General features: G+C 35.7%; 95 protein-coding genes, 2 tRNA genes and 3 pseudogenes (1 of these 100 running past the window's edge). 56 read left to right on the top strand and 44 right to left on the bottom strand.

Translation table 11 applies throughout. The features are described from left to right. The 10 genes from DB891_RS04620 to DB891_RS04575 form a co-directional block, all read left to right on the top strand. On the top strand, nucleotides 1-4,531 hold the 3' portion of the coding sequence (locus tag DB891_RS04620; protein ID WP_116761064.1) for a PKD-like domain-containing protein. The gene continues 3,593 nt to the left of window position 1, outside the view; the window shows 4,531 of its 8,124 coding nt (coding positions 3,594-8,124); the start codon falls outside the window, past its left edge; it ends in the stop codon at nucleotides 4,529-4,531. Between the two features lie 13 nt (nucleotides 4,532-4,544). Beyond that, the gene (locus DB891_RS04615; RefSeq protein ID WP_116761062.1) at nucleotides 4,545-5,576 is read left to right on the top strand and encodes a PorP/SprF family type IX secretion system membrane protein; all 1,032 of its coding nucleotides are present in this window, start codon (nucleotides 4,545-4,547) and stop codon (nucleotides 5,574-5,576) included. 387 nt (nucleotides 5,577-5,963) lie between these two features. Then, nucleotides 5,964-7,532: a type I restriction-modification system subunit M gene (locus DB891_RS04610; RefSeq protein WP_116761060.1), complete on the top strand. Its 1,569-nt coding sequence runs from the start codon at nucleotides 5,964-5,966 to the stop codon at nucleotides 7,530-7,532. Further along, complete coding sequence (locus DB891_RS04605) at nucleotides 7,516-8,769, top strand: restriction endonuclease subunit S (protein WP_116761302.1); 1,254 nt, start codon at nucleotides 7,516-7,518, stop codon at nucleotides 8,767-8,769. Before DB891_RS04610 ends, DB891_RS04605 begins: the two co-directional genes overlap by 17 nt. Before the next feature lie 4 nt (nucleotides 8,770-8,773). Next, a complete protein-coding gene (locus DB891_RS04600) occupies nucleotides 8,774-9,724 on the top strand; it encodes a hypothetical protein (RefSeq protein ID WP_116761058.1) in 951 nt (316 codons plus the stop codon). Then, entirely contained in the window at nucleotides 9,721-10,230 is a 510-nt protein-coding gene (locus DB891_RS04595; RefSeq protein WP_116761056.1) for a hypothetical protein, read from the top strand. Before DB891_RS04600 ends, DB891_RS04595 begins: the two co-directional genes overlap by 4 nt. 191 nt (nucleotides 10,231-10,421) lie before the next feature. Beyond that, a complete protein-coding gene (locus DB891_RS04590) occupies nucleotides 10,422-12,242 on the top strand; it encodes an ATP-dependent nuclease (protein ID WP_116761054.1) in 1,821 nt (606 codons plus the stop codon). Nucleotides 12,243-12,255: 13 nt separating this feature from the next. Further along, nucleotides 12,256-13,785: an ATP-binding protein gene (locus DB891_RS04585; protein ID WP_116761052.1), complete on the top strand. Its 1,530-nt coding sequence runs from the start codon at nucleotides 12,256-12,258 to the stop codon at nucleotides 13,783-13,785. Continuing rightward, complete coding sequence (locus DB891_RS04580; RefSeq protein WP_116761300.1) at nucleotides 13,782-16,973, top strand: type I restriction endonuclease subunit R; 3,192 nt, start codon at nucleotides 13,782-13,784, stop codon at nucleotides 16,971-16,973. Before DB891_RS04585 ends, DB891_RS04580 begins: the two co-directional genes overlap by 4 nt. A 2-nt stretch (nucleotides 16,974-16,975) precedes the next feature. Beyond that, nucleotides 16,976-17,875, top strand: a complete 900-nt coding sequence (locus DB891_RS04575) for a helix-turn-helix transcriptional regulator (RefSeq protein WP_116761050.1) — start codon at nucleotides 16,976-16,978, stop codon at nucleotides 17,873-17,875. 17 nt (nucleotides 17,876-17,892) lie between these two features. Here DB891_RS04575 and mobC read toward each other — a convergent pair whose 3' ends face one another. The 3 genes from mobC to DB891_RS04560 are packed head-to-tail and all read right to left on the bottom strand — an operon-like array spanning nucleotide 17,893 to nucleotide 21,580. Continuing rightward, complete coding sequence (gene mobC, locus DB891_RS04570) at nucleotides 17,893-19,875, bottom strand: conjugal transfer protein MobC (RefSeq protein ID WP_116761298.1); 1,983 nt, start codon at nucleotides 19,873-19,875, stop codon at nucleotides 17,893-17,895. A gap of 17 nt (nucleotides 19,876-19,892) precedes the next feature. Further along, nucleotides 19,893-21,203 carry a relaxase/mobilization nuclease domain-containing protein gene (locus DB891_RS04565; protein WP_116761049.1) on the bottom strand — a complete coding sequence of 437 codons (1,311 nt, stop codon included), beginning with the start codon at nucleotides 21,201-21,203 and terminating at the stop codon, nucleotides 19,893-19,895. Continuing rightward, complete coding sequence (locus tag DB891_RS04560) at nucleotides 21,188-21,580, bottom strand: plasmid mobilization protein (protein WP_116761047.1); 393 nt, start codon at nucleotides 21,578-21,580, stop codon at nucleotides 21,188-21,190. Before DB891_RS04560 ends, DB891_RS04565 begins: the two co-directional genes overlap by 16 nt. Nucleotides 21,581-22,406: 826 nt before the next feature. Between DB891_RS04560 and DB891_RS04555 the strand changes: the two genes are divergently transcribed. The 3 genes from DB891_RS04555 to DB891_RS04545 all read left to right on the top strand — a co-directional run bounded on the left by DB891_RS04555 (nucleotide 22,407) and on the right by DB891_RS04545 (nucleotide 24,967). Further along, on the top strand, nucleotides 22,407-22,697 hold the full coding sequence (locus tag DB891_RS04555; RefSeq protein WP_317045987.1) for a hypothetical protein: 291 nt from the start codon (nucleotides 22,407-22,409) through the stop codon (nucleotides 22,695-22,697). A gap of 377 nt (nucleotides 22,698-23,074) precedes the next feature. Next, the gene (locus tag DB891_RS04550; RefSeq protein ID WP_116761045.1) at nucleotides 23,075-24,607 is read left to right on the top strand and encodes a MauE/DoxX family redox-associated membrane protein; all 1,533 of its coding nucleotides are present in this window, start codon (nucleotides 23,075-23,077) and stop codon (nucleotides 24,605-24,607) included. A 90-nt stretch (nucleotides 24,608-24,697) separates the two neighbouring features. Then, nucleotides 24,698-24,967, top strand: coding sequence for a DUF6520 family protein (locus DB891_RS04545; RefSeq protein WP_223256051.1), 270 nt, complete (start codon nucleotides 24,698-24,700; stop codon nucleotides 24,965-24,967). 82 nt (nucleotides 24,968-25,049) lie between these two features. On the opposite strand, the gene DB891_RS04540 is transcribed toward DB891_RS04545, so the two are convergent. The 3 genes from DB891_RS04540 to DB891_RS04530 are packed head-to-tail and all read right to left on the bottom strand — an operon-like array spanning nucleotide 25,050 to nucleotide 32,141. Next, a complete protein-coding gene (locus tag DB891_RS04540) occupies nucleotides 25,050-27,716 on the bottom strand; it encodes a S9 family peptidase (RefSeq protein ID WP_116761041.1) in 2,667 nt (888 codons plus the stop codon). 11 nt (nucleotides 27,717-27,727) lie between these two features. Then, complete coding sequence (locus DB891_RS04535) at nucleotides 27,728-29,119, bottom strand: RagB/SusD family nutrient uptake outer membrane protein (RefSeq protein WP_116761039.1); 1,392 nt, start codon at nucleotides 29,117-29,119, stop codon at nucleotides 27,728-27,730. Between the two features lie 10 nt (nucleotides 29,120-29,129). Then, nucleotides 29,130-32,141 carry a SusC/RagA family TonB-linked outer membrane protein gene (locus tag DB891_RS04530; protein WP_116761037.1) on the bottom strand — a complete coding sequence of 1,004 codons (3,012 nt, stop codon included), beginning with the start codon at nucleotides 32,139-32,141 and terminating at the stop codon, nucleotides 29,130-29,132. 609 nt (nucleotides 32,142-32,750) lie between these two features. Here DB891_RS04530 and DB891_RS04525 point away from each other — a divergent pair. The 5 genes and pseudogenes from DB891_RS04525 (at nucleotide 32,751) to DB891_RS04510 (ending at nucleotide 37,128) form a co-directional block, all read left to right on the top strand. After that, nucleotides 32,751-33,053: a hypothetical protein gene (locus DB891_RS04525; protein ID WP_116761035.1), complete on the top strand. Its 303-nt coding sequence runs from the start codon at nucleotides 32,751-32,753 to the stop codon at nucleotides 33,051-33,053. A gap of 724 nt (nucleotides 33,054-33,777) precedes the next feature. Next, the gene (locus DB891_RS17715) at nucleotides 33,778-34,320 is read left to right on the top strand and encodes a carboxypeptidase-like regulatory domain-containing protein (protein ID WP_223256050.1); all 543 of its coding nucleotides are present in this window, start codon (nucleotides 33,778-33,780) and stop codon (nucleotides 34,318-34,320) included. Nucleotides 34,321-34,335: 15 nt separating this feature from the next. Continuing rightward, nucleotides 34,336-34,434: pseudogene (locus tag DB891_RS17870) on the top strand (TonB-dependent receptor plug domain-containing protein); the annotation flags it as partial. Between the two features lie 141 nt (nucleotides 34,435-34,575). Continuing rightward, nucleotides 34,576-35,937 (top strand): TonB-dependent receptor plug domain-containing protein, encoded by a 1,362-nt coding sequence (locus tag DB891_RS04515; protein ID WP_262497826.1) that lies wholly within the window; start codon nucleotides 34,576-34,578, stop codon nucleotides 35,935-35,937. Between the two features lie 9 nt (nucleotides 35,938-35,946). Then, nucleotides 35,947-37,128, top strand: a complete 1,182-nt coding sequence (locus DB891_RS04510; protein ID WP_116761031.1) for an MFS transporter — start codon at nucleotides 35,947-35,949, stop codon at nucleotides 37,126-37,128. Between the two features lie 314 nt (nucleotides 37,129-37,442). On the opposite strand, the gene DB891_RS04505 is transcribed toward DB891_RS04510, so the two are convergent. Next, nucleotides 37,443-38,273: a LysR family transcriptional regulator gene (locus DB891_RS04505; protein ID WP_116761029.1), complete on the bottom strand. Its 831-nt coding sequence runs from the start codon at nucleotides 38,271-38,273 to the stop codon at nucleotides 37,443-37,445. A 99-nt stretch (nucleotides 38,274-38,372) separates the two neighbouring features. Between DB891_RS04505 and DB891_RS04500 the strand changes: the two genes are divergently transcribed. The 3 genes and pseudogenes from DB891_RS04500 to DB891_RS04490 all read left to right on the top strand — a co-directional run bounded on the left by DB891_RS04500 (nucleotide 38,373) and on the right by DB891_RS04490 (nucleotide 41,149). Next, complete coding sequence (locus DB891_RS04500) at nucleotides 38,373-39,104, top strand: SDR family oxidoreductase (protein WP_116761027.1); 732 nt, start codon at nucleotides 38,373-38,375, stop codon at nucleotides 39,102-39,104. Nucleotides 39,105-39,695: 591 nt separating this feature from the next. Then, nucleotides 39,696-40,199 (top strand): annotated as a pseudogene (locus tag DB891_RS04495) (Crp/Fnr family transcriptional regulator); the annotation flags it as partial. A 221-nt stretch (nucleotides 40,200-40,420) separates the two neighbouring features. Then, nucleotides 40,421-41,149 (top strand): hypothetical protein, encoded by a 729-nt coding sequence (locus DB891_RS04490; protein ID WP_223256048.1) that lies wholly within the window; start codon nucleotides 40,421-40,423, stop codon nucleotides 41,147-41,149. Between the two features lie 302 nt (nucleotides 41,150-41,451). Here DB891_RS04490 and DB891_RS04485 read toward each other — a convergent pair whose 3' ends face one another. The 4 genes from DB891_RS04485 to DB891_RS04470 form a co-directional block, all read right to left on the bottom strand. Beyond that, the gene (locus DB891_RS04485) at nucleotides 41,452-41,628 is read right to left on the bottom strand and encodes a histone H1 (protein WP_116761021.1); all 177 of its coding nucleotides are present in this window, start codon (nucleotides 41,626-41,628) and stop codon (nucleotides 41,452-41,454) included. A gap of 182 nt (nucleotides 41,629-41,810) precedes the next feature. After that, nucleotides 41,811-42,668, bottom strand: coding sequence for a hypothetical protein (locus DB891_RS04480; RefSeq protein ID WP_116761019.1), 858 nt, complete (start codon nucleotides 42,666-42,668; stop codon nucleotides 41,811-41,813). Further along, on the bottom strand, nucleotides 42,643-43,641 hold the full coding sequence (locus tag DB891_RS04475) for a type IV toxin-antitoxin system AbiEi family antitoxin (RefSeq protein WP_116761017.1): 999 nt from the start codon (nucleotides 43,639-43,641) through the stop codon (nucleotides 42,643-42,645). The genes DB891_RS04480 and DB891_RS04475 overlap by 26 nt, the downstream gene beginning before the upstream one ends. A gap of 225 nt (nucleotides 43,642-43,866) precedes the next feature. Beyond that, a complete protein-coding gene (locus DB891_RS04470; protein ID WP_116761015.1) occupies nucleotides 43,867-45,540 on the bottom strand; it encodes an AraC family transcriptional regulator in 1,674 nt (557 codons plus the stop codon). A 350-nt stretch (nucleotides 45,541-45,890) separates the two neighbouring features. Between DB891_RS04470 and DB891_RS04465 the strand changes: the two genes are divergently transcribed. The 24 genes from DB891_RS04465 (at nucleotide 45,891) to DB891_RS04350 (ending at nucleotide 68,917) form a co-directional block, all read left to right on the top strand. Continuing rightward, nucleotides 45,891-46,646 (top strand): P-loop NTPase family protein, encoded by a 756-nt coding sequence (locus DB891_RS04465; RefSeq protein WP_124019492.1) that lies wholly within the window; start codon nucleotides 45,891-45,893, stop codon nucleotides 46,644-46,646. 322 nt (nucleotides 46,647-46,968) lie between these two features. Continuing rightward, nucleotides 46,969-47,829 carry a helix-turn-helix domain-containing protein gene (locus tag DB891_RS04460; protein WP_124019491.1) on the top strand — a complete coding sequence of 287 codons (861 nt, stop codon included), beginning with the start codon at nucleotides 46,969-46,971 and terminating at the stop codon, nucleotides 47,827-47,829. A 110-nt stretch (nucleotides 47,830-47,939) separates the two neighbouring features. Beyond that, complete coding sequence (locus tag DB891_RS04455) at nucleotides 47,940-48,620, top strand: hypothetical protein (RefSeq protein ID WP_116761009.1); 681 nt, start codon at nucleotides 47,940-47,942, stop codon at nucleotides 48,618-48,620. Nucleotides 48,621-48,650: 30 nt separating this feature from the next. Beyond that, nucleotides 48,651-49,199 carry a hypothetical protein gene (locus DB891_RS04450; RefSeq protein WP_116761007.1) on the top strand — a complete coding sequence of 183 codons (549 nt, stop codon included), beginning with the start codon at nucleotides 48,651-48,653 and terminating at the stop codon, nucleotides 49,197-49,199. 30 nt (nucleotides 49,200-49,229) lie between these two features. Next, entirely contained in the window at nucleotides 49,230-49,460 is a 231-nt protein-coding gene (locus DB891_RS04445; protein ID WP_116761005.1) for a hypothetical protein, read from the top strand. Between the two features lie 13 nt (nucleotides 49,461-49,473). Next, on the top strand, nucleotides 49,474-49,953 hold the full coding sequence (locus DB891_RS04440) for a hypothetical protein (RefSeq protein WP_116761003.1): 480 nt from the start codon (nucleotides 49,474-49,476) through the stop codon (nucleotides 49,951-49,953). A gap of 139 nt (nucleotides 49,954-50,092) precedes the next feature. After that, entirely contained in the window at nucleotides 50,093-50,431 is a 339-nt protein-coding gene (locus tag DB891_RS04435; RefSeq protein WP_116761001.1) for a DUF4134 domain-containing protein, read from the top strand. An 11-nt stretch (nucleotides 50,432-50,442) separates the two neighbouring features. Continuing rightward, nucleotides 50,443-50,871, top strand: a complete 429-nt coding sequence (locus DB891_RS04430; protein WP_116760999.1) for a DUF1896 family protein — start codon at nucleotides 50,443-50,445, stop codon at nucleotides 50,869-50,871. A gap of 38 nt (nucleotides 50,872-50,909) precedes the next feature. After that, entirely contained in the window at nucleotides 50,910-56,492 is a 5,583-nt protein-coding gene (locus tag DB891_RS04425) for a helicase-related protein (RefSeq protein ID WP_116760997.1), read from the top strand. 9 nt (nucleotides 56,493-56,501) lie between these two features. After that, nucleotides 56,502-56,819 carry a DUF4133 domain-containing protein gene (locus tag DB891_RS04420; RefSeq protein WP_116760995.1) on the top strand — a complete coding sequence of 106 codons (318 nt, stop codon included), beginning with the start codon at nucleotides 56,502-56,504 and terminating at the stop codon, nucleotides 56,817-56,819. A 39-nt stretch (nucleotides 56,820-56,858) separates the two neighbouring features. After that, entirely contained in the window at nucleotides 56,859-59,339 is a 2,481-nt protein-coding gene (locus DB891_RS04415; RefSeq protein WP_116761294.1) for a TraG family conjugative transposon ATPase, read from the top strand. 47 nt (nucleotides 59,340-59,386) lie between these two features. Continuing rightward, nucleotides 59,387-60,085, top strand: coding sequence for a conjugal transfer protein TraI (locus tag DB891_RS04410; protein WP_116760993.1), 699 nt, complete (start codon nucleotides 59,387-59,389; stop codon nucleotides 60,083-60,085). A 4-nt stretch (nucleotides 60,086-60,089) separates the two neighbouring features. After that, complete coding sequence (locus DB891_RS04405; RefSeq protein ID WP_116760991.1) at nucleotides 60,090-60,719, top strand: hypothetical protein; 630 nt, start codon at nucleotides 60,090-60,092, stop codon at nucleotides 60,717-60,719. After that, on the top strand, nucleotides 60,716-61,351 hold the full coding sequence (locus tag DB891_RS04400; RefSeq protein ID WP_116760989.1) for a TerB family tellurite resistance protein: 636 nt from the start codon (nucleotides 60,716-60,718) through the stop codon (nucleotides 61,349-61,351). The genes DB891_RS04405 and DB891_RS04400 overlap by 4 nt, the downstream gene beginning before the upstream one ends. A gap of 12 nt (nucleotides 61,352-61,363) precedes the next feature. Beyond that, a complete protein-coding gene (gene traJ, locus DB891_RS04395) occupies nucleotides 61,364-62,560 on the top strand; it encodes a conjugative transposon protein TraJ (protein WP_116760987.1) in 1,197 nt (398 codons plus the stop codon). An 18-nt stretch (nucleotides 62,561-62,578) separates the two neighbouring features. After that, nucleotides 62,579-63,199, top strand: a complete 621-nt coding sequence (gene traK, locus DB891_RS04390) for a conjugative transposon protein TraK (RefSeq protein ID WP_116760985.1) — start codon at nucleotides 62,579-62,581, stop codon at nucleotides 63,197-63,199. 14 nt (nucleotides 63,200-63,213) lie between these two features. Further along, the gene (locus DB891_RS04385) at nucleotides 63,214-63,711 is read left to right on the top strand and encodes a hypothetical protein (RefSeq protein ID WP_116760983.1); all 498 of its coding nucleotides are present in this window, start codon (nucleotides 63,214-63,216) and stop codon (nucleotides 63,709-63,711) included. 4 nt (nucleotides 63,712-63,715) lie between these two features. Beyond that, entirely contained in the window at nucleotides 63,716-65,011 is a 1,296-nt protein-coding gene (traM, locus tag DB891_RS04380) for a conjugative transposon protein TraM (RefSeq protein WP_116760981.1), read from the top strand. Nucleotides 65,012-65,029: 18 nt separating this feature from the next. Beyond that, nucleotides 65,030-65,875, top strand: coding sequence for a conjugative transposon protein TraN (traN, locus tag DB891_RS04375; protein WP_116760978.1), 846 nt, complete (start codon nucleotides 65,030-65,032; stop codon nucleotides 65,873-65,875). A gap of 27 nt (nucleotides 65,876-65,902) precedes the next feature. Further along, complete coding sequence (locus DB891_RS04370) at nucleotides 65,903-66,703, top strand: hypothetical protein (protein ID WP_116760976.1); 801 nt, start codon at nucleotides 65,903-65,905, stop codon at nucleotides 66,701-66,703. A 275-nt stretch (nucleotides 66,704-66,978) separates the two neighbouring features. Next, nucleotides 66,979-67,788 (top strand): hypothetical protein, encoded by an 810-nt coding sequence (locus tag DB891_RS04365; protein ID WP_124019490.1) that lies wholly within the window; start codon nucleotides 66,979-66,981, stop codon nucleotides 67,786-67,788. A gap of 14 nt (nucleotides 67,789-67,802) precedes the next feature. Further along, nucleotides 67,803-68,123 carry a hypothetical protein gene (locus tag DB891_RS04360; RefSeq protein ID WP_116760973.1) on the top strand — a complete coding sequence of 107 codons (321 nt, stop codon included), beginning with the start codon at nucleotides 67,803-67,805 and terminating at the stop codon, nucleotides 68,121-68,123. Between the two features lie 4 nt (nucleotides 68,124-68,127). Next, on the top strand, nucleotides 68,128-68,565 hold the full coding sequence (locus tag DB891_RS04355) for a hypothetical protein (RefSeq protein ID WP_116760971.1): 438 nt from the start codon (nucleotides 68,128-68,130) through the stop codon (nucleotides 68,563-68,565). A gap of 61 nt (nucleotides 68,566-68,626) precedes the next feature. Beyond that, entirely contained in the window at nucleotides 68,627-68,917 is a 291-nt protein-coding gene (locus tag DB891_RS04350) for a MerR family transcriptional regulator (protein ID WP_116760969.1), read from the top strand. A gap of 138 nt (nucleotides 68,918-69,055) precedes the next feature. Here the strand turns inward: DB891_RS04350 and DB891_RS04345 are convergent, their stop codons facing one another. From DB891_RS04345 to DB891_RS04335, 3 genes are all read right to left on the bottom strand, one after another. Further along, complete coding sequence (locus DB891_RS04345) at nucleotides 69,056-70,276, bottom strand: site-specific integrase (protein WP_116760967.1); 1,221 nt, start codon at nucleotides 70,274-70,276, stop codon at nucleotides 69,056-69,058. A gap of 258 nt (nucleotides 70,277-70,534) precedes the next feature. Continuing rightward, nucleotides 70,535-70,622 (bottom strand) — tRNA-Ser (locus tag DB891_RS04340). Between the two features lie 207 nt (nucleotides 70,623-70,829). Then, nucleotides 70,830-70,917, bottom strand: a tRNA-Ser gene (locus tag DB891_RS04335). Nucleotides 70,918-71,079: 162 nt separating this feature from the next. Between DB891_RS04335 and DB891_RS17570 the strand changes: the two genes are divergently transcribed. Next, nucleotides 71,080-71,223: a hypothetical protein gene (locus DB891_RS17570; RefSeq protein ID WP_189337095.1), complete on the top strand. Its 144-nt coding sequence runs from the start codon at nucleotides 71,080-71,082 to the stop codon at nucleotides 71,221-71,223. Nucleotides 71,224-71,453: 230 nt separating this feature from the next. Here DB891_RS17570 and ribB read toward each other — a convergent pair whose 3' ends face one another. From ribB to DB891_RS04250, 19 genes and pseudogenes are all read right to left on the bottom strand, one after another. Then, a complete protein-coding gene (gene ribB / locus DB891_RS04330; RefSeq protein WP_116760965.1) occupies nucleotides 71,454-72,587 on the bottom strand; it encodes a 3,4-dihydroxy-2-butanone-4-phosphate synthase in 1,134 nt (377 codons plus the stop codon). 4 nt (nucleotides 72,588-72,591) lie between these two features. Next, the gene (locus DB891_RS04325; RefSeq protein WP_116760963.1) at nucleotides 72,592-74,040 is read right to left on the bottom strand and encodes an LptF/LptG family permease; all 1,449 of its coding nucleotides are present in this window, start codon (nucleotides 74,038-74,040) and stop codon (nucleotides 72,592-72,594) included. Nucleotides 74,041-74,046: 6 nt separating this feature from the next. Next, complete coding sequence (locus tag DB891_RS04320; RefSeq protein WP_116761292.1) at nucleotides 74,047-74,688, bottom strand: LolA family protein; 642 nt, start codon at nucleotides 74,686-74,688, stop codon at nucleotides 74,047-74,049. Between the two features lie 432 nt (nucleotides 74,689-75,120). Beyond that, the gene (locus DB891_RS04315; protein WP_116760961.1) at nucleotides 75,121-77,559 is read right to left on the bottom strand and encodes a DNA translocase FtsK; all 2,439 of its coding nucleotides are present in this window, start codon (nucleotides 77,557-77,559) and stop codon (nucleotides 75,121-75,123) included. Between the two features lie 18 nt (nucleotides 77,560-77,577). Continuing rightward, complete coding sequence (locus DB891_RS04310) at nucleotides 77,578-77,952, bottom strand: diacylglycerol kinase family protein (RefSeq protein WP_116760959.1); 375 nt, start codon at nucleotides 77,950-77,952, stop codon at nucleotides 77,578-77,580. Between the two features lie 8 nt (nucleotides 77,953-77,960). Continuing rightward, on the bottom strand, nucleotides 77,961-78,458 hold the full coding sequence (tpx, locus tag DB891_RS04305; RefSeq protein WP_116760957.1) for a thiol peroxidase: 498 nt from the start codon (nucleotides 78,456-78,458) through the stop codon (nucleotides 77,961-77,963). 342 nt (nucleotides 78,459-78,800) lie between these two features. After that, nucleotides 78,801-78,959 (bottom strand): hypothetical protein, encoded by a 159-nt coding sequence (locus DB891_RS17565; RefSeq protein WP_189337094.1) that lies wholly within the window; start codon nucleotides 78,957-78,959, stop codon nucleotides 78,801-78,803. A gap of 7 nt (nucleotides 78,960-78,966) precedes the next feature. After that, on the bottom strand, nucleotides 78,967-79,407 hold the full coding sequence (locus tag DB891_RS04300; RefSeq protein ID WP_116760955.1) for a DUF6934 family protein: 441 nt from the start codon (nucleotides 79,405-79,407) through the stop codon (nucleotides 78,967-78,969). Nucleotides 79,408-79,542: 135 nt separating this feature from the next. Next, a pseudogene (locus DB891_RS17945) lies at nucleotides 79,543-79,662 on the bottom strand (DUF6952 family protein); the annotation flags it as partial. 206 nt (nucleotides 79,663-79,868) lie between these two features. After that, on the bottom strand, nucleotides 79,869-80,702 hold the full coding sequence (locus DB891_RS04295; RefSeq protein ID WP_116760953.1) for a universal stress protein: 834 nt from the start codon (nucleotides 80,700-80,702) through the stop codon (nucleotides 79,869-79,871). Between the two features lie 133 nt (nucleotides 80,703-80,835). After that, the gene (locus tag DB891_RS04290) at nucleotides 80,836-81,750 is read right to left on the bottom strand and encodes a TerC family protein (protein WP_116760951.1); all 915 of its coding nucleotides are present in this window, start codon (nucleotides 81,748-81,750) and stop codon (nucleotides 80,836-80,838) included. A 342-nt stretch (nucleotides 81,751-82,092) separates the two neighbouring features. Next, nucleotides 82,093-82,713: a dethiobiotin synthase gene (gene bioD / locus DB891_RS04285; RefSeq protein WP_116760949.1), complete on the bottom strand. Its 621-nt coding sequence runs from the start codon at nucleotides 82,711-82,713 to the stop codon at nucleotides 82,093-82,095. Nucleotides 82,714-82,727: 14 nt separating this feature from the next. Continuing rightward, the gene (locus tag DB891_RS04280; protein WP_116760947.1) at nucleotides 82,728-84,074 is read right to left on the bottom strand and encodes a dihydroorotase; all 1,347 of its coding nucleotides are present in this window, start codon (nucleotides 84,072-84,074) and stop codon (nucleotides 82,728-82,730) included. 216 nt (nucleotides 84,075-84,290) lie between these two features. Further along, nucleotides 84,291-84,593, bottom strand: coding sequence for a DUF2490 domain-containing protein (locus DB891_RS04275; protein ID WP_223256055.1), 303 nt, complete (start codon nucleotides 84,591-84,593; stop codon nucleotides 84,291-84,293). A 126-nt stretch (nucleotides 84,594-84,719) separates the two neighbouring features. Further along, on the bottom strand, nucleotides 84,720-85,682 hold the full coding sequence (locus tag DB891_RS04270; RefSeq protein WP_116760943.1) for a sodium-dependent bicarbonate transport family permease: 963 nt from the start codon (nucleotides 85,680-85,682) through the stop codon (nucleotides 84,720-84,722). Between the two features lie 12 nt (nucleotides 85,683-85,694). Beyond that, entirely contained in the window at nucleotides 85,695-86,654 is a 960-nt protein-coding gene (locus DB891_RS04265) for an L-threonylcarbamoyladenylate synthase (protein ID WP_116760941.1), read from the bottom strand. A gap of 8 nt (nucleotides 86,655-86,662) precedes the next feature. Next, on the bottom strand, nucleotides 86,663-87,499 hold the full coding sequence (locus DB891_RS04260) for a DUF6671 family protein (RefSeq protein WP_116760939.1): 837 nt from the start codon (nucleotides 87,497-87,499) through the stop codon (nucleotides 86,663-86,665). 6 nt (nucleotides 87,500-87,505) lie between these two features. Next, entirely contained in the window at nucleotides 87,506-87,787 is a 282-nt protein-coding gene (locus DB891_RS04255) for a hypothetical protein (protein WP_116761290.1), read from the bottom strand. A gap of 495 nt (nucleotides 87,788-88,282) precedes the next feature. Further along, nucleotides 88,283-88,561 carry a hypothetical protein gene (locus DB891_RS04250; protein ID WP_116760937.1) on the bottom strand — a complete coding sequence of 93 codons (279 nt, stop codon included), beginning with the start codon at nucleotides 88,559-88,561 and terminating at the stop codon, nucleotides 88,283-88,285. A 327-nt stretch (nucleotides 88,562-88,888) separates the two neighbouring features. Here DB891_RS04250 and DB891_RS04245 point away from each other — a divergent pair, with 327 nt between their 5' ends. Next, nucleotides 88,889-89,542: a TetR/AcrR family transcriptional regulator gene (locus DB891_RS04245; protein ID WP_223256047.1), complete on the top strand. Its 654-nt coding sequence runs from the start codon at nucleotides 88,889-88,891 to the stop codon at nucleotides 89,540-89,542. A 407-nt stretch (nucleotides 89,543-89,949) separates the two neighbouring features. On the opposite strand, the gene DB891_RS04240 is transcribed toward DB891_RS04245, so the two are convergent. From DB891_RS04240 to DB891_RS04215, 6 genes are all read right to left on the bottom strand, one after another. Further along, nucleotides 89,950-90,207, bottom strand: coding sequence for a DUF6952 family protein (locus tag DB891_RS04240; protein WP_116760933.1), 258 nt, complete (start codon nucleotides 90,205-90,207; stop codon nucleotides 89,950-89,952). Between the two features lie 113 nt (nucleotides 90,208-90,320). After that, nucleotides 90,321-90,629, bottom strand: coding sequence for a thioredoxin family protein (locus DB891_RS04235; RefSeq protein ID WP_116760931.1), 309 nt, complete (start codon nucleotides 90,627-90,629; stop codon nucleotides 90,321-90,323). 95 nt (nucleotides 90,630-90,724) lie between these two features. Then, nucleotides 90,725-91,363, bottom strand: coding sequence for a peroxiredoxin (locus tag DB891_RS04230; RefSeq protein ID WP_116760929.1), 639 nt, complete (start codon nucleotides 91,361-91,363; stop codon nucleotides 90,725-90,727). Between the two features lie 123 nt (nucleotides 91,364-91,486). Next, complete coding sequence (locus tag DB891_RS04225) at nucleotides 91,487-93,085, bottom strand: glycoside hydrolase family 3 protein (RefSeq protein ID WP_116760927.1); 1,599 nt, start codon at nucleotides 93,083-93,085, stop codon at nucleotides 91,487-91,489. A gap of 198 nt (nucleotides 93,086-93,283) precedes the next feature. Then, entirely contained in the window at nucleotides 93,284-94,552 is a 1,269-nt protein-coding gene (locus DB891_RS04220) for an MFS transporter (protein WP_116760925.1), read from the bottom strand. A 95-nt stretch (nucleotides 94,553-94,647) separates the two neighbouring features. Continuing rightward, nucleotides 94,648-96,198 (bottom strand): glycoside hydrolase family 10 protein, encoded by a 1,551-nt coding sequence (locus DB891_RS04215; protein WP_116760922.1) that lies wholly within the window; start codon nucleotides 96,196-96,198, stop codon nucleotides 94,648-94,650. A gap of 435 nt (nucleotides 96,199-96,633) precedes the next feature. Here DB891_RS04215 and DB891_RS04210 point away from each other — a divergent pair, with 435 nt between their 5' ends. Beyond that, nucleotides 96,634-98,565, top strand: a complete 1,932-nt coding sequence (locus DB891_RS04210; protein ID WP_116761288.1) for an amino acid permease — start codon at nucleotides 96,634-96,636, stop codon at nucleotides 98,563-98,565. 238 nt (nucleotides 98,566-98,803) lie between these two features. Here DB891_RS04210 and DB891_RS04205 read toward each other — a convergent pair whose 3' ends face one another. Further along, nucleotides 98,804-100,027 carry an aminotransferase class I/II-fold pyridoxal phosphate-dependent enzyme gene (locus DB891_RS04205; protein ID WP_116760920.1) on the bottom strand — a complete coding sequence of 408 codons (1,224 nt, stop codon included), beginning with the start codon at nucleotides 100,025-100,027 and terminating at the stop codon, nucleotides 98,804-98,806. A gap of 362 nt (nucleotides 100,028-100,389) precedes the next feature. On the opposite strand from DB891_RS04205, the gene DB891_RS04200 reads away from it, so the two are divergent. Further along, the gene (locus DB891_RS04200) at nucleotides 100,390-100,848 is read left to right on the top strand and encodes an Lrp/AsnC family transcriptional regulator (RefSeq protein WP_116760918.1); all 459 of its coding nucleotides are present in this window, start codon (nucleotides 100,390-100,392) and stop codon (nucleotides 100,846-100,848) included. A gap of 124 nt (nucleotides 100,849-100,972) precedes the next feature. On the opposite strand, the gene DB891_RS04195 is transcribed toward DB891_RS04200, so the two are convergent. Beyond that, the gene (locus DB891_RS04195; protein WP_116760916.1) at nucleotides 100,973-102,478 is read right to left on the bottom strand and encodes a hypothetical protein; all 1,506 of its coding nucleotides are present in this window, start codon (nucleotides 102,476-102,478) and stop codon (nucleotides 100,973-100,975) included. Between the two features lie 419 nt (nucleotides 102,479-102,897). Here DB891_RS04195 and DB891_RS04190 point away from each other — a divergent pair, with 419 nt between their 5' ends. The 3 genes from DB891_RS04190 (at nucleotide 102,898) to lpdA (ending at nucleotide 104,916) form a co-directional block, all read left to right on the top strand. Beyond that, nucleotides 102,898-103,143, top strand: coding sequence for a hypothetical protein (locus tag DB891_RS04190; RefSeq protein WP_124019489.1), 246 nt, complete (start codon nucleotides 102,898-102,900; stop codon nucleotides 103,141-103,143). Next, the gene (locus tag DB891_RS04185) at nucleotides 103,133-103,423 is read left to right on the top strand and encodes a type II toxin-antitoxin system RelE/ParE family toxin (RefSeq protein WP_116760912.1); all 291 of its coding nucleotides are present in this window, start codon (nucleotides 103,133-103,135) and stop codon (nucleotides 103,421-103,423) included. Before DB891_RS04190 ends, DB891_RS04185 begins: the two co-directional genes overlap by 11 nt. A gap of 89 nt (nucleotides 103,424-103,512) precedes the next feature. Next, a complete protein-coding gene (gene lpdA / locus DB891_RS04180) occupies nucleotides 103,513-104,916 on the top strand; it encodes a dihydrolipoyl dehydrogenase (RefSeq protein ID WP_116760910.1) in 1,404 nt (467 codons plus the stop codon). 77 nt (nucleotides 104,917-104,993) lie between these two features. Here lpdA and DB891_RS04175 read toward each other — a convergent pair whose 3' ends face one another. Then, nucleotides 104,994-105,368, bottom strand: coding sequence for a DoxX family protein (locus DB891_RS04175; RefSeq protein WP_116760908.1), 375 nt, complete (start codon nucleotides 105,366-105,368; stop codon nucleotides 104,994-104,996). A 335-nt stretch (nucleotides 105,369-105,703) separates the two neighbouring features. Between DB891_RS04175 and DB891_RS04170 the strand changes: the two genes are divergently transcribed. The 3 genes from DB891_RS04170 to DB891_RS04160 are packed head-to-tail and all read left to right on the top strand — an operon-like array spanning nucleotide 105,704 to nucleotide 110,431. Continuing rightward, on the top strand, nucleotides 105,704-106,990 hold the full coding sequence (locus DB891_RS04170; protein ID WP_116760906.1) for an anthranilate synthase component I family protein: 1,287 nt from the start codon (nucleotides 105,704-105,706) through the stop codon (nucleotides 106,988-106,990). A gap of 45 nt (nucleotides 106,991-107,035) precedes the next feature. Beyond that, nucleotides 107,036-108,349: a tRNA lysidine(34) synthetase TilS gene (tilS, locus tag DB891_RS04165; RefSeq protein ID WP_116760904.1), complete on the top strand. Its 1,314-nt coding sequence runs from the start codon at nucleotides 107,036-107,038 to the stop codon at nucleotides 108,347-108,349. Between the two features lie 45 nt (nucleotides 108,350-108,394). After that, entirely contained in the window at nucleotides 108,395-110,431 is a 2,037-nt protein-coding gene (locus DB891_RS04160) for a protein-disulfide reductase DsbD family protein (protein WP_116760902.1), read from the top strand. A 374-nt stretch (nucleotides 110,432-110,805) separates the two neighbouring features. Here DB891_RS04160 and DB891_RS04155 read toward each other — a convergent pair whose 3' ends face one another. Both DB891_RS04155 and DB891_RS04150 read right to left on the bottom strand, forming a co-directional pair. Further along, nucleotides 110,806-111,474 carry an FAD-binding oxidoreductase gene (locus DB891_RS04155; RefSeq protein WP_116760900.1) on the bottom strand — a complete coding sequence of 223 codons (669 nt, stop codon included), beginning with the start codon at nucleotides 111,472-111,474 and terminating at the stop codon, nucleotides 110,806-110,808. An 8-nt stretch (nucleotides 111,475-111,482) separates the two neighbouring features. Continuing rightward, the gene (locus DB891_RS04150) at nucleotides 111,483-112,253 is read right to left on the bottom strand and encodes a slipin family protein (protein WP_116760898.1); all 771 of its coding nucleotides are present in this window, start codon (nucleotides 112,251-112,253) and stop codon (nucleotides 111,483-111,485) included. A 625-nt stretch (nucleotides 112,254-112,878) separates the two neighbouring features. Here DB891_RS04150 and DB891_RS04145 point away from each other — a divergent pair. Continuing rightward, a partial coding sequence (locus tag DB891_RS04145; protein ID WP_133243526.1) for a hypothetical protein occupies nucleotides 112,879-115,343 on the top strand: 2,465 nt, incomplete at its 3' end.

Genomic DNA, 115,343 nt, shown 5'->3' with positions numbered 1-115,343 from the left:
TAATGCCGTCTCAGGCACTACGTATACGTGGACAAATTCAAACACGGCAATAGGACTGCCTGCAAATGACATAGGTAATATACCTGCATTTACAGCAACTAATACGACCAGTAGTCCGATTACAGCAACAATATCTGTAATTGCTACAGCCAATGGCTGTTCAAGACCCGCAGAAATATTTACCATAACTGTAAATCCGTCTCCTGCGGTTACGTTCTCACCAGTTCCTCAAATAATATGTTCAGGCAGTACATCGGCGATTGTTGCTTTAACCAGTAGTACTGCAGGAGCAACATTCAGTTGGACCGCTACACAACCTGCAGGAATGACAGGAGTTGTTACTAGTGGTACAAATACCATTCCAGCTCAAACATTGACAAACACTACAGCTGTACCGATCATGGTAACCTATAATGCAACGGCCATAACGGCTGGAGGTTCGGCCTGTCCGGGAGCAGTTTATTCTTATACGATCACAGTAAATCCAAAACCTTCCATCACAGAAGTTTTCACAACAAGTATATGTGGAGCCTCTGCTTTTACAATAACTCCTTCTAGTTCTGCTTTAAATAGTATTCCTGCCGGAACCATCTATTCTTGGAGTGCTCCAACTGTCACCGGAGGATTATCGGGAGGTGCTCCAGGTATTGCTCAATCGTCAATTACAGGCACATTAAACAATCCAACCACTATCACTCAAACTGCAACTTATACCGTGACGCCGACTGCGAATAGTTGTTCTGGATCTCCATTTACGATTACCGTTACAGTAAATGCTACTCCCATTATTGCTAATCAAACCGCATCGATTTGTTCGGAAGGCACGTTTACTGTAACGCCTATTAATGGAGGTGCAACTATTGTTCCAACGGGAACAACTTATACTTGGGCTATTTCATCAAACGCAAATATTTCAGGTCAGTCAGCGTCGAACACTCCAGGAATAACCACCATAAGTCAAACTTTAACTAACCTATCCAATACAGTTCAAACGTTAATTTATACAGTGACGCCAACATCAGGTGTTACAGGCAATTGTGTTGGCTCTACTTTTACAATAACAGTAACGGTTAATTCTAAACCATATATAGCTAATTCAATCTCAACGGCAATTTGTTCGGGAACATCATTTACAGTAGCACCAATTAATGGCAGCGGCAATATTGTTCCCGTAGGAACCACTTATATATGGGGGCCGCCTGTTAGCAATCCCCTAGGTGTAATAATAGGTGGTACGGCTCAAGCAACAGGACAAAGCAATATTAGTCAGACACTAACAAACACAACAAATGATACGGCAACATTAACTTATACCGTAACCCCTACTTCGGGTAGCTGTATAGGTGTTCCTTTTACGATTGTTGTAACAGTGAATCCAAGTCCCTTAATTACCGCGTCACTAGGGAATCAAGACATTTGTTCTGGGATTTCGAGTATTTTAGTGAATTTATCTACTACTACGCCTGGAGCTACTATAGCTTGGACATGTCTTGCTCCTTCAGGTATAACAGGAGCTAACCTATCGGGTACCGATACGATACCTGCCCAAACATTGGTGAATAGCACGAATGCTCCGATTGCAGTAATTTACAAAGTTGTTGCAACAACAGGCGGAAGCGTTTCTTGCGATGGTGCTCCTTTTCTTTACACTATTAATGTAAATCCAAGTCCTGCCGTTTTATTCTCACCAAGTCCTCAAACCATTTGTTCAAACGACACTTCAGCGGTTGTTGTTTTAAATAGTTCTACCGCAGGAGCAACCATCAGTTGGACAGCGACACAACCAGCGGGAATAACTGGGGTCGTTACTAGTGGGACAAATACAATTCCTGTTCAAAATTTAATTAATTCTACCAATTCGCCAATTATTGTAACTTATCAAGCTATAGCCACTGCATCTGGCGGTTCGGCTTGTCCTGGAGCTGTTTATAATTATACCATAACCGTAAATCCAAGACCGAACGTAAGCAATCAAACAAAAACAATTTGTAACAATCAAAGTTTCACAATAGCCCCTATTAATGGTGTACCAACTTTATCCACCATTGTTCCAAGTGGCACGCTATATACATGGACAGTAAATCCAAATTCTAATATAACAGGTGCTTTTGCAGGAAATGGCACAACCATCAGTCAGACATTGAACAATTCTTCCAACAGTATCCAAACTATTTTATATAATGTTGTTCCTTTCTTTTTAAACTGCGCCGGAACAAGCTTTACAGTTGAAGTAACTGTTTATCCTTCTGCTCAAGTTGTTTTTAGTGGTCCGAATCAAACTATCTGTAACAATACAAATAGCTCTCTTGTAAACTTAAGCTCAACAACACTGGGAAATGTCACTCTTAACTGGACGGCTATTGCACCTGCAGGCATCTCGGGAGCGCTATTATCAGGAACTGATTCCATCCCAATCCAGACCCTTACAAATAGTACTGTGAACGCATTAACCATATCTTATACGGCTATTGCGACTTTTACTAATAATGGATTAAGTTGTCAAGGACCTCCAACTATTTACACCATAACCGTAAATCCAACTACTTTGGCATCTGGTGTACTATCCAATTACAATGGGTATGCAGTGAGTGTTTTCGGTAATTCTGATGGGTTTGTAAATGTAAGTGTAACGGGAGGTTCTGGAAGTTATACCTATAGTTGGTCTGGGCCTAATGGGTTTACTGCTGTCACTCAAGACATCAATAACGTCCCTGCCGGCTCCTATACCGTAACTATAAATGATGGATATTGCGCTCCTGTGACATTGAATTTCATTCTAACACAGCCACCAGAATTGTTGATTCAAGAAGATTTATCTGCACATCTCAATTTACTTTGTTTTGGTTACAGTAATGGTGCGCTAGGAGTTACAATTACACAAGGATCGGTAGCTCCTTATGATTATCAACTTGTAAATTCAAGTGGTACAATTATTAGTTCGACCAATGACAGTACCTCATTGAATGCTGTTTTCACGGGATTAATTGCTGGAACTTATAGCATAAAAGTAATCGATGCCAACAATGGTACAAAAACCTTAACAGGACTAAAAATCACTCAGCCAAACGACATCCTGATTACTCCAACTGCCACAGCCGTTACCTGTTATCATGGTAACGACGGAACAATAGCATTGGCAATATCGGGGGGGATAAGTCCATACAAAGCAGTCTGGGGTAATCTGGCCACTGGTTTTTATCAAGATAACTTATCTGCCGGTGATTACACCATAACCGTAACCGATGCAAACAATTGTTCGAAGCTTATTAAAGTAAATGTTCCAGAAGCTCCAATTTTTGATATCAATCCGGTTGTTAAAAATATTTCCTGTCATGGAGCACATGACGGAAGCATTGTTCTAAATGTGATAGGTGGTATACATCCTCTTTCCTTAACTTGGAGTGATGGCAGCACAGCAGGAACCACAAGAAACAATCTTGGACCAGGAACCTATTCAGTAGCCATTACTGATGGAAAACCATGTCATATAAATAGAACTTTTGTAATTATTGACCCTCAAGAAATAGCACTTGATGCGATTACCACACTACCGCTCGATTGTAGCAACGCCAATAGTGGCGCTATAAATCTTAATGTTTCCGGAGGAACTCCACCGTTTAAATATTTATGGTCAAACGGAGCAACTACAGAAGATCTATTGGGCGTGACTGCAGGAAATTATACCGTTATAGTTAAAGATGTTAACGGATGTTCCAAACAAGCTTCCTATGTATTGACACGACCATCTCCTATTGTGTTGACTGTAGATACAAAAACAATATCGAGCTGCGAGAATCATACGGTAGAACAATATTTCACCGCGCAAACAACGGGAGGCGTTCCACCTTATCAATTCACTTGGTCAAGCGGAACTGTAAGTGGAACAAATAATCAAACTATGACAACATCTCAAGATGGTTTAATTATGCTACAATCTACAGATGCGATAGGATGTTCTGCTTCTTATTCATTCGATGTTAATATCCCTATACTTGGACAGCCCTCGTTTGATAGGAATTCTAAAGGTTACACTGCTTATGGGATATATTCAATCAGTGATCCCATTCAATTTACAAATACCTCGACTGGGGATTTTGTGAGCGTAGCGTGGGATTTTGGTGACGGTAGCTTTTCAACAGAACTCAATCCAGTGCATACTTACGTAAACCCAAAAGATTATGTGGTCACTCAAACCGTTACTTATCCTTTTGGATGTGTTTATGTTCAAACCATTACCCTGATAATTGAAAAGGGGTATGTATTGGTTGTTCCAACGGCTTTCACGCCAAACAACGACAAGCTTAATGACACCTTCAGACCCGTGACAAAAGCGTTGAAAAATGTTAAGTTAGAGGTTTATGATTCCTGGGGTTCCCTCATTTATTCGGAAACCGGAGAAGTTTTGCGTGGATGGGATGCAAAAATTAAAGGGAGTAACGCAGAAAACGGTAATTACTTTTGCGTTGTAAGTGCTGAAACTTTTTATGGAATTATTTTAACCGAAAAGCACCCCTTTGTAATAATAAAATAAGGTCCAAAAGAATATGAAATTAAAACTATTATTATTTATCCTACTGATTACTTTATCTGTAGAAGTCAGAGCACAAGATCCTATTTTTACTCAATATTTCTTTGTTCCGGAAACCATAAACCCCGCTTTTACTGGCACTCTTGCGGCTTGGTACGGAGGCCTGATACATCGATCCCAATGGCCGGATGGATTTGGAAGAATTGATACCGAGTTTGGTTTTATAAATGGTCCTATTGATGTGGATGGAAAAATGGGATTGGGCCTAACCATTTTAAATAACCGTGAAGAGTTTACTAATTACAATTACCTTCAATTTAACGGGACCTATGCCTATCGTATCGATCTTAGCGACGATTGGAAATTGCGACTTGGTGTAGAAACGGGATATGGGCATAAAAATTATAATTACAGCAACACTTTATTAGAAGATCAAATCGATGGTGGCACTGGAGCCATAATTGGCGGAAGTGTTGATCCTGGTTTTTTAAATTATAGTGATTCAATCGACTTTTTTGATATTTCTTCGGGTTTTTTGATTTATAATGAGGATGCTTGGTTCGGTATGGCGATAAAGCACTTAAATAGACCCGACATTGCTGTTATCGAATACAACGATGTAGCTCTAAATATGTTTTTTTCCTTTCATGGAGGATATGCCTTTACTACAGACAATTTGCTGTCTGGATTTGCTGATGAATCAAAATTTTTACTCACGGGAAATTATATGAGACAAGGGGTGTATAACCGATTGGATTTTGGCGGTGCTTTTGAATTTGACAAATTTACCCTTGGAGCCACCATGACTACCAATCCGGAAGGTAAAAGCAAAGATAGTAGCATTCTTACTTCCATAAATCTCTTAACCTCTATTCAGTTAGACCGCTTTGTTCTGGGGTATTCTTATGACATAAATACCACAGGAGTAGGAAACGCTCAAAACATACACGAATTTTCGCTTACATTCCAATTAGGGAGAATATGCAGAAACTGCTATTCGGATTTTGTTAAGCAACCATGGGGTAGAAATTATACGGAGCCAAATTAAAAAAAGCAATTTAGCTTAACGGTAAAAAAAAAGCTTCTCAGTTTGAGAAGCTTTTTTTGTACATACTCCCAATTCGCCCAAAAAATATGCTGCTGTGATCATTATAGGCATATTAATTGAGTTTTTAATTGATTTCTTATGATGTTAATTCGTTAATATTAAACATAAATTTCTATTATTTTATTTACAAATTAATAAACCTAATTTTAGCTTAAAAGGCACTGAAATTTATTTATATTTGACGTTAAATGACAAAACTAAAACAGAACTTTGTCAATAAGCGTCAAAACCTATTAATTTTTCAACTGCAACTAATGTAATACTTTTATGTAGTTAAATAGGATTTTGCGTTAGAAAACAATAATTTCAAAAAACATATTTATTTAAATGGCCAAACAAGCTAAACCCAAAAAAGAAAAAAGCATAGAAGAAACCCTTTGGGACTCCGCCAATAAACTGCGAGGAACCGTAGAATCATCAGAGTATAAGCACGTAGTATTGGGATTAATCTTCCTGAAGTTTGCCAGTGACAAATTTTCAGCACGCCGTAAGGAACTGATTGCTGAAGAGAAAGAAAAATACTTGGAGATGAAGGAGTTCTACAATATGTCGAACATTTTCTTTTTGCCGGAAGAGTCCCGTTGGTCTTTTATTATTGAAAACTCCAAGCAAAGTGATATTGCCTTGAGAATTGATACCGCTTTGCATACCATAGAAAAGAACAATCCTGCCTTGAAAGGAGCGTTGCCCGACAATTATTTCTCCCGCCTGAACATGGATGTGAGTAAGCTGGCGGCTTTGTTGGATACCATCAACAATATTGACACCATCAAGGATAAACAGACCGACATTGTGGGTCGTGTGTATGAATATTTTCTGAGCAAGTTTGCCTTGGCGGAAGGAAAAGGGAAAGGCGAATTCTACACCCCAAAAAGTATCGTAAACCTCATCGCTGAAATGATTGAGCCTTACAAAGGGGTTATCTATGACCCGGCTTGCGGTTCGGGCGGTATGTTTGTGCAATCCATTAAGTTTATAGAAAACCACCACGGAAACAAAAAGGAGATTTCCATTTACGGTCAGGAATATACGGCTACCACTTACAAATTGGCTAAAATGAACTTAGCCATTCGCGGTATAGCTGCCAACTTGGGCGATGTGGCCGCGGATACCTTTGGACGTGACCAACACCCCGATTTAAAAGCCGATTATATCATGGCCAATCCTCCGTTTAATCAAAAAGACTGGAGAGCCGCCGATGAATTGAAAGACGACCCACGTTGGAGAGGCTACGATGTGCCGCCAACGAGCAATGCCAATTATGCCTGGATTTTGAATATGGTGAGCAAGCTTTCCGAAAACGGCGTTGCCGGTTTTATCTTGGCCAATGGAGCACTTTCCGGAGGGGGAGAAGAATACAAAATCCGAAGAAAACTGATTGAAAACGATTTGGTAGAAGCTATTGTGATTTTACCACAAAATATGTTCTATACCACTAATATCAGTGTGACACTTTGGATTCTGAACAAAAACAAAAAAGCAAGAACAGTTCAGTTTCCTGATGAAACCCGAAACTACCGTGACCGACAAAATGAAATTCTTTTTATGGATTTGCGAGAAGTGGGGATTCCATTTGAGAAAAAGTTTATTCAGTTTTCAGAGAAAAATATTAAAGATGTAACCCAAGCTTACCATAATTGGCAAGCTAATTTAAGTCAATACAAAGATGTTCCTGAGTTTTGTTATTCGGCTTCATTTGAAGTGGTAGTTGCCAAAGATTTTTCATTAGTACCCAGTAAGTACATCACTTTTGTAAACCGTGATGAGAATATTGATTTTGATGATCAAATGAAGGCTTTACAAGTGGAATTCAGTGAATTATTGCAAGCCGAAGCGCAGTCCAAAAACGATTTACTAACCGTATTTAATGAATTGGGTTATGGGATCAAATTATAAACCTATTGGTGATTATATTCGATTGGTTGATGAAAGGAACAAAGGATTACAATTCACTAATCTTTTAGGGTTAAGTATTTCAAAAGAATTTATACCGTCTGTAGCTAATATTATTGGAACAGATATGGAGAATTACAAAATCATACGCAAAAGTCAATTTGCATGTAGTACCATGCAGGTAAGACGTGACAAAAAGATGCCTGTTGCTTTATATAGTAAAGAAGTGCCTTCTATCATATCACAAGCTTATCCAATTTTTGAAATTACTGATACTGAAGAACTACTTCCCGAATATTTGATGATGTGGTTTACTCGTTCTGAATTTGACCGAGAAGCTTGTTTTCATGCAGTTGGAGGAGTTCGAGGCAGTTTAGAATGGGAAGATTTTTGTGGTATGAAATTACCCATTCCTTCCATCAAAAAACAGCGGGAAATTGTTAGTGAATACAATGTCATCCAAAACCGCATTGTCTTAAATAACCAACTCATTACTAAACTCGAAGAAACCGCTCAAGCTATTTACAAACAGTGGTTTGTGGATTTTGAGTTTCCGGATGAAAATGGCAAGCCTTATAAAAGTAATGGTGGGGAGATGGTTTGGTGTGAGGAATTGGAGAAGGAGATTCCGGAGGGGTGGGAATTGAAATCGGTTAAAGATTTTTCATCAGAAATGAAAAGTGGAAGCACGCCACGTAGAGATGAAAATGAATATTGGAATTCCAAAGATTATCCATGGTTAAAAACAGGTGAGCTTAAAAATAGTGTAGTTATTGATGCGGAAGAATATATTTCCAAAAAAGGGCTTAAAGAAAGTTCAGCTAAATTATTACCTGTCAATTCTGTTTTGATTGCAATGTATGGAGAAGGTAAAACAAAAGGACAAGTTGGATATTTGAAAATTGAAGCTGCTACTAATCAGGCTTGTTGTGCAATTATTTGTGAAAATGAAATTGAAGCAACGTTTCTATATTATCATTTAAGAATAAATAGAGATGAAATTGTAAGTATTGCTATCGGGGGGGCTCAACCTAACTTGAGTAAAAATATAATTGAAGAATTGAGTTTGATTGAGCCTACTAAAGTAATAATTGAAAAGCACCCTTTTGTCGAAATTATGAAGCTCAAAGAAAGTTATACTTTTGAAATAAAATCACTGATGGATTTGCAGAATATAGTGCTTGCAAAAATGACCAAAGTTGAAACTGAAAAGACATTAGAAAAAATATTAGGAAAATAAACGTATGAGTACCAAAAACTGCAAAGTAGACGTAGTAAGCGTCAAAGTTCAGCAAAAAGATGATGCTGCATTAAAAATGAATTTTAAAGACATTTTAAAACATCCTGAAATTTTAGGACAAGAAAAACAAATAGGCAACAAAATTGTTCATTATTCCATATTGGAGGAAAATGAAAAATATATTATTGGTTTTATTAGAACGATTCTTGATAAGGATTTACCAGCAAAAATTGACAAAAAAACAAAAGCAATATCACAATTAGATGTAAAAGAAAATGAAGGATTGGCTTATGGAAATATATTCATGTATTCCATTGAATTAAATTGCCTCTTTTATGAAATTAATAAAAACAGTATTTATTTAAACGTTTTCAAAGAATTCCTTTATAGGTGTTATAAAGATTCTGAAGCCTTACAAAATACGGGCGGATTCTCTATCGATTTTGGTACAATCTATAGAAAAAAAGAATATGAAAGAGCAATAAAAATGCGTTCCTACAAGAGTTTTGTTTTGAAAGTTCATCAACCAGCAAAATTATTAGAAAAGATCAAGCAATTAAATAGTACGTTAGAAGACCAAATTGAGAATGATTTCTTACCTCAATTGACACAAGCATCTAAATTAAACAGCGACATTGCTGAAATAGTTTTTAATGTTTCATATCCCAAAAAAACAGGAGGATTATATCAAGATACGATTGTTCCAATGCTTGAAAGACTGAATAGATTTTTGGGATATGGCCAAATAAGAGAATATATTGATAAAGTTGAAGTTTGTGGTTATACCGATGATTCTGAAGCTAAAAAGCCAATTGATTTATTAGGAGATATTTATTTCGCAACTTTTAAAATTGCAATTCCAAGATTAGATTCGAATTTACTAAAACAGGAAAGAAAAGAAAATATAATAAAGATGTACAAAAAAGAATGTTTAATACTTAAGGAATATATATGATTTCTGCCGATAATCATAATGAAATAAGAAAAGGTAAAATCAAGAAAGGATTATATTCCTCAATAGATTATGTGATTTTTATGATTTCATTTTGGGCTTCATATTTATTAAGTTTTTCATACAACGATGACACATCATTATTTAATGACAAATTAATTGATGTATGTTCAATTTTTTTTGGCGTTTTTATCGGTTGTATGTATTTGTTTGAAAAGTTTAAAAACGACGAAACACATACGGAATTTATAAAATTCAGTAAAAAACTACTGTACTTGAACTTAATTATTATTACTTTTTCATTTGTAATAATTTTAGTCAATCCTATTTTACCCGATATTCGCAAACTGACATACATTCTTTTTTCTTATGTTTATTTAAATTTAGATTTTAAGCCAAAAGTGCTTATGTTTTCAAGCTATGTTGCACTTTTCACAGTTACCATTTATAATATTTTTCGCTTTATAAAAATTATTTTGATAATATTAAAATCAAAAGAAACACAATAGGAATTTGAAACATTATGTACAGGAATCAATACAAATGGAGAAAGATTTTTTTTGTAGAGGCGGAAGTTATAGATAAGTTTACAGATATTGATATTAGTTTGAGTATAATGAATGATTAAAAATGAATGTTGACTAATTAAAAAATTGTTGTTGTTAAGAATGATATAAGTTTAAACTGTAAAAGTTGAAATATGATAAAAAAAATAAGAATCCAAAATTTCAAAAGTATCATAGATACTACTATTGATTTTAATGACAATATATTTGTTTTGGCTGGTCAAAATGAAGCTGGCAAAAGCTCTATTTTGGAAGCCCTAAATGTATTTGAAGACGAGATAATTGATAAAGAAAATTTAAATTTTGAAGAAGAAAGTAAAGGTAATTTAAAACAATCTGTAGCAATAACTTATTCAGTTAAGGATAAAGCTTTTTATGAATATTTTGAAGAGTTATGTGCAAAGCTAGTTGAAGAAAGTATTAAAAAAACTATACCTAATTTTAAATTATTTAATATTGAAAAACTCTCGAAATTAAAAGAATTTACTTTAACAAGATTCATAAATTTTGAGAAGGATGATGTATCTAGTTTAGAATTAAATGAGCAAGCATTTGAAATTATAAAGGCTTCAATAAATGGATTACCTAATGAGAATGAAAATATTGTTACCACACTAGTAAAAATTATTAGACCTTTTATTGATGTAAAATCAAATAGAAATAATATTATTATTAATTTATGGAAATCATGTCCGGATATAATTCTTTTTGATGATGTAGCTGATTTATTACCGGATTATATTTACATAGCTGATTTAATAAATGGGGATAATAATGCAAAAGGATATAAGGCTGTAAAAAATATTGAAAAAATAATTGGTATCGATTTTATTTCATTATCCCAAAAAAGCACTACTCTTAAAAAGGGCAGTGTTGAATCTGCTCATAAAAGTATTACAGCTACTTTTCAAAATGATTGGAAACAAAAAATTGCAGGAAACAATCAAGTTGAAATTAATTTTGAATTAGGATTTGATAAAACAGGTAAGGAGATTATTACTTTTTATTTAAAATCTAAGGATGGAGTTTATTTAGAGCCTAGAAGAAGAAGTAAAGGATTGATTTGGTTTTTATCATTATGGTTAGAACTTAAAGCATCAGAATCATTAAATAAAATTATTTTTTTATTTGATGAGCCAGGATTAAATTTACATGTTAAGGCTAATAATGATATGTTGAGTGTATTCAAAAATTTAGCTAAAAATGGGCATCAAATAATTTATTCTACTCATTCTCCCTCATTGATAGAATTAGATAAACTACACAATATTGGTTTAGTGCTTAACACTGAAAAAAGAGGAACTGTTGTAGAAGGTTTAACATCATCACAGTTAGATACGACGTATAAAAAAGATGCTTTACAACCGATTTCTGAAGCAATGGGCCTCGAACCGTTTAAAGAGTTTTCAATACTTTCAAAAAAAAATATTATTGTTGAAGGGCTTTCTGATTTTTGGTATTATAAAGGGATGTCAAGAATTTTAGATAGAAAAAATGAATATAAGTTCGTTCCTGCTATCGGAGTTAAATCGTCTAAACTTTTTCCATTAATTTCATTTTGTATCGGATATGGTCTAGATTGGGTACTAATCATGGAAAATGGTGAAAATCCTCAAAACACAAAAAATGAACTTTTAGATAATGTGTTTTTAAATAATAATGAAGAAATGAATAAGAGGATTAAAATAATTAATTTTAAAGAAGTTGAAGATATGTTTACTATTTCTGAATTGAAATTATTAGACCCTAAAATAGATATAAATTCAAAAAAACAGCCTTCTGAAATAATTGGCAAACGTAAAATAATATTCGCTAGAAACTTTTTTGCTCAAATTGAAAATGGGAATATTACTAGAGATAATATAGATCCTGAAACAATTAAAAATTTTGAAGAGGTATTTGATTTTATTGATATAAGATTATTTTCAAAATTCGTAACTGCTGAAATTTTTTAAAAAGGATAATATAATGTCGAGCGAATCACAAAACATAGAATGGAAACGAAGTTGGCATGACGACTATCTGAAATGGGTATGCGGTTTTGCCAATGCGGTGGGTGGTACTATTTACATCGGCAAGGATGATGATGGTGTGTTAACACATTTGGAGAATCACAAATTCCTTATGGAAGCCCTTCCCAATAAAATCCGTGAAAACTTGGGTATTATCTGCGATGTCAATCTGCATGACGAAGCGGGTAAAAAATATATCGAAATCGGAGTAAATCCTTATTCGGTTCCTGTGTCGCTCCGGGGGCGTTACTATTATCGTTCCGGTAGTTCCAAAATGGAAATGACCGGAAACACCTTAAACGAGTTTTTACTCAAAAAAGCGGGTAAAACTTGGGATGATGTCATTGAGGAAGGTGCCAGTTTGGATGACATAGACGACAACAGTATAAAGAGATTTATCAAAGATGCCTTAAAGAGCGGACGTATGCCCAATGATATTGGAGAACTTTCTACCGTAGAACTTTTGGAGAAAATTCGTTTGCTCGATCACGGCAAACTCAAAAGAGCCGCCATCATCCTGTTCGGAAAAGATCCTAATCGTTTTTATCCCAACATCAAAGTAAAAATAGGTCGTTTTGGTGTCAACGATGCCGACCTGCGTTTTCAGGAAGTCGAAGAAGGCAATATTATGGAATTGCTGAAAACGGTTCCCAATCAGTTAAACTACAAATTTTTCACCAAACCCATTGACTTCGAAGGGTTGCTACGCATAGAAAAAGACGAGTACCCTGTGGCTGCCATACGCGAGATGCTGCTGAATGCTTTGGTACATCGTTCCTATATGGGTTCGATGATTCAAATGCGTGTGTATGATAATAAATTAACTATTTGGAACGAAGGTTTACTACCCGAAGGCATGGAGCTGGAAAGTTTGAAACGCCACCATATTTCACGTCCCAGAAATCCTTTGATAGCCGATGTTTGTTTTAAAGCGGGTTATATTGATTCTTGGGGTCGTGGCACTTTAAAAATTTATGAAGCCTGTAAAGAGATGGGCTTGCCGGAACCGGAAATTATTTCGATGGATGGAGGGATACTGGTTACTGTTTACAAAGATTTAAATAATCAAGTCACCCCGCAAGAAGGTGGTCAAGAAGGTGATCAAGCAGGTGGTCCAATGGAAGATTTAACAAAGTATATAGAACAACTTCAAAAGGAGTTCGGGTTATTATCTGATAGAATTATTCTCGGGAAGGAAACAAACATTGCTTTTTTACGGGGTAATTACGGGGTAATTACGGGGTATTTACGGAAGAAATACGGAAGAAATACGGAAGAAATACGGAAGAAATACGGAAGAAATGCAATTGATATTCTTATGCTCTTCATGCTTGAGCCATCCATTAGGTCTAAAGATATTGCTGTTATTCTTGGTCTAGCGGCAAGTACAATAGAAAAAGTTATCGCTAAATTGAAGGATGATAAAGTGATTGAAAGAGAAGGTTCAACAAAAAGTGGGCATTGGAAAATAATAGAACAAAAATGAAATTCACCGAATCACAATTAGAAAAGGCATTTATATCATTACTGCAAGAAGAGAAAATGACTCACCTTGCAGGCGGGGAAGTGCGTAAAACAGAATTCAATGGTTTTGCAGAACCACCAACTGTTTATGGCCATGTCGTAAGTGAAAAAGTTCTGATTACAGAGGATTTAAAAAATTACCTACACAACCAATACAAGACAGAAAATATTACCGAAAACGAAATCGATTCCATCATAAGGGATTTAGATCGTTTGCCAGCTTCTGATTTATACGAGACCAACAAAACCATTATGAAAATGGTGAGTGATGGTTTTCTGTTGAAACGTGAAGACCGTAATCAGAAAGATGTTTATATTCAGTTGATTGATTATTCTGAGGAGGATAATAACACCTATAGAATTGTCAATCAATTGGCAATTAAAGGGTATGAAATGCGTATTCCGGACTTGATTTTATATATCAACGGATTGCCATTGGTTGTTTTTGAATTTAAAACGGCCATTCAGGAAAACACCACCATACACGATGCTTTTGTTCAATTGACCACAAGATACAAAAGAGACATTCCCGAACTCTTCAAATACAATGCGTTTTGTGTCATAAGCGATGGTGTCAATACCAAAGCCGGTTCTTTCTTTGCGCCTTATGAATTCTTTTATGCCTGGCGTAAAATTGAAGGCATGGTTAATGAAGTGGATGGCATTGATGCCATGTTTACGCTCATTCAGGGTATGTTCAACCGCAATAGGTTAAGAAACATTATTCAAAATTTCATTTATCTTCCGGACAGTTCCAAGAAAAATGAGAAAATTGTTTGTCGCTATCCTCAGTATTATGCAGCAATCAAACTATTTGAAAATATAAAAATACATCAACGTCCCGAAGGTGATGGAAAAGGCGGTACTTACTTTGGTACCACAGGTTGTGGCAAAAGTTACACGATGTTGTACTTGAGTCGTTTGCTGATGAGAAGCACTTATTTTGGAAGTCCTACCATTGTATTGATAACCGACAGAACTGATTTGGATGACCAATTGTCGGGACAATTTACCAATGCCAAAGGATTTATCGGTGATGAAATGATTATCAGTGTAGAAAGCAGAAGTCAATTAAGAGAACTATTGCAAGGCAGAAATAGTGGCGGAGTATTCCTGACGACCATTCATAAGTTTACGGAAGATACCCAATTATTGACCGACCGAAATAATGTAATCTGTATATCCGACGAGGCGCACCGCAGTCAGACCAATCTGGACCAGAAAATAAAAGTAACTGACAAGGGGGTTTCTAAAACTTTTGGCTTTGCTAAATATTTACACGATTCCCTGCCAAATGCTACTTATGTAGGTTTTACAGGAACTCCTATTGATGCGACGCTTGATGTTTTTGGTGATATAGTCGACACCTATGCGATGAAAGAATCTGTAATTGATGAAATTACGGTGCGGATTGTTTATGAAGGCCGCGCTGCCAAAGTTCTGCTCAATAACGGGAGGCTTCAGGAAATTGAAGAATACTATAACTTTTGTGCGGAAGAAGGTAGTAACGAGTACCAAGTAGACGAAAGTAAAAAAGCTATGGCACAAATGAACGCGATTATTGGTGACCCTACCCGATTGGAAACCGTAGCTAAAGATTTTGTCAAACATTATGAAAACCGAATAGCAGAAGGGGCTACGGTAAAAGGAAAAGCAATGTTTGTTTGCAGTACCCGTCCCATCGCCTACGAATTATATAAATACATTTTGGAACTCCGTCCGGAATGGGGCGAAGTAAAAACCACAGTAGACGGCATTGTACTTTCCGAAAAAGAACAAAAGGAAATCAAACCGATGGAACGTATCAAAATGGTGATGACCAGAGGTAAAGATGACTCGGAAGCATTATACAATCTGTTAGGAACCAAGGAAGACCGTAAGGAGTTAGACCGACAGTTTAAAAATGAAAAATCCAATTTTAAAATCGCCATTGTGGTCGATATGTGGCTAACCGGTTTCGACGTGCCTTTCTTGGATACGATGTATATTGACAAACCGATACAAAGACACAATCTTATCCAAACGATTTCAAGGGTTAACCGAAAATTTGAAGGTAAAGAAAAAGGCTTGGTAGTTGATTATATCGGAATCAAAAAACAAATGAATCTGGCTTTGGCGCAATACAGTAGTGCCGATACTCAAAACATTGAGGATATTGAACAATCCATAGTAGTCGTCAAAGACCAATTGGATTTACTGGGGAAACTGTTCCATAAATTCGATAAGTCAAAATATTTCAAGGGTTCACCCGTAGAACAATTACGGACCTTAAATCAGGCAGCAGAGTTTGTCCAACTCACACAAGAGCTGGAAAAAAGGTTTATGTACATAGTAAAACGATTAAAATCGGCTTACGATATTTGTTCCGGTAGTGGTGTGTTTGATGAAACCGAAAGAGACGAAATTCATTTCTATTTAGCCGTGCGCTCCATAGTGTTCAAACTCACCAAAGGAGTGGCGCCGGATACTGCCCAAATGAACAATAAAGTGCGCCAGATGCTACAGGAAGCCATTGAAAGCAATGGTGTGGAGGAAATTTTTAAATTGGGAGAAGAGAATCAAACCGAAGTAGATATTTTCTCAGAGGATTATATGGCAAAGATTGATAAAATCAAGCTCCCTAATACTAAAATCAAGCTTTTACAAAAGCTTTTGGCCAAAGCCATTGACGATGTAAAGAAAATTAATAAGATAACCGGAATTGATTTTTCTAAGCGTTTACAATTCATCGTTGATAAATACAACGAACGAAAAGAAAGTGATGTATTGCGAAGTGAAGTATTGGAAGATTTCACAGATGAAATTATTGAATTATACTATGCCTTAAAAAAAGAAAAAGATTCCTTTAAAGACCTCGGAATTGACTTTGAGGAAAAAGCTTTTTATGACATCCTGAAAGCCTTAGCCGTAAAATATGACTTCGAATATCCCGAAGATAAATTAATTCTTTTGGCACAAAAAGTAAAAGAAGTAGTTGATGACAAAGCAAAATATACAGACTGGAGTAAACGGGATGACATCAAAGCGGAATTAAAAGTAGGCTTAATTATACTTTTAGCTGAAAATGGTTACCCACCTGTAGATAGAGACGAAGTCTATAAAGAAATTTTTGAACAGGCGGAGAACTTTAAGAAATATCAAAATAGTTAAGAATGTCAGATCAAGCTAAATTTCAGAAAATGCTGGAAGTATTACTGCTATTGGATTGCCAATATGGTCGAACCATTGCAGAACTATCTGAGCGATTTGAAATATCACAGCGAACCGTTTATCGTTATCTTGATACTTTCAAACACGTGGGTTTTGTCATTGAAAATAGCAATGGTTATTTTAAGATTGACAAAGAAAATACTACTGTTCAAGAAATTAGTAGCTTATTGCATTTTTCTGAAGAAGAAGCCTTTATATTGAGTAAAGCTATTCATAGTATAGATGACAATGATGAATTAAAAATTAAATTAGTTAAGAAATTATATAGTCTATATGATTTCGACCGTGTTATCCATGCCATTGCAAAAAAGGAAGAGAGTGAGAATATTTATTCTTTACTACAAGCCATAAAACAACAAAAACAAGTTGTGTTACAATCGTATAAGTCTGGTAATAGTAAAAACATTAGAGACAGAATTGTAGAGCCAATTGATTTTACAATTAATTATACAGGGGTCTGGTGTTACGATGTTGAAGATGGTGTCAATAAAGTTTTTAAGACTTCGAGAATTAAACAAGTCATTTTACTTGAATCTTCCTGGAAGTTCAAACCTAAACACAAAAAAGGAATCATTGACATTTTTAGAATGCAAAGTTTTGATCCTGTGCATGTTAGTTTGGAACTTTCGTTACTAGCCTATAATTTGATTATTGAAGAATATCCATTGTCTGAAAAGTACATTACTAAGATAACTGATAATTTATATCGTTTAGAGTGTGAAGTTGGTAACTTTTTAGGTGTTGGTCGTTTTATCCTAGGACTTCTTGGAGAAGTCAAAATTATTGAGCCAAAAACATTGAAAGATTATGTTCAAGAGCGACTGAATACATACAAAGGATGATATAATTATTATCAAGCTTATTTCTTCACCACCAAATAAGCCATCCCAGGATCATTTAATAACCGCTCCATCTCAGAATGAATTATATCCTGAATATCTTGTTTTATCTGCAGATAATTCCGTTGCACCATAGAATTGTCAAGCTTGCGAATTACAGCTATATCTTTATAATTATCTTGTTCTTTTTTGAGTGCTTCATGGTCATTTAATATTTCGCAATGAAATGTTTTTAATTCAATTTTACAATCAGGATCATCGGCAACCATACCTACAAATTCGCCTGAACTCAAGGATGAAATCTTGGAAGGAGGCACAGCAGATTCCAATTGTTTGGAACGACTGATCGAAGTGTCTCCGCTATTAATAGAAAGACTTTCTCTGTCCTGCATAATTTTACCAAATCGCTCGGAAAGTTGCTTTGCAGTATCCCCAGTAACCTGACCGCTGACTATATTTCCGGTAATGTTCATAATCACGTCTGCCTGTTCACGTCCGTAATCCTTGCGCAGCTGACTGAAGTCTTGAATTCCTAGACAAGTTGCTACTTTGTTACTTCGTGCAGTAGCAATTAAGCTATCCATATTGTTGAGGTAGATTGTCGGAAATTCATCAAATATCAGGCTGCTTTTTTGCTTGCCTTTTTGGTTGACCTGCTTTACTAAGCGGTTTACATATAAGGATAATACAGCACCATATATTTGTATTTTTTGCGGGTTGTTGCCCATGCAAACAATCTTGGGTTCTTCGGGGTTATTGATGTCCAATGTAAAATCATTACCTGATAAAACATAATACAATTGAGGAGAGGAGAGTCTAGCCATTGCAATTTTTGCAGAGGCTATCTGACCTTCTAATTGTTCCATTACATCGTTGAGGTAGGCATTGACAAAAGGATTAATCAATACCTCAATTTCCTTTTCGGTTCGCAGTAAGGTAAAGAGACTATCGTAGTCAGCTTGCATAAGTTCAATAACATGGGGTAGCGTACAAAATTCGCCATCTTTATACTTTTTCAAGTACCATATTATAGCAGAGAGAAAATTAATTGGAGATTCCACAAAGAAGTCGCCTTGGCGTTTGATCCATTCTCGATTTAATCCTAACAAAATAGTTCGAGCAGATTCGGATGCATCTGTAATATCCGTCATGGCTGAGGGTTCTAACGGATTGCACCGATGTGTTCGGGTTAGGTCATCAAAATTAATAACATAAAACTGTGGCACCTTCGGGTACAAATGTTTGTATTTGAGCCACGTATTATAGGCAATTTTAGATAGGTCATCAAACTTAAAATCATAGACAAACATCGTAAACCCTTTACGGATGTGTTGTGTAATCACGTGTCTGATTACGAAGTATGATTTACCTGAACCTGGAGTGCCTAGAACCATCAATGCCCGAAAGGGATTAATGATGTTTATCCAGCTATTGCGAATCTTGTCTTTCAAGTAATAACGGGCAGGTAGATTAATGGAAAATTCATTTTCCAATAGCCTTTCTTCCTGCGGAAAAGTTTCGTTTTCTTTATTGAAAATATCCTTGTGGTTGAGTCGGTTTTTTATAATACGGGATAGTAGAGTACCTCCTGAAAGCATTAGAAGATAGCCAACAGAAGTGATAGCCATATAGGTAATTGCTGTCTGTACAACTTCAATCTTTAAATATAATGAAAGACAGCTAATAAAATAAATCAGTATGCCTGTAATAATATAGGCAAAGGCTGTTTTGTAATTCAGTTTTTCATCTTTACGCCCTTTTGCACCAATTAAGGAAATCACTAAAAATCCCAACGCAAAGAGTTTGGATTTATGAAAGTTGCTAAACAATCCTGTATTGTGGATATTGCCTAAAATAGTATCGCTGAATCCGCTAACAAAATGCCACTCCCGAAAAGCCGCATAGCAGTAATAATAAAAGTGAATTCCTAAAACAACGATACTGATGAGCCTTGTCATGTCGAGTATTTTCCTCAATGCTTGTTCGTTTTCTCCAGTCTGCATAGCCATAATTTTAGTTTTTATTGATTATCAGATTGTCCTTTTCTTTTTTTCTTTTTCCGTTTTTTCTTAAGCTGGTTCGGAATGTAATTCACAGCCTGTTCGGATTGGGTAAGTATTTCCAATACTTTTCCAATCGAAGTATCTGATTCAAAAGGTTTGTTCTTTTGTGACTCTTCACCAAACGAAGCTTTATCGCTTATTTGATTTGGGGTTTTAGATATAGAGTCTATTGATTTCTCAATAGTTGAACCCGTCATTTTTTGTTCTGGCACTGTGATTAATCCGCAACGCTTCTGTATTGCTTTGGCACTGTATTGTTTACCCAACGTGCTACCGTTAAAAACACATTTTGTAGTATGGTCAACATAGGTAATTCCATAGAGCATCCCTTCTTCACTTTTTCGAAAAATAGTGTTAATCCCTTCCTTTTTTAGTGTTTTCACCAATTCTGCAAGCGATATTTTCTTTCCTAAAAATGCAAGATCAACAGCATTTTTGACCCTGTTCTTGTGCGAGTCCTGACTGGTCTTATTTGAAGTAAACTTTTCCTTTAAAAATTTCAAGGTAGGTTTGTTGTAAAAATCGCTGGCTTTGATTGGAACTCCAATAGGCTTACCACCTTCATCCAATATTCGGTACACCAATCCTTTTGCTTTAAATATCCTTGAATTTTCACTGCCACGGTCAGCAAGAACATTGTACTGTTGCAATACTGCGTTTAGTTCTGCAAGGCTTGCGTATTTATAAGAAGAGAGCACTCCGTTAAGCACATTTGCAATTGCTTTTTTAGACTGAATTTTTCCGTATTGAACCTTTCCCGTAGCAATGGGTAGAAGTTCAGTATTCAGTTTATTTTTTCGTCCTTCTGCCACTACGAGCCCGAAGGATTTTTCGATTTCCTTTCGTGCCACTTCAGATTGGTTACGACCGATATTCTGCATGTCGATTCGGCTTCCGTCCGCTCTTACTTTTATGGTAACTAAATGAATGTGTGGATGTCCTGAGTCATGATGCTGATATACCAAATAAGGTTGTTCTCCAAAGCCTATTTTTCTCATATAAATATCGGCTATGTCCATCAGTTTCTCTTTCGAATGATTTTCTGACGGATCAAAGTTCAATGAGATATGTACGCTATTTCGTTTTACATTATCATTCAATTCCAACTGTTTCAGAAACCTGTTCAGTTTCATGGTACCGTTCATCTTATCTACATCAATTGGATAATTTCCTTCACCGATACACTCTGCCACACCCTGTTTTACCTTGTTCTCATTATAGTTAAAAATATTGTGTATCGAATGTCCTGTCTTTATGATTGCAACCATTTTTCAGCCATTTTTTGGATATATTTTTTGATCTCTTCAACCTTATTAAAGAGGATTTTTTTCTCCAGTTCATAGCTGATAATCCAGTTTTTAAATTCAGGAATTTGCTGAAGGGTATGCAGCTTTTTGACAGCTTGATTGAAGTTGTTTCCTATGGCATTCAATTCACCTCGCAACCGTATAATCTCCGACATAAATTCGTCAAGGGATTGGTTGCGGTAATTAGTTGTTACCGGTTTTTCCAAAAGATTTTTTCGGGCATATTCGCTTAATTTCCGGCAGGTTGACTTACTAAATTTTTTGAATATTTTTTGATATTCGTCAGGCTTCAAACGTAAATGAAGCCATTTTGTGCGGTTGTTGTTTTGCTCTTCCATCATCTGTCATTTTCATGTTTTTCAACTCTTTTTCATTTTTCAGTGTCACTGCCCACGAGTCCCGAGTGACCAGGCAGCCAGAATCGGTTGTGATACAACCGGACATCTGGCCGATTGCAGGAACGTTGCAATCTTCCTGCTACTTTAAACGCCTATTAGACTTTTCAGTATTTCTGAAATGTTCCAAAAATCAATTTTTCATTTATATAATCTTCTAATAGTGTTATTTTGAAGATTAGATGTAAATACTATTTTAGTCAGTTAGAGTCTTAATGATTTTGAAAATATATTCTATCTCTGTTTCAATAATCAAGGAAAGTGCACACTGTGTACAATTTAGCACCATTGTAATTGGACAGTAATAAAACCAATTAACCCACACAATTTCCACCAAAGGAAGTGCTCTTTCCAAACAATAAATCAATTTTAAAACAACAAAGTCCTGACTTTTTAGGAAGGTTTTTGTTGTTCGTTTTAAAAGGTGATGGTTGTCATTAAAATACTTAAATGAAATCACCTTTTCAGAGTTTCTTAATTTACTCTAAATGATCTTTGATAAACCGCTTCTTTTGAAATATGATTATCAAATTTTATACTCTTGAAAATCGTTTTTAAAACCAATATTACTAGATACATTTTATATCAAATTCGAAGCACATTATTCTAACCCTGTCTATCTAAAATCCTAACGTTCATCATTTATATCAGATACGAAGTTAAGCAAGCGGGATGGATTCTACCTATCATAGGTAAATTTTACCTATCAAAATTCATAAACGGCTTTATACCTTTATAGAATAAATTATTAATTAAAAACGTGAAGATTATGACAACAAATGATGTGGCCAAGGTTTTTGATACTGTACTTAGTATCCCTGGAATGAATGACGTAGTGAAGATTGATTTGAAAATTTCACGAAAAAATGTGCTGTTATTGAACCACGTAATTGAACGTGGATTAGCAGCTAAAGACGATGATAAGCCATCGATTCTCATGACAAGTGTTCCGGAAGAAAATCTCCAGGAATTAAAACTGTTTGGAGATGAATGTTTACAAAAAGCCGGACTTATAGAACTCAGTGAGAAACTGAAGACATTGAGCGAAACGGGGAAGTAATAACAAATTATAAAAGGAGAAAATAGCTGGGTGCCAAATAAACAAATATTGTTTATTTGGCACTTTTTTATTAGTCAATTTTATTTCAGCGATGCTTTTTTAAAAACTTTAACTAAAACAGCGGATTTCGATAAATTTATGTCGTATTTCGGTAACACGTTATAAAACAAGACGTTGTAATTTCGTTCCAGTTTCAATTCCAAATAATTAAATCATTAATAATTTTTTTTTATTTAATGGAATTTGAATACGAGACTAAAATTTATTGCCCCAAATGCAGTAATAAAAATGAATAACAGTGTATAAAATTTTTAATACCAATTATATGCTATTGGGCATTTCATAATTGCATCAATTTAAACTAAACCTACGATAATATGAAATCGAATGTAATTATTAAGAGTATAATTCTGGACACAATTTGCCTGTTGTATGTCCTGTTATTTGTCTACGCAGCGGTAAGTAAATTTCTTGATTTTGAAAATTTTCAGGTACAGCTTGGACAATCGCCTTTGTTGAGCGCTTTTGCTGAATGGGTTTCTTGGGCAGTTCCCATAATTGAATTAAGTATAGTATTGTTACTTATTATTCGCAAATGGCGCAATTTTGGTCTTATAGCAGCTTTGTTCTTAATGTCAATGTTTACCAGTTACATTTTTATCATTTTGAATTACAGCTCTTTTGTTCCTTGTTCCTGTGGTGGAATATTGGAAAAAATGGGTTGGAATGCCCATTTGATTTTTAATATCGTATTTATAGTATTGGCTGTTTTGGCATTAGCATTGGAGGGCAAATCCAATAACAATAATAGCATAGCGAAAAAGCGGTTGACATTCTTCAAAAGTAGTGCTATCTCAATTCTATCTGGTGGTGCTATAATGGCGATTTTATTTCTGTCGTCCGAAGAGATTATTCATCATGAAAATCCATTTATCAGGCGTTATCCTCAGCACCCTATAATGCTCACTCATACAACTGATTTAAAATTCAATTCCTATTATTTCGCAGGGTATGTTGATAATAGAATGTATCTAGGCAATTATACCGATCCGTTGCATGTGTTATCAGTAGATACGAATTTACGACATCGACAAGTTTTAAAAATATCATTTGATTCAAAAAACATTCCCTTTAAAATGGTTAAGATAGTAGTAAGAAAACCTTATGTCTATTTAATGGATGGTAGAGTCCCTGCCATTTTTATGGGAAAGACAACCGATTGGAAAATTACGAAAGAATTGAAAGGAAGTCCTTATTTTACTTTGGCGGAACCTGTTGATAGCACTAGAATATTATTCAGGTCTAACAACGGTAAAAATTTAGCACACGTAATAGGTGTTTTTACCTCAGATAGTGTTTCAAAAATTAAGTATAATACTGATCTTTTACAACAGCAGCTTGATGGTGTTTTTGATACAGATGGGATGTTGTTGTATGGAGATAAATTACAAAAAATGGTATATCTATACTATTATCGCAATGAGTTTATAGTAGCGGATAAATACTCAGGTCTTGTTCGAAGAGGACATACAATAGATACTATTACAAAAGCAAAAATCAAGGTTTCCTATCTTAAAAACGGGACTGAGCGAAAAATGACTGCTCCGCCACAAACAGTAAATGCACATGCAACCATTTCTGGGGGTCTTCTTTTTGTTCATTCCAAAATAAAAGGGCGATACGAGGATGATAAATTATGGGATCAAGCTTCTATAATTGATGTGTATGATTTACAAAAGAAAACCTATCTATTGAGTTTTCCGATCTATGGAATTGAGGATAAAAAGCTTCAATCTTTTTTTGTCACCACTACACATTTGTATGCATTGATAGGTAATCAATTGGTGGTTTATGAACTGAAATCCATTCTTAAAAAAGAAATAAACATGTTGGAATCGACAGCGTTCTGACAAGTAAAGATATACTAGCGCTAGTATCAGGAAAAAGATCGAACACCTGTAGAAAAAAGTAGGTCAAAGTTTAATTTAATACTTATTATTATGAAAACGTTATTTTTAAAAAAGATGATGCCCTTCGCAGTTGTCGTGATGGGAATTTCGGGAGCCTTTTTGACCACTTCCATGCAAAGTGATTCAAAGAGCAATGCACCTAAATTAGGATATACTCTTAATGGGCAAGGTGCTTGTAATGTTCAAGTAAATTGCAGCGATATCCCTAACCAGGTATGTCGTCTTAATGGAGCAACAGGGCCGCAGGCCTTTGCTAAAAATGCTCAAGGCAATTGCAATGAAATTGTGTATCGTCCTTAAATTTGTAATTTAAGGATTTACCAAAAAGAGCAATGCAGTTTCAAATTTGGAACTGCATTGCTTATTGCTATTATTACACTATTTAATTCAGCTGTTTACTAATCCATGCAGTTGGTAATTCGTCTTTGAGGTAGAATCCAAACCATTGTTGGACACGATCCATAAGATCTTTTTGATTGGTTGGATTAAGGATACTGTGTCCTTCTTTGGGATACAGTAACATTGTATTTTTTTTACCTAATCGGCGAAGAGCTAGATAGTATTCTATACTTTGATGCCAATCGACTTGTTGATCTTCTTTTCCTGTCCACAAAAGTAGCGGTGTTGTGACATTATCAGCAGAAGTGATTGGGGAATTACGTTGATACCCTAGAGGATCTTCAAAAGGAGTATTTACCATTTTCCATTGTTCACTTTGAAAGCGCCACATATCGGGTCTTCCGGTATTCCATCCAACAGTGAAATAAAAGCTATTTAAATCGGTAACAGAAGCACCGGCAACTGCCGTTGCAAACAATTCAGTTTGAGTAATAATAAAAGCAGTTTCATATCCCCCAAAGGAATGACCTATAAGACCAATTTTATTTGAGTTTACAAGTCCGAGGTCAATAATTCTTCTTGTTCCTGCCACTACACAATCAGTTGCTGAAATGCCAGGATTGCCGTTCTCATGAATGATATCGGGTAAGAAAACAAAATATCCCTTACTAGTAAAAATTGTTGAGCTAAAACCAATTTCATTGTAATATGTGGGGTTAATATATCTATGCAGTTCTTTGGATTGTAATTCGTAAACATGGACAATCATAGGATATTTTTTTTTAGGATCATAATTGGCTGGATAAAACAGAACGCCTTTTAAATCTTGTCTTTTCGAATTTTGAAATTCGATTAATTCCGATGTTCCCCAATTGTAATTATAATGTTGTGGATTGCTTTGAAAAAAGAGCTTCGCTTCACAGGAATCTTCTTTAGATACAAGTCTTGGAGGAAGACCAAATTCTTGCTCTCTGTAGAAAAAATTTCGCTTTTTTGAATTATACGAGAATTCATCTGTATACCGGTCTCCAAAGACAATAGGCTTTACATCTGAATCACTTTTCCATTTAAAGTATCCCGTTTTTCCATCTTCTGCTTCAGCTCTCAAAAATAGTTCCTTTTCTAAATCGACAGTATTACTTTGGAGGCCATCATAAATCAAATTTGCAGTGTTTTTATTGGGGAGATCAGCGATACGATAACTGATTTTTGATTCCCGTCCATGAGTCAACCTTCGAAAGGAACTGCCATCAGCTTTAATAGCCCATAAATCATATTGATCATAAACTATTATTTCTTTATCATCAAGATTCCATCCAGGATTCCCATATGGAGACTCAGCCACAAGTTTATATACTTTTCCCATGAACTTGCCTCCGATTTTTGCAGTGATATTTTTATGAGTTCTATCAATACTATTATATATCCACCAATTGTTTTCTTTAAAGTAAGCAATGTATTTTCCTGTTGGAGAAGCAATACTATTTGTTAGGTTACCAGAATGGTTTTTTAAAAGAATGCTCTTTTCGAAAGTTTTAAGATTCATAATATAAAAATCCCTGTTCCCCTGATATTCAAATTGAGGCTCATACTCTTTTGGATTAGATAAAATGGCATATTCTTGGTTACCAGAGAGCATCACATTAGGCAGTTGAGTTGTTGTAATCGGTTTAGACAGATTTGACAAGGGTAGCCATAAAGCCAATTTTGCATACTCTCGAAACTGCCCTTGTTTTTGTTTTTGAGGATAAATCCATTTATCATTTGCATTCCAAACTTCTACATTTGAATCTTCTTTATTTTGTGGAAGATTTGGTTTGTTTTTAAAAGCAAAAAACACTTTTTGTACATCATCTGAGATTAGTAATTCAAAATTTTGATCTAAGGCTATATAAGCATTGTTTGGAAAATTGGGATGAGTTAAAGAATTTAGTTTATACAATTTGTCATTCGCTAGAGTATAGTAGAAAAGTGTCTTATCTGAAAGGTTTTCAGATTGCCCTAAGAAAGCCAGAGACTTTCCGTCTTTTTGCCATGTAAAACCATCAAACTTATCTTCACCACCCTTCAAAAGCGACTTTTCACTATTTGCCTGTTTAAGATCTATAAGTAGTAACGCATATTTATTATTTGAAAAAGTGCTGTACACCAGTTCTTGTTCATTAGGGCTTAACGTAAAATAGGTCACATCTTGAACTTCTTTTACAATTTTTCCAAGAGGAGTTCGAATTAGTAATTCATCTTTGTCTCTTTCGGAATGAAAATTAATAATCAAATGATCTGTGAATTGCGAATACGCATATTGGCTAACCAATTTTATGATTTCTTGTTTTCCTGTTTTTAGATTTAGTATATGTAAGTCTTGTTTAGTCAAGCAAACAAATGTGTTGTTTTTAGTAAAGATTGAATTGTCTCCGGAAGGGTAGCTGTATATTTTATTAGAGATTGTGTTTCGGACAAAAAGGGTGTCTATGCCATTGTCATAGCTCATTCTATAACTGGCCCACTGCTGATCAGGCGCTATTTTATCTAAATTTAACTCTCCCCATAAATGGTAGTCAGATGGGGTTAATTCTTTTTTTCGCATCACCTGTCCCCACAAGGGACAGGCTACTAATGGCAAAATAAAAAATAAAAATAAAATTATGATTGGACATAAAGCTTTGAAATTCTTGCTGGAATTTTTGGTTGTAGTATCGTTTTTTAACATGATTACTTTGTTTAATATCCTGGGTTTTGAGGGCGCAGATTTGGATTGGTACTTAATTCACTTTGAGGAATTGGGAGTAAGCTATCTGTAGCATTCCATCCTGGTTTTATGGCTGATAGTACATTGTCAAGCTGATTAAAGCGCTTCAAATCAAAAAAACGATGTCCATGTTCGGTAAAAAACTCCCACCTTCTTTCCTGTAAGATAGCTTCCAGAATTCCCTGTTTGGTAATAGCAGTTGTATCATTTAGTCCGGCACGATGCCTGATTTTGTTTAAATCTTCTTTAGCACCAATAAGATCACCTTGTTGCGCTCGTGCTTCTGCTCTGATAAGATATTGCTCTGTTAAGCGAAAGACAATGGAGTATTCTTTCGATGTAGCCGTAAAGTTTTCTTCTTTGTACTTATAGGCATGGTGCCAAGTCGTGGTTCCATCTGTTACTTCTTTTATCCAATTTGATTTACGTAAATCACCAATTGTAAAAGAATTTACTAAATCATTATTCAAGGCAACTAAGGGAGGCGGTCCTGATACGAATATAAAGATGGCTGCTTCCTGAGTGTTTCGTCCAGCTGTTGCGGATTGTAATTGCCAGATCGTTTCCTTGGAATTAATTAAAAAGACCTGATCTATATTTTCTTCCAATAAAAAAAGATCTGTTTGGTTTAACAAGGCGGAGGATTCGTTGGCTGCTTCAGCATACGATTTATTATAAAGATATGTTCTAGCCAATAATGCTTTTGCAGTAAATTTATTTGGACGAACTCTGTCACTACTATTATAATTGTCGGGCAAAAAATTAATTGCGTTTTCTAAATCGGTTATGATATGCTCATAAACTTCCTTAGTCGGCATTCTGGTAACTGCACTATTGTTTTTATAATCTGTTTGGGTAATATAGGGAATGTCTCCAAAAAGATTCACAAGATAAAAATGCAATAAAGCCCGAATGAAAAATGCCTCGCCTTGTAATTGCTTCTTGTTTTCAAGAGAAAGACCGGCACTCGCTTGTACCCCTTCGATTATGGAATTTGCAGCGTATATCTGATTGTAAGTTGAGTTCCAATATTCTGCTATAGCTGGGGTAGAGGGTAAAATTGTATTATTATAAAAATCAAAGCTAGGATTAGAGGGAGTTCCATAAGAGGTTAACTCATCGGTATAATTTCCCAATTCGATGGACATACCCGAGTTGGTTCCTGTTAGCATTCCCTTATCTCTAATTTTTGAATATATATCTGTTAGGGCAGCGCTTGCGGTGGCATAATCCTCAAAGACGGTGACATTGGTCAGTTGCGATTTTGGCAACTCAACATCGACGAATGAATCGCAAGAATTCATGGCTAAAAGTAGCATACTGAGCCATAAAAAATATTTTGTAGTAAGATGTATCGTTTTCATTTTTATTACATTAAAATGTTAGTTGAACTCCTGCTGTTATTACTTTAAGAGGAGGTAAGAATCCATAACTGGTAAATTCAGGATCTCCATCTTTGTAAGAAGTGAAAGTCAAAAGATTCTGACTTTGCAACATAATTTTGCATTGGGTATTTTTTAACGGCAGATCGTAGGATAGTGAGATGTTTTTCAAACGAATGAAGGAAGCGTCAGTGATGGAAGCATCACTTTTAGTATATAAATAATCAGCTGTTACCGCAGCATTGTTATTTCCAGCAGTATAGATTTGATAGGACGCATTGTCCCCCGGCTCTTGCCAACTATTTGTTACTCTATTGGGCTGATTGGACATTTGTCCAGCGAATCCCATTGGATATGAACGATTTTTTTGCTTGACAAATTGAAATAAAAAATCAAGCTTCCACCGTTTAAAACTGAGCCCATTTTGAATGCCTCCGTAGTATTTGGGATTTAGATCTACCACAGTTTGTTGGTCTTCAGGAAAAGATATTCGACCGTCACTATTTGTGTCTTCAAATTCGTAAACTCCCGTTTGTGGATTGATCCCTTTATATTTGTAAAGCAATTCAATGTTTAATGGCTGGCCAATACGGTATTGTTGATTATAGGGGGAGCTTTCTAATGCTGGAAAGTGAAGTAGTTTATTGCGAGCAAAAGTTAGGTTTATGCTTGTAATCCAGTTAAAGTTTCCAGTGTTAAAATTAGAGGTGCGTAATGTTAGTTCCAGTCCTGTATTTTCAACTGTAGCATCAAGATTGGATTGCAATACTGTAAAACCAGTTGTACCAGGCAAAGGGACACCCACTAATTGATTAGAAGATCGATTTTGATACCAAGCAACCGTGGCAAAAATTCGATCGTGTAAGAAACCTAGTTCCAGCGCCATTTCCAATTTTTTATTGGTTTCCCAACCAAAATTTGAATTATAAAGGCGTGTAGGTTGCAAACCAATATTTCCATTATAGGCTACTGCTGATGTGGTGTACGTATTTAAAAACTGATAATCTCCAATTTGGTCATTACCTGTAGTACCATAACTAGAACGGATTTTACCAAAACTAAACCATGAATTGTCTTTTAGGAAGCTCTCATTAGAAAATAGCCAAGCAACACCAATTGCTCCAAAATCAGCAAATTGATTTCCAGGGCCAAATCGACTAGATCCATCACGTCGGGCAGTAAGATTCAAAATATAACGCTGTTGCCAGTTGTAATTTATTCTGCCAAAAAAAGCTTGGTATTTGTAGTGGGTTTCATCACTAAGCAATACGTTGACATTATTGGCTGAGGCTAAATTATAGATCAGGCTATTGGAACTAAAGCCATTTCCAGATTGAAAAAGCCTCGTTGTGGTCTGACTTTGAAAGGTAGCTCCCAATAAAACTCCCAGTTTTCCGCTACCAAGGTCTTTTTCCCAATTGATTTGTGGCTCTACTATCCAAGAGGAACGATCCGTATTATTGAGATATATTGCGGAGGTAGCACTGGTAATATTATAAGCAGGATTATATACTGACGAGGGTGCTGTACGGGTTTCTGCAGTACTCAAGTCGGTATATCCAAAACTACTTTTGAGTACTAGTCCCGGCAATAATTCATACGACAATACGGTATTGGCTATCAGATCATTTGTTTTGGATTCGAATTTTGCATTGAGGTTTCTCAGTGGATTATCCCAAGTTCCATTCTCCCAGTTCAAATTACCATCAGCATCATATAGTGGTGGCGCATTAGGAGGTAGCGAACGTGCATCGTAAGTAAAATCAAAAGCAGGTTGATCATTATTCTGAGCGTTATAACCTCCTGAGAATGTTAATCGAAATTTATTATCCTCTGAGCGGTGGTTTAAATTGATTTGACTTCCTCCTTTTTTATATAGGAAGTCACCAGCAAAAACAGTAGATTCGGTGTGATAGTTACCACTTACCAGAAACTGGGTATTTTCAGATCCTCCTGATACAGTACCTTGTAGGTCGTTTATTTGTGAAGTGCCTCCCAAGAGTTCCTTTTGCCAGTCCGTATAACGGTTTTGATCCCAAGTCCCATTAATGTCATAGTCCCAAGGATTGTACTCGGTAATACCATCATTTATAAAAGCTTGTTTGCGCATGGCTAAGTATTGTTGGGTATTCATGAGTTTTATGAATTTTGTAACAGTACCAACACCACAAGAAGCTGTTATGTTAAAAGTGGTTTTTCCGGCTTTTCCCTTTTTTGTAGTAATTAGCACAACTCCATTAGCGCCTCTAGACCCATAGATGGCTGTGGCATCGGCATCTTTTAATATTTCAATGCTTTCAATAGTGTCAGGATTAATACTGTTTAAAGGACTGGTGACGGTAGGAAATGTTGAGGAAGTTTGATTGTAACCAATAGGGTCTGAAGCATAGGGTACACCGTCTATGATATACAATGGAGAATTTCCATCACTACGGATACTATTTTGCCCCCTAATTTTAATGTCAAAACCACCTCCGGGAACACCCGTGGTTTGCGTGATGTTTACACCTGCCATGCGGCCTTGCATAGTTGCCAGCACATTAGTGACAGGTTGGGTTTCGATATCTTTAGCAGTAATTCTGGCAATGCTCCCCGTGCGTTCACTTTGCTTTACGGAATAGTAGCCTGCATTGATCTTGACCTCCTGTAGCGCAGTTGCATCTTCCTGCATTTTAATATTGATTACCGAACGACCAGCAACAGGAATTGTAGCGGTCTTAAATCCCACGTAAGTAAAAATAAGAATATCGTCGGGAGATGCTGTTATGACATATTTGCCGTCGAAATCAGAAACGACCATTTTTTGCTGTCCTTTTACGGAAATACTCACGCCCGATAACGGGCTAGTGCCATCTCTTACGGTACCATTGACCTGAGATTGTTGTTGTGAAATGGAAAGCCGTAAAGTGTTCCGTGCTAAAGCTGGGGCACAACAGAGGTAAAAACCGAAAATAAACGGATACCAAAGTGCCACCAAACCTTTGTTTAATGAAAAAGTTTTCATAATATTGGGTTAGTTAAATGAAATGTTAGTTTTGTTTGCTACGGTCCTCTACTCTAGCTTGCCGGCGGGTTAGAGGGCCTTTTTTTATAAGACTTAAAGTCGAAAGTTTAACGGATGACTGAAAGAGTGGATGATATTTTTTTTATTGCATAGGCATTTGATTTAAAAGTTTTTTAAAAGGAAAGCCTACTGCCGTTGCCTGTTGCAGCCAGACGGTGGCAGTGCCTTTCCTAACTAATTCATTTAATTAATGGGTATTGCGAAACTTAAAATGGAAGCGGTGCTAAGAATGTAAAAACGGAGATTTGTGCCAAGAGAATAAAAAAATGGCATGGAACTCAGCTTAGACGTCTCTTGGTACTGGCATACCTACCACGAATAAGTGAGCCCACGCCAAAGGACGTGAGCATCTTACTTATCATCTCGTGGTTGTAAAACGCCAGTTTCAGAGCCGAGATTCAAAGCGAATGCTTCAATGTTTTTATTTGAAGAGTCGCAAAAGTACAGATATTTTTTAATTATTGATATTCTGTACAATACAAAGATATATTTTTTAACGACTTAAAAGTAGTTAAAAAGAAAAAAAATTATCATTTTTTTTACATAATTATGATAGATGATAAATTATTACGTTTTAAAATTTCAATAATCTTAGTATTGAAAGAACTTCGCGAGCAAAAAAAAGTTTCGCAGGCCGATGTTAATACTGACTTATTAGAAAAGACAGGCTTTGCTCATAATATGGGTAGAAATGAAGTTGAGGGAAATTTTACTATGGAAACACTTTACATCTATTGTAAATACTTTAATATTGAACCTATTGATTTCTTTCGAAAAGTTAACGGCGTAAGTATAGAGGATATTCAAAAATTTCAAAAACATAAAGAAAATAGAACAAGAAAAGATGCCTAGGCATCTTTTCTTGTTTTATAGCTATACGAATAGTTATCAATTCAGGATTATTTGATTTAGGCTAAATAAGTAAGGCTCTATGCGTTCTATATTGGAGGTATGGTATTAGATAATAGGATTTATTGTGGTTTGGGTCACAGGGAAAATATATGAGTTTAGGAGGGATTATTTTCATAATGATAGTTGGAAAACTAGACGGAAGGGATGAAAAAGATGCTTGGTTGGACTTACCCCCAAAAGTTGGACGGTTAACCTAATCCTTCATTTATGAATTACGGTCAATTTGCCGACAAAACAAAATTATTGTTTGTACATTTGCGATGATGAAAGGATACATTAAAATAGTACTTGTAATTCTGATATCGTGTTGCTATGTCAACACCGTATTTGAATTTTCGGATACCGAGGAGAAGGTTAATTTTGAAAATGAAAGTCATGCCTATATTCAACAATTTAGCAACCAAACCTTTGCAAACATTGTAACACAAAGTATTCCGCATTGTGATATTAATTGTGATACACTAATCCAATTACATTTAAGTGCAATTCTACCTGCATCTAAATGTATTTCATCTTACAAAAACTCTTCCTTTCCAAAACCGGATAAGCTTTTTATTTTATATTCTTCTTTCTTGATTTGATGATTTTCTGATTTGACTTTTATAGGCAATTGCTACGCAGTTGTCAGTTTTACTATTTCAGAACAATTCTATTTAAATCCAAAATGAAAAAAATAATATTCATTCTTTTGCTATGTCCATTTATAGCAACAGCCCAAAACACTTTTAAAGCCATCATCAAAGATGAAAAAACAAAAGAAGCACTTGACAGCGTTTCTGTATTCCTAAACGGAACCCAAAACGGCTCAACTTCTGACGAAAAAGGTTTTGTGGTAATTGAAAACATTCCCAACGGCAAACAAACCATTGTTTTCAGTTCTTTTGGTTACCGTAAAATTGAAAGAAACATTTTATTCCCTCAAAATGAAACCATTGTAATATTTCTAGAACCAACATCGGAAGAATTAGAAGAAGTTAAAGTTACCTCAACAAGAAGTAGCCGAGCAATAAAAAATACTCCAACTCGAATTGAAGCGATCGCTTCGGGTGAATTAGAAGAAAAATCCTCGATGCAACCGGGAAATATCAAAATGTTGCTTACCGAAAGCACGGGAATTCAAACGCAACAAACTTCCCAAGTTTCGGGAAGTGCAAGTATTCGCATTCAAGGATTAGATGGGAAGTATACTCAACTTTTACAAGACTGATTTCCATTATATTCAGGTTTTGCAAGTGGTTTGAGTATCTTGCAAATTCCTCCTTTGAATTTAAAACGCGTGGAGGTTATCAAAGGTTCCACTTCAACGCTTTATGGCGGCGGAGCCATTGCGGGATTGATAAACTTGATTACAAAAGAACCAACCGACACAAGAGAAATTTCGTTTTTAGCGAATGTAAATCAAACACAAGCATTGGATTTAAGTGGTTTTTATGCTGAAAGATATAGGAAATCAGGACTTACAATGTATGTTGCAAGCAATTCTCAAAATGCTTATGATGTAAATAATGATGGCTTTTCAGATATTCCAAAATTTGACAGGTATACCATAAGTCCAAAATTTTTCTATTATCCAAATGAAAAAACGACTTTTAGTTTTGGTGCAAACGCAGGATTTGAAAAACGAATTGGTGGAGATATGCAAGTGATAGACAACAAAGCAGATGCTACGCATATGTTTTTTGAGCGAAACAATAGTAATCGATATTCGACACAAGCAAAGTTTGAAAAAACATTTGACAATAAAAATATATTGACAATTAAAAATAGCGTTGGATATTTTAACCGAAAAATAGAAAAACAAACTTATAATTTTGAAGGGCAACAAGTAGCCACTTTTACAGAAGCCAATTATCTAATCCCTAACGAAAAATCAGAATGGAATTTGGGAGCGAATTTAGTTTCGGATAATTTTAAACAAATTAATTTAGTCGCTGACAAATTAGATTATTACAATGCTGCCTTTGGTATTTTTGCTCAAAACAATCTGAACATAACCGAAAAATTTATTTTGGAAAGCGGTTTACGTTTAGACATTACAAACAGAAGCAATGTTTTTGTTTTGCCTCGTTTGTCATTATTGTATAAAATCAACGAAAAATTATCTTCACGATTTGGCGGTGGTTTAGGTTACAAATCACCAACCATTTTTTCGGAAGAAACCGAAGAAAAAGCGTTTCAAAATATAAATTCACTTGATTTTTCAAAAGTCAATCCTGAAAAATCATATGGATTAAATGCCGATGTCAATTACAAAACTACCATTTTTGACGAAGTAAGTTTTGCCGTTAATCAAATGTTTTTTTACACCATTATCAAAAATCCGTTGGTTCTTAATCCAGTTCCTCTGACGGTAAATTATGCCTTTGAAAATGCCAACGGAAATATAGAAACCAAAGGTTTTGAAACAAACGTAAAGCTTCGTTTTGAGGATATTTCTTGTTACATTGGCTACACTTACATTGACGCTCAGAAAAATTTTGATAATAATTCAACCATAAATCCATTAACGGCAAAACATCGAATAAACGCAAACGTAATGTATGAATGGGAAGAAAAATTGCGAATTGCTTACGAGGTTTTTTATGTTGGAAATCAGTATTTGACAAACAACGAAAAAGTTAGGGATTATTGGGTTATGGGAGTTTCAGGAGAATACAAATTCAAGTATTTCAGCATATTTTTGAATCTTGAAAACTTTTTGGACAGCCGACAATCGAAATGGGAAAATATGTATTCTGGAACAATCCAAAACCCACAATTTAGGGAAGTCTATACACCAACTGACGGATTTATATTGAACGGTGGAATTAAAATTAAGCTGTAAAGAAGCCAAATGAAAACAAAAATAATCACACGAACCGTCTGGATATTATCCATAGTCAGTTTGTTTACCGATACGGCGAGCGAAATGCTTTATCCAATAATGCCAATTTATTTAAAAACAATCGGATTTTCTATTGTATTAATAGGTGTTTTGGAAGGTTTTGCAGAAGCTTTGGCAGGTTTAAGCAAAGGATATTTTGGGAAATTATCGGACAATTCCGGAAAACGTGTTCCCTTTGTTCAACTCGGTTATGCTTTAAGCACTATTTCAAAACCAATGATGGCAGTTTTTACATTTCCACTTTGGATTTTCTTTGCACGAGCTATTGACCGCTTCGGGAAAGGAACTCGCACAGGTGCAAGAGATGCTATTTTATCGGATGAGGCAACTCCGGAAACAAAAGGAAAAATTTTTGGTTTTCATCGATCAATGGATACTTTTGGGGCAGTTCTTGGACCCGCAATAGCATTAGTGTATCTATACTTTTACCCACAGGATTACAAAACACTTTTTTATGTCGCTTTTATTCCTGGGTTACTTGCCGTATTGGCTTCCTTTTTTTTGAAAGACAAAACTATAGCCCATCCAATAGAAAGAAAACCGACACCTTTTTTCTCCTTTCTAAATTATTGGAAAACAAGTTCATCACAGTATCGAAAATTAGTAATCGGATTATTGGCATTTACATTATTCAACAGTTCCGATATTTTTTTATTGCTAAAGGCAAAAGAGGCAGGATTAAATGACACAGCAGTAATTGGAATTTATATTTTTTACAATTTGGTTTATGCGCTTTGCGCATTTCCAATAGGAATTTTTGCAGACAAAATAGGATTAAAGAAAATGTTTCTATTTGGACTTTTATTATTTTTAATCGTATATTTTGGGATGGCTTTCAGTACTAATATTTATACTATTGCAATGCTGTTCTTTATTTATGGAGTTTATGCAGCAGCAACTGAGGGGATTTCCAAAGCTTGGATTAGTAATATTTCCGACAGAAAAGATACTGCAACAGCAATCGGAACGTATTCGGGTTTTCAAAGTATTTGTACAATGTTAGCGAGTTCATTAGCAGGCTTAATTTGGTATCAATTTGGTGCAAATTCCACATTTATAATTACTGGAATAGCAACAATTTTTATTAGCATTTACTTCTCATTTTTTGTGGAAAATAAAAAAATATTATGAAACTAAAATCAAACATAGACAAAGACTGGAATAATAATATACGGAAAAAGATGTTTTGAGGCATCTTTTTCTTTTTTATAAGAGGTAAAGAATACTTATCAATTCGGGATTAAAGCTTATCAAAAAAGGATTTTCTGATTTTGTACTAAAAAGTAACTCTCTATAGGTTATATATTTGAGTTATGGAATGGTATGAAATACTAATTAGCCCAGTGGGAGCTTATAAATTGAACGTTGGATTTATATTCGGTATATTTTTGTGGTTTTTAGGAACGTTTCGTAATCATTTTGGATGTTTTTTATTGTTTTAAAAACTATACTTTAGAAAAAAGAGCAATCAGTTGGGCAATTGCGGGATTGTTTAAACTTTCCTTGGGGTAGGAGAATCCTATTTCCCTATAGTATTTCGGTCCATTATAGGGTTTTATTTGGAAGCCTTTCCATGGTTTGGCGAAAAATTCCGGGAGAAACGTGATGCCTAAACCAGCCATCAATAGCGTCAGAACTTCGGTTTTTGTGGTACAATTGGCCACAGTATTCCATTTGCTTCCCGAATTGTTTAGGATCGAAAATGATTGTTGGTGCGCCTCGCAAGGCGGGCAATGGATAAAGTCCTCTTTGGCCAGATCACTCAGTTCGATGATTTCCTTTTCTAATAGAGGGTGGTGATCTGGAATGCATAACACATAGTCTTCATGCCAAAGGGACAAGAATAAGTCCTCTTCGTATTTCCATTCCCGAACTAAAAGATTGATTTCACAATCCCGCCCAATAGGACGAATGTCCCACTCCAGCAATTCGATGTTTTGGGATGCAGTTTTGAAAAAAGTACTTTTGAATTCCTGAGGAAGGTCTTGTGCGACGCCAATGCAAATTTTATGTTTGAACTTTTCGTGTAAAAACAAATCGGGCAAGGTGGCTAAATCGCATAAAATCCTTTTGGCAATGGGGTATAAATAATGTGCTGCTTCTTTAGCGATAACTCCTCTTTTGTGGCGGCTAAAAAGTTCTTTTCCTAATTCTTTTTCGAGTTGTTTTATTCCGTTGGAGATGTTAGGCTGAGAAACAAAACATTGTTCTGCAGCACGGGTCAGGTTTTTCTGTTCGTAAACAGCGACAAAAAACTTTAGTATTCTCGTATCCATAATTATTATGTATGATAACTATTTAAAAATTGTATTTTGAGTCCAGTTAGAAGTGCTCTACCTTTGCGGTCTTATAAATAAGTGCAAATATATATCATAATGAAAAAGTATCATAAACCTTTAATTGTTATTACTGGAGCTAGTTCGGGAATTGGTGCCGCTACGGCAAAATTATTTTCCGCTCAAGGATATCCTTTATTGCTATTGGCCAGAAGAATAGAAAAAATCGAAGCTTTAGGCTTGCCTGACACTCTTTGCAAAAAAGTGGATGTCATCGATTATGATTCTTTGAAAGCTGCTATTATCGAGGCAGAGGCACTATACGGTCCAACTGATGCGATCGTCAACAATGCTGGGGTGATGCTTCTTGGAGACATTGCGAGTCAGGACGCTAAAGAATGGAAGGAAATGTTTGATGTGAATATTTTGGGATTGCTAAACGGAATGCAAGCTGTTTTACCCCAAATGAAGGAAAGACAACACGGAACGATCATCAATATCAGTTCTATTGCCGGCAGAAAAACTTTCCCCAATCACGCAGCCTATTGTGGTACTAAATTTGGGGTGCACGCCATAACCGAAAATGGAAGAGAAGAAGCCGCCAGTTTTAACGTTCGTATGGTAACCATAGCTCCAGGAGCTGTTGAAACCGAATTGTTGTCACATACTACTTCTGAAGCAATCAAAGTGGGGTATGGTGTATGGAAAGACGAAATGGGAGGTGTGTTAGACCCGAATGATGTAGCAAGTGCAATTGCATATGCATACAACCAACCGCAAGGCGTAAATATAAGAGAGATCGTTTTGGCTGCGACAAAACAACAGCAGTAGATAAGTTTGCTTGATTCCTCAGGTATTAACTCGTTCATGTTTGATATTTGAGGTATGGAATTGTATAAAATGACACTATCTTCATTTACTGCAAATACAAAACTGCTTGTCCTAATTATTATTTTTATGATTTAAAAATTCGATATGAATTTTTAAATCATAAAAAAATCTATTGACAATGAGTCACTATCTCGGATAATTAAGGCCAAAAGAATGGCCAGAAGTATTACAAAATATTCTATTCGTTCTTCCTTTTTCTCTGCATATCAGTTCATACTCTACAGCTTTTTTTGTACGACTAACGCAAACATAACATAATCTTTGTTGTCGGTTTTTTTTGGTTATATTTGGGTTGGAGTTAATTCAATAGTCAGCTTTTAGCAATGGGCGCAAAACATTATTATGTGGTGCAAATAGACTTAAATTCGAAAGTGGCGGCATGAAACAGACAACGTTCCCAAACACAACCCAACAAGACAATCAGAACTATTTATGATGAATGTATTAATTCAACAATTACAGGAACAGTATTCCTTTTCAGAAGAAGACATTGCGTTGATTAAGGAAAATACCTAAACAAAAACCTTTCAGGCAGGCGATTATTTCTTGGAAGCGGGTGCTATTGCCCATCAAATTGGATTTGTGGTTTCGGGCGTGTTTCGTTTCTTTTTTTACGACAAAAATGCAAACGAAATCACCAGTGTTTTTCTCAAGGAAAATGAATTCGTAACCAATCTGACCAGTTTTTTCGAGTACTTGCCTTGCTCGGGTTCCATTCAGGCCGAAACGGATGCCGATATAATAATTATTGACCGAAAAGCTTGGGACTTGTTTTGTCAAAAAATCCCAAATTGGGAAAAGGTTTTGAGACAAATCAGCGATAAATTTTTGATAGACAAAATCAATTTTCAACGATCACTCATCAATCAGGATGCGGCAAGCACCTATCTTAATTTTGTGGCAAAATATCCAACCGTTATCCAACGGGTGCCATTAGGACATATCGCCACTTTTTTGGGCATTACCCAATCCTCTTTGAGCAGAATCAGAAAACAGCTTGCCGAAAATCATTTTTTGCCAAATGACAAAAAATAAAGGCTAAATTTATAAGAGTTTTGTCATTCCTAAAACAAAGTATTGCATTTGCCGTGTTGCCCTTTAGCAATTTCAAATACTGATACTCAAACTAAAAAATAATGAATAATATTTTTGAATTAGAACAACTAACCCATTTAGTACTGGCACAATACCACCGCTGGTACCAGGTCTATGAAGTGCCTTTCACGGAGGAACGCATCAAAAATCAAAAGGATATTTTGAGTGATGACGTGGAAATTAGTTCCCAATTGGGCACCACAAAGGGCAAAGAGGGATTGGAAGACCGTCTCAAAGTCTATACGGGATGGCAAAATGCCCACCACGTAAAACACACCGAGGTGCAACTATTACCTGATGGACAACTGTCACTCGAAGCCGATATCCTCTATCAAAACATCCGCCCGGATAACAGTAAATATAGCTACACGCTACATTATTCCACGGAGCTGCAACCAAGGGAAAATGACCTGCCGCTATTTACCAAATTGGATCTGAAACCCACAGGCGAAGTAAAGGAATTTATTTTTGAAGATGCCTATCCTGAAAACAGGGTTAAATCATTCATGCACTATTGGCTCTATCTGATGGAAAATCCAAACAGTGATAAGTTTAGGGAATTATTAGCAGCTGATTTTGCACTACAATTAAGTGCAGGACAAAATATTACCGCTTTACCGGAATTCGACGAATGGATGAAATCAATTTCAAGCAGGATTCTAACGAGTAGCCATTCCTACAATAACCTTAAAATAGTGGATAATGAAGACAACACATTCACCGTTTTCGTAGACTTCGATTGGAAAGGTATCAATATAAATAATGAAAAAATGATTGCCGAAACCCATCACGAATGGCTATTGACCAACAACATGGAAGAACGCTTTGCCAGAATGAAAACAATGAAAGTGACAATCATCAAACCTTTTCAGGTAGTCACTGACTTTTAAGTTTTTGAAGTCTTATCATATCTGTCGCAAAGATCACTGTGAGAGCCAAAGCCGATTTTAGTAATAGAATTGGCTTTTTCTTTAGTGTGTGTCTTTTGTTTAGAAAAATATTTAGATAATGATGTTAAAATAAAAATAGTTGAATGTGAACTATTAGGCCTTTTTTAGACTGATAAAATGTATTATTAACACCAACAGCTAAGTTTTCGTTGTACAGCCCATTTAAAAATCTAAATCTTTAGAAAATAACATAAGAACCTCGCTTAAGTCATTTTAAGCGAGGTTTGTTTTTGACCAAAATATTATTTTTTTGATTCTTCTACAGAAACTTTTCTAAACTCTTTTAATAGTTTCTCTATTTCCAAAGTTGATTTACGGGCTCTTGGTCCGGCTGCTTTAACACCTTTCTCAATAAGTGATTCAGATTCTGTTTTAAATGTTTCGATTTCGGCGTTGATTTTTTCGATTAAATCTTTCATGATAGTACTTTATTAAATTAGGGTGCAAAAATAAAAGTTTGCTTATTAGATATAACTAATTTGTTGTTAAATTCTCATTTTTTTATGAGTGGTTGCGATATGTAATTCAATATATATAGACGGTGGTTGGTTGGTTATGAGTGACTTAAGAGTTGATTACTCGATTTTAATTTTATAAGCTATCAGTTTTCTAAATACCCGATTTTTACCTGTTCCAGCAGTTTTACATTTTCTTCTATCGTATTTTGAAAAAACTCTGCCATAATTTTGGCGATATCGCTGGAGTGAATATCAAGCGTATTTTTCTTTAGTATCTTTTTTATCCTTAGAAAAAGATCTTCGTTCAATTGAGCAATTTTACCCATATCCCTTCCTAAAACTCTTGCAGCAATCCAATGCAGGTTGATATCTTTATCTCCAAAAAGATCATTGTGTTTTTCATATATCTCATCAGCATACATATCAAAAAAATGCTTCAGGATTTTGCTAATGTCTTTGATATCATCGCGTCTTATTTCTGGACGTTCTTGAAAAGCAAGCAACTTGAGTAGTACAATGCCAGGCAAGGTGCAAAACTTGAAACGGTGTTTTTCTTCGAGCTCAGCTTCCGGAAGACCGGAATCATATATCTCTTTGAATCCAGGCATATTGAGACTGGTAAGCCCAGTGCCTTCAACCGTTACATTAGTAGGTTTGGCTTCGATTTCACCAAAAGGCATTAAATCTATTTGTATGATATTTTTCCATTTAAGGACAAAACCATTGCCTTTATAGGGTGTAAATCCTTCCACATTGATGAGATATTCTCTGAGATCCGCATAGGTGTTTTTGTCATTTATAAAAACGGCAAAATCGATGTCTCCAGTTACTCTGCTGGGTGGTATATCGTTTATGGCTGTCATCCAAACATCACGTGCCACGGCACCGACTAGATAAAAGTCTATCCCATATTTATTCAGCCCCTTTTCTAATGCGGTAAGCATTTCTGAAATGTATGGCTGCTGTTGTAATTGTTTAAAACTGATCTTGTAAATACTCATCGTAAATTTTTTGTGCGGTTTCAGTACATCTGCGGTCTCCTTTATTCATTAAATCGGCATAGGCTAAGAGCGGATGTACCGTGTTTGTGTTTTCTTGCGCATCTATCCAAAACTGTTTAAATACTTTAATATTGCCTTCTAAATCCGGAACGAGACGGTAATTTTTCATTAAATCGCTTCTTTCTTCGTTGGTGTATAGGGTCAATTCCTCCGGACGTAAATAATTGGTGAGGAGATCGCCTGCCGGTTCTCCGCCCCAGATTGTTTTACTGTTTTTAAGAGGAACATCTTTCCAGTTATAAAAATCGTCTTTATTTAGGAAACGAAATGTTCCTATCGCTAATGTTGGCTTTAGGCGTTTTTCATATTCCATCACCCATTTATCTAACAATTTTTTCTTGTTTTCAATCATGAGTTCATTCTTGGTTAGCTGTATTAAAAAACCTTCCTCTTTTAAGCCATTGAATATGGTGTTTAAAGTACCAATTCCAGTATTCGTTAATTCAGCAATTTCCCGATAGGTACTGTTGATACAATCCTTAATTAGAAATTGATAAATCACTTTTAATCCTGTTTTAGTAAAAGCTCTATTAGTTGTCTTATTTTTTAGCTCTATAGGTGCATTGCCATCAATATAGAGATAGATTTCATCCTTATTCAGGAAGATGTTCCCATTTGCTTCTAGATAGGCAATATTTCTTTTGCGTAGCTCTTCCTTTATTTTTGGGAAGATTCGTTGTGCGACAATAATAAAAGGATTTTTTGTAATGGCAAGTTCTTCTATTTTAGCAAGATGTATGTTCCTAAGTTCTTTTTTTATCTCAGCATATAGTTCTACGGTATGTTTATTCAACTGCAGTAGTAGTGTACCATCAATAGCATCATCATTGTTGAGTTCTTTCCACTCCACATTGATAGTACCGTCCTTTTGAAGATTATTTATAGCGTACTGTATAATCTCTTTTTCATTCATTTGTTCACTTATTTATAATGTTCGCGAAAACGTGAACATTTAAAATTAATGAACAAATGTACTATTATTATCTTTACTAACAATATTTAATACATTAAAACGACTATGGATTTAATGTAATACTGAATATGAAAAACAACAGGAAATTGGTAAACCGTAACTAAAAACAGTTTGTCGTAATTATTTAGGTTATACGATTACACGGATTACAGTTTTCAATTATATTTATGACTGCCCTTTTTTAATCTCTTCTATAAAATAGGAGGTTGGCATTCCGGTTCTAACAAAAAATGCATTCGCAAAACGTTGGGTACTGCTAAAACCAGCCTCTTCCGCTAGAGCTTTGTTTGTATAATTCTGAATCTTTTTATCCTCTTTTAATAAGGTTATCAAATAGTCCACTTTTAGATCATTGATATACTTTACAAATTTCTTCCCCCTGTAATGTGATATTATTTTTGAAAGATATTTTACATTTGAATCAAATGATACTGTCAGCTTTGTTGCTGTTAAATCTTTTTCCAGAAACATTTTATCCTTTTCAAATTTCTCCAATTGTTTCAACATAGATACTACAGTATCTTGATTTATATCTTCAATTCCATTAACTATATTTTTGGATTCAACTTTAGTGACAGTTTCACTTTTTTTCATCAAATCATCAAATCTTTGCCGATAGACTTTCCTATTTCTAATATGTCTATAGATAAGAAATACTACCGTTAAAAATAAAAAGAGTATTATACTTGTAAAAATGTAATCGTTATATTTTCTTTTATCAAATAATCTTTCAATATTGTTTTTCTGAAACAGCAATTCTTTTGTGTCATATTCTTTGGTAATTTTTCCTGATACATATCGATATCTGTTGTGTATGATGCTGTCCACTTTAAGCAGTTTTTCAATATAGTAAAGCTGTAGATTGAGGTTATTTTTGGATTTATAATAATTAATCAATAATTCATAGTTATTTCGTAGATCAGGACGAATGTATCCTTTATCATTAAAAATGGCATCCACTTTTTTGAAATAGGGTATTGCCATTTGGGTATTCTTAAGATCCCAATAACTTTTTCCAATATAAAAATACCCAACAGCTTCATTTGCGAAATCCTTGTATTTATGTACGGTCGGCAGTGCATAGGTTATTTTTTTAATGGCCAAGGAATAATTGCCTCGAAAATATTGATTCACCCCTTCCGAGTGAATGAAGTAGTCCCGCATTTCATCATTAGCGAGTCTTCTCCCTTCTGCGATGCCCAGCAGGTTTGTATCTGTACATAAACCATAATTACCAATGCGATTATAACATATACCAAGCGAATGAAGTGAATTCAAATAGCCTCCAACACTGTTTTCTTTAAAGTAACCGATGCATTCCTTAAACAGAGAAATTGCCTCGTCATAAAATCCAAGAAAGTATTTTATATGCGCAATATTGTATTTTGTCTTATAGATCAAATATTTGTCATTGGTTTTGGAAATATAATTATTGGCTATAAGATAATTGTCCAATGCATAATCATGTTTTTTCAGGGAATAGTATACGATTCCTTTTGAAAGATAGGCAGAGCCTATCAAAGCATTGTCCATTGACTTTTTTGCAGTATAGACCATACTGTCTGCATAGATCAGTTTGAGATTTTCAGGGGAGTGATGTACATAGTTTTTATATCCGTTTACGACTTTTTCAAAATTTTTTTCTGATTTCGATTTCACTAAATAGAATCGAAGATACAGTGACTGCTTACTACTGTCATTTTCCGATTCCTCTATCCTCTTAAAGAGATAATCATAATCCTTATTTCGAAGTGTATCAGGAATTTTAAAATGGATTTCCTGTGCGCAAATTTGATCTCCCAAGCAAAGAGATAAAATTAGTAGATACTTTTTAATCATAGGCTAAATTAAAAATCGGATACTATATTCTATACAAAAGCATTTTTGAAGGTAATAATAGACTGAAAAAGCTACAACGGAATATTTTGCTGAAAATTGCATCAAATATAGCGTGAACAATTAATAATGGGTAAGTTTTCGTCAAAAACAGTGTATGGATTTTCCGAAAATCCATAGCATAATTTCCGAAAATCCATACATAAACTGTTGCGGGACAAAAAAATGACTTTTAGATTTGTCTCGAATTCAAAAGCAAAAACATTTAGCATCGTGCTAAATTTAAGTTCTGCTTACCCGGGTGAAATGAACTGACTACAAAAATAGTCGGACACATTTAACACATTTCAATCATGAAAAGCATTTCATTAAGATTAATGATTTTATCATTACTAATTGTTTCCTGTACCCCTGACACTACTGATACTTCTGACAGTACCAACAGTGAAATCAATAACAAGAAATCAAAAAAAACGGCGCGTTATGTGCAAAGTCTAAACTCTTTAAACCCTATAAGCCCAGAAAACCCTGCAAACATGTATGACCTTGCGGGTAAGTTACACAATGATATACTCGATATTTATTTGTCAGGAAATTATCAGTACAATACAATTGAAGAAATCAGCCAACAAATCGAAGCCATTGCAGCTGAAAACAATGATTTAATGATTTTAAACGTAGGAACAGACCTTCCCATTAATCTTGATCTAGTGCAAGAGATCATAAATAATCCCCAAGCTGCACTAGATGAGGCTATTGTAAATTCCATAATGACCAATGCAGCAAAAAGTAGTCTTTCCAGTTTTATGAATGATGTGCTTTTATGGGAAAACAATCCATACGAGGAAATTTATCAATCTATAGTAACCTATGAATCAGCTGTAATGACTAATCCTGAATATAATGGTGAGGATAAAAGAATTATCCTCACCACTTCATCTATAGTCAGGTATTCCATCTATTATGATTTAATAGACAAAGATAAAGATTGGGACACCTCTAAAGGCCACCGTGTTGGAGGGCTTAGTGGTGCTATCTATAATTCCTCTATTGCGGTAAGGAGATCCCTTGTCACAGGCATTATGATAAATAATCTTGCAACTGAGTGATGATGCATTACATCTATACCATTGAAAAGGAAATAGTATACACGTTTACCGTTTTTTTGATCCTCTTCAATCTTGTTAGTCTTTATTTCATCGTAGATCTATTTTCCTACGATGAAATAATTGGCTATCTCACAAATGGCGAGATAAAAAGTGATAGCCCGCGTAGTCTGGCCTATTTACTTTTTGTGAGCGGCATGTCTAATTTACTTTTTGTTACTGTTTCATTGATGTCCAGGTTACTTTCTGAGTAACCTCCAATCAACGTGAACCTTAATAAGGTAAAATTTATTTAGCTGATTGTAATTTTATAAAAGAGCTTGTTGTGATAAGAAAAAATTCAAAATATCGCCACATTGGTTTACAAGTCCACATTTATGAAAGTTCCACATCTAAAATAGCTTTTAGTGAGCTACTTAACGTAAACCATTTTTCTATACTGATTGTAAAATCGGGTTCCTTATATATACAAATAGATGACAAAGAAGTTACTGTCTTCGAAAATGAGTTACTAGTGGTTCCGATACGAAGTTCATGTGAAATTTTGATAATGAGTGACCAATTGCAAATTTGCTTGGTATCATTTACACCTGAGTTTATTTTTGAAAATAGTATTCGAATACAGCATATAGGATATTTTGATTTTTACATTAGAAAACTTCCTTCTAAAATTTTTATCAAAAATAAAGACCTCCAGCATTTAATATTCTTGTTTGAACAGTTGTATCGTAAAACACGAAAATCTAACAAACAAATTTTTAAAGAAGAAGTATTACTGCTTAGTTTTAATCTATTTCTTTATGTATTAGCAGAAAAATATAGCAACTATTTTCAACAATTAAACGAAAATTATACGATAAAAGAAAAACTGGTTCTTCAATTTTTTAAAATTTTAGAAATGAATTGCAGAAAACACCATGATGTAAAATATTATGCAGAAGCTTTATCTATGACACCTGACAACCTTACAAAAATCATTAAAGAACTTACAGAGAAAACTGCGAAGCGATTTATTGTCGAGGCTATTGTTCTTGAGGCAAAAAACTTGCTTCGAAATGAAGATTTAAATATTTCCAATATTAGTGAAGAATTGCAATACATCAATTATTCTTCCTTTAGTATATTTTTTAAAAGGCATACTTCCCTGTCTCCTTCTGAGTACCGTTCCCGACTAAATTCCCATTAAATACAATAAAACACATGTTTTGACCGGGTTAAAAATGTTCTATAAGCATTGATTTAGAGTACTCTCGATTACAAGTCGAGAGAAATATTTACTAAGTAAAAGTAAAAAAAATGACTCAAACCTATCTTTTAGAATGGATGGATTTAACGGTTACTTCAACCCTTAATCCCAATAAAACGGATCTTACTATGATTACTCCAATTCAATCAAGAGCGATTATTGAAAAAGCGACTGAGCAAACATTTTTTATCCAGTCACAGTTTACGGTACAGGTTTTTTCGCTTACTAAGGAGAAACAGATTAAAATTTTAGTTGGTAATTATTATTCGTCATTGCTATTTCTTTTAGATAAAATCACAGAAATAAATAGTAACAACGATTTACATAGAGATAATCTAAAAGAGGTTACAGCTACTTTAATTTCTTGTTTGGATGAATTAATAACTTTTGTAGAATCAAGATTTGCAAACTATTTAAGCGTGCCTTTTCAAATTATTGAAAAAAAGATAAATGAACCCTCTGTAACAGACTCTCCTTCCGGTAAAATTTTATGCAAACTTTCAACGGATCAGACCGCCCTAATACTAAGGGCATCCAATGAATTAAAAATTCTTATTTCAAAATCAATGAATCATTTATTTAAAACAATTGTTCCTTTTCTATCCACTCCAAATAAAGTAAACCTCTCTTATGATGCTATGCGTAGCAAAGCTTACGTTGCAGAAGAAAGGGATAAGAAAATAGTAATTGAAACATTGGAACGCATAATTAAACAGATTAAAGAATATTAACTAAATACTAATAATTTAAAATTTAAAAACATGAAAAAGCTACCCTACATTTTGACCACAATGATTCTGATAATCACAGGCTGCCAACCTAAAAAGCTAGATGAGAAATTGGCTACTGCCATTATTCTAGAAAAAAATCATTATCCTAGTATTGTAGACCATAATATTTTCTGCAATGATCCTGTACACGCTTACACCATTTTTAAATCGGGATTGGTAGAAAAAGGATTTGTAAAAGTACTTCAAAGCAAGAAATTTGGTGACACAACCTCTTTCGTGAGTTTTACCGATGCTGCAAAACCTTACTTACTGCCTACACCCAAAGATGATAAAAGATATAAAATTCAACGTGTAAAAGTAGCGGATGAAGAGTTTGGCGCTATTGCAGAAATCAGGATTATGAGTTCTGATAATAAGGCGATTGTGACTTACAATATGGTTCGAAGAAAGAATGTTTTTGCTGCTGCTGTTAAAAATGGTTTGCGAGACACGGTGAATCATGAAGTGTATTTTATACGAACCGATGATGGTTGGCAACTAATGGATAAAAAGTCGGAAATTGAATTTTTATCATTTTAGAATAGGAATAACTATCCTAAAATAATTTATTTGATCATCAAATTGGCCTCCTATTGTGGAGGCTTTTTTATTTTTTTGCATTTTTTTTATTTTTTTATCCCTGATTTTACTGGGGGTCCAGCAGGGTACAACTGGGGTACAACAAAAAGTTGGACTTGTGACGATTTGTTGTCTATCGTTTCTTTGCCCTGTAATGATGAATATCTGGATTTGGAAAAGTTTCCATCAAACGGATTGCAAAGAACTAATGTAGAACGATAAAAATGAAGAACGTATGTTTACAAACATTTCATGGGTAAATTACATAGTTGTAGTTGCCCTACTATTAGCAAGCTGGTATTTGTTTATTGCCTTTCGATTTTACTTTGATGAGATCAAAGACATCGCAACAGGTAAGCGAAAATTTCCATTTCATGGTTTAGAGAAAACAAGGTTCCAAAACACTCCATTTGAGCCAAGTAGTATTAACCCTCCTGAAATACCATCCTTTCAATCTGAGTTTGCAATATCTGACAATACGTTTGAGGAAGTTGAAAATTTGGTGGAGCGACTAAAAAATGTTGTTGCAGATGCGACCAAAAGAAAACTTCTCAAACAAGAATTTATCGACTATCTCCGATTGGTTCTTACCGAATATCCCAATGTTAAAAATTCTCCATTTAGTAGTTCAGTGAGTGAACTGATTGTCTCAGAATGTGACAAACTCGAATCTGTGACCTTAACTCAGGTGGAAGCGGAAGAATTATGGAATTGAAAACACTAAAACAATATTGCGGAGGAAATGCCCCTGTCCATCCCGGCGCGGTATGGCATATGTAACAGGAAAGTGGAATTGCGACAGCGGCAACCCCTTCGCTTTTTATCGAATTATTTAAACTTTAAAATAATGTGTTATGAAAAAGTGCAGTTGGAATTTTAAAATGTTTACCAAACAAAGAATTGTTGTTGCCAGTATGGTTCTGGTGCTACTGGCAATAAATTACCAATCCTACGCCCAAGACGGTCTTGCAGGAATCAATGAAGCCAATCAAAAGGTAAGAAGTTATTTTGATGCGGGCACCCAATTGATGTATGCCATCGGTGCGCTCTTAGGTTTAATAGGTGCTGTCAAGGTATATCAAAAGTGGAATGCAGGGGATCCTGATACTGGAAAAGTGGCGGCAGCTTGGTTTGGTAGTTGTGTTTTTCTAGTTGTAGTGGCAACTGTAATCAAATCCTTTTTTGGGATTTAAAACCCAACGTTATGGAAAATATCCTGAAAGAAAAGCTATGGTTCTATATCATCCATAACAACCCCGACCTGATGTTTACTTTACAGGAAGAGTACTCCGTAACGGATTACCTCAATGAAAAAGTAAAAGCTGTAAAATCCATTATGGAGGATATGCTATCAGAGGGTACGCCCCAATATATCATAGAGGAAATTTGTCTCAATGTACTTACCGAAGATTTAAAGCCTTCCCGATTTCTATATATCTGTAGTCTATTGGAAGAGGAGTTTGAGGATACCTATGCCACTTTTAGTAAATCAGGTATTCTCAGATATGAGGTTATCAACTTGATGGAAAGTTGCAGGGAAGTTTTTGAAACTGTTGGTTTTACAAAGGAAAATGAAGAGGATCCTACTTTGAGGAATGCAGTTATTGGTCAGATTGCTGACTATCTGAGTTGAGCTATTTATGGAAGTGTGCAGTATGAAAAGGAGTAATTATGGCTTACAATCTATCCCAAAAACTAAGTGCCAACATCAAGGCAATCGCTACTGCTATTGTATGGCAGCAGGGTGACGTTCTTGCTGAAGAAGCTATAGCATCTCTAAAAGCATACGCTGGTTTTGGCGGTATCAAGGCTGTTTTATATCCTTATGGAAGTGCCGAAGACTGGATGAAATCTGGAGCTTCAAAAGATGACCTTAAGCTGCATCCAGAGATGACTCGCTTGCATGAACTGTTGCAGGATCACTATTCGCAAAAGCAGTACAATGAGGTTGTTTCATCGCTTCGCAATAGTGTGCTTACCGCCTTTTACACACCTGAAATTGTTCCCAGAACATTATACAATACTTTAAAAGAACTAGGTATTACCCCTAAAAGATTATATGAACCATCGGCGGGTTCAGGAATTTTCATCACGGAAGCCGAAAAAGTGTTTCCGAATCTAGAACAGATTACGGCTGTTGAAAAAGACAGATTGAGTGGACTGGTCCTTTCGGCTTTGAACAGTACACTAACAGCAAACAGTACCACGCATATTGCAGGATTGGAGGAAACTCCAACAAATGACAACAACAGTTATGATCTTGTGGTTAGCAATATCCCTTTTGGTAATTTTTCAGTTTACGATGAAGGGTATCCTGATAAAGCAATTTCAGGAAAAATTCATAATTATTTCTTTGCAAAAGGACTGGACAAACTAGCCGATGGCGGACTCATGGCATATATCACGACAGACGGTTTTTTGAATAGTCCTTCAAATGAAAGTGCTCGAGAATATCTTTTTCAAAAGGCAGATTTCGTAAGTCTGGCAGTTATGCCCGATAACCTGATGAAGGAAACAGGAAATACGGAAGCTCCAAACCATTTACTCATTGTTCAAAAAAACACAGACAAAAAGGTGTTTTCAGATGATGAAAATAAGCTATTGCAAACTGTTGGAATGGAAAACGAGTTTGGAAAATACAGCATTAATAAATATTTGCACGACAGACCAGAGCTAATAATAGGTAATGAAGTACAAGCAGGTAAAAATCAATACGGACAAGCACATCAAAGAGTATGGCAAAGTGGTGATATTAATTCAATTGAAAACCGTTTGGCACAAACAATTACTGATGGATTACGCGAAAATTTTAACAAGGATCGCTTTGAGCAAGGACAACAAGCAGGTATTGTTCAACAGCCCGAAGTAATGGGACAAAAATTTACTTACTTGCCCATGCCAGAAAGCAAAGCAAGCGGTATTTCTGTTCAGCTGGGATTATTTGACACCGTGCCTGCTGAGAATATCAATCGTGCGATGGATTATATCAATCCACTCGATGAAACGGTAGTTGACAAAAAAACAGCACGAATACTAAGTACAATACGCACAACAGATAATCCCTCACATGAAAATGTGATGCTTATTACCGCCAAGCAAAACAAGACTAATCGGTACCTGTACAAATTATATTCTAATGTAAAAGAGATAGAAGGTTTTTCATCCAACTGGATGAATGGCGGATTATTACCCCATGAACTATTGGCTTTATCCAATACGCTTCAGCAATATGATCATGCATATATTTATGAAGGAGATACAACCCTTGAATCCGCTTTTAACCTAGAAAGACAGCTTTATGAAGAAGTCACCGCATTCAAATCCTTCTATAAAGATGGAACACTGGTTCGTCTTGGAGAATCAATTGGAACTATAATTGATATCAATAATGAACACAAACAGGCATTTTTTCAGCCATTGCCATTACAGGGGAATCTGAAATTTTACGATTCCTACATTGTTATCAGGGATAATTACTTGGAACTGTTTGAAAAGGAACAATCAGATGAAACTGATAGTAACCAAGTGCGAAAAAATTTGGATTTACAGTACACAAAGTTTGTTTCTCAGTATGGCATTCTTAACAGTGCTGAGAATCGCAGGTTAATTATGCAGGATTCGGCTTTCGGGTTCACGGTACTTTCTTCATTGGAGCGCAAAGAGGGCGAACGGTATGTGAAGTCGGATATTCTGAGCCAATCTATAGTAAAGCAACGGGAACGCTACTTTACGGATGATCCAATCGAAGCACTTGCCCGAAGCTTGAACGAAAAAGGAAATGTGGATTTAGGATTTATAACCGCTGCCACGGGACTTGAAGAATATGAAGCGATAGAAAGTCTGAACCATCATATTTATCTAAACCCTATGCGTCAGGATTGGGAAACTTCAGACCTGTATCTAAGTGGTAATGTTGTGGAAAAGTTGCAACAGGCTAAACAAGCGGTACAGCAATATCCTGAAAATACGCAATATTATAAAGGAATGATGGCACTGGAAAAGGTACGGCCAGAGCGGATACCCTTTGAGCTTTTGGATTTCAATCTTGGAGAGAGATGGGTTCCAATGAATTATTATGCAGATTTTGCCAAGCAATTATTTGAACAGGCAACGGAAATTAATTACTTCCCATCACTGGATACCTTTAAAGTCAGTACGGGACATAACACCAAAATTGACAGGGAATTTGCAGTAACAACCAAAAGCGGAAGAACCACCTACGGTTATACGATATTGGAACATGCGCTGGAAAATACCACCCCATTTTTCACCTATGAGGTTAATGGTCCAGGTGACAAACCAATACGATTACCCGACAATGAAGCCATACAATTGGCACATCAAAAAATTGAGAACATTCGTACTGGGTTTATAGAATGGCTACAAGAATTGCCAGAAAGCGATAAGAAGGAATTGGAAAACCTGTATAACGAAACGTTCAATTGTTATGTATTGCGTGAATATGATGGAAGCCATCTGAGTTTTCCTGGCTTGGATAAAAAAGCCCTTGAAATTGAAGATTTGTACAGTTCACAAAAAAACGCTGCGTGGCGTATCATTCAGAACCGAGGTGCATTAATTGACCATGAGGTAGGATTAGGAAAAACACTTACCATGATTGTAGCAGCCAATGAAATGAAGCGATTGGGAATCATACATAAACCAGCAATACTGGCGCTTCATGCCAACGTAGATCAAATTGCAACGACCTATCGCAAGGCCTATCCTAATGGCCGAATTTTGGCTCCTGGAGAAAATGATTTTACGCCAGCCAAAAGAGTAAGGCTGTTCCATGAAATAAAAAATAACAATTGGGATTGCATCATTCTGACGCACGATCAGTTTGGGAAAATTCCACAATCTCCAGAAATCCAAAAAGAGATATTGCAAAATGAACTCGATAATGTAGAAAGAGATCTTGAAACGGTAAAAGATTTAGGTGGGGACATATCAAAAAAAATACTCAAAGGACTTCAGATACGTAAAAACAATCTTGATGGAAAACTTAAAGGCTTATTAAAGGATATTGAGGAAAAGAAAGACAGCGGAATCAACTTTAAGGAAATGGGAATTGACCATTTGTTCGTGGATGAATCACACAAATTCAAGAACCTGACTTTCACGACCCGTCATGACCGTGTTGCAGGGATTGGAAATATGCAAGGAAGCCAAAAGGCGCTTAATATGCTGTTTGCTGTTCGTTCGCTTCAGGAAAAATTTGATTCGGATTTGTGTGTGACCTTTCTATCTGGAACACCTATTTCAAACAGCTTAACGGAGATGTATTTGCTTTTTAAATACCTGCGTCCAAAAGAAATGGAACGGCAGCATATTGAAAACTTTGACGGATGGGCATCAGTTTTTGCAAGGAAAACGACAGATTTTGAGTTTTCTGTAACCAACGAAATTATTGCCAAAGAGCGTTTCCGTCATTTTATTAAAGTTCCAGAACTGGCACTATTCTATAATGAGATTACAGATTATAAAACAGCCCGACATATTGATCTGGACAAACCAGAAATAGATGAACAGCTTGTCAATATCAGTCCAACACCTGAACAAAGTGAGTTCATTACACAGCTGATGCAGTTTGCAAAGACGGGCGACGCGACACTTATTGGAAGAGCACCCCTTACTAGAGAGGAAGATAGAGGAAGGATGCTAATAGCCACCAATTATGCTAAAAAGATGGCAGCCGATATGCGCCTGATAGACGAAGGATATGGCGATCATCCCGACAATAAAGTTAACACCTGTGCTCGAAATGTGGCTGAAATTTATAATGCTTCAACGGAGCATAGAGGGACACAGATTGTCTTTTCGGATATTGGAACACCCAAGCCAGACGCATTCAATATGTACGATGCACTTAAAGAAAAACTGGTGACGGACTTTAATATCCCTGCCCATGAGATTACCTATATCCATGATTGGACTGATAAAAAGAAAGCCCAACTGTTTTCCAAAATGAATACAGGTGAAATACGCATCCTTTTGGGGAGTACCGAAAAAGCGGGTACAGGACTAAATGTACAAAAACGTGTTGTGGCCATGCATCATTTGGATATTCCGTGGAGGCCATCGGATTTAGGGCAGCGTAATGGACGAGGCGGCAGACAAGGCAATGAGGTTGCCAAACAGCATTACGATAACAAAGTGAAGAATTTTATCTATGCCACAGAACAGTCATTAGATAATTACAAATTCAATCTATTGAAAAATAAACAGACTTTCATCAGCCAGATGAAAAACTGTGAACTGAACGTCAGGTCTATTGATGAGGGTTCTATGGATGAGAAAAGTGGAATGAATTTTTCGGAATATATCGCAGTATTATCGGGTGATACTTCCTTGCTGGAAAAATCAAAATTGGAAAAGAAAGTAGCCGTGATGGAAAGCCTCAAAAAAGCACATTACAAGGAGATTTCAAGAACGAAGCATCAGGTTGAATATCTATTGGAAGAAAAAACGGTTACTGCCAAAACATTGGATAAGCTCACTGTGGATGAAGGTTTTTACAAAAAGAACCTGAAATATGAAAGTGACGCAACAAAAGCAAATCCAATACAATTGTATGATTTTAAAGCGCAAGATTCCGAAAGTACCGGTAAGCAGATTATTGATCTCTATAAAAATTGGAAACCTCCAGATGGAGAAAGCGAAGCGAAACAAATTGGTAAACTGTATGATTTTGGACTGTATATAAAAAGGGAACGCGAAGCCTACCAGAATGATGGCATGTACCAATACCGTTACTCTAATAGCTTTTATGCACAGCGATCGGATGAAGGCATTAAATATACTCTCAATGGAGGAACGCCTAATGTAGATAATCCAAAATTGGCGGCTCGTCATTTCTTGAGTGCCATTGACAGAGTAGAGCATCTCAGGGAAAAGTACCAAAAGTCCTTGAATGATATAGAAGTGCAGTTGCCAGAATTACAGCAGTTAACAGCAAAAACCTTTAGCAAGGAGCATGAATTGCAACAGATGAAAAGTGAACTCTCCAGCCTCGAAAGGGAAATAGCACTAAAAATTCAGGAGAATCAATTAAAGCAAGATAATCTACAAGATGCCAGTATCAATGGAGAAACAATAGAATCTAATGAGGCGCTGGTAATTCAATTGCCAGTAAAGAACAGCAATGAGCATATGGAAAAATCAAACAGTTTTTCAACCTCCAAAAGTAATAGTGACAAATGGCAACAACGCTCCTATGCAGGGATGAGAAAAAATAGCAGAATGAAATTTTAAAATAACAACATGGTAAATAGTGTATATCAAATCAACAAAGGAATCAACCAAAGTATAGAATTCAAGGGGTTAAAAGCACAGTATATATGGTATTTGGGAGGCGGTGTTGTAGTTCTTATGATTCTGTTTGCCGCCATGTATATAGTAGGCTTGCCGTCATTTGTTTGCGTAGGAATTATTGGGATCGCAGGAACGCTATTGGTTTTGTATATATACCGAATGAGTCATAAATACGGAGAACATGGTATGATGAAAGCTTTGGCTAAAAGACAGGTTCCAAAAGCAATCAGAGTTCAAAGCAGGAAAATTTTTAAAATGCAAAAATAGCATTTGGTTAAAATTAGTAACAGGTAAATAAAGATGAAGATGGAAAAGATGATAGATGATATTTTACCGATTATGGATGTGGAGCACGATTGCATTCTCTCTAAACAAGGAGATGTGACAGTTGTATTCAAGGCAGAGCTTCCTGAGATATTTACCTTGTCGGATCAGGAATACGAAGGGTTTCATCAGGCGTGGCTTAAAGCTATAAAGTTACTCCCAAAATTCAGTGTGTTCCATAAACAGGATTGGTTTATCGATAGTAAGTTTCAAGCGGATTTTATAAGTGAAGATACTAGTTTCCTTACCCGTAGCAGTGAGCGTTTTTTTAACGAGCGTCCTTTTCTGGATCATTCATGCTATATTTTCCTGACCAAAAAACCATCAGGCAGAAAAACATCCAGTTCTTTGTTTTCAAATTTACTCCGAACTTCAATAGTTCCTGAAGAAACATTAAAGGCGCAACTCCGTCAGGATTTTATTGACAGCACAGGACAATTTGCACGAATCTTGGAAGACAGTGGTTTTGTAAAACTGACACGCCTTGGCAATGATGAACTCCGAAGTCACAGCAGAAAGATTGGAATTATAGAGAGGTACTGCTTTCTTTCTGAAAAAGAAAACTCGTTTGTTTTTAAAGACATCGCTTTTCATGATGGCTTGCAGGTTGGTGACAAGCATTGTCAAATTTATACATTGGGTGATGCTGCTGATTTACCTGCATTGTGTGGGTCTCGAATTAACTATGACCGTTATTCCACCGATAAGACCAAGTTCAGCATCGGATTTGCCTCGACTTTGGGTCAATTACTTTCCTGCAACCATATTTATAACCAGTACATTTTCATAGAGGATTCCCAGAAAACGTTGCAGAAACTGGAAAGTAAAAGATTGCGGTTACAGTCCTTATCGGCTTACAGTAGAGAGAATCTCATTGCGCGTGATGCCACGAATGATTTTCTCAATGAGGCTATCAGCCAACAACGATTGCCAGTCAAAGCACATTTTAATGTATTGGTTTGGACTGACGATAAAGAGGAACTGAAAGACCTGAAGAACAAAGTTTCGTCTGCGCTGGCGCAGATGGATGCGGCAGCCAAGCAGGAAACTATTGGAGCCGCACAGATTTTCTGGGCGGGTATTCCAGGAAACTCAGCAGACTTTCCTATGAACGATACCTTCGATACGTTCGCCGAACAAGCTACCTGTTTCTTGAATTTAGAAACAGGTTATCGCTCTTCTCTTAGTCCAATTGGGATTCGACTGGGAGACCGCTTGACAGGAAAGCCAGTTCATGTGGATATCAGTGACGAGCCTGTGAAAATGGGGATTTGTACGAACCGAAACAAATTTATACTAGGTCCTTCAGGTAGTGGAAAATCCTTTTTTACCAATCACATGGTTAGAAGTTACTACGAGCAGGGAACCCACATTGTTCTTGTAGATGTGGGACACAGCTACAAAGGACTGTGCGATATGGTGGGTGGCTATTATTTTACCTATGATGAAAAGAACCCCATACGATTCAATCCGTTTTATATCAGCGAAGGGGATAATTTGGATACAGAGAAAAAAGAAAGTATCAAAACATTGCTGTTGGCTTTATGGAAAAAAGACAATGAAACATTCAACAGAAGTGAATATGTGGCATTATCCAATGCGTTGCAACTCTACTATGAAAAACTCGATGCCAATCCCGATTTGTTTCCCTGTTTCAATACTTTTTACGATTTCCTCAAAGGCGATTTTGTGAAAATATTGGAAGGAGATAAGGTAAAGGAAAAGGATTTTGACGTGAACAATTTTCTGTACGTACTTCGTCCTTATTATCAGGGAGGTGAATTTGATTATCTACTAAATGCTACCGAAAATCTGGAACTATTAAAAGAACGCTTTATTGTTTTTGAGTTGGATAATATCAAGGATCATCCAATCCTCTTTCCCGTCGTGACCATTATTATCATGGAAGTCTTCATTAGTAAGATGCGAAAACTCAAAGGCGTCCGAAAAATGATTTTGATTGAAGAAGCTTGGAAGGCTATTGCCAAAGAAGGGATGGCAGAATACATTAAATATTTATTCAAGACAGTACGAAAGTTCTTTGGAGAAGCCATAGTAGTTACACAAGAAGTGGAAGATATTATTTCTTCCCCAGTAGTAAAGCAGGCTATTATTAATAACAGTGATTGCAAGATATTACTAGACCAAAGTAAGTACCAAAATAAATTTGAACAAATACAAGAACTGCTGGGACTCACAGAAAAAGAAAAAGCATTAGTACTGTCAGTTAACAAATCGAACGACCCTGATAAAAAATACAAGGAAGTATTTATCTCCTTGGGAGGAATGCTTTCTAAAGTGTACCGCACTGAAGTATCCCTTGAAGAATACCTCGCTTACACTACCGAAGAAACTGAAAAGGTAAAAGTGCAGGCGTACGCTAAGAAATTCGATGGAGACATTAGAAAGGGTATTGCTGCACTGGCAATAGACTTGCGGAGCAAGCATGAGGACAAAAATTAAATAGATGCTCGCGAATATATGAGAAATGGAAACTAAATTATAACATTATGAAAGCAAAGAAGAAAATTATGATTTGCCTGTTGTGTCTGTTGCTAGTGAACACTCCGGCAAGACCTGCAGAAACCGTTGCTGTTATTCCAATCGTATTGATTAAGGAGGCAATCAAGAAAGTGATTAAAGCGATTGACCTTAGAATACAAAAGCTGCAGAACAAAACAATCTGGCTACAGAATGCGCAGAAGAAATTAGAAAACACCTTGTCGAAACTAAAGCTTAAGGAGATTTCCGATTGGACACAGAAGCAAAAAGACCTGTATAAGAATTACTATGATGAACTGATGAAAGTCAAATCTATCATTACGTATTACCAGCGTATCAAGGACATTACACAGAAGCAAGTACGGCTTGTAGATGAGTATGAAAGAGCTTGGAGCCTATTTCAAAAAGATGATCATTTTAACGCTGACGAATTGGTTTATATGCAAAAAGTATACTCCGGAATATTGAATGAAAGCATGAAAAATATCGACCAGATCTTTTTAATTCTGGACTCCTTTAGCACACAGATAAGCGATGCCAAAAGACTTGAAATCATCAATGCGGCGGCGGATCAGATCGATACCAATTATGATGACCTCCTGCAATTCAACAAACAGAACATTATGCTGAGCTTGCAAAGAGCCAAAACACAGTATGATGTAAATGCTGTTAAGAAATTTTATGGGATTCCGTTATTAAAACCTTAAAGTGATGAAAAAAATAGTTCTATTCCTGCTCCTTGCAGGATTCTTAAACGCAAACATTTACGCGCAGGCAAAACAAGCACAAGTACTCCTGAAGCAAATCGCAGCTCTTCAAATGTATATTGGATATGCCCAAAAGGGATATTCTATCGCCAAGAAAGGACTCAATACCGTCAGTGATTTTAAGAGAGGAGAATTTAATCTTCACACTGATTATTTCAATTCGCTCAAGACGGTTAACCCGAAAATAAAAAAGTATGCAAAGGTTGCTGAAATTGTATCCCTTCAGCTAAAGATTATGAAAAGCTATAGTGTCATTTATAGACAAGTGCAAGAGGATGATTTATTTCATGGGGATGAAGTAGAGTATATCAAAAGGGTTTTTGAACGGCTGATCGATAATTGTGATAGTATTTTAGAGGAACTCATTACAGTAATAACAGACAATCAGCTTGAAATGAAAGATGATGAGCGGATGAGTCGGATAGATGTGCTGTATAAAAATATGATGGATAATCACACTTTTTGCGAAAGCTTCTCGAACCAAACCCGATTGCTGTCTTTGTCAAGGGCAAAGGATTCCAAAGATGTGAAAACCAGCCGTGTCTTGCACGGTTTTAACAACGATTTGCCATGAAAAAAATAGTAATTATTGGAATTGTGTTTGTGGGTTTATTGTTACCGTCGAAGGTAACAGCTCAAGCACAGGAAATGCAACAATTGATTTTGAACATAGAAAAACTCGCCCAATTCAGACAAATCCTGAAGGACATGAAAAAAGGCTATGAGATTCTCAATGGCGGCTATAATACGGTAAAAAAGCTATCGAAAGGAAATTTTGACCTTCATAAAACATTTCTCGATGCGATGATGCAGGTAAGTCCAACAGTTCGAAAGTACAAACGTGTTGGGGATATTGTTAACTATCAGGTGCTTTTGGTAAAGGAATATAAGACTGCTTTTATCCGTTTCAGAAAAAGTGGGAATTTCAATCCCGATGAAATAGCTTATCTCGAAAGGGTGTATGATAATCTGTTTAAACAAAGCCTTAGAAATCTTGATGAACTAACCACTGTTATTACCGCCAATAAACTCAGGATGTCCGATGATGAACGGCTCACATCCATTGACAAAATCTATGCTGATATGCAGGATAAGCTTGTGTTTCTAAGGAACTTCAACAACAATACTTCAATACTGGCGATACAGCGTGCAAAAGAGCGTAATGATGTGAATGTCATGCGTAGCATTTACAAGATAAACAACTAAATACTCACTAAGATGGCAAAGTTAAATAAGGAGGCATTATTTGCCGCCGTAGGAATGGTATTGCCCTTTACAATCAGGGCACAAGCAGTAGCAGGCAATATGAACAGTCTGCATAGTGTACTGGAACAATTGTATGACGAGATGATGCCTTTATGTAGCAACCTGTTGGGAGTTGGGCAGGGAATCGCTGGTTTTGCAACCATCTGGTATATTGCTTCCAGAGTTTGGAGACATATTGCCAGTGCGGAACCCATAGACTTTTACCCACTTTTCCGCCCGTTTGTGATTGGGTTTTGTATAATGATTTTTCCTTCGGTTTTGAATATGATTAATGGGGTTATGAAACCTACCGTTACTGCAACTGCCTCGATGGTTGAAGGATCGAACAAAGCAATTAAAGTACTGCTTAAAGAAAAAGAAGATGCCCTCAAGAAAACAGATCCCTGGAAAATGTATGTTGGCACAGATGGAAGCGGTGACCGTGATAAATGGTATAAATACACGCATGATAATGCAGATCCCAGTGCCGAAGGAGCACTTGAAGGGATTGGGAATGACATCAAATTTGCTATGTCCAAAGCATCTTATAATTTTCGAAATTCAGTTAAGGAATGGATGAGTGAAGTATTACGGGTACTTTTTGAAGCAGCTTCGCTTTGTATTGATACACTCCGGACTTTTCAGCTTGTAGTACTTTCTGTTTTAGGACCACTGGTTTTTGGAATTGCCGTTTTCGATGGTTTCCAACATACGCTTACCGTCTGGTTGGCACGCTATATTAATATCTACTTATGGCTTCCTGTCGCCAATATATTTGGCAGTATCATCGGGAAGATTCAGGAGAACATGCTTAAAATTGACATAGCACAGGCTCATCATTATGGGGATACTTTCTTTAGCAGTACGGATATAGCGTATCTGGTGTTTATGATTATCGGTATCGTTGGCTATTTCACTGTTCCTTCCGTCGCCAATTATATTGTTCATGCTGGTGGCGGTAGCGCATTGGGTCAAAAAGTGACCAGTATTTTTAGCAATTCTACAAACTCAGCAATCAACACCGCATCAGCAGGTGCAGGTATGGCTGTGGATGCGATGGGCAATGCTGCAGGGCGCATGTCCCAAAGCATGTCAGGATCTAGTAGTTCTGCTGCTTACTTTAAAGATAAAGAGAGTTACATGGGCGATAAATTAAAAGGCAATTCTTAATCCCTAAATAAAAGTACCATGTTTAGTAAAATAAAAAATATTGACACTGCTTTTCGACATGTTCGCGGTTTTACCATGTTAGTAATAGGTGGTTGCATCGTAATCTGCTGTTTTACGCTTTACAAGAGTTTTAGTTTGGTGTCGAAAATGCAGGATAAGGTCTATATACTCGCCAATGGAAAAGCACTCGAAGCTTATGCTTCTGACCGAAAAGATAATATACCAGTGGAGGCAAGGGATCATGTAAAGGTCTTTCATAAATTATTCTTTACCCTTGATCCAGATGATAAGGTAATCAAAAGCAATGTTACCAAGGCACTTTACCTAGCTGATGACAGTGCTAAGCGGATTTATGATGATTTAAAGGAAAATGGTTATTACTCCGGCATTATTTCTGGAAATATTAGCCAGACCCTACAAGTGGATAGTGTAACGGTTGACGTTAACAATTATCCTTACCGTTTCCGATGTTACGCCACACAAAATATTATCAGGACAACCAGTATTGCGTATCGGAGCTTAGTAACAGAGGGTAATCTTCGTAATGTATCCAGAAGTGACAACAATCCGCATGGTTTTTTGATCGAAAGGTGGAATACCATTGAGAATCGGGATCTACGTACTGAAAATAGAAAATAATAAAACTGCTGACTATGAAATTCATCTTTAAAAAAAACAACAAAAATAGTCCTGCTGAAGGGTATGATTTCAGGGAGAATCTATTGAAAAGATTTGATGAAGCGAATCTTCGTTTGCAATATAAGTGCGCCAACTGGCTAGAGAGAAAGACGGCACATTTATCGCGTAAAGGTTGGATTGCGATTCTGTTCTGTTTTATAATTTTTACAGGCGGTTGTAGTATTTATATAATTGTGAATAGCTTTTCAGTAGATATGACTAAAAGTATCACTATAAATAAGATTAGCAAACCGACTAATATGGTGCCTTTTGAAAATGAAACCATACAACTGAATGCGACAATCAGTAAAATTGAATTTGAAAGAATTGTCCGTTTTCGGGAGTATATGGATAGTTTGGGTCGCAGTCCCACAGGGAAAAAACGGTATGATAGCATTGCGCAATACCGTCCCGGACTTTTAGACAGTCTCGCCATAGTCGAACACTATTATCACTCACAATTTAAAAAATAATATCATGGAACAAAAAACAAAATCACTAAAAACACTTAGACAGCGCAAGATGCTATTAGTATTGCCGCTATTGGTATTGCCGTTTATTACCACAATGTTTTGGGCATTGGGCGGAGGGAAACAAGATGTTAAAGAAACGAAAGTAATTGAAAAGGAAGGTTTCAATGCAGAGCTTCCCGATCCAAAATTTAAGGAAGATGCTACGTGGGATAAAATGAACTACTATGAGCAGGCTGCACGTGATTCTGTAAAACTTGACGAACTCATTAAAAAGGATCCAAATTATTTAAGTCCTTCTTTTAAAGAGGATTCAATAGCTAGTCACAATGATACACCCTTAAAAGGAAATCCTTCGATAAGAGAGAATACAGGTTTAAATACAACTGCGTATCGAGATCCCAATGAAGAAAAGGTTCGTAATAAATTGGAAGCATTACAGAAGGCGATAAATGCACCGGTAGTTCAAAATCAGGATTTTGATAAATATGAAAAATCGAATGAAACTTCGATGCATTCTAATGACGTTGAGAAATTGGAAGAAATGATGCAATCCATGAACGGGCAAAAAGAGAACCCGGATCCTGAACTGCAACAACTCAGTGGGATGCTCGAAAATATATTGGATATTCAGCATCCTGATAGAATGCAGGAAAAATTGAGAAAAGCCTCGGAAGCTCAGCGTGGACAGGTATTTGCCATCGCCACTAGAACGCAAGAAGACAATGTTTCATCCTTGCAAAGTACACATTCAAGTAGTACAGTTCTTACTGGACAATCCAAACATAATGCATTCTATTCCTTTGATGACCCAATAAGTGCTGACAACATACAAAATGCCGTACAGGCTGTTATCCATGAAACGCAGACTATAGTAAATGGTTCAACTGTTAAACTTCGACTTACCAATGATATTTTCATCAATGGCATCAAGATTCCAAAGGATAATTTCTTGTTTGGAGTAGCTTCCTTAAAAGGGGAAAGACTCACAATTACCATAAACAGCTTGAGGTATAATAATTCTCTGTTCCCTGTTGATTTATCGGTATATGATATGGATGGACTCATAGGAATCTACATTCCAGGTGCCATTAGTAGAGATGTCGCCAAATCATCAGCCGATCGTTCCATGCAAACTTTAGGGGTTTCCTCTCTTGATGATTCTTGGGGTACTCAGGCAGCTGGAGTTGGTATTGAGGCAGCTAAAAGTCTTCTTAGCAAAAGCGTGAAACTGGTTAAGGTTGTAGTGAAAGCGGGATATCAAGTTCTGCTTCGTGATGAAAAACAAAAGGATTCCAATTAAAAATAAAAAAATAGAAACATGAAAAATTTTAATTTATTGATGGTAAAATGTCTATTGCTTATTACCATTAGTGCGTTTGCACAACAAACGAACAAAAATCGTCTATCCAAAATTGAATCCGATTCCTTAGCGATAGCGTACTCAAAAACGACCAATATCGTATTTCCTTTTGCTATCAAAAGTGTTGACAGGGGAAGTCAGGACGTGTTGGTTCAGAAAGTGAAAGGCCTTGAAAATATACTGATGATTAAGGCAGCACAGCAAGGATTTGTTCAAACGAACCTTACGGTGGTTACTGCCGATGGTCAGCTTTATTCTTTCGTTCTAAAATATGATGAACATTGCCCGCAGCTGAATCTCATTTTGAATAAGACAAAATCAGAAGCGCAAGAAATTTATTTTTCTTCTGGTACTGGAAATGAAGAGAATATTCAAAAGTATTCCAAATTGGCTTTTTATGACAAGAAAAAGTTACGAGGCGAAAAGGAAAACAAGTACGACATTCAGTTTCAACTCAGCGGAATTTTTATCCGCGATGATGTGATGTACTATAGAATTAATATAACAAACAATTCTAAAATCAATTATGATGTTGATCAACTACGCTTTTTTATACGGGACAATAAAAAAGTGAAACGAACAGCTTCACAGGAAATTGAAATCGTACCAGTCTACATTCTGAATAATGTAGCTACAATTGACGGAGAATCCGAAAATACATTCGTGTTTGCTTTTCCAAAATTTACAATTCCTGAGCAAAAATACCTTGCTATGCAACTAATGGAAAAAAATGGTGGCAGACACGTGGAATTGCATGTGAATAACAAAAAACTAGTGCAGGTTACTGTACTGCCCAAACTGTAAATTAGTAATCATTTAAAGAATTTAGTCATGAACGAGAAAAATTTTGAATACTTAAAAGACCAGGTTAAGTACACCGGCTTCGGTGAAGGACTGGAAAGTGAATTGAAGGAAAAAATGCAACAGGAGACTCCTAGTTTTACATTGAATTATAATACGAAATATGGCAATGATACTGCAGTAGCGACATTAAACTTTAAAAAGTCAAGCCAGAGTGATATGTATTTTTTTAATTCCTACCAAGTGAATCTACAAAAAGAGCAAGCTAAGGAATCGATGGAGCAAACTTTTTATGTTAATAAAGGGGGTATCACGATGAAAGAGGCTTATAATCTAATGGAAGGAAGGGCAGTTTATAAAGACCTGACCAATAAAGAAGAACAGATTTATAAGGCTTGGGTGCAGCTGGATTTTAAAGAAGTTGATACAAATGGAAATTTTAAGTTAAATCATTATCATCAGAATTATGGTTATGATCTAGAAGCTGCATTGTCCAAACATCCAATCAAGGAATTAGAAAATCCTGAATATAAAAAGGATCTTATGGATTCGCTGAAAAAAGGAAATTTGCAATCTGCTACTTTCGTAAAAGAAGGTAATGAGAGTAAACAATATGTAGAAGCAAATCCTCAGTTCAAAACGATTAATGTGTATGATGATAATATGCATCGCATCAATAATCGAAAGTCTAAAGAGGAAAAGCAGTCTGAAGGGGAAAGTAAGTCAACTAAACAGGACAACAAAAAACAAAGTCAGAATCCTGACGACGATGGTCCTGATATACCAAAGGAAGCTAAGAAAAGAAGGAAAAGCCAGTCTAGTTCCATGTAGCAGAAAGGAAGATTAATAAAATTTGAGTTATGAATGAACCACTTCCCGTTAACAGAGTAGAGATGGAATTGAGCCAATGGCGCTCTAGGGAAGAGCGTTTTAGTAAACTGTTTTCTTTCAGTCTTTCTAGCAATAGGTCACTGCTTAAAGAAAAGCTGCATCATTACGCGCGCATTGCATCGAAGTATAAAGGCTCACAGAATTTGGATGAACGATTTGCTTTACGGATGCTAAAGCAGGAAAGGAACAGAATACTGAAACAACTTTATCCTAACTTGTTAGTACGTTTCGTTCGGAAAGTTTTGATTGCGCCATTAATAGAGCAAATTGCAGTCCGACAGGATCTAAAGGGAGTAGAACAGAATAGCCAATCGCTGCACGATCAGGTGCAGCGTATTGGTTTCTCAGATTTGTCCGCTAGAATAGACCAGCAGATTAGACAGGGTCAAGATCAGTTCAGTATCCCAGTTTCTTATTATATCAACGAAAAAGAACGACTCGATCACGAACTTTCTTTTGTTAAAGATCCGACAGGACACTATCAATTTGAAGGCTATAAAGCCGCTTTACAAAATGAATCAAAGCCTGAAGAAACTAGACAACACTATTTTAAAATGCAGGAAGCTTATTCTATTGACACCACACAGGCTCACAATTTGTTGGCTGGACGTGCGATTCAAAAAGGGACATCCTGGATGCAACTTGACCTTAACGACAAGGATCCGAATGGTAATTATCGTGTAAAGGAATTTCATTCCGGATACGGTTATGATCTTGAAAAAGCATTGCAACAGTTACCGTTGAAAGAACTGCCCAGTAAAACTGAGGCGGATAAATTGCGGGATGCTTTAAAACAAGGGAGTCGGCAGTCCGTAGTCTTGATAAAAGACGGAAGTGAGCATCGATTTTATATTGAAGCCAATCCTCAATTTAAATCGATAAACATTTATGACGAACATTCAAGAAAGGTAACACTTGCAACTGCATTGGGTAATAAAACAATGGAAACCGTAAAACAGATGCAAAAAAACAATGAGCATCAGAAAGAAAGACAATCAAAACGCAATGGTATGCGCATAAGTTGATACACTTAGAAATAATGGAAACACTAAAACCTTTATCTGATTTCTTTAAGGCAATAAAGAATGATTATCGTATCAGCGTTACGCATATCGGTATATATGCAGCATTGCTGCAATTTAGAGTGGATAGTGGTTTTATTAATCCTATTCAGGTGCGCAGTTATGAAATTATGGAAATAGCGATGATTTCTTCGCCAAAAACATTCCATAAATGCATACATGAACTAAACGAGTATGGATATATCAAGTACGTGCCAACTCGTAATAGAAGCCAAAAGAGTAAGATTTATTTTCTTTTTTCTGAATCTGATGTAGAAGTTAAAATTCCAAAGCAATAATGCTATGAAAAAAATCACATTTAAAGAACTTCCTGAGGCAGTTGCAAATTTGTATAGGAAGATAGAATGCATCGAGATCCTTTTAAAAGAAAAAGATTGCAAAATTAAAAATTTGGATGAAGCCCGAAAAAAAATACTGAGAGAGAAATGCAGTTCAAGTTACAATAAAAGTGATCTGGCGCAACTTTTTTACATTCTTATGGATGAGAAAATTTTATTTTTTGATGATAACAATGGGAAGTACAATAGAGGTAAGATTCAACTATTTGTTGAAGAAAATTTCACTTATATGGGGGATGGTGGATTACAAACCAGTATAGATACAATTAGTAAGCAATTTTCTGAATGTAAAGGATTTATTTATAAAGAAAAACAGATAAAATTTCTCGACAATATTCTTAGAATATTTCAAAAACGGAGAGACAAATTAATTGATTGGTAATCTTAATCATTGTTATAATTCTTAGTCAAAGAGTACTTACTTTCATTTAAAACTTTTTATTATGTCTAAACAAGGTAAAGAAAATAAAATCTCCTATTTAGTAGCAATTAAACAATTGCTGGATCCATTATATGTCAGATTGGAAAGAATTGATTCTAAAATAAAAGGGAATTATGAAAAATCTACATTGCGATATTATAGGAATGAAGATTTAAAGAAAATATTTGGTCTATCAAATAATACTATTATAAAGTATCGCCAGACAGGCATCCTTCCATATACCAAACTTGGGGATATTTTTTTGTACGAAGCAACTAAAATAGAAAAAATACTTAACGATAATGGACAGTAAAGTTTCGTGGTGAAAGTCGAATCATAATAAAACATAAGGTAGTATAACTTCAAAATTTATAAAAGCAAAAGGGTGCCTAACTAGGATTCTTTTGCTTTTTTATCGTATTAAACTTCCGAACTATATCAAAAAGACCAGTTAACTATATTTTGATTTTAGTTTTGCCATATCTTCCATTATATTAATATCTAAAACTTTGGCATAATGCTGGGTCTGCTTAATATTTGTATGCCCCATCATGGCAGATACATTCTCGAGTCTTACACCATTCCCCAAAGTTACTGTTGTTGCAAAAGTATGTCTTGCGACATACCAGGTAAGGTGTTTTTCAATTTCACATAGGTCTGCTATTTCTTTAAGATAAGCGTTCATTTTTTGATTTGACATTTTTGGTATTAAACCAATTTGTTGATTTTTATATTTATTAATTATTTTAAGGACAGCTGGCAAGACGGGAACGTTAGCGCGAATGGCTGTTTTTGTTCGGTTGGTTTTAAGCCATAAATTACCAGCGCTATCCGTAATCAAATTATTTGCTGTAAGGTTCGATGCGTCTATTGGAGCATATCCTGTATAACAACTAAAAAGGAATAGATCTTTCACTTTTTCAAGTCTTATCGTTGAAAAATGTTTTTCCTCTATAGTATTTAACTCATGCTGGGAAAGAAAGACGCCTTCGGTTATTTTAATCTTTCCATCATATACTTTAAACGGACACTTTTCAATCAAACCGATTCTAATAGCATAATTATTGGCTGTTTTGTACATCTTCATGTATTTGACTATGGAGTTGTTTTTAATCCCAATTTTTCCTTTAAAATTGCTTTCATACTTCAAAAAATCTTCAAGTTTGTATACGAATCGACTGTCTATTTCCGTAGTGAGAATATCTTCAAGGGCATAATGCTTTTTCAAGAAATTATACAATAGTTCTTTCGCACGTTCGTATTTTTGTAGAGATGCACTTGAGCGTTCACCACCATCAACTTTCTTTTTAAAAAATTTGTTGTGCTTTTCCATCACTGATAGGATAGTTACTCCCTTATTGTTTGCACTGCGTTTGCCGTTAATCTCTTCTTTTAGAGTTGCTAGAGAAACTTCTGAATTTGCTTTTTCAAGCTCATTAAATTTCTTTTCGACCTTTAGTTGAAATTGGTCCAACGCTTGTTTAATTATTTTTTCTTTTTCAAGCTTCAGGAAATTTCTAAGTTTATTGGTAGAGGACCATCTTTCTTCAGCAATGGACTTGCCCGTTGACATTGTAGTTTCTTTTCCTTGAAATGAAATTTTGGCGTAAATAGGGATTTCCCCATTTGGTTTGGCTTTATCAGCCTTGATGTAGAAGATTACTTTTAACATGACTCCTTGTTTTTTAATTAATACATAAATTGATTAAGAAACTTTCAGAGATCATTGGTTTTACAAGGAATTCCCGGGGAATTCTTGTTATTTAGTTACCCTTTTTTTAGAAATAATCTAAAATTGAAAAGGGTAACCAATAGGGTAACTGTTCTTTGATATAATATGTGTTTTTTGAAAGTTACAAAAAACGAAAAAGCCTTTAAATACTAGTATTTAAAGGCTTTTGACTTTTAAAGTTTCTTTTGAAACCTTATGTGGCGGAGAAAGAGGGATTCGAACCCCCGGACCTGTTACAGTCAACAGTTTTCAAGACTGCCGCATTCGACCGCTCTGCCATTTCTCCAGTATGTCGCTTTCGTTTTCTGATAGCGAGTGCAAATATAATAAGTTTTTTTAATTAACAATGCACTTTTGTGAATTTACTTTAAAAAAAAGATGTATTGAAGCTTTAGTTTTTTGTCAGCGAAGAAAGAGGGGTTAATTTGGGATTGATCCACGGTATTTTTGTGACCAAAAAAAAACCCGAAACTTTCGTTTCGGGTTTAAATACTGGCGGAGAAAGAGGGATTCGAACCCCCGGACCTGTTACAGTCAACAGTTTTCAAGACTGCCGCATTCGACCGCTCTGCCATTTCTCCAGTATGTCGCTTTCATTACCTGATTACATCACTAAGTGCTTATTGTTAGTGGTGTTCTGTGAACTAGTTTGCGAGTGCAAATATAGTGAGCTTTTTCGTTTAAAAAAAAACTATTTTGGGAAAATTGCATCTATTTTTTAAGGGGTTTTTTAACCGTTTCATTTGCTTTACTTTAGAGAAAAAATAGTTGCCAAAAAAGTTTGCAATGATTCGGTAATTAGCGGTTCTAATGGAGTAATTAGTGAAAATAGAGAAGCGGGAAGTGATTTGATTCGCAATGTTTTTACTTATCTGCAATCAAAATAATTACAAAATGGTTATCCATAATAAGACCTGATTTTTTTTGCACGACCCAAGTGATAGCAAACTGATGAAGCAATCTGCGGTAAAAAAAACACATGCGTTTGCCTTGAATCCGTGTCAATCCGTTTAATCGGTGGGCCATTTTAGCATTACGGATAAGTATTTTGCAAAAAAAAAAATCCTTAAGATATAAATTCCTAAGGATTCCTCTAAGTAATAGTCTCTAAAAAAAACTAATACTTCACATATTCTTTTATTTCCAAGCCGTATCCTATCATCCCAACGCGTTTGGTTTGTTCTGCATTCGATAATAAGCGAATTTTTGAGATATCAAGATCGTGCAAAATTTGGGCACCAATACCAAAATCTTTATTATCCATCTTAATTTGTGGTGCTTTAAATTCGCCTTTGGTTTGCAGTTCTTTCAATTCAACGATGCGGTTCAGTAAATCAACCGATTGTAATTCTTGATTGATAAACAAAACGGCACCTCTGCCTTCGTCATTGATCATTTGAAACATATCATCCAGCTTTTTATGGGCATCGTTGGTCAATGTACCTAAGATGTCGTTATTAACCGATGTTGAGTTGATTCGGGTCAGTACTGCATCGCCTAAATTCCAGGTTCCTTTAGTCAAGGCAATATGAACTTGTTTATTGGTGGTTTGCAGATACGCTCTTAGCCTAAAAGTACCAAAACGGGTTTCGATATCAAAATCCTCTTTCTTTACAATCAAACTGTCGTGTTGCATTCTGTAAGCAACAAGCGCTTCGATGGAAACCAATTTTAAGTCGAATTTTTTAGCCACTTTTACCAATTGCGGTAAGCGAGCCATGGTTCCGTCTTCGTTCATGATTTCGACAATTACACCAGCCGATTTAAATCCAGCCAATCTTGCAAAATCAATAGCAGCTTCCGTATGTCCCGTTCTTCTCAAAACTCCACCTTGTTTGGCGATCAATGGAAATATGTGTCCCGGACGTGCCAAATCATGAGGTTTGGTATTAGAATCTACCAGTGAAAGGATGGTTTGGGCTCTATCTGCAGCCGATATTCCTGTAGTCACCCCGTTACCTCTCAAATCTACCGAAACCGTAAAGGCCGTTTCCATAGGATCAGTATTGTTGCTTACCATAACGTGTAATCCAAGCTCTTTGCAACGACTTTCGGTTAAGGGAGCACAAATCAATCCGCGACCATGAGTGGCCATAAAGTTGATCATTTCTGGAGTTACTTTTTCGGCGGCAGCCAGAAAATCTCCTTCGTTTTCACGATCTTCATCATCAACGACAATGATTACTTTGCCTTGACGAATATCTTCAATGGCTTCTTCTATAGTGTTGAGTTGTATTTTTGAGGTAGGCATCTGATTATTTATTTTGAGATGGAATTATTTTTTGAAAAATTTTTTGAAATACTTTTTGAATAGGCGATAAAATAACATCCATATTAATTAAACCAATATCGTTTGTGGCACGATAGGTCAATAAAATGGCCAATGGAGTAAGTATCATCGACGACATCCAAGACCCGAAAAACGGAGGTAATCCGTCTTCTTGTGAAATTCTTTTTCCAAACGTATTTATAAAGTGAAAGGAAATAAAGATCAAAACAGCAAATACAATAGGAAGCCCTAATCCACCTTTTCGAATAATGGCACCCAATGGAGCACCAATAAAAAACATTAAAAAACAGGCGTACACAATGACAAACTTATCATACAGCGCCAAAAGATGACCGTTGATGTTTTTCTTTTTACTGTCAAGTTCTGTTTTTGTTGCGTCAATAGCATATATATTGCTTTCTGTATTACTGCTGGCAGTTTTTAATATTTCGGCTTTTTGTTTGTTGGTATACAAAGACAATATGTCTTTTGTAAAAGGCTTTTTCTTTAGGTTTGTTTTTGCGTTATTATCAACCAACGAACCAAGTCTTGTCGAACTGTTTTCAGAAAAAGAAACAATATCCGTATTTCTGTTTTTAGTTAAAGAGTCTAAAGTGTAGCCCAAGTCGCTTACATTAAGCATGGTGTTGGTGTTTGATATGGTTTCATCTTTGGTGTCTACTTTATTCAAAGCAGATAAATCAATATTGATGCAGTATTTCTTAAAAGAGCTTTTGGCAAAAGGCAATTTATCGCGATCTTCATATTTTTTTGGAACGATATCTTGATAGTAATTACCGTCGTTCAAAACCAACTGAAGAATACTCGTTTTGTCGCTACTGATCAATTCACCGTCTTTGGCTCTAATAACTGTTTTACTACCGTCACCATTTTTGGATTTCTCATGAATGGTAATCCCTGTAAGGTGATTTCCGTTTTCTCCCGATTTTTTATTTACTTTAATGTTATACAAACCTACATCGCTAAATTGTCCTTCCGCAATAGCAAGTGCAGGCTTGGCTTGGGCGATGTTTTTTCTGAAATTAATAAACTTAAATTCTGCGTAGGGGATAACGTTATTGGCAAATAAAAAGGCAATGATACTTAATATTCCAATAGCAATAGTCAAAGTTCTCATGGCTCTTTGCAACGAAATACCCGATGATTTCATAGCGGCAAATTCATAATGCTCGGATAAATTTCCAAAAGACATTATCGAGGCCAATAAAATAGAAAGAGGAAGTACCAATGGCACAATTCGAGGCATGGAAAAGGCCAAAAATTTAACGACCATTATAAAGTCTAAATCTTTCCCCGCCAATTCGGCTATGAATAACCAAACCGTTTGCAGTATGAATACAAAAAAAAGAATTACAAATACCGTGGCAAATGTCCCTAAGAATGTTTTTAGTAAGTATTTATCTAGGATTTTCACTAATAATTAGTCTAATTTATTGATGTAGTACTTTGGGTATTTACTTTGGGTAAAGGTAAATTGATTTTTTTGTAATGGCTGATTTGTTTTAAAAGAATTAACCGTTAATGTTGTTTTAGTTCCTTTTTTACCAATTTCAATCACATTGTAGATGTTTTTGGTTTTAGAATCGATACCCATCAAAATCTCTTTCCTTTGATCTTTTGGGTTAGTAGGGATCAATTTGATGTATTGTATTTTCTTGCCGCCTACATTTTGAACAATATCCATCGAAAATTTATAACCCGTATTAAAAAAGGTCAACATTTTTGAAGGTGTAATAGCCGAATCGTCTTTTTCATTAAGGGTAGAAATCGTAATTTCTTCATCTTCCGGTACTATGGTGTAGGTTTTTTTACCATCAAATATCTTGGTGATTCCCATGAAATTCAATGTGTATTGATTCCCTTTCATGATCACCGTTCCTTTACTGTCCTGATTGATGTTTTCTTTGGCATTGTTCAAAGAATATTTAAAATCAATTACAATGTTATTGTAGCTTTTTACTTTGGCAGTTACCTGATCCAGTAATTCTTTGGCTTTTTTATCTTGGGCTTGTGTAGAAAATCCAATTAAAAAGGCAAGAAAAATGCCCAATAAAGGTTTCATTGTTATTTTGTGTAATGTCATTATGATGTTTGTTTTGTTGTATTCTAATTACTGTTTTGTTGTATGTTATTAAGAATCCGAATCATTCGGGCGTGTCTCTATTTGGGACAGGGGCTTAGATTCAGTCCGCTTATAGGCCCCTTTCCTAAATAGAGCCGGGCTTCCCGATAATTATCGGGACGCGCTACTTCGGTAGCTAGCTGCTATCCCTCACGCAGTCTCGTTTGAGCAAGATGTTTGGTGCAAAAGTAAAGATCAATAAATCAAAAGAATCTAAAAAAAAAGCTAAAAATTAAAAAAATCTAAAAAATCAAAATCTCAGATTCTATAAGGACCGCGTTCTACAATTTATTTTCTATCCTCTCTATTCTAATCTCTAACTTCTACTATCTCCAAACTGATCACTAAAAAACTGACCACTGATCACTTCTATTAAGACTCATTACTAAAAAACTGATCCAGTCCCGTCATATCCTGAATGTTTACGCTTCTGGCTTTACTTCCTTCAAAAGGGCCTACGATTCCGGCTGCTTCCAGTTGGTCAATCAATCGACCGGCTCTGTTGTAGCCTAGTTTTAATTTTCGTTGCAATAATGATGCCGATCCTTGTTGGGCATTCACGATCACCTCGGCAGCTTCTCTAAATAAGGTGTCTCTATCGGAGATATCCATTTCAAGACTGACTCCGCCATCTTCTCCAATAAACTCCGGAAGTAAATAAGCGGTTGCATAGGCTTTTTGTGCTCCAATAAACTCAGTGATTTTTTCTACTTCTGGAGTGTCTATAAACGCACATTGTACTCGAACCACATCATTTCCGTTAGTATACAACATATCTCCACGTCCAATTAATTGATCTGCTCCAGCTGTGTCCAAAATAGTTCTGGAGTCAATTTTAGAGGTAACTCTAAAGGCAATTCTTGCAGGGAAGTTGGCTTTAATCAAACCAGTAATTACGTTTACCGATGGTCTTTGGGTAGCAATAATCAAGTGAATACCGATGGCACGGGCCAATTGCGCTAAACGGGCAATAGGTACTTCGACCTCTTTTCCTGCTGTCATAATCAAATCGGCAAACTCATCGACTACCAATACAATATAGGGTAAAAAACGGTGTCCGTTTTCTGGGTTTAATTTTCTGGCTTTAAACTTATCATTGTATTCCTTGATATTACGCACCATCGCATCTTTCAATAAAGAATAACGATTGTCCATTTCTACACAAAGAGAGTTTAAAGTAGCCACCACCTTGGCATTATCGGTGATAATGGCATCTTCGGTATCGGGCAATTTAGCGAGATAATGTCTCTCGATTTTATTGAAAAGGGTAAGCTCTACTTTTTTAGGATCGACTAATACAAATTTCACTTCGGCTGGATGCTTTTTGTATAAAAGCGATGTCAATACAGCATTCAAACCAACTGATTTTCCTTGTCCAGTAGCACCGGCCATTAATAAATGGGGCATTTTGGCCAAATCGACCACGAAGGTTTCATTCGAAATCGTTTTTCCAAGAGCGATAGGCAATTCCATTTCAGCTTCTTGAAACTTGGCTGAACCAATCACGCTTTTCATAGAAACCATGGTTGGGTTCTTGTTCGGAACCTCGATACCAATAGTTCCTTTTCCGGGAATAGGAGCAATGATACGAATCCCTAAAGCCGAAAGAGACAACGCAATATCATCTTCTAAACTCTTAATTTTTGAAATGCGAATTCCCGCTTCGGGTACAATTTCATATAAGGTTACCGATGGTCCAACAGTCGCTTTAATCTGGGCAATTTCTATTTTGTAATTGCGAAGGGTATCTACAATTCTATTTTTATTTTCTTCTAATTCTTCCTGATTGATGGTGATACCGCCAGTCGAATATTCTTTTAATAAATCGATGGTTGGGTATTTGTAGTTCGATAAATCCAAAGTAGGATCGAATAAGCCAAAATCCGACACCAATCGAGAAGCCAAGTTGTCTTCTATAATGTCTTCTTCAATCGCTTTTTCGATTACAAATGCCTCTTCTTTGATGGGTGCTGCGGTTGGCAGAATCTCCATGGCAAGCGGTTTGATCGTTGGCTCCAAATTAATTTCAGAAGCGTTTGAAATGGTTGGTTTCAGAGCTTCCTTGTTTATCTCAAACTGAGAACCGGTCGATTTTAAATGAATGGCATCCAATTCATCTTCGGGTTCTTCTACAGCAAATTCCTCTAAATTGTATAAACTATTATTTGAAGATAGTACAGGACTTGGAATCAAATCTTCTTTGATTTCTTTTTTAGTGTTCTCAAAAAAGGATTGTACTTTTTCTGGGGATACTTGAAGTTTGAAAATGGTGTAAATTATTAAACCAAAAACCAATGCTAAAAAAGTCCCTGTTTTTCCGATGTAATCTTGAGAAAATAAATTCAGTTCGTAGCCGATAGTTCCGCCTAATTCTGGCAGTGAAGTGGCGAAAAAACCAAATAAAACGGATAGAATTATGACCACGAATAAGTCCCAAAACCAAATTCCTTTTAGTTTTTTAACGGAAAGATTCAACACTAAATACATTCCAGTGAGGAAAAATAAGCGCACGAATATAAATGCGGCAATTCCAAAACCTTTGTACACCATTAAATCGGCTAGATAGGCTCCAAATTTCCCCAACCAGTTTTGAACTGTTTCATCACGGTTAGTCAATTCGGAAACAGCACTCTGATCCATTTGTCCATAGATAAAAAAGGAAACAAATGCTACCAATAATGCTATTGAAAATAAGACCAAAAGGAACCCCAAAACAATTTTGTGTTGTTTAGAAAGTTCCCAAGATTTTATTCCTTTAGGTTCGGATACGTTTTTTTTATCTGAAGGTTCTTTTTTTGTTGTTTTTGCCATTCTTGAATTTAATTGAACCTATAAAAATTTTGGGATATAAATAATAAGACCGATAGCGATTGCTGTCAAGGCTGCAAAAAATACGGCACCTGCAGCGATATCTTTGATGAAACCAATTCTTTCATGGTAATTGGGATGAATAAAATCGGCTATTTTTTCTACAGCGGTATTCAATCCTTCAACACTCATGATCAATCCGATGGCCATGGTTTGAAAAAGCCATTCGGTAGTGGTGATGTGAAAATAAAAACCAGCAATGGTCATTATGATTCCAATTGAAAATTGAACCATAATACTGTGCTCGGTAGTAATTAATTTAACGGCACCCTGAAAAGCGAATTTCACGCTTTTCAATCGGCCCGTTAATAAGGTATTGTCTTTTTTAAATTCCATATAGGCTATTAAAGTGCGGCTAACGCTGCTTCGTAATTAGGTTCGTTTGCAATTTCGCCCACTTGTTCTGTGTGATTAACAGTCCCGTTTTCGTCAACTACAATGATAACTCTAGAGTGCAATCCAGCTAATGGACCATCAACAATGTCTAAACCGTTGCTTTTTCCAAAAGTACCTTCTTGAAAGTCAGATAGGTTTACTACGTTTTCAAGACCTTCAGCGCCACAGAAACGTTTTTGGGCAAAAGGTAAATCTCTAGAAATGCACAATACAGTTGTGTTAGCCAAATTGCTTGCAGTTTCGTTGAATTTTCTAACTGATGTTGCACAAGTTCCTGTATCAATACTAGGAAAAATATTTAAAACTAATTTTTTACCGGCAAAAGTGCTTAAATCAGCAACTGATAAATCGTTTTGAACTAATTTGAAATCAGCTAGTTTAGAACCTACTTTTGGTAATTCACCTGATGTGTTTATTGGGTTTCCGCCTAATGTTATTGCAGCCATGTTTTTTGCTTTTTTAATGAGGTTCAAAAGTAAGGATTAATATTTGAAACTAAAAAAAAATAGTTGGGTGTTATGAGTTATGGGTTGTGGGGTATCTGTTATCAGTTTTTTTTGTTTGCGCGATTGTTTTCTCTGAAATCTGCAACCTGATGTCTGGTTTCCCGCGAGAGGGATAGGAATAAGCTACCGAAGTAGCATGGATAGCCCGACAGCATTAGGGAAAGGGGGCGAATCGAGACAAAGTGGAGTAGCCCCCTTTCTCTAATGCTGTCTCGCCCAAAGGTTTCTTCTTTGATTCAAAAAAAAACACATCCTGTTAGGAATGTGTTTTTACTGGATAAGTTATTTTTTTTCGATTTTGGGTAAGCCCGATTTTTTTAAAATTTCGTTCGCTTTTGCGAGTTTTTCTGGAAAGAAAATCTGGTCTTTGAATTTTTCTAAATTTTTATCTAAAACAATAATTGGAATTTTTGAACTGTTTAATTCTTCTATTGTTGTCATAATAATGTTATTTTTTGGTTAATAAAAAAGTTTCATAATTTTCTCCAACTATGAATTTTTCCCAAGTTTCATTTATGTATCCATAAATATTGAAATCTATTGAAATTTCGTATAAATTATTTGAAATTCCCATTCGGTATAATCGTGTTCTTACCTTAGTACTCCCAGTAGCTAAAATCCATGCGTTTGTGTATTTTTCGGTAAAAGCATATACAGTAGATGCCACAGTTGCAAGAGTTTTTAAACTATCTCCATTATTGCTAATTGATAAATCATCAATACTATTATTTGCTTCATTATAATCTCCAAAAGCAAGATTGTAAACGCCTGCTGTGGCAGTTTCTGAATAAATAAACATTTTTTGAATTCTACCTTTTTGTCCTTCACTATAAAAAGAATAGATTAAAAAATCTTTCTCAGATTGATATAGGTATTTTGAATGGTTCATCTACTTGGTTTATACAAAATTATGAAAATTATTTAAAACTATAGAGAAAAATAAATGATTATGGAAGTATTCTTTTTGGCAACAAAAAAACGCATTCCATTACAGAATGCGTTTTTGTATGCTTAAGAAATGATTTTATTTGTCGATAGACCCCAATGCTCGTTTCATAAAAGTATTCAAGGCTTCCTTTTTGTCGGTTCCATCTTTGATCAATTTATGAACTTCGAGGGCGCCGTACATATTTGAAATCACCACACTCTTCACCCAAAGTTGTTATAAGTAGTAAAACGGGTAAATACTGTAATACCGATTATGTATTCAATATAGTCCAAAAAAAAACGGACTATTTTCATACTATATCGGTATTATACCACTTGCCATTGGTCTGTTTAATAAATGTGTATGGTATAAGTTGTCCATGAGTATTTTTACTGTTCTATTTTATGCCTCCATTTTGGGACTTATATTTTATTAAAAACGAGCAACGGGACTTTGGCTTTAAAGGAAAAATTGGCTGAGTTGCTGGAGAAAAATATTTTGTCGAAAAAACTTCTGTTTTGTTGCGTGAACATAATCATCATCGAAGGTTTTGACCGCTTAATTACCGCTTCAATATTTGAAATTAAACTCTCGGCCAGATTGATGTTTTCGATATGCAGTTTAATATTATTCCCTGAATTTTTTTTAACCAATTCATCTACTGTGTTTTTATTGGCTGTCATTTCGGTGTGGTAATTGAAATGGAGTATTTCAACTTTTGCCTTTAACGGCTTTGTGAATTCAATTACTTTTGTCAGTTCATTTTCAATATTTACAAGGTCGGAGGCGTAAATAACGCTCTTTATTTCACTTCTACGATAATTGCGGGGTACGGCTATAACAGGAACTATTGAATGGGCGATTAGACTGGAAGTGTTTGTTCCGAATATTTTTTTTAGTTTTCCTGAGCCTCTGGTGCTGATGCAGATAAAATTGAATCTATTTTCCTGGGCATATTCCCTGATATTGCTGTCTGCAAGAACAGCACTTTTTATTACACATTTTTTGTTTTTGGAAACAGCATTCATGTCTTTATAAACAGATTCCACAAATTGGTTCAGTTTTTTTTTAATTTTATCCGCTTTTTTCTTTTCATAATCAGCAAAGGCGGGATTGCTCAACGACGTGAGATTTGCAATGTAATAGGAATAAAAAAAAGTCAACGCAAATTTATGTTGTGATGCCAATTGAATGGCAAACCGTAAAGCAGCTTTTGAGTTAGAAGAGAAATCGGTGGTAACAAGAATTTTATCCATTATCTTTTATGTTGATTGTTATTTTGGCAAACCACTATTAATTACACTAAATATACCAATACGATATAAAGCTCAATTCTTTTAAAACATCATAGCAAATTACTTGATTTCTATTTTCACTTTGAAAAAAATATTACTCTCTCTTGTTAGACATCAATGATGCTGCTATGCTCAAGATTAAAATAACAACAATTACCAACAATGCAATTTGTATTGGCAATTTGTAGAAATCAACCAGCAACATCTTCAGCCCGACAAATATTAATATCAAAGCAAGTCCCTTCGACAAATACCTGAATTTATCCATCATTCCCGCCAGTGCAAAATACAAAGAACGCAAGCCAAGTATGGCAAACACATTTGAAGTATAAACAATAAAATGGTCTTGGGTGATGGCCAGTATTGCAGGAATGCTATCTGCCGCAAAAATCAAATCGGTGGTTTCAATCAACACCAACACTAAAAACAAAGGCGTTGCAAACCGTTTTCCATCTTGTTTTACAAAAAATTTCCCGCCATGTAAATCACTGGTGACAGGCATTATTCTTCTGAATAATTTTATTAGGGGATTTTTTTCGGGTTCAATTATGGTCTCCTTTTGAGTAAGCATCTTAAATCCTGTATAAATCAGTATCGCCCCGAAAACATAAATTGTCCAATGGAATTTTTCGAGTAACGCCACTCCCGCAAAAATAAAAGCTGCTCGCATTATTAAAGCCCCGATGATTCCCCAAAACAAAATTTTATGCTGATGAATAGCCGGAATTTTGAAATAGGAAAAAATTAAAACGAATACAAAAATATTATCTACACTCAATGCTTTTTCAATCACATATCCTGTAAAAAACTCCAATGCTTTTACCTCACCTTGCCAATAATAAATAAGCACATTGAAACACATGGCAAGTGTTACCCAAACTCCCGTCCAAATCATGGCTTCTTTAATACTTATTTCATGGGCTTTGCGGTTAAAAACCCCTAAATCCAATGCTAGCATCAACAGTACAAATACATTAAAGCCAATCCAAAAACTCAAATCCGTTTGCATATTCGCATCTTGTTTAATTATCCATCACACTTATTTCATCAAATTCATTTGGTTAATTTTTACAGTTTACCAAAATGTTTGTCTATTGAATCTTACTAAAATACTTGCCTATAACGATGGTCTGACGGTTTGCGTCTACAAGCCGTTCGGGATTAACTTGTACAAACTGTATTGAACGAAAACGCTTCTTAAAGGTAATGAACTTTTTGGCAAATGCCAAGCAAATATTCACATACACAAACACTTGACAGTTTGCACATATCCATCATTGCCCGCAATGTCAATGTTGCCGACAGTTCTTGTTCTTTTTTGCATCTTAAAAATAATAAAAAACCTTAAATTTCAAAATAGAGATTTAATATTTGGTTCAGCTGCGTATTTTAAAATGGTTTGTTTGTCAATTGTTTGTTCGTTATCAATGTGAAATAAAGATTTCAGCCCCGTATATTCACAGATGAAATTTTCACTGGTATTTACACGATTTCCGTTAAATATTATTCCTTTAATGGGAATGTTTCTGAGTTGAAGAGCTTCGACAGAAAGCAGTGTATGGTTTATGCTTCCTAGATAATTTCTGGAGACCAGAATAACTTCTGCTTTTAGTTTTTCAATAAGGTCAATTACCAAAAAATCATTATTGAGCGGAACCATCAAGCCGCCTGCTCCTTCAATAATAAGATTATTGTTGGTTGACGGAACTGTAATGGAATCTAAATTAATCGTAACACCATCAATCGCGGCAGCAGCGTGCGGAGACATTGGTTCTGTAAGGCGATAGGCTTCCGGAAAAAAATGAGAAGTAGAATTACTGATAAGTCCCTGCACTTTCATTGTATCTGACTGATGCAGATCTCCCGATTGTATAGGCTTCCAGTAATCGGCTTGTAGCCCTTCAACGAGAATGGCTGATACGATTGTTTTTCCGATATCCGTACCAATGCCTGTTATGAAATATGTTTTCATTTACCGTGTTTTTTTTAATTGAATTCCAGTCTTTGCCCCGGAATGAATTCAGAGAAAGTACCGTTCTTATAGACAAGATTTCCGTTAACAAACGTATGGGTCACTTTTGACTGAAATGTTTGTCCTTCCAATGGCGACCAACCGCACTTGTATAAAATATTCTCTTTAGCAACTGTCCAAGGGGAATTCAAGTCAACCAATGTCAAATCGGCAAAATAGCCCTCACGGATGAAGCCTCTCTTTTCAATACCATAAAGTATCGCTACATTATGACACATTTTTTCTGCGATTTTCTCTAAAGTGATAAGTCCTTGCCTGTATAATTCAAGCATAATATACAGCGAATGCTGCACCATTGGCGCACCCGACATGGACTGAAAGTATGGTTTTTGCTTCTCTTCTAAAGTGTGCGGGGCATGGTCGGTTGTAATAATATCAATTCGGTCATCCAGCAAAGCCCTCAAAAGACCTACTCTGTCTTGCTCCGTCTTTATGGCAGGATTCCATTTTATTAAAGTTCCCAATCGCTGATAGTCTTTGTCTGAAAACCAAAGATTCTGAACCGATACTTCGGTGGTGATGTTCTTTTCTTTTAGCGGTATGTCGTTTCGAAACAAATGGGTTTCCGCCTCTGTGGTTAAATGCAGGATATGCAACCTTGCCTTGTGTTTTTCGGTAATGGCAATGGCTCTTTTGGTCGATTGATAACAACCTTCTCCACTGCGAATTAGCGGATGACATGCAATTGGCACATCTTCGCCGTATTTTGCCCTGTAAATCTCCTCGTTCTCCTCGATAACTTGTTCCATTTCAGAATGAATGGCAATAATGGATTTACAATTCGAAAAAAGTTTTCCCATAGTATCGGGGCTATCGGCAAGTAAATTTCCTTTTTTTGTAAAATACAGCCCGTCATCAGAAACGCCAATGAATTGGGAAGTATCCATTTGAAGTACTTTGTCTAAGTTGTCGTTATTAACCCCCAAAAAGAAAGAGTAATTAGCCCAGGATTTTTCTGATGCGATACGGAATTTCTCATCGATAATTTCAGTGGTCAATACATTAGGAACCGTGTTTGGCATGTCGATAAAAGAAGTAGTTCCTCCTGAAACAGCCGCCCTGCTTTCTGTACGGAGGTCTCCTTTATGGGTTAGTCCAGGTTCCCTAAAATGCACTTGTCCGTCTATAATACCCGGAAACAGATACTTGCCGGTTCCGTCAATGATTTCAGCATTCTTTGTGATTTCTCCGGACAGATTTCCGATTTTTTCGATAAAGCCGTTTTGGATAAAAACGTCAGTACTTTTTATCTGACCTTCGTTGACGATGTTAACATTTTTTATTACTATAGACTGATTCATATGTAAATATTTATTGTTTTTTTTAGGTCATATGTAATTGCTTCGCCTATTCGCTATCGCTCGGGTCGCATATATCTTCATCGGTGTTTGTATCGCAATTCCGTTATGCTCATTTCATAGGTGGTACTTTTGGCTGTTATTTTAATTCATCCCAAATATTCAAAGAAATGACATTTAATTTTATTGAAAGTTTATAATTTTAGATAAGCTACACGACTATTGCACAGCATCAAAAGACAAATGCGTAGTGAGCATAAACCCACTATTATATTGAAATACAGATTTGTCATTTATTCTTTTTCCTTGTTGCAAAATTTGACTCAAATAACCCGCTTCAATTTTTACATTTTTGTTTACTTTATAACCGACTAAAGCAGCCAGTCTATTTTGATCAAAAACATTCACTCCGATATTTTTTCCAAAACCAACAAAAATTTCATCCATTAAAACAATGCTCACGCTGTTATTGTCGGTACTTTTTTTATATACGGGAATCTCCATTCTAAACCTGTATTGTATCCTGTTCAGGAAAACCCAGTCTGTGATAGTTTCTCCATTAATTTATTATTGCTAATTTACAACAAATGAACTGATTGATTTGGTTGATAGTTTTTTTATTCTATTAGTGATTACAATTATTATTATTTAACAACGAAGAATAATAGACAAATAGATAGGCATTCCAAAAGTAATATTAAACGGAAAGGTAACGGCTAATGCCATAGGCAAAAATAAACCTGGATTGGCTTTTGGTGCTGCAATTTTCATAGCAGCTGGTACCGCAATATAGGAAGCACTTGCTGCTAGAATGGCAAAAATAAATCGGTTACCAACCTGATCGGTCACTAGTTGACTTAAAAACGCTACTACTATCCCATTAACCAGCGGTATTACAATGGCAAATACCAAGGTAGACCATCCACTTTTAATGAAATCGTCTAATTTTCTTCCACTTACAATACCCATGTCTAATAAAAAAATAGCTAAAAACCCTTTAAAAATATCAGTAGTAAAGGGTTTAATTCCCATAGCTTGTTCTTCACTAGCTAAAAAACCAATCACCAAACTTCCAAGAATTAACAAAACACTTCCATTGGTTAAAGAATGTTTTATTACAGCACTCATTTTACTCGAACTAGCTTCCTTCTTGTTGTATAATCTAATCAAAATCACTCCGATGATTATTGCTGGCGCTTCCATTAATGCCATTACGGCTACCATATGTCCGCTGAAAGTATATTTTTGAATTTCCAAAAAAGTCACCGCTGTTACAAAAGTCACCGCACTAACCGAACCATATGCTGCCGCAATTGCACCCGAATTTTCAATACTAAACTTTTGCTTTAAGATAAAAAAACAATAAATAGGAATGACAACCGCAATTAATATCCCAAATAAAACTGCCCAAATGATTTCCATATGGAAATCACTGTGCGCCAATTCTTGTCCCCCTTTAAATCCAATAGAAAACAATAAATACAAAGAAATAAACTTGGATGTATTGTCTGGAATTGCTAAATCGCTTTTCAATCTTGTGGCAATTATCCCAAGAAGGAAAAACAATAAAGCTGGATTAGTTAAATTATCTAATAGTAAGTCTAAATTCATTTTTTCTGTTTTTTATTTTTTTGTGGCGCGTTCTAATCTATCGTTAATGGATTTTCCCAATTCAAAATCTGGAAATCGTTCTGCCACAATCATATCTAAGTCCATTTTATCCAATCGATGCATTGCAGCATACAAATGTGATGTAGCTTCTTTTAAGTCTCCTTTTTCGGATAAAATTTCTTGGTGCATTACACCTGTATTTTCGATTCTCTCCTTAAAAAGCAACAATCCAATTTTTTTGTCAGGAAATCCCTTGATGAATTGCGCTACATCACTTTCTAAAAAAGTGGTGGTTGCCGGTGCGTAATGTCGTGATAACATGCCTGGCGCATCCGGAGCATTTTCTTTTTTATTTTTAATTTGAATTTTTCCAATAACTTCTTCAACATCTTCTACAGAAATAGAGCCCAATCGATACAATACAGGAATCTCATTTTCAAAACCAATTATGGTTGATTCTATTCCGTTTTGGCAATCGCCTCCGTCTAAAACCAGCTGTAATTTTTCGCTAAAATATTCAGCAACATGTAACGCATTTGTTGGACTTATCGCCCCGAAAGGATTGGCACTTGGAGCAGCTAATGGAAAATCTAACGCTTCCAACAAGGCCAAAGTTGTAGGATGATTTGGAATTCTAATAGCCACAGAATCTTTTCCGGCAGTAACTAAATCGGGAACCGACTCTTGTTTTTTCAACACCATCGTCAAAGGTCCCGGCCAAAATTTATCAGCTAACAATCTGGCTTTTTCCGGAATTTCTTTTGCTAATTCGTCTAATTGTTCCACTGATTTAATATGAACAATTAACGGGTTGAAAAAAGGTCTTTGTTTCATTTCAAAAATCGCTTTTATGGCTTTTTCGCTGTATATATTTCCAGCCAACCCATAAACCGTTTCTGTAGGAATGGCAACCAAATCTTCTTGGATTAAAATCTTGGCTGCTTTTGATATGTCTTTTGAAACTATTGTCATAATTTGTTTTAAGGATTACAAAAATCACAATACGTCGGATCTTCGGTTTTTTTTTTATGTGGATACAATTCCTCAGAAATATGACTACATTTTTTACAAGTATAAATAAAACTCAAAGTAGAACGCGTAGCCGAATTACAGCATTCACACGGCAATCCCATTTTGGCATCAGAAACCACAAATCCGGGTGTTTCGCACATAGGACATAGCGACCGAATTGAGCTTGCTAATTTTAATGTGGCTGTTTTAATCACTTTCATTCGTGTTGGATTGTATAGTGCACGCATATCGGTTTCGACATATACTTTTCCAAATTCTTTCATCATTTCATTAAAGCTTTCCTTTAAAATCCTTTCGTCAGTGATTCCTTTAACTATTTTAGAAATATCCTTTTCTGATGGTTTTAAAATAAGCCCGTGCGATGGAAATTGTACCTGAGTCGCAAATTCCAGTAGCTCGACTTCATTCTTAATTTCACTGCCATTAAAATTGGTATTCATACTGAGTTCTCTTGCTATAATTTCTAACTTATTTTTTTTATCAATAAAAATTAAAAATTCATCATCGGCATGGGCAAAAAAAATGGTGGGGTGCATCCCAAAAGATCCTTCGCTGGCAATACCTAAATCGCAATCATTCTCTTTCATCGCAAGGAGACATTTATTGCGAAGAGTCGTTAACACGCTATCTTTTCTCTCAATCTCTCCCGAAAAAGTTCCCAATGTGTCAGTGTCAAATTTATCAGAGACAAAGCAACTTACGCCTAATTCTTTTTCAAAAATCGGTGCAATCACGTTTTCCTTTTTGTGCTTAGTCGCGATAAGAAGTTTTCTACCTTTGAACATAAATTACTAATTGTCAATAAGTGAAATATTTATTTGTGAGCTAACTAACAGTCTCTTGTTTTTGGCTTTAGCCTCCGATAGTATCTTCTGTAATTTTTCAATCTCATTTTTTAGCTTAGGAATTCTTTTTTGAGCAATTTCATCGTCTTCTCCATATCGTTCCTGTGAACTCCAATTTTTTATCTTATGGAAATTTATTTTGGAAGAAAAAATAGGAATTAAAATTTCCCTCGCCTCAACTTCCGAGAAGTTACCGTCAATAAGTGTTAAATTTTCGATTCTATTCATAATTTTTGTTGTTTTTATTTGATAACTGATAAGAAGAATATGCTCCAAGTATTATTGCAAAAGACGCAAATACTTTACTGTTAATTACGTCATCTGTTGTTAAAGCCATAACAATAAAACAATCATTGCGACTATTGAAATAGCTATTTTATTACTAATTGATTCTTTTTTCTATTTTAATTACTGCTTCCAATTTTAAATCCCTTTTTTAATCTATATTATTGCTTAAATAAAACAGTTCTTTTTGTAGTAGTTTTATTTTGGACTCCCTAAATCACAATCATTTTCTTTCATCGCAAGGAGATATTTATTGCAAAGAGTCCTTAATGCACTATCTTTTCTCACAATTCTCCCGAAAAGTTCTCTATATGTTAGTGTCAAATTTATCAGAGACAAAGCAAATTATGCCTAATTCTTTTTCAAAAATAGGTCCAATCACGCTTTCATTTTTATGCTTGGTTGCTATAAGAAGTTTTCTACCTTGAAACATACTAGTTATTTTTTAAAACTTATTTCAATAGTACTGTTTACAACCAAATTTACTCCATTTGCTTCTGCAACTTCCGGTAAATTTTTAATTTTTTCTTTAGTTTCGGTGAGTTCCACTACTCGTTTTTTGGAACGAGAAAGGTTATTATTAAAACGAATATGATTACTAAAATCCTCCAGATTACGGCGGTTAATCTTACTGTTTATTAATGCCGTTAATACTTTTCCTGCTTCTGCGGGAGTAAAAACTCCATCTATTAATTTAAAGACTTGGTCGTTTTTCATTTTGTATTTAATTATTAGGTTTTAGCTTTTATACTTTTCTAATTATTCGATTTTTTTTTTGACTTTCCTTTATATATTAATTCAAAACTATTAATTGGGTCTGGCGATTCCTGTAATTTACGAATTAGCAACATGATTGTATCATTTAAATTAACACGACAAAGATAGATATAATATTATTAATGATAGCAATACTATCATTAATAATTGTAAAATAATTTTTAGCTATATTTGCCAAAGAAAGATGAGACATCTTCTTTTTAGCAATTTATTATACGAAGACCAATCAATACAAGGATTAAAATGGAGCTACAGTTACAAATAAAAATGAATGAAGCATTATTTCTGCGCAACCCTGAACAGTCGGAGTTAGGCAAGAAAATCATTAGACACAGCATTGAATTAATCTATAAAAATGGATTTGAAGCATTCACCTTTAAAAAATTAGCAAAAGACATTGGTACAACCGAAGCGGGTATTTACCGATACTTTGAAAACAAACATCGCTTACTGTTATATCTTGTAGCTTGGTATTGGAGTTGGCTTGAATATCAGATAAGCTTTCATACCAATAACATTAATGACCCCATCATTAGATTAAAAATGGTTATCAAATTATTAGCGACATCGGTACAACATGATGAAAAAACAAGTTATGTTAACGAGAGCCTATTGCATCAAATTGTTATTTCAGAAGGTTCAAAAGCATATTTAACCAAGCATGTAACCGAAGACAATAGACACCATTTTTTTAAACCATACAAAGACCTTTGTGCCGTTATTGGAAATTTAATTTCAGAATGTAATCCGAAATACAAATACCCTAAATCATTAGCTTCCACCATCATTGAAATGGCGCATTTTCAGAATTTTTTCATGAACAATCTTCCTTCACTTACCGATTTTGGGATAAATAAGGACGAGGCAAAAATCATTTCTTTTCTTGATGATTTGGTTTTCTCGAGTATTAATAAAGTATAGCCGTTGTATTTCATTAAGTTATTGAATTCTTTGTATTGTACTAAAAATGGAATTATAACTATCCGTTACTTGTTTCAAAAATACATAAACGGAGAATGGAACACGGATTATACTGATTCACTAAAGCGAAAACGCTGATAAAAACGGATTTTGATTTAGAATATGTTGAAAATAGCGGATTATTCCGCCTTCGGCAGTTGATGGATTATAATCAAATTAATAAAAAACACTCTTGGTACTCATTACGGACAGTCGTAAAATGGAATATAGCATTTGTCTTTGGGAGGAATAATTTTTATTTTAAAAAAAAACAATATAAAATAACGCTTTTTCATCGGTTTGAAAAAATAGACAAAAAAAACGCATTCCATTACAGAATGCGTTTTTTGTATGCTTAAGAAATGATTTTATTTATCGATAGATCCCAATACTCTTTTCATGAAAGTATTCAAGGCTTCTTTTTTGTCGGTTCCTTCTTTGATCAATTTATGAACTTCGAGGGCGCCGTACATGTTCGAAATTAATTCACCAATGACATCTAATTCTTCATCTTTCAATGAGGCGATTTCGGTCATGGCTTCCAGAACTTCGATGGTTTCTATGATGTAATCCTGATCGTTTTCTTCGATGAACTGGGTCAAGTGTTTTATTACAGGTAATTTCATTTTTTTTTGTTTAAAGTTTAAGTTTTAAAGTTTTCCGTAGCTATGTGCAGAACGTAGAGTTAATTTTTAATACAAACATTAAACTTTTTAGTCCTGTTGCTCAACTTTAAACTTTAAACTATTTCATTTACCAATTCGATTAAAACTTCTTGTTTGTTGGTTTGCGTTTCGTTGACCAATTTTCCGTTCACGAAAGTGGCAAAAGTAGGCAAGTTACTTACATTGGCCAGTTTTCTTGATTCAGGAGAATTCTCGGCGTCAACTAGAACAAAAGAAATTCCGTCATTTTCTGAAGCCAATTTTTTGAATTTTGGTTTCATAATTCTGCAATTTCCACACCATGAGGCCGAAAATTGAACTACTACTTTTTCGTTTTGCGCTATCAAAGCCCCTAACGTATCTTCGTTTAATTCGATTAACATAAATTTTTCAATTTCAATTTCAATGTCAATGGCAAAATTCTATGGCAATTTTAAAATATTGAATATTAAAATTGCCATTGTTATTGCTATTGAAATTAGTTAAGACTTAAGTATTCAGCAGTACTTTTTCTATCTGCATTCATAGCTTCTTTACCAGCTTCCCAGTTTGCAGGACAAACTTCACCTTTTTCTTGAATGTGCGTATAAGCATCAACCATACGTAAATATTCGTTTACATTACGACCTAGTGGCATATCGTTTACGCTTTCGTGGAAGATTTTTCCAGTTTCGTCAATTAAGTAAGTCGCTCTAAAAGTTACATTAGAACCTTCTACGATTACTGAATCGGTTTCTTCGCTATACTCAGTTGAATCAATATCAAGAATTCCTAAAATGTTAGCTAAGTTTCTGTTAGTGTCAGCAAGAATTGGGTAAGTAACACCTTCAATTCCACCATTGTTTTTCGGAGTGTTTAACCACGCAAAGTGAACTTCGTTAGTGTCACAAGATGCACCAATTACGATAGTGTTTCTTTTGTTGAATTCTGGTAAAGCAGTTTGAAAAGCATGTAGTTCAGTTGGACATACAAAAGTGAAATCTTTTGGGTACCAAAACAAAAGTACTTTTTTGTTGTTTTTTGTAGCTTCCTCAAAAATATTGATTTTCAAATTATCACCCATTTCTGAGATAGCGTCTACTGCAATACTTGGGAATTTTTTACCTACTAATGACATATTTATTAATTTTAGTTATTTAATTTTTTTAATGGTGCAAATATAAGGGTTATAAAAAGACGCTTTTAATAAATTTTGATTATTAATATTTATTTAACGATAATTTATAGTTATTATAAGGCTCTAAAGTATTGATAATACAACGGGTATCTTTCCTTTGCATTCCGTATCTTCTAATAATTGTTCGGCCGCTACTTCCTGAAATTCTGTAAAATCTTGATACATTTCGACTATTCCGATAGTTTTTTCTAGATTTGGAATCACTTGCAACGCAAAGGGGTTTCCAAAAACATGCAAGACACATTTCTTGGTTTGAAACTGCTGACCTAAAAATTCCAAAACCGAATCTTCGATGTCAAAATTATTCAGCGGTTTGGCTTTGGGAACAAATAGCGAAATGATTAGGGTATCAAATTCTGCAAGTTTTTCAATAAAGTTAGTAGTTACTAAATCATTTCCAGATTCTACTGCAAATTCTGCTGAGGGCAACTTGATTTTCAAAGCATTGAAAAAAGGATTGTCTGTACTTTTGTAAATACTAATTTTGGCTAGACGCTCTCTGTTTTTGGCATCAAAAACAATAATTGAACTGTTGTTGTCTTTGATTGCCGTAATGCAATTTTGGGCTATTTTTTTATTTAAATCGGAAGTGATTTTAAAGTCAAAATCTCTAGAAATAGTCCGGTTCAAATCAAAAAGTCCCGCTTTCTGTTTGCATTTCATGATGCGATTGTAACTCGCTTCAATACGTTCGGGAGTTGCATTTTTTAGGATTTTCTGAATACCTTCGGCTACGTTTTCGGCAAAACACAATACATCATTTCCCGCGTTGAAAGCTTCCCATTCCAATAAGCCTTTGGTGTCGTATAATTTAGAAACACTATGCATGTTCAAAGCATCTGAAATCACCAAACCATCATAACCCAATCGCTCGCGCAAAAGGGATTCAATGATATTTTTGGATAAAGTAGCCGAGGTCTCTTTTCCGTCGTTCAAAGCGGGAACGGCTAAATGTCCGATCATAATCGAATCGACATTATTTTCGATCCCTTTGATAAACGGAACCAATTCGTTTTCTAATAACTGTTCTAAATTCTCGGTTAAAACGGGTAGTCCCAAGTGTGAATCGACATTGGTGTTTCCGTGTCCGGGAAAGTGTTTCAGACAGCCCAAAATCCCAACATCGGACATGCCGCGAAGGTATTCTAAAGCAAAACGAGCTACTTTTTCTTTATTGGAACCGAAAGAACGGTACCCAATTACGGGATTGTTGGGGTTGTTATTGATGTCGGCCAAGGGAGCCAAATTATAATGAATACCCGCAGATTTTAGATCCAAACCGATTTGTTTTCCCACTTCGTACACCAAACCAATTTCGCTGTCGGGCAAAGCACCAAGCGTAATGGCATACGGATATTGCGGTGTTTTCTCCACGCGCATGGCCAAACCCCATTCGGCATCAATGCTCATCAATAGGGGAGTGGTGGCGCACTTTTGGTAACGTACAATCAGGTCTTTCAATCGCTGAAAACTATCGTCGTTGAACTCGACTTTTTTCTTAGTCTCATAATTTGTTGCTGCACTAGCTCTGCTATGAAAAAAGGTCAATCCGCCGATGTTATGTTCCTTGATTAAGCGTTCTGTTTCTTGTATATTCTCTTCGGTGTCGTTAATGAAAACGGCAGGAAAAAAGAATTGTCCTATTTTTTGTTGTAGTGTCATTTTGAGCTTTTTTCTAAGTTTCTCTCTTAAGAATTTTAAAATTGATGCTCGCAAAGGCGCAAAGGCGCAAAATGGAACGGATATCAATGTTCTTAAATAGATGAAATTTTATTATTAAAATCCAAATATATATTTAGTGTTTTCTCTTTGCTTCTTAGCGACTTAGCGAGAAAATAAAATAATAATTTATGTGAGAATTTAAACTTTGTTTTCTTCCGATCTCTTACCAAAATCAGCTGGATATTTTAATAATTGAGATAAAATCAATCCTGGAATAGTGGCACAAAATACCCAGATAAAGAAATTGCCGTATCCTAAATATTCTTGTATAAAACCACTCGCCATACCGGGAAGCATCATACCTAGAGCCATGAAGCCAGTGGCAATAGAGTAATGAGCTGTTTTTGATTCGCCATCAGCGACATAAATTAAGTACATCATAAAGGCTGCAAAACCAAACCCGTATCCAAATTGCTCGGCAATAACTGTGGCATAAATATAGTACACAGAAGTGGGATGAAAATGGGCTAATAAAATAAAGCCAATTATAGGCAAGTGCATCGCCAGAAACATAGGCAACATCCATTTGCGTAAACCTCCTTTTGAAATGGCTATTCCGCCTAGAATTCCACCTACAACAAGTGCTGCAACTCCAAAAGTTCCATATATGATTCCCACATCTTCGGTGGTTAATCCCATACCGCCTTTTGCTTTTTCATCGATTAAAAAAGGTGTCAACATTTTTAATAATTGAGATTCTCCCAATCTGAAAAGCAAAATGAAAGCCAGTATAATTCCGATTTGCTTCTTTTGGAAAAAAGTGGCAAATACTTCTCCAAAACTTACTTTAGGTTCTGTTTCGGCAGTAGTGATTTCTTCGACTTTCGGAGTGGTAAAAAAGTTGTAAACCGTTAGAAAAGCCATAATCAATGCCACAACAATCATGGTGTACGACCAAGCTTTGGTTTTGTCTCCGAATTTCTGTTCGAGGAATCCCCCCAGAATTACGATTAATCCATTAGCGGTAAGCATCGAAAGTCTGTAAAAAGTACTTCGAATTCCTAGAAAAAAAGACTGTTGTTCTTTGGCCAAAGCCAACATGTAAAATCCATCGCTAGCCACATCATTAGACGCAGATGCAAATGCCGCCACCCAAAAAAGCGCCAAACTCAACATAAAAAAATGATTCATCGGAATGGTCAATCCTACAATGAAAAACGCAATGGCAATCACCAATTGCATTGCCAGAAACCATTTTCGTTTGGTGGCATACAAATCGATAAACGGGCTCCACAACGGTTTGATGACCCAGGGTAAATACAATAAACTGGTGTACACTCCAATATCTTCATTGGCAATACCCAAATTTTTATACATGATCACCGAAACCGAAATAATAATGGCATACGGAAAACCCGAAGCGAAATTTAAAAAAGGAATCCAATACCAAGGTTTATTGTCTTTCATATTTTTTTATATTGTTTAATAGTTTAAATTGTTTATGGTTTAGGGTTTAAAGTTTAAAGTTGTTTAAACTTTAAACGTTGAACTTTTTTAAACCCTTACTTCGTTTGTGTTTCTACTTTTAAGTCGATTATGGTTTCAGGGCTTTCATTGGCATAATAATCGACAAAAGTAAAGGCAAAGGCGGTGTTTCCTATTAATTTATAACAAGGCACTTGAATATTAAAATCGGTACTGTCTTCCTGAACCGCTATTTTTTCCAGAATTTGGCTGGCATCATTGATGTTTATTTTAGACACCTCTTTTGCACCATAGACTACAATATAACGCACTTTCGTGTTTATTGGTTTCTGGAAAGTAATGTAATAGTTTACAGTGTCTTTTGTAATAGAATTGATTGCTAAGCTATCTGAGATTTCCTTTTTAAAATGGGGAACAGGCAAAGGGAGTGCGGGATATTTGTACTCATATTCTTTTAGTATTTTAACGACATCAAGGTTTTTGTTTATAAAACACTTGGCACTAAAAAAGCCATTTCCCTGTACATTTTCATAACTGCGAGTGAGGTCAATTTGATTGGGAATTTCATAAATGTTGTTCCACTTTTTATCCGAATCGGTTTTGATTTTATACGAGCTGTTACCTATATAAAGCGCAGTATTGTTTGGAGTATTCTCAGACCACCATTTTATTAATTTAGCGTAAGAAGCGGTTTTGTGATCAATGCTCCAATAGAGTTGCGGAACGATATAATCGATCCAGTTGTTGTTCATCCAGTCTAAAGGATCGGCATATAAATCATCGTAATTGGTTTGGCCCGAAACGGTATCAGACCCTTTTGGATCTACTGATTTGTTACGCCAAACCCCAAACGGGCTGATGCCAAATTGTACCCAAGGTTTTATATTTTTGATGGTAAACGAAATGTTTTTTACAAAAGTAGACACATTTAAACGCCTCCAATCCCCCAAGGAAAGTCCGTTTCCTAGTTTTTTATAGGATACACTATCGTTAAACTCGATACCTTTTATTTTATAGGGATAAAAATAATCATCAAAGTGTATGGCATCAATATCATAGTTTTTGACTACCTCTTCGACCACAGCCGTTAAGTGTTGTTGTACCTCAGGCAAAGCAGGATTGTAATAATATTTTCCGCCATATTCGATCATCCATTCGGGATGTTTATAAAAATCGTGGGAGTTACTCAAAAGCTCCGTTTTCAAGTCAAAAGTGGCACGATAGGGGTTAAGCCATGCATGAAATTCAAAACCTCGAGCATGAGTTTCGGTAATCATCCATTGTAATGTGTCATAATAGGGTCTAGGAGCTTGTCCTTCTACACTGGTCAAATAACGAGACCAAGGAGCCAATGTTGTTGGATATAAAGCATCACCCACAGAGCGTATTTGAACAATTACGGCGTTGAAATTTAATTTTTTGTAGGTATCTAATGTTTCAATAAAGTCGGCTTTTTGTTTTTCAACCGAATCCATGTTGTTTTTTGGCCAGTCAATATTAACCACAGTGGCAATCCAAACGGCTCGAAATTCATTTTTTGGGTGCATTTCTCTTTTTTGGGCATGACCAATGACACTAGTAAACAGGAGAAATATAAGGTGGAGTGCAAAGGACTTCTTTGAATTCATTTTCAATCTTTTTATAAAGAAATCAAAAGTAGTTTTTTTAGCTAAGTTTATTAAATTAATTGCTAATAAAATTCGGCTTAACGTTTTTGTTTTGCATTATTAAAAAAAAGAATGATAATGCGCCTAATCATCAACAATTGGATTGTCTGCTTTTCTATTATTAAGGTTCGATTTACATTTTTTGCAATTTTGAACTTTTTTAAATAAATATTGAATTATATTTTGTTTACATGTGTTTTATAAGTGTATATTTGACTTTATTTAAGCTTAAAAAGAGAAATATAGTTTTTATATCATAATATTATAAAAAAATAGCATCTAGACTTTAAAGATTAAATTTGTTTTATATATTTGGGCTTTAAAATTTTTGCTTTTTTATTTAAAAAATATTGCAAAAAATACAATATATTAGTTTATAACGATAAAATTTACAACATGGCATTAAAAGGGCTTTTTAGAAAAAAAACAGTTCAAGATATTTTAAAACAGGTCGAGAAAAATAATCTCGAGGGGCATGATGCTCTAGGAAAACACTTGACTGCCAAAGATTTAACAGCATTTGGGATTGCAGCCATTGTAGGTGCCGGTATTTTTAGTACCATAGGAAAAGCTAGTTTTGATGGGGGTCCTGCAGTAATCTTCTTGTTTTTGTTTACGGCTATTGCTTGTAGTTTTGCTGCTTTTGCTTATGCTGAGTTTGCTTCGATGGTTCCAGTTTCTGGAAGTGCTTATACCTATTCCTATGTTGCTTTTGGGGAATTAATCGCTTGGATTATTGGTTGGGCATTAATTATGGAATACTCTGTAGGGAATATAACGGTCGCCATATCGTGGAGTGATTACTTTACGAGCTTGCTCTCCAGTGGAGGAATCGATTTGCCCCAATGGGTACAAATGGATTATCTAACAGCTTCAAACGGCTTTAAAGATGCTACAGCCCTGATGGAAGCCGGAAAGTCTTTTGAAAATTTGAGTTTGGGAATGCAAAATGCCTATACAGCTTGGAAAACATCTCCGATGATTGGTTCTTTTCATTTTGTAGCCGATTTACCGGCACTATTGATTATTGTTTTGATTACTGCCTTAATTTACCGTGGAATGAAAGAATCCCGTAATGCTAGCAATATTATGGTAGTGGTTAAGCTTTGTATCGTTCTTTTGGTAATTGCCGTGGGTATATTTTATGTAGACACTACCAATTGGCATCCTTTTGCACCGAATGGAGTTTCGGGAGTTTTAAAAGGAGTTTCGGCAGTGTTCTTTGCCTATATTGGTTTTGATGCTATTTCGACTACTGCCGAAGAGTGTAAAGACCCACAACGTGATTTGCCAAGAGGGATGATGTGGGCTATTATTATTTGTACGATTCTATATATTGCCATTGCACTGGTTCTTACCGGTATGGTAAGTTATAATACCTTGAATGTAGGTGATCCATTGGCTTTTGTATTTGATCAATTGCATTTAAAATGGATGTCGGGAATTATTGCCGTGAGTGCTGTAGTGGCCATGGCGAGTGTTTTGTTGGTTTTTCAAATGGGACAACCGCGTATCTGGATGAGTATGAGTCGAGATGGTTTGTTGCCAAAAAAATTCTCTACTGTGCACCCAAAATTCAAAACACCTTCTTTTGCCACAATCGTAGTTGGTTTTGTAGTTGCGGTTCCTGCTTTATTTTTGAATTTAACTATGGTAACTGATTTATGCAGTATCGGAACATTATTTGCTTTTGTATTGGTATGCGCTGGGGTTTTGGCTTTGCAAAATAGAACTGATATTCCAAGAGGAAAATTCAAAACGCCTTATGTCAATTCAAAATATATTTTTCCTTTATTAATTGTGATTGCTTTGGTTTTCTCTTTTGGATACAACAAAAAAGCAACTATGGGTTTCATTACCAATGAAACTAAAATTAACGATTCGGAGTTTATTATTACTTCTTTGAATAAAGAAGAGACGCAAAAAGTGTATGATTATTTGGTAAGTATTGAAGGAAAAACAAGTACTACCGAAAAACCGGATGTAGAGCATTTGTTGAGCCAATATCAAGAGGATGATGCCAAGTATGCTTCTGTGGTTGCAGGATTGCCTATTTCGGATTCAGTGAAATATGAAAGTGGATTTGATTTGTTCAAACACAAAATACCAATGTGGATTTTCTTGATTGTTATCGTTGGATTGGTGTTTTGGTCATACAAAGAAAACTTGTCTTTAATTCCGCTTTTGGGTTTAATCTGCTGTTTGTATATGATGGCCGAGTTAAGCGTTTGGAACTGGATTTACTTTACTGTTTGGTTGCTGTTTGGATTGGTAATTTACTTTGGCTTCAGCCGAAAAAACAGTAAACTGAATTTGAAAGAAAGCTAATATAGAATGTTTTCAATAGAAAATTCCCCTCAAAAAATATTTTTTGAGGGGATTTTTTATGTCTGTATAATGCTAAAAAAAGGTTATTCGTTTTTAAAATAATTTAACATGTACAGTGTAATTTTGTTATTTCGACAAAGGATAAATCGCATAATCTGAATAACTTGTTGTGATTTCTCCTTCGTCTAAATGAAACAGTGAGTATGCTTAATTAAACAGTATTGATATTTAATCGGTATTACATTGCTGCAGAATTACTTTGTAAAACATGAAGTTCAACTAAACATTCTTTCATCATTTGATACGTTCTCTCGATGTCGTTATCCAATCCAATAGAGAAACGAATTAAACCATCGGTCAATCCCATTTCGATTTGTTCTTCCATAGGGATTTCGCTGGAGGTCGAGGTGCCCGGCGCGCTAAACAAGGTTTTGTAAAACCCTAAACTCACGGCAAGATAGCCTAGATTTTTGGCCTGCATTAATTCCATTACTGCGTTTGCTTTTTCCAAAGTTCCCATGTCTAGGGTCATCATTCCTCCAAAACCATATTCTGGATTAATCATGCTGGCGTACAATTCATGACTCGGATGACTTTTTAAACCCGGATAAACCGTTTTTATTCCATCTTTTTCAAAGCGTTCTGCAAGATATTGTGCGTTATGACTGTGTTGTTTCATACGGATGTGCAAGGTGCGCAAGTTTTTCATCACACTGGCCGAGCGTAAACTATCCATTGTTGGTCCAAGAAGCATACTCGCGCCACTATTCACATTCTTCAGACTATTGATGAAATCTTGCGATGCACAAGTCACGCCACCCACTGTATCACTACTTCCGTTAATGTATTTTGTCAAGCTATGAATCACTATATCAGCACCCAATTTTGCAGGTGAAACAGATAGTGGGGAGAACGTATTATCCACCACCAATGTCAAATTGTGTTTTTTGGCAATTTTTGATAATCCCACAATATCAGCCACTTCAAGCAAGGGATTACTCACCGTTTCGCAATACAATACTTTGGTTTGTGGAGTGATCGCTGCTTCAACCACAGCTAATTTTGTGATGTCGACAAAGGTAGTATTGATACCAAACCTTGGCGTGAAGTTTTTTAGGAACGCATAGGTTCCTCCATAAATGGTTCGGCTCGACACAATATGGTCGCCCGATCCGCAGAGTTGCATTAGGGTAGGCGTAATTGCTCCCATTCCCGAAGCCGAAACATTGGCCGTTTCGGTTCCTTCCATAGCCGCTAGGGCTTTGTCTAAATACAGATTACTTGGAGACGAATGACGAGAATACAAATAACAGCCTTCCATATTGCCCTCAAAAGTGTCGAACATGGTTTTGGCCGAAAGAAACGTATAAGTCGATGAATCGGAAATCGATGGATTGACGCCGCCAAATTCGCCAAAATACTGTAGATCCTGAATGTTGTCTGCTGGATTGAAATTTTTCATAGTTTTTTTTAATGGTTATTTTTTTGTTAGGAGCTATTCCGATAGCTATCGGAACCGCTTCCCGATAGCTATCGGGACGTTTCAATCTTTTCTTTTTTTAAAGGAAAAAAAGAAAAGGATTTTCACTACTATCGGGGCTAGGGCACTTTGGTGGTTCAAAGTTCTTAGTTCAAAATAAAAACTTTACGGATTAATAATCAACAGTCATTCAAAATATTAGATTTTAAAACTAAAAAACTGTATATGTGTAAATTATTTTTCTAATTTTAGAGTCTGAATAATAATTTGCTAGATTTTATTTCAAAATAGAGAATAGAGAAAACCGACAACTGATAACTGATAACAGATAACAAAAAAAAACAATGACACTCGACGCCACCGACAAAAAACTATTGTACTTACTACAAACCGATTGCAAGAAAACTACCAAAGAACTGTCCCTAAAACTCAACCTTTCGGTTACCGCAGTTTATGAGCGCATCAAAAAACTGGAACGCGAAGGCATTATAGACAAATATGTGGTTTTGCTCAACCATTCGAAAATCGAAAAGGGATTCGTGGTTTTTTGCCACCTCAAACTCGTTCAGCATACCAAGGAGTTTATTGATACCTTCGAGAAGCAAGTGGTGCAACTCAAAGAAGTACTGGAATGCCATCATGTAAGCGGCGATTATGATTATATCCTAAAGATCGTGGTAAAAGACATGGAAGCGTACCGTACTTTTTTGGTAACTAAACTCACTACACTGGAGCATATTGGGAGTACCCACAGCACGTTTATGATTAGCGAAGTCAAGAACACCACGGTGGTGGAGGTTTAGACTTCATGTCATAGTGGTTTAGTTCAAATTACTTTCTATAAAAAAATGCAAAGTAGTAATGAAACTACTTTGCATTATTAAAAATTGATTGAGCAATTTTTTTTGCAAAAACAGGGCTGATTTATTATAATGCAGCTCTATTTTGTGCTGTAGTTGCTCCTGGCCATAAAATTTGGGCTCCCACAACATATGCCAATTGTGCTGTTGCAGATACTGGTGTTGTAGTTCCTACAGGTGACATTGTTATAGTTACAGTTTGTTTTTGGCTGTCTTGAGTGGTAACACATTTATAATAGGATTGTGATCCTCCACCTAGAGGAATTCCTAGAAATGATACTCCCCAGCTTGAGCTTTCTTTGAATATAGATTGAAAAGCAGCATAATCAGCATTGCTGTATGTTAGGCTAATTATGGGCTGCTGGCTAATCATTATTCTTGCCAAAGTTCCAAAATTTCCATTTACACCGAAGTTATAGCTAGGTGTTGGAGAAAATTTATAACCACTTTGATCTGTGATTGGATTGGCGGCATCTTGAATTGGATCTGGATTCCACCATCCGCAACCTGTAGAAATATCATAAGAACTAGGCTTAGGAGTAACGGTTGTAACTCCGTTAAAAGTCATAGTTACCGAACAAGTTGTTAAGTTTGATGCAAAATCATACATGTTGTAGCTTACTCCAGCACTTGCGTGAAAGCCTAGGAAAAAATTAGAACTGCCAATTGAAGCTTTCCCTGATGCAGAAACTTGTACCTCAGTCGAAGAATAGTTGGATGTTTCTAAACTTACTGAAAAACTCTTTCCAGTACCCGAAGCAGGTAAAAGATTATTCTGAATCACCGCAGTCGATTCCATTATGTCAATTTTTGGTACAATTTGAGTCACACCAAGATTACTAATGGTTTGCATAAATCCTGGGAGAACACTAGTAGGCTTTGTAGCTGGATTTACATTGTTTCTAGTTTGATTCAATTGATTGTTAAAACTCACTACAGCATTTTGGATATTTGCCACAGAACTTGAATTTCCTAAATAAGTCATCAAATCATTTACTACAGTATCACCACCTATTGGAATATTAGGTAATAAAGCCATTGGGTTAGTACTATTTCTAAACTGAGAAAGAGTAAGTCCAGGATTTCCCCAACCAATGACTTGAGTCATTATATAATTTAATTGTGCTGTTTGTGTGTTAACCACTGTGGAAGGAAATTGGCCAAAAGTAGCTATCCAATCCAATATTGTGGTGTTTACGGTTGCCGCATTTGCTAAATTTGCCGCATTTAATTTGCCTGCATCTTGAGAGCCTAAAACATAAGCCGTTGATTGCAGGACATTAAAATAGGAAGTAGTTAAAGCGCTACCGTTTGTGCCTACATAGTCTTTTTGCGAAGCAAATATATTGTTTAGCCAGTTGTAGGTGGATTCAACAAAATTTGTTCCTGATTGCCAAAACCAAGGAAAATCACCTATAGAACTTTCGTTAACAGGGATTAGATTTGGCATGTTTAATGCAGAAGCTACAGGAGCAGCTCCAATTTGAATTTGATCAAAAACCAAATTAGCTAAATCAGATGTAGAAATAGCTTCTAATTCTAAAACTTCATTTTTTGGGTTTACATTATTCATAAATTTTGTTTTAATATTTACCTACTCTATAAGCTTTTCGGTTACCGCTTGTTAGATATTAACATTTCAAATTTATAAAATCAGTTTGCAGAAAAAACACGTATTAATACCTGTTTTTAGCATTATAACTAATTGTTTTTGATTAGTTTACGTTTTGGTAACACTGTTGGAATATTGAATTGAAATTTAAAATTGTTTTTTAAGGAGGCTTGTGTCACTATGATTCAGGATGTTTTTTTGTGTTCCTAAATTGTGTGCTTAAGCTGTTTGTTGCATTTGATGTGATAGTTTGTGAATTTGGGAAACTACTCTTTTTGATTAATGAAGTAAAATGGGGATGTAGTTTGATTTGATAATTCCGGTTGATAATTAAAAGTTTAAATAAAAAAGCATTAAATTTGAATTTAAATAATACAACAATGAAAACTAAAGAGTTAAGACAAAAACTGATAGTTGATTTCGGTAAATTCATTCAAGATGATTCTAAGTTAGAAGTACTAGAAGGTGTTTTTGATGCTATCAATAATGAAGAGAATTCTTCGGTCGTTTCTGAAAGCCATTATGTAACTGTAGCTGAGGAGCGGGAAAAATATTTTTCTGGACAAAGTGAATCAAGTTCTTGGGAGGAAGTCGAACAACGCTTGAAGGCTAAATATGGTTTTTAAACTCACGATTTTAAGATTAGCGGAAATCGAAATAAATGAATCTATTGATTTTTATGAGGGTAGGAGTGTTGGGTTAGGAAAATATTTTTTAACTTATCTAAAAGGTTATTTTAAAATTTTAAAGACCCATCCTGAATTATTTGAAATAAAAAAAACTCCTTATTATCGGGAGTTGCCTTTAAAAAAATTTCCATTTGTTATTGTTTACGAAATATATCAGAACGAAGTTATCATTCATTCTGTTTTTCATACTTCAAAAAATCCCACAAAAAAGCCTTGATTTTAATTATATATTCGTGAAAATTTGTGGAATTCGTGTTTGAATTCCTTAATTTTGCAGCACAAAAAATAAAAAACACACACATTACTATGAGTTCATTTGACGTAGTTATTATAGGTTCTGGGCCAGGCGGATATGTTTCGGCTGTTCGTTGCGCACAATTAGGTTTCAAAACGGCCATTATAGAAAAATATTCCACTTTAGGGGGGACTTGCTTAAATGTAGGTTGTATTCCGTCTAAAGCATTGTTATCCTCTTCGCATCATTATGCGGAGATCAAGCATTTTGCAGATCACGGAATTGAAGTTTCGGGAGAAGTAAAAGTAAATTTAGAGAAAATGATTGCTCGCAAACAAGGCATAGTAGATCAAACATCGGGTGGGATAAATTACTTGATGGACAAAAACAAAGTGACTGTTTTTAATGGTTTAGGATCATTTGTGGATGCGACACATGTTGCAATCGCAAAAGCCGACGGTACATCAGAAACAATTGAGGGTAAAAATATCATTATCGCAACTGGTTCAAAACCGTCTTCTTTGCCTTTTATCAAAATAGATAAAGAAAGAATCATCACTTCAACAGAAGCATTGGCTCTTAAAGAAGTTCCAAAACACCTTGTTATTATTGGTGGTGGTGTTATTGGTATTGAGTTAGGTCAAGTGTATTTAAGATTAGGGGCGCAAGTTTCGGTTGTAGAATTCATGGACAGAATTATTCCGGGAATGGATGGTGCTTTGTCTAAAGAATTGACTAAAGTATTGAAAAAACAAGGAATGAAATTCTATGTTTCGCATAAAGTGAAATCGGTAGAAAGAAATGGGGATGCCGTAATTGTACAAGCTGAAAATGCTAAAGGAGAAACAATTACTTTAGAAGGAGATTACTCTTTAGTTTCTGTTGGTCGTCGTCCGTATACAGATGGATTGAATGTTGATAAGGCTGGAGTTAAAATATCTGATAGAGGACAAGTGGAAGTAAACGATCATTTACAAACTTCGGCTTCTAATATTTATGCTATTGGAGATGTAGTTCGCGGAGCTATGTTGGCGCACAAAGCTGAAGAAGAAGGAACTATGGTTGCTGAAATCTTGGCGGGTCAAAAACCTCATATTGATTACAACTTGATACCTGGTGTGGTTTACACATGGCCAGAAGTGGCTGCCGTTGGACAAACAGAAGAACAATTAAAAGCGTCTGGAGTTGAATATAAAGTGGGAAGTTTTCCTTTCAAAGCCTTAGGACGTGCTCGTGCGAGTGGAGATCTTGATGGATTTGTAAAAATCCTTGCCGATGCCAAAACAGATGAGGTTCTTGGAGTTCACATGATTGGCGCCAGAACTGCTGATTTGATTGCCGAAGCGGTAACCGCAATGGAATTTAAAGCGTCTGCCGAAGATATTTCAAGAATGTCACATGCGCATCCAACTTTTGCGGAAGCGATAAAAGAAGCGGCATTGGCAGCTACTGATAACAGAGCTTTACACGTATAGTTTTAAGTTCTTAAAATATAAACCCCGTCTCGTTATAAATAATGAGACGGGGTTTTTTTGTTTAAAATGGTTTTTATTTATGCTGTAAATAAGCTTTTGTAATTTTTCCAGTATCTGTAAATCAAAAAGAAGTTACCCAAAAATACAAAAAGGGCAAGAGCTAATTGATCTGTATTTATGAAAAAATTATAAAATAAGATGTTTATACTAACAGGTAGCACCACGAGATTGGATAGTGTAACGTAGCGGCCGGATAGGTAGGAGAGTCCGCATAATAATTCTATTGTTTTTACCATGGGCATTAAATAAACAGAAGAAATTAAGCCTACTTGAAAAGCTTTAAAATCTTCATTGTTAACACGGTTCGGTAATAAATTAAAAAAATAAGTAATCGACATAAAAATTAGTACTAAACCAATTAATGAACGTACAAAAATAGTTGCATTTTTCATATTTTAGAGTTTTTGGTTAAATGCTTAAGCGTCTATTTAAGACCACTAGAGAAGTATTATCTTAATTTTTCCATTTACCATTTGTAGTTTTTAGAGGCAAAAAACTAATTTCATCGCACTAACAAATATAGTTAAAATTATTTATAGTTATGCGGTGTATTAACTTTTTATTTGTGTTTTTTATTGAGATATGTGTGTAATTTATTAAAATACATAAGTAATTAACAATAATTAGTCTCTATTTGTGTAAAGGAAACCAAGTTTTTATTTTGTAAACTTCTCCTTGAGAAGCGATTTTTTTTATTGTAATTTTGAAGTTCATAAAAAAATAATTTTTGAGAACGTCCATTTACAAATTTATTGAGAACCCTTTGCAGTTCAAGGAGCAGCTTGTTGTTTGGGGACAACAATTTCGTGAAGTAACTTTTTTAGACAGTAATTCATTTTCCGACGAATTTTCTAGTTTTGATTGTGTCTTGGCGGTTGATGCATTCACGTCAATAAAAACTGATTACCACAATGCTTTTGAGGACTTAAAACAATATCAACAAACGACTAAGGACTGGTTGTTTGGTTATTTGTCTTATGATTTAAAAAATGATGTTGAGCAGTTACAATCGAATAATTCTGACGGCTTAAATTTTCCAGATCTGTTTTTTTTTCAACCCAAAAAAATAATGCTATTAAAGGGAAGTCAACTTGAAATTCAATATCTCAATTTATGTGATGATGAAGTTGAAGGAGATTTTGAGGAGGTTAATAATTGGGTATTGTATAAAGATGTTGAGCCGAGCGCAGTCGAGGTACAACAACGAGTTGCAAAGCAAAATTATCTTGACAAAGTTTCAAAAGTACTGGAGCATATTCATCAGGGAGATATTTATGAAGCCAATTTTTGTATGGAGTTTTATGCAGAGAATGTTATCATAAACCCATTAGAAAAATTCTGGAAGCTCAATGCCATTTCACAAGCTCCTTTTACTGTTTTTTTTAAGAATAACAAGCAATTTTTGCTTTCTGCTTCGCCAGAGCGGTATTTAAAAAAAGAAGGTGAAAATTTAATTTCCCAGCCTATAAAAGGAACTGCCAAGCGTTTTTTTGATCCAGTGGAAGATTTGAAATCTAAAACTAATTTGGCTCAAGATCCCAAAGAACGTGCTGAAAACATTATGATAACCGACTTGGTTCGGAATGATTTGTCACGAACCGCCCAAAAAGCTACTGTTGTCGTAAAAGAATTATGCGGGATTTATTCTTTCCTGCAAGTACACCAAATGATTTCGACCATAACGTCTAAAATTGATCCAAAATATTCTGCAGTTGATGCTTTGAAAACTACTTTTCCTATGGGGAGTATGACGGGGGCGCCAAAATTATCGGCTATGAAAATTATCGAAGCACTTGAAGAATCCAAGCGAGGATTGTACAGTGGGGCTGTGGGGTATTTTACACCCAATGGCGATTTCGACTTTAATGTGGTTATTCGCAGTATTTTGTACAATCAGGAGAATCAATACGTGTCTTTTTCTGTAGGAAGCGCCATAACGTCATTGTCTATTCCTGAAAAAGAATACGAAGAATGTTTGCTTAAGGCCAAAGCGATGTTAGAGGTTTTGCAATAGGGGAAAGTTATAATTGGATTAAATAATAATCAGTATTTTTGATATATGAAAAACACACTTCAAAATCATATCGAGAAAGAAATCCCTTTTTTGAAACAAAAAAAACTGCTTCTCGCTGTAAGTGGAGGCTTAGATAGTATGGTTTTGTTGCATTTATTTCAGGAACTACACTACGATATTGCTATTGCCCATTGTAATTTTCAACTTCGGGGAATAGAGAGTTTTGGCGATCAAAAATTTGTGCAAGACTATGCTGAGGAAAATGGAATTCCAATTTTTGTGACGCAATTTGATACTGAGGCTTTCGCCAAAGATTATAAATTATCGACTCAGGTTGCTGCCAGAGAATTAAGATACAATTGGTTTTACGAGTTGCTAGAAAATGAAAATTACGATTATCTACTTACCGCACATCATGCCGATGACAATTTGGAAACGTTTCTAATCAATCTCACTAGAGGAACGGGATTGGAAGGACTGACTGGAATTCCGGTGCAAAATGATAAAATAATTAGGCCTTTGCTATTTTTATCCCGTCAGGAAATTGACAATTATGCCAAAGCGCACGACATTCAATGGCGAGAAGACAGCAGTAACGCATCGGATAAATATGTACGGAATAAAATTAGGCATCATTTGATTCCGGTTTTTAAGGAGTTGAATCCTAATTTTATAACTTCATTTTTGAAAACCGAAGCTTATTTGCAGGAATCCTTGGCGATGGTTGAAGATGCTGCGATTATGGTCTATCAACAAGTGGCCAATGAAGTGGAAGATCAAATTTATTTTGATTTAAATCAGTTGTTGAAATTACCCAATTATCAATCGTATTTGTACCAATGGCTCAAAGAGTTTGGTTTTACCGCTTGGAATGATATTTATGATTTGGTTGACAGCCAATCCGGAAAACAGGTTTTTGCCGCTGATTTTCGTTTGTTGAAAGACAGGGATTCTCTGATTTTGTCGCCCATTGATCACTCAGAAATTCAAGAAGAATTTCTTGTTAATGAAAACCAAACGGAAGTTAAGATTCCCTTAAATATGACGTTTTGTAAAGTAGCAGGCCTTTCGGTTGCATCAAATAAAACTATATTTGTTGATGTTGATCAATTGGTTTTTCCGCTGGTGCTACGCAAATGGAAGACCGGAGATGTTTTCACGCCTTTTGGGATGGATGGAAAGTCAAAGAAAGTGAGCAAATTTTTTAAAGATGAAAAATTATCATTGCTGGAAAAAGAAAACACTTGGCTTTTATGTTCGAATAACCAAATTGTTTGGATAGTTGGTAGGAGAGCAGACGAACGATTTAAAACAACAAATTCAACAAAAAATATTTTAAAAATAGAATTAGAGAATTAGAATAGACAAAGAGATAATAGACGAATAGATAATAGAATAGAGAACATGAAGAAATTAATTTTTATACTCCTTACTTTTTTGGCTTTCGCCAAAGGAAATGCCCAGATTTTAGATCCTGTAAAATGGACGACTACAATCGAAAAGAAATCGGAGACCAATTATATTTTGACTTTTAATGGTGTGATCGAAAAAGAATGGCACTTGTATTCGCAATTTACACCCGATGGAGGACCGCTGCCTTTGGAAATTATTTTTAAAGATCAAAAAGGGAATTTTAATTTGGTAGGCAAAGCCAAAGAAAGTAAAACGGCTACCGCTTTTAACGATGTTTTTGGCGTAAACGAAACTTTCTTTCATGATAAAGCCCAAATTCAACAAGAAATAACATTGGTAAATTCGAAGGTTACGAGCATTCAAGCCGAATTGAATTATCAAGTTTGCAAAGAGGTGTGTATCAATCTGGAAAAGAAATTTACTTTCAAAATTCCAATAACAGAGACGACTGCTATTGCAACTACTACAGTTGCTACTGCAAAATTGGATACTGCAAACACTTTTTCTGTAGTAAAAGCTGATACTGCAATTCTAAAGTTAAAAACAAACGAATGGAGGACTGAAGTTGTTGATTCTAATAAAAGCCAAAAGCCCGCTTCACAAAGAGGATTGTGGTCTATTTTCTTTATCGCTTTTTTCTCTGGATTTGCAGCCTTGTTGACTCCTTGTGTATTTCCTATGATTCCTATGACGGTTAGTTTTTTTACCAAACAGAGTAAAAACAGAGCTGCAGGAATTAAAAATGCCATTATTTATGGAATTTCGATTATTCTAATTTATGTATTATTGGGGTTTTTGGTTACTTGGATTTTTGGTGCCGATGCGCTTAATGCCTTGTCTACCAATGTTTGGTTCAATATTATATTTTTTATTTTGTTAGTGGTATTTGCAATTTCTTTTCTTGGGGCATTCGAAATTATGTTACCCAATTCCTGGGCCAATAAAGTGGATAACCAAGCCGATAGAGGCGGGATTATTGGAATATTATTTATGGCATTAGCATTGGCTATTGTTTCATTCTCCTGTACTGGGCCTATTGTAGGAACGCTTTTGGTTGAAGCTGCTTCCAAAGGGGGAATTGCTCCCATAATCGGGATGTTAGGTTTTTCATTGGCTTTAGCCTTGCCTTTTATGCTTTTTGCAATGTTCCCGGGTTGGTTGCACTCTTTGCCTAAATCGGGTGGATGGTTGAATACCGTTAAAGTGGTTTTAGGATTTTTGGAATTGGCTTTGGCGTTCAAATTTTTATCGAATGCCGATTTGGTTTTACAATTGCATTTACTGGAAAGAGAAGTGTTTTTAGTAATTTGGATTGCTATTTTTGGAACATTGGCGTTCTATTTATTTGGAAAAATCACGTTGCCGCATGACAGTCCGTTATCTCATATTTCGGTAGGAAGGTTGTCGTTAGGGTTAGTTGTTTTGTCTTTTACCATTTATTTAATACCAGGTCTTTGGGGTGCACCACTTAAATTAATAAGTGCGTTTCCTCCTCCAATGGAATATAGCGAAAGTCCGCTAGGTGTAGGTAGTTCGAATGTTGGAAATACATCGACTACTGTTTTGCCGGAAGGAGCCAAATTGGGTCCACATCAAATCGTTGTTTTTGATGATTATGATAAAGGATTGGCTTATGCCAAAATGGTAAATAAACCGATAATGCTTGATTTTACAGGACATGCATGTGTGAATTGTAGAAAAATGGAAAACAATGTTTGGTCGGTTGAGAGTGTTCTCCCAATTCTTAAAAATGAAGTTGTAGTAATTTCACTCTATGTAGATGATAAGCGAGAATTGCCCGAAAGTGAGCATTTTGTATCTAAAACTACAGGTTCCGAAATTGAAACGATTGGCGATAAATGGACTGATTTTATGATCTCGAAATACAATACTAATACACAACCTTTGTATGTCTTGACTGATTTGGAAGGAAATAATCTCAACGAAAAGCAACCGACGATAAGTTATGTACCCGTTGAAGAATACGAAGCTTGGTTGAAAGCAGGTATTTCGAAGTTTAAGAAATAGTTTTTTTTAGTGGCTAAGCTGATATGATTAAATTAGCAGTCAATAAAAAAATGAAAAATCCCAATCTCAGAAATTAGATTGGGATTTTTTTTTGACTTATTTACCTAATAAACAACTAAAAGTTAATGTTAACGGAGACGAATTTCCCTCTTGAGAGGGGCTAGGGGTGTGTTTTCTGAAAAACTCTCTATGAAATAAAAAAGATGTTGACCAAAAGGAAATGGTCTTATGAAAAATCTAAGTGTGTGAGGGATAGACGGAAGCTACCGAAGTAGCCCAATTAGCCCGACCGCATAAGGGAAAGGGTGAATAAAGACAACGATGAGTAAGCCCCTTTTTCTTACGGGGTCACACCCAAATCATGCAAGGTTTTATTACTTTTCGAAAATTAGTGTATTTGCGGTGGCGCCAAGATCTAATAAGTTTTTAGTGATACTTTTTACAAAATCGGAGGGACCACAGACATAAAAGTTTTGACTGAAGTCTGCTATGTTTTCGATTAGGAAATTGCGATCGATTCTTTTTTCGAGATATCCCATAACGTTTTCTCGGGTGTATACTTTTAAAAAATCTTTTTTTAGCATTTTCTGTAATTCTTCGGACATAATCACGTCTTCGGTGGTCTTGTTGCTGTAAATGAGTTTGTTGCCCATAATGTGTTGTTTCTTGTATAAATCTCGGAAGATGGAAATAAAGGGAGTGATTCCTGCGCCACCGGCAATGAAAGTACCAGAACCCTTGTATTGTATGGCCCCGAAAACATCGTGTAGAATCAGTTCGGCTCCGGCATTGATGCTGCCTAGCTTATTGGTCACACCTTCATGGTCCTTGTAAATCTTAATCATAAATTCGAGATAATTTTGTTCTCTTAAATTGGTGAAGGTAAAAGGGCGTAATTTATCCTGCCAATCCGGATGGTTTATGGAAACATCGGTAGCCTGCCCTGGAATAAAATCATATCCAGCGGGTTTTTCAACCACAAAGCATTTTACATCATGGGTGATATAAAAGGCTTTCAATATTTTAACAATAGAGGTGTCCATGGAGTCTGTTATTGATCTAATTTTTTTTCATTGACTAGTTTTGTGAAACTTTTTGCTGCGCTTGTAAAATCGGATGGGATAAGAATTACTGTGGTGGTATTGTTGTCAATCCCTATTTCTGCCAGCATTTGCATGCGTCTTAATTCGAGTGCAATTGGGCTTTCTTCCATTTTTAGAGCCCCTTGGGTTAGTTTGATGGAGGCTTCGAGTTCGGCTTCCGCTTTTACGATTCGGGCTCTTTTTTCTCTGATGGCTTCTGCTTCGCGTGCCATGGCTCTTTGCATTGCTTCTGGGATTTCGACATCTTTCATTTCGACCATTTCGATTTTAATCCCCCAAGGCTCGGTTGCGGAATCCACAATTTTTTGCAGCGTTCCATTGATTTGTTCTCTTTCCCTCAATACTTCATCAAGGGAATGTTGCCCAATAATATTTCTTAGAGCGGTGACTGAAAATTGATAGACGGCTTTATTATAGTCGGCTACTTTAATAATTGCATATTCAGGATTGGTGATTTTGAACCACAGTACTGCGTTTACCTTAATGGTTACACTGTCCTTTGTGATGGTTTCTTGTTGTTCGAGGTCGACTGTTTTTGTTCGAATGTCTACCCGTTGCTGTCTCTCGATGAGAGGAATAATCCAATAAATTCCAGGACCTTTTATGTTTTTGAAGCGACCCAGTCTAAAGACCACTGCGCGTTGGTATTCTTGAGCAATTCGAATTCCTGCTATAATGAACAGTATTGCTATGATTGCCGTAAGTTGTATGGGTGTCATAATGTTTGTTTTTTAAGTATTGAATTTCTTAGGGTATTGTTTCAGTCTATTGATTTGAAGAGTTATACTTATAAAGTGATAGGGGATTTTGTTAAAATCAAAAGTAAAGTTACAAAATAATTCACATGAAATGTTTAAGGTGTTGATTGTTATTGATTTGTGTGCTTTTTAAGCAGAAAAGATATGATAAGGACAGAAATATTTTTGTAACAATATGTTTTTTATTAAGGAACTCAATTGCAACTATTTTAAAAATGCAATTAGGGTTGACTATAATACGAATGAGTATACTTACAAGAATTATATTGTGGCTAAATAGCTTTAAATGAGTTGTTAAGGTTTGTGAAGTGATTTAATGTAGTTTGAAGTTGTTTTAAATGCTTTCATCGAAAATATTAAAAAAAGTAATGTTGTGATTTAAGAATGACATAAATTAGTATAGAAATTTTTGAAGATTGTGTAATTAAGTTGTCTTTTTTTACTCAACAAATACCTTAGCCACTTTTTTCTAAGGAGTTTAATTACACTGTTTTAGTAAGAGTAGGAATTCCCCCATTCCGTTGCTTTTACGTTTCTGTTATTTCATGTGTTGTATTCGTTATTTATTATTTTAAAATTTTTAAATATGAAAACATTTCTACCTAAATCTGGATTTTTAACGATTGTTTTTTTTATTGCCAATTTGGTTTTTGCAAATGCGAGTTTTGGGCAGACCGTAACGCTCGATCAGGCTGATTTGGATTATGCCCCAGGAGAAACTGTTTCTATTACCGGGACGGGCTGGCAACCGAATGAAGTCATTAACCTGCAGGTAGATCACCTTACGGAACCCATACCCGATCACGGAACACCTAACCCTCATCTTCCCTGGACAATTGTAGCGGATAGTTTTGGTAATTTCGCGGCGGAGTGGTTTGTTACGGAATATGAATTGGGTTCGAATCTTTTACTTATTGCCGATGGTATAGAGTCTGGGTTTACTTATGAGGTGTTTTTTACGGATGCAACAGCAACTCAAATAGTAAGTTTAACTCCATCAGGTGGAATATGTGGTGGAAATATAACCACCTCTGCAACTCTTCAATATAAATCTGGGAACAATTGGTTAAATCCGGGATCAGGCTTAACTATTGTATTTACTTTAGGAGCAAATACCGTAAATGAAATTACTAATAGCAGTGGAGTTGCAACTGCAACACTTGCTGTTTCTGGAAATCCTAATTCTCTTGTTGCAAATTATAATGGACCTGGGGGAAATGGGTATTCTTCATCAAATTCATCAATTGGTTTTGTTACTACTGGAATAGTAACCCCTTCTGTAAGCATCGCAATCACATCAGGAGTTAATCCAACTTGTTCAGGTAGCAGTGTAACATTTACTGCAACTCCAACCAATGGTGGTGTAGCTTCTTACCAATGGAAAAAAGGAACTACAAATGTGGGAACAAACAGTGCGACATATACAGATGATGGCGTAACAGCCGGAAACATTACTTGTGTAATGACGAGTAACCTTACTTGTGTTACTTCAGCAACTGCTACGAGCAATGCAATTACACTGAATGTCTCTACAGCTAACATACCAACTATAACACCAAGTGCCCCAACCAATTTCTGTGCTGGGGGAAGTGTATCCCTAACTTCAACAGCAGGAACAAGCTACCTGTGGTCAACTGGCGAAACTACGCAAAGTATAACTGTTTCATCAACAGGAAGTTATACTGTAAGGATTGAAAATGCAAATGGTTGCGAAAGTGCATCTTCATTAGCTACAGCTGTTACAGTAAATCCATTGCCAACAACAGTAACCGTTATCGGAGGAGGAACTTACTGCGGAAACACAACAATAACTGCTTCAAATGGTTCAAGTGGAACAATTTATTTTCAGGACACTACTAGTGGAGGAACTTCATCAACCACTCTTTCCTCAAGTCAGTTAATAACTACATCAGGAACTTATTATTTCCGGGCACGATCAGCATCGGGTTGTTGGGGGCCAGAAGGAAGTGCCTCTGTAACAATAAATCAGATACCCATAGCAACAATCAACACTGGTAATACAGCAATTTGTCAGGGTGATAATGTGACACTTTCAATTACATTAACTGGGACAGGAACAATATCGGGTATCTTAAACGATGGAACACCTTTTAGTGGTTTAGCAGGAACTATTTCAATTGTGAAGACACCATCAGTTGAAACCACCTACAGCATTGCTTCATTAAGCAACGGAATTTGTGCAGGGACCTTTAGTGGTTCAACTGCTGTTACGTTTAAAGGTAAGTATACTGCAAACGCAGGAAACGACCAAACCATTTGTCCGCAAGGGACTGCCTCTGTTAGCGGATCTGTAACTGGAAACCCTTCTGCAACAGTTTGGACAACCAGTGGAACAGGTGTATTTACCAATGCAAATGTACTTTCTACAGTTTATACACCTTCTGCTGCAGATAAAGCATTAGGTTCGGTTATATTAACATTAACTACCAGCGGAACAGGAACTTGTGATGGAGTTGATAATATGGTGCTAACAGTAGAAGACAAAGTAGCAGCAGTGGCAATAGCCCAAGCAGTAACGGTTCAGTTGGATAATCTAGGTGCAGGTTCAGTTACCGCAGCTCAGGTTGACAATGGCTCGAATGATGCTTGTGGAATACAATCACTATCCGTGTCACCAAATACATTTACTTGCGCCAATGTTGGAGCAAACACTGTTACCTTAACAGTAACTGATAACAATGGAAATGTATCAACAACTACAGCAACTGTAACTGTTAAAGATGAAGTACTACCAGTAGCAACAGCTAAAAACATTACCGTTCAGTTGGATGCAACAGGAAATGTTAGTATAGCAGAAGATGCAGTTAACGATGGCTCAAGCGATGCTTGTGGCGGATTAACCTATGACACAGATAAAACCAGCTTCAACTGTTCAAATGTAGGAGCAAACCCAGTAGTGTTGACCGTAACCGATGCAAACGGAAACAGTTCAGCCGCCAACGCAGTTGTAACTGTGGAAGATAAAGTTGCTCCAGTAGCAACAGCTAAAAACATTACCGTTCAGTTGGATGCAACAGGAAATGTTAGTAT

The organism is Flavobacterium laiguense (assembly GCF_003097655.1).
Taxonomy (GTDB): Bacteria; Bacteroidota; Bacteroidia; order Flavobacteriales; family Flavobacteriaceae; genus Flavobacterium; species Flavobacterium laiguense.
This window is presented reverse-complemented; position numbering and strand designations above follow the sequence as displayed.

Bases quoted from the DNA above. Each gene is read 5' to 3' on its own strand.
- DB891_RS04265 (WP_116760941.1), bottom strand. From the start codon at position 86,654: ATGACAATAGTTTCAAAAGACATATCAAAAGCAGCCAAGATTTTAATC.
- DB891_RS04465 (WP_124019492.1), top strand. From the start codon at position 45,891: ATGAAAAGCATTTCATTAAGATTAATGATTTTATCATTACTAATTGTT.
- DB891_RS04225 (WP_116760927.1), bottom strand. From the start codon at position 93,085: ATGACACTACAACAAAAAATAGGACAATTCTTTTTTCCTGCCGTTTTC.
- DB891_RS04500 (WP_116761027.1), top strand. From the start codon at position 38,373: ATGAAAAAGTATCATAAACCTTTAATTGTTATTACTGGAGCTAGTTCG.
- DB891_RS04565 (WP_116761049.1), bottom strand. From the start codon at position 21,203: ATGGTTGCAATCATAAAGACAGGACATTCGATACACAATATTTTTAAC.
- DB891_RS04220 (WP_116760925.1), bottom strand. From the start codon at position 94,552: ATGAAAGACAATAAACCTTGGTATTGGATTCCTTTTTTAAATTTCGCT.
- DB891_RS04245 (WP_223256047.1), top strand. From the start codon at position 88,889: ATGAATGAAGCATTATTTCTGCGCAACCCTGAACAGTCGGAGTTAGGC.
- DB891_RS04255 (WP_116761290.1), bottom strand. From the start codon at position 87,787: ATGAATAGAATCGAAAATTTAACACTTATTGACGGTAACTTCTCGGAA.
- mobC (WP_116761298.1), bottom strand. From the start codon at position 19,875: ATGCAGACTGGAGAAAACGAACAAGCATTGAGGAAAATACTCGACATG.
- DB891_RS04175 (WP_116760908.1), bottom strand. From the start codon at position 105,368: ATGAAAAATGCAACTATTTTTGTACGTTCATTAATTGGTTTAGTACTA.
- DB891_RS04190 (WP_124019489.1), top strand. From the start codon at position 102,898: ATGAAAACTAAAGAGTTAAGACAAAAACTGATAGTTGATTTCGGTAAA.
- DB891_RS04195 (WP_116760916.1), bottom strand. From the start codon at position 102,478: ATGAATAATGTAAACCCAAAAAATGAAGTTTTAGAATTAGAAGCTATT.
- DB891_RS04540 (WP_116761041.1), bottom strand. From the start codon at position 27,716: ATGTTAAAAAACGATACTACAACCAAAAATTCCAGCAAGAATTTCAAA.
- DB891_RS04300 (WP_116760955.1), bottom strand. From the start codon at position 79,407: ATGAACCATTCAAAATACCTATATCAATCTGAGAAAGATTTTTTAATC.
- DB891_RS04420 (WP_116760995.1), top strand. From the start codon at position 56,502: ATGGTAAATAGTGTATATCAAATCAACAAAGGAATCAACCAAAGTATA.
- DB891_RS04160 (WP_116760902.1), top strand. From the start codon at position 108,395: ATGAAGAAATTAATTTTTATACTCCTTACTTTTTTGGCTTTCGCCAAA.
- DB891_RS04575 (WP_116761050.1), top strand. From the start codon at position 16,976: ATGTCAGATCAAGCTAAATTTCAGAAAATGCTGGAAGTATTACTGCTA.
- DB891_RS04615 (WP_116761062.1), top strand. From the start codon at position 4,545: ATGAAATTAAAACTATTATTATTTATCCTACTGATTACTTTATCTGTA.
- DB891_RS04435 (WP_116761001.1), top strand. From the start codon at position 50,093: ATGAAAAAGTGCAGTTGGAATTTTAAAATGTTTACCAAACAAAGAATT.
- DB891_RS04470 (WP_116761015.1), bottom strand. From the start codon at position 45,540: ATGATTAAAAAGTATCTACTAATTTTATCTCTTTGCTTGGGAGATCAA.
- DB891_RS04410 (WP_116760993.1), top strand. From the start codon at position 59,387: ATGAAAGCAAAGAAGAAAATTATGATTTGCCTGTTGTGTCTGTTGCTA.
- DB891_RS04235 (WP_116760931.1), bottom strand. From the start codon at position 90,629: ATGTTAATCGAATTAAACGAAGATACGTTAGGGGCTTTGATAGCGCAA.
- DB891_RS04425 (WP_116760997.1), top strand. From the start codon at position 50,910: ATGGCTTACAATCTATCCCAAAAACTAAGTGCCAACATCAAGGCAATC.
- DB891_RS04230 (WP_116760929.1), bottom strand. From the start codon at position 91,363: ATGTCATTAGTAGGTAAAAAATTCCCAAGTATTGCAGTAGACGCTATC.
- DB891_RS04475 (WP_116761017.1), bottom strand. From the start codon at position 43,641: ATGAATGAAAAAGAGATTATACAGTACGCTATAAATAATCTTCAAAAG.
- DB891_RS04440 (WP_116761003.1), top strand. From the start codon at position 49,474: ATGTTTACAAACATTTCATGGGTAAATTACATAGTTGTAGTTGCCCTA.
- DB891_RS04215 (WP_116760922.1), bottom strand. From the start codon at position 96,198: ATGAATTCAAAGAAGTCCTTTGCACTCCACCTTATATTTCTCCTGTTT.
- DB891_RS04480 (WP_116761019.1), bottom strand. From the start codon at position 42,668: ATGAGTATTTACAAGATCAGTTTTAAACAATTACAACAGCAGCCATAC.
- DB891_RS04185 (WP_116760912.1), top strand. From the start codon at position 103,133: ATGGTTTTTAAACTCACGATTTTAAGATTAGCGGAAATCGAAATAAAT.
- DB891_RS04155 (WP_116760900.1), bottom strand. From the start codon at position 111,474: ATGGACACCTCTATTGTTAAAATATTGAAAGCCTTTTATATCACCCAT.
- DB891_RS04450 (WP_116761007.1), top strand. From the start codon at position 48,651: ATGAAAAAGCTACCCTACATTTTGACCACAATGATTCTGATAATCACA.
- DB891_RS04150 (WP_116760898.1), bottom strand. From the start codon at position 112,253: ATGACACCCATACAACTTACGGCAATCATAGCAATACTGTTCATTATA.
- tpx (WP_116760957.1), bottom strand. From the start codon at position 78,458: ATGGCTGCAATAACATTAGGCGGAAACCCAATAAACACATCAGGTGAA.
- DB891_RS04360 (WP_116760973.1), top strand. From the start codon at position 67,803: ATGGAAACACTAAAACCTTTATCTGATTTCTTTAAGGCAATAAAGAAT.
- DB891_RS04585 (WP_116761052.1), top strand. From the start codon at position 12,256: ATGTCGAGCGAATCACAAAACATAGAATGGAAACGAAGTTGGCATGAC.
- DB891_RS04610 (WP_116761060.1), top strand. From the start codon at position 5,964: ATGGCCAAACAAGCTAAACCCAAAAAAGAAAAAAGCATAGAAGAAACC.
- DB891_RS04295 (WP_116760953.1), bottom strand. From the start codon at position 80,702: ATGGATAAAATTCTTGTTACCACCGATTTCTCTTCTAACTCAAAAGCT.
- DB891_RS04515 (WP_262497826.1), top strand. From the start codon at position 34,576: ATGTATGTTGCAAGCAATTCTCAAAATGCTTATGATGTAAATAATGAT.
- DB891_RS04600 (WP_116761058.1), top strand. From the start codon at position 8,774: ATGAGTACCAAAAACTGCAAAGTAGACGTAGTAAGCGTCAAAGTTCAG.
- DB891_RS04370 (WP_116760976.1), top strand. From the start codon at position 65,903: ATGAACGAGAAAAATTTTGAATACTTAAAAGACCAGGTTAAGTACACC.
- DB891_RS04310 (WP_116760959.1), bottom strand. From the start codon at position 77,952: ATGGAATTTAAAAAAGACAATACCTTATTAACGGGCCGATTGAAAAGC.
- DB891_RS04555 (WP_317045987.1), top strand. From the start codon at position 22,407: ATGACAACAAATGATGTGGCCAAGGTTTTTGATACTGTACTTAGTATC.
- DB891_RS04345 (WP_116760967.1), bottom strand. From the start codon at position 70,276: ATGTTAAAAGTAATCTTCTACATCAAGGCTGATAAAGCCAAACCAAAT.
- traJ (WP_116760987.1), top strand. From the start codon at position 61,364: ATGGCAAAGTTAAATAAGGAGGCATTATTTGCCGCCGTAGGAATGGTA.
- DB891_RS04580 (WP_116761300.1), top strand. From the start codon at position 13,782: ATGAAATTCACCGAATCACAATTAGAAAAGGCATTTATATCATTACTG.
- DB891_RS04455 (WP_116761009.1), top strand. From the start codon at position 47,940: ATGACTCAAACCTATCTTTTAGAATGGATGGATTTAACGGTTACTTCA.
- DB891_RS04290 (WP_116760951.1), bottom strand. From the start codon at position 81,750: ATGCAAACGGATTTGAGTTTTTGGATTGGCTTTAATGTATTTGTACTG.
- DB891_RS04505 (WP_116761029.1), bottom strand. From the start codon at position 38,273: ATGGATACGAGAATACTAAAGTTTTTTGTCGCTGTTTACGAACAGAAA.
- DB891_RS04485 (WP_116761021.1), bottom strand. From the start codon at position 41,628: ATGAAAGATTTAATCGAAAAAATCAACGCCGAAATCGAAACATTTAAA.
- DB891_RS04210 (WP_116761288.1), top strand. From the start codon at position 96,634: ATGGCATTAAAAGGGCTTTTTAGAAAAAAAACAGTTCAAGATATTTTA.
- traM (WP_116760981.1), top strand. From the start codon at position 63,716: ATGGAACAAAAAACAAAATCACTAAAAACACTTAGACAGCGCAAGATG.
- DB891_RS04525 (WP_116761035.1), top strand. From the start codon at position 32,751: ATGATAGATGATAAATTATTACGTTTTAAAATTTCAATAATCTTAGTA.
- DB891_RS04355 (WP_116760971.1), top strand. From the start codon at position 68,128: ATGAAAAAAATCACATTTAAAGAACTTCCTGAGGCAGTTGCAAATTTG.
- traN (WP_116760978.1), top strand. From the start codon at position 65,030: ATGAAAAATTTTAATTTATTGATGGTAAAATGTCTATTGCTTATTACC.
- DB891_RS04270 (WP_116760943.1), bottom strand. From the start codon at position 85,682: ATGAATTTAGACTTACTATTAGATAATTTAACTAATCCAGCTTTATTG.
- bioD (WP_116760949.1), bottom strand. From the start codon at position 82,713: ATGAAAACATATTTCATAACAGGCATTGGTACGGATATCGGAAAAACA.
- traK (WP_116760985.1), top strand. From the start codon at position 62,579: ATGTTTAGTAAAATAAAAAATATTGACACTGCTTTTCGACATGTTCGC.
- DB891_RS04590 (WP_116761054.1), top strand. From the start codon at position 10,422: ATGATAAAAAAAATAAGAATCCAAAATTTCAAAAGTATCATAGATACT.
- ribB (WP_116760965.1), bottom strand. From the start codon at position 72,587: ATGCCTACCTCAAAAATACAACTCAACACTATAGAAGAAGCCATTGAA.
- lpdA (WP_116760910.1), top strand. From the start codon at position 103,513: ATGAGTTCATTTGACGTAGTTATTATAGGTTCTGGGCCAGGCGGATAT.
- DB891_RS04200 (WP_116760918.1), top strand. From the start codon at position 100,390: ATGACACTCGACGCCACCGACAAAAAACTATTGTACTTACTACAAACC.
- DB891_RS04550 (WP_116761045.1), top strand. From the start codon at position 23,075: ATGAAATCGAATGTAATTATTAAGAGTATAATTCTGGACACAATTTGC.
- DB891_RS04385 (WP_116760983.1), top strand. From the start codon at position 63,214: ATGAAATTCATCTTTAAAAAAAACAACAAAAATAGTCCTGCTGAAGGG.
- DB891_RS04545 (WP_223256051.1), top strand. From the start codon at position 24,698: ATGAAAACGTTATTTTTAAAAAAGATGATGCCCTTCGCAGTTGTCGTG.
- DB891_RS04205 (WP_116760920.1), bottom strand. From the start codon at position 100,027: ATGAAAAATTTCAATCCAGCAGACAACATTCAGGATCTACAGTATTTT.
- DB891_RS04405 (WP_116760991.1), top strand. From the start codon at position 60,090: ATGAAAAAAATAGTTCTATTCCTGCTCCTTGCAGGATTCTTAAACGCA.
- DB891_RS04560 (WP_116761047.1), bottom strand. From the start codon at position 21,580: ATGGAAGAGCAAAACAACAACCGCACAAAATGGCTTCATTTACGTTTG.
- tilS (WP_116760904.1), top strand. From the start codon at position 107,036: ATGAAAAACACACTTCAAAATCATATCGAGAAAGAAATCCCTTTTTTG.
- DB891_RS04595 (WP_116761056.1), top strand. From the start codon at position 9,721: ATGATTTCTGCCGATAATCATAATGAAATAAGAAAAGGTAAAATCAAG.
- DB891_RS04280 (WP_116760947.1), bottom strand. From the start codon at position 84,074: ATGAATCAGTCTATAGTAATAAAAAATGTTAACATCGTCAACGAAGGT.
- DB891_RS17715 (WP_223256050.1), top strand. From the start codon at position 33,778: ATGAAAAAAATAATATTCATTCTTTTGCTATGTCCATTTATAGCAACA.
- DB891_RS04240 (WP_116760933.1), bottom strand. From the start codon at position 90,207: ATGAAATTACCTGTAATAAAACACTTGACCCAGTTCATCGAAGAAAAC.
- DB891_RS04530 (WP_116761037.1), bottom strand. From the start codon at position 32,141: ATGAAAACTTTTTCATTAAACAAAGGTTTGGTGGCACTTTGGTATCCG.
- DB891_RS04350 (WP_116760969.1), top strand. From the start codon at position 68,627: ATGTCTAAACAAGGTAAAGAAAATAAAATCTCCTATTTAGTAGCAATT.
- DB891_RS04250 (WP_116760937.1), bottom strand. From the start codon at position 88,561: ATGAAAAACGACCAAGTCTTTAAATTAATAGATGGAGTTTTTACTCCC.
- DB891_RS04260 (WP_116760939.1), bottom strand. From the start codon at position 87,499: ATGTTCAAAGGTAGAAAACTTCTTATCGCGACTAAGCACAAAAAGGAA.
- DB891_RS04510 (WP_116761031.1), top strand. From the start codon at position 35,947: ATGAAAACAAAAATAATCACACGAACCGTCTGGATATTATCCATAGTC.
- DB891_RS04605 (WP_116761302.1), top strand. From the start codon at position 7,516: ATGGGATCAAATTATAAACCTATTGGTGATTATATTCGATTGGTTGAT.
- DB891_RS04320 (WP_116761292.1), bottom strand. From the start codon at position 74,688: ATGAAACCTTTATTGGGCATTTTTCTTGCCTTTTTAATTGGATTTTCT.
- DB891_RS17565 (WP_189337094.1), bottom strand. From the start codon at position 78,959: ATGACAACAATAGAAGAATTAAACAGTTCAAAAATTCCAATTATTGTT.
- DB891_RS04400 (WP_116760989.1), top strand. From the start codon at position 60,716: ATGAAAAAAATAGTAATTATTGGAATTGTGTTTGTGGGTTTATTGTTA.
- DB891_RS04415 (WP_116761294.1), top strand. From the start codon at position 56,859: ATGGAAAAGATGATAGATGATATTTTACCGATTATGGATGTGGAGCAC.
- DB891_RS04535 (WP_116761039.1), bottom strand. From the start codon at position 29,119: ATGAAAACGATACATCTTACTACAAAATATTTTTTATGGCTCAGTATG.
- DB891_RS04430 (WP_116760999.1), top strand. From the start codon at position 50,443: ATGGAAAATATCCTGAAAGAAAAGCTATGGTTCTATATCATCCATAAC.
- DB891_RS04315 (WP_116760961.1), bottom strand. From the start codon at position 77,559: ATGGCAAAAACAACAAAAAAAGAACCTTCAGATAAAAAAAACGTATCC.